The organism is Achromobacter marplatensis, assembly GCF_002209535.1.
GTDB lineage: Bacteria > Pseudomonadota > Gammaproteobacteria > Burkholderiales > Burkholderiaceae_B > Achromobacter > Achromobacter marplatensis.
In genome coordinates this window covers 1-112,541 of sequence record NZ_NJIG01000011.1, presented here as the reverse complement: position 1 = coordinate 112,541, position 112,541 = coordinate 1, and the positions used below count along the sequence as shown (strand labels likewise).

The window sequence follows — 112,541 nt, the reverse complement described above, 5'->3', positions numbered from 1 at the left end:
CAAGCTGCGGTGCAGTGCGCAGGTGCGGTCGCGAATGCTGGCGTCTTCCATGTCCAGCACCATCCAGTCCTGCCCGCCGCGCGCGGCCCGCGACACCGCCGCGGCGATGCGCCGGGCGTTGTCCTCGCCCCGCGCATCGCTGTCCATATAGCCGATGGCGGTGGGATCCACTGACACGTGCACGTCCAGGCCCGCCCTGCCCAGCGCGTCGCAGGCGTCGATGGCCTGCGCCACGTTGTGCTCGATGGCGGCCGGGTCCGCCACGTATTCGCCCAGATAGAAGAGCGACGCCCGGATGCCGTGCGCGTCGCGCAAGCGCAAGGCGGTCTGGACGGCGGCCTCCACATCCGCGCCGCCGACGAAACGGCGCGCCAGTGACGACCGGGCGGCCATCGCCCGCATCGCGCGGCCCATCATGGGGCTGCGCGCCAGCGCGATGGTGGTTCTTTGGAAAAGGCTCATGGGCGCTCCCGCTAAAGCACCGCACTATCGCGCGACGGGAAGCGCCTGTATTGAACGCCCGTGAATCAGCGGTCGGGGGCCGGTTGACCCTGAAAGCAGCCCCGCACAGACCCTAGACCTTGCCAGCCGCCAAGGCCCGGGCGGGCGCGCGGCCGAACAGTGGACGCTGCACCGTCTGCGCCAGCAGCACGCCCGCCAGCGTCACCGCCCCGCCCAGCAGGTGGTATCCGTGCAACTGCTCGCGCAGCATCACAAACGCCGCCAGCGCCGTGAACAAGGGCAGCAGGTTGATGAAAATGCTGCAGCGGGTGGGGCCCAGCCGGTGCACGCCCTCGATCCACAGGTACGACAGCAGCACCGACGAAAAGATGCCGGCATAAAGGATCAGCGGAATGGTGTTCACGTCCAACGCAGCCTGCGCCGCCGGCACGCGCAGATAGAGCGGCAGCATGTAGAGCAGCGCGAAGATCGACTGCACGAACGTGGATTGCCAGGCGGGAACCGGCACCTTCCAGTGGCGCAGCAGCACCCCGTACAGCGCATAGGACATGGCGGCCAGCAGCATCAGCCCGTCGCCCACATGGATGCCGTGCTGGAACACGCTGAGCATGTCGCCCTGCCCCACCAGGTACAGCAACCCCAGGAACGACAGCACCCCGCCCGCAGCCATGCCCAGCGTCAGGGGATCGCGCAGGATGACGACGCTAAGCAGCATGCTCAGCAACGGAATCAGCGCCGTCAGGATGGCCATGTTGGTGGCGGTGGTGGTTTCAGCCGCGCGGTAGGACAGCGCCTGGAACACCGCCGACGACAAGGCGCCGTACAGCGCCAGCTTGGGCCAGTGCCGCAGGATGACCTTGCGGTTGCGCCAGGCCGGACGGGCCGTGAACAGGCCCATCAGTACCAAGGCCAGCACCAGGCGGTAGAACGTGATTGCCGTGGGCGAGATGGCGCTGGCGGCCATCTTGGACACGATGACATTGCCCGCCCAGAACAGGATGGCGAACAAGGGGAACAGATAGGACATGATGAATGCGCTCGCAGGAGGAGGATCGGATCCCGCTGGAACCTGCCGGCAAGCCGGCGGGCGCTGCGGGATGACCGCTATCCTATTGAGCGTGCGCGGGTCCGTCTGCCGATGAAAAGGCAGCCGCTATCGCGAAATGGACATCCCGACCCCGCCGGCCGGCGCGTTCACGGCCGGAACGGCGCGGGGTCCAGCGGCAGTTCCAATCCCGCCATCTGGGCCGTCAGCAAGGCCGCGCTACCGCAGGCCAAGGTGAAGCCCAGCGCCCCTTGGCCGATGTTCAGCCACAGGTTGTCGGCCGCAGCGGCGCGCCCGATCAGCGGCTTGCCGGTAGGCGTGGCAGGACGCAGGCCCGCCCAGGGAATGGCCTGGCGCAAGTCCAGGGAAGGAAAGGCCTCATGCACCTGCCGCTTCAACAAGTCCACGCGCGCCGAATCGATGTCCGCATTGGCGCTGCCGATATCGACCATGGCTGCGATCCGCAGCACGCCGCCCACGCGGGCATAGACGATGCGCCGTTCATAATCCGTCACGCTGATGCGCGGCGCGACGGCGTCGTCATCCGACAGCGGCACGCTCAGGCTGTATCCCTTCAGCGGATACAAAGGCACATCCTGCCCCAGCGGCTTGAGCAGGGCGCGCGTGCCGATGCCGGTGGCAAGCACCACGGCGTCGGCGCCGATGTCGCCCTCGCGGGTGTTCACCGCCACAATGCGGCGGCCTTCGCGCTGCAAGCCGGCCACCGGATTGGACATGACGCATTCCACATTGCCCATCGCCTGCAGGCGGTCGAACAAGGCTTCAGTGAACTGGCGGCAATCGCCCGCCTCTTCGCTGGGGGTATAGATGGCGCCGGCCAGCTTGTCGCCCATGGCGGCCAGCGCGGGTTCCATCGCCAGCGTCTGCGCGGCGTCCAGCACCTGCTGCTCGGCGCCATGCCCGGCCTGATACGCCACCAGCGCGCGCGCCTTGTCCAGCAGGGCAGCGCTGCAGTAGGCAATCAGCTTGCCGTTTTTCAAATGGCCAAAATCCAGGTCTTCCTGCGCCAGCAAGGTATGCATGACGTCGCGGCTCAGGTAGGACAGCCCCAGCAGCTGCGCGGTCGAGGCCTTCGCGACCGACGCGCGGCAGGCCAGCGCGAACTGCAGGCACCACCGCCATTGATGGGGGTCCATCCGCGGCCGGAAGCGCAGCGGGGAATCCTCGCGCAGCAACCAGCCCGGCACGCTGGGCAGCACGCCTGGGCCTGCCAATGGCGCGACATAGCTATAGCTGAGCTGGCCGCCGTTGGCGTAGCTGGAGACCTCGGCCGGCCGCGCCTGGCTGTCGACCAGCACCACATCGTGACCCTGGCGCGCCAGGAAATAGGCGGACGTCACACCGACAACGCCCGCACCGATTACGCAAACGCGCATACCTGAATCCTAAAGAAATCTGCCTACCACCCCCTACCCGGGGCGCTTGTGCATTGGGAAGCCCCAAGGCAAAGACGGGGAACAGCCTCTATTCTGGAACGCCTGCCGGGAACGCGGCAAATGCCAAACCCGGCAGCATCCATAACAAAACGTCATGGCCCGCCTAGGCGGCGCGGTGCAGCTTGATGATGGCCGCCGCCGTGGGGTCGCGCACCAGGTCGGCCAGCGTGTAGCCGTTCAGCGCGTCGTAGAAGGCATTGAGCGTTTGCGCCAGCACGCCTGCCAGGCGGCAGGAACCGTCCAGCGCACAGGGTGGCTCGCGGCAATCGATCAGCGGGCCCTGCTGTTCCAGTTCGCGGATCAGGTCGCCCACGCGGTACGCCGACGCAGGGCGCGCCAGGCTCAGGCCGCCGCCCTTGCCGCGCGACGTGCTGACCCATTCCCGCTGCGCCATGAAGTGCACCACCTTCACCAAGTGATTGCGGGAGACGTCGAAACGCCCCGCGATCTCCGGGATGGTGACGGCGGCAGGCCGGTCGCGACATTGCGTCAGGTACATCAGCACGCGCAAGCCGAAGTCGGTGAATCGGGTCAGTTGCATAGGATGGAAGACAGGTTGCCTGGCGGTCCAGGCAGATCAGGCCGCCAGGATACACCGGTCAGGCCGGCGCGCCGCCACTGCCGAAGGCCTCGGCGTGGATGCGGTCAGACCCCACGCCCAGCGCCAGCAACGCTTCGCGCTGCGCCAGCATGAACGGGGCCGGACCACACAGGTAATAGTCCGCGCCGGGCACGATGACCTCGTCGCGGATGGCCCGCAGGTCCAGCCGGCCGGCGTGGTCGTAATCGCGTCCCGGCTCGTCGTCGTGGCCGACCTCTTCGTAGAACACGGCCTTGCGCACATTGCCCCGTTCGGCGGCGATGCGGTTGACGTGGTCCTTCATGGCATGCACCGACCGGTTGCGGCAGCCGTGCACGAAGCGGATCTGGCGTTCATCGTTGTTGCGCACCAGATGATTCAGGATCGACACCATCGGCGTCAGCCCCACCCCGCCGCTCAGCAGCACGACGGGCGCATCGCTGTCCGCTTTCAGATGGAAATCCCCCTGCGGCGGCGCCACGTCCAGCACGCCGCCCTCTTCCAGGCGATCGTGCAAAGCATTGGACACGCGTCCCGCGGGCGTCTGCGCACCGGCCGGTTCGCGCTTGACCGAAATGCGCAGGCGATCCTGCCCCGGCGCATCCGACAAGCTGTATTGGCGGGGCTGCCTCAAGCCCAGTTCAGGCACGTAGATGCGCACCGACACGTATTGCCCCGGCTGATAGGCAGGCACCGCGCCGCCGTCGGAAGGCGCCAGGTAGAAAGAGGTGATTTCAGCGCTTTCGACCTGCTTGCCCACCACGCGGAACGCCCGCCAGCCCGTCCAGCCGCCGGGCTTGCCGGCCGACTCGGCGTACAGGCGCGCCTCTTCGGCGATCAGCAGATCCGCCAATTGGCCATAGGCGGCGCCCCAGGCGTCCACCAGTTCATCGGTGGCGGCCTCGCCCAGCACCTCGCGGATGGAAGCCAGCAGGTGCTTGCCGACGATGGCGTAGTGCTCGGGCCGGATGCCCAGGCTGACGTGCTTGTGCACGATGCGGGTCACCACCGGCATCAGCACGGAGGGGTCGTCGATGTGTTCGGCGTAGGCCGTCACCGCGCCCGCCAGCGCGTGCTGCTGCTGGCCGCCGGCCTGGTGGGCCTGGTTGAAGACGTGCTTCAACTCGGGATTGTGGTCGAACATGCGTGCATAGAAATGGCGCGTCAGCGCCACGCCATGCGTCTTGAGGACGGGGGCCGTGGCTTTGACCAGTGCACGGATTTGGGGGCTCAACATCAGGTGCTCCTTGGGTTGCGAGCGGACTCGCTTTTAAACATGCATTTATAATACATCTTTAAAAGCGAGCGGCAAAATACGACCCATGCCGCGCCGGCCTGCCCGGTTTACACTGGCGGATTGCCGCAACACCACACAAAAGGTTCACCCATGAGCACTGCTACGCTCAAGACCCGCCTCTCTGATTCCGTCAAGGACGCGATGCGCGCCAAGGCCGCCGAGCGCCTGACGACGCTGCGTTTCCTGCTGGCAGCCGTCAAGCAGAAGGAAGTGGACGAACGCCGCGACCTGACCGACGCCGAGATCACCGCCATCATCGAAAAGCAGGTCAAGCAGCGCCGCGAGTCGATCGCCGCGTTCGAACAGGCCGGCCGCACGGAAACGGCGGATCAGGAAAAGGCCGAAATGGCCGTGCTGCAGGAATTCCTGCCGCAGGCCGCATCGCCTGAAGAAGTGGCTGCCGCCATCGACGCCGCCCTGGCCGAAGTGGCCGCGCAAGGCGTGACCGGTGCGCCCGCGATGGGCAAGGTCATGGCGCTGCTCAAGCAAGCCCTCGCCGGCCGTGCCGACATGACCGCCCTGTCCCAGCAAGTGAAGGCCCGCCTGGCCTGATCCGAAGCGGGCAGTTAGAACGCGCCGCCGAACAGATCCGGCTGGCGCGCCTGCTCGGCGGGATCGGCAAAATTGCTCATCCCCACTCCTGCCAGCCGGTACAGGGTTTCCGGCGGCAATTCCACGCGTTCGCACAGCAGCTTGGCCACGGCGGCGAGTTCCGCCGCCGATCCCGGCGGATTCGGGCTGGTCTGGCTGCGCGTCAGGATGCGGAAACGGTCGGTCTTCAACTTGAGCACCACCGTCCGCCCCAGCGCGCCCTTCTTCAGCGCCTGGTCCCACACCCGGTCGGCCATGCGGTCGATGGCGTCGCCCAGCGCGTCCAGCCGGATGTCTTCCGAAAACGTCGTCTCCGCGGACACCTGCTGCAACGGCTGGTCGGTCTGCACCTCGCGCTCGTCGATGCCGCGCGCCAATTCGTACAGGCGCCTGCCGTAACGGCCGAAGTAATGCTCAAGCTCTTCCGCGCTGTGCGTGGCCAGGTCGCCCACGGTGTGGATGCCCAGTTGCTCCAGACGGGCCTGCGTCACCTTGCCCACGCCGGGCACCTTGCGCACCGGCAAGGGCTGCAAGAAGTCCAGCACCTTGCCCGGCCGGACGACGAATTGGCCATCAGGCTTGTTCCAATCAGACGCGATCTTGGCCAGGAACTTGTTGGGCGCGATGCCCGCTGACGCGGTCAGCCCGGTCTCTTCCCGGATCTGGTGCCGGATGACCTGCGCCACTTCCGTGGCCGACGGCAGCCCGCACTTGTTGATCGTCACGTCCAGGTAGGCCTCGTCCAGCGACAGCGGTTCGATCAGGTCCGTATGGCGGGCGAAAATCTGGCGGATCTGGCGCGACACCTCGCGATAGCGGTTGAAGTCCGGCGGCACATAGATGGCCTGCGGGCAAAGCCGTTCCGCGCGGACTGCGGACATGGCCGAATGGATGCCGAAGCGCCGGGCTTCGTACGACGCGGCGCACACGACCGAACGCGGGCCGGTCCAGGCCACGACCACCGGCTTGCCACGCAGTTCAGGGTTGTCGCGCTGCTCCACGGACGCGTAGAACGCATCCATGTCCACATGCACGATCTTGCGCATAAGTTCAGACATTCCGCTTGGGGACAAGAGGCCGGCCCGGCGATGCGCTGGCGGCCACTGCAAAAAAATATATTATGACCGGCTGATCCCGCTTTCCCATTCCGCCCACAACCGATCCATGAACGCAACTGCCCAAACCGATTACTTTGGCCTGACGATACCCTTCATGACCTTCATCGGCCTGGTGCCCGAGAGCATCGCGCCGGCTTACGCCCGCACCTCGCTGCCCTGGCGCGAAGACCTGACCAACAGCCGCGGCGACGTGCATGGCGGCACGCTGATGAGCGTGCTGGACTTCACGCTCAGCGCCGCCGCCCGCGGTTCTGCCGATGCCACCGAAGGCATGGCCACCATCGACATGAACACCACGTTCCTGTCGCCCGGCACGGGCGACCTGGTCATCGAGGCGCGCTGCCTGCGCCGCGGCGCGTCCATCGCCTTCTGTGAAGGCGACATCCGCCGCGCCGATGGCGAGCTGGTCGCGCGCGCCACCGCCACCTTCAAGATCATCCGCCGTCGTCCGGGCGGCGATTGACCCGGGCGCCTCGCTGCGGCCCGCCTACTTCGGCAAGTCGCGCGACGGCTTGACCGGCGGCCGCGGATCCAGCGGCATGTAGGTGCTGCACGAGGTGATGCTGTAGTAGATGGCGTCCTGCATCGCGCGCATCGCCGCCGCGTCCCAGGTGCCCTTGCCCCACATCACGATGCGCACGTCGGTGCTTTTCTCACCGGCGGCCTTCAGGTCGACGCGCGTCATTTCATTGTCGGTATACGGCGCCAGCACGCGCACGACAGCCGACTGCGCGCCTTCATTCAGATCGGGGACCACGCGGTAGGCGTTGTCCGTACTACGCAGGCAGTTATTCGACTGCCGGATCACCGCGGCGTAGGCATCCTTGAAGGCGACCGGCGCCTTGAACTCGCTGTGCGGCGACGTGCCGTCCTGCGAAATGCCCAGCGAGCACCCCGCCAGGCCCAGCGCCAGCGCCGATGCCGCGACCAGATTCCTGTACATGTAATTCTCCAGATGAATTGCCGCGATTATCCCGCAAACCGCCAGGCGGCATAAGTGGGGCCGGTTCGACACTGCCCGCGCGACTATGGCATTATCGACGAGCCGTCGGCGCCCGGCGCCGGCAGGCACCGTAGTCCGCCAATGCCCAAGACGTAAGGCATTGAAATCACGGAGGTCTCCCCTTGTTTTCATTCATGACGCGCACCGTTCTCGCCGCCAGCATCGTCGGCACCACCCTGGGCGGCTGCGCCACCCCGCCGCCCCCCCGCGCCTACCCCCTGAAAGATTTCTTCCGCAATCCGGAACGCGGCTTCTTCCGCCTGGCCGAAGACGGCCAGACCCTGGCCTTCATGCAGCCCACCAGCGTGGATGGCAACCCGGCCCGCATGAACATCTATGTGCAGCCGCTGGAAGGCAGCAAGCTGGTGGGCGAGCCCCGCCAACTGACCAGCGAAACCGCCCGCGACATCAGCAATTATTTCTGGAAGGGCGGCGACGTCGTCCTCTACCAGAAGGATTTCGGCGGCGACGAGAACTATCACGTGCTCGCCGTCAACGCCAAGACCGGCAAGATCACCGACCTGACCCCGTATGAAGGCGCCCGCGCCAGCATCGAAGACGACCTGGAAGACGATCCCGACCACGTCCTGATCAGCCACAACCAGCGCAACCCCGAAGTCTTCGACGTCTACCGCGTCAACGTGCACACCGGCGCCGCCGTGCTGGTCGCGCAAAACCCGGGCAATATCGTCGGCTGGCAGACGGACCACGCGGGCAAGGTCCGCGCCGCCGTCACCAGCGACGGCCTGAACACCACCCTGCTCTACCGCGACGACGAAGCATCGGAATTCCGTCCGCTGATCACGACCGACTACCGCACCAGCGTCAGCCCGTCATTCTTCACCTTCGACGACAAGAAGCTCTACGCGCTGAGCAATCGCGGCCGCGACAAGTTGTCGCTGGTGGTCATCGATCCGGCCAAGCCCGACGCCGAGGAAGAAGTCTTCACCCCCGACACCGTCGACCTGGACGGCGCGGGCTACTCGCGCAAGCGGCGCGTGCTGACCTTGGCCGCCTACCAGACCGACAAGCCGCAATTCAAGTTCTTCGACGCCCAGTCCGAGGCACTGTTCAAGACGCTGTCGGCAAAGCTGTCGGGCTACGAGATCGCGCTGCAAGGCTCCAACCGCGACGAAAACAAGTTCATCGTCGCCGCCTACAACGACCGCACGCCGGGCTCGCGCTACATCTACGACGCCACCACCGACACGCTGACCAAACTGGCCGACATCAACCCGGCCATCCCGGAAGCGGACATGGCGCACGTGCGCCCGATCAGCTATCAAAGCCGCGACGGCCTGACCATCCACGGCTACCTGACGCTGCCCGCCGGGCGCGATCCCAAGAACCTGCCTTGCATCGTGAACCCGCACGGCGGCCCGTGGGCGCGCGACGGCTGGGGCTACAACCCCGAAACGCAGTTCCTGGCCAACCGCGGCTTCTGCGTGCTGCAGATGAACTTCCGCGGCTCGACCGGCTACGGCCGCGCCTTTTGGGAAGCCAGCTTCGGGCAATGGGGCCTGAAAATGCAGGACGACATCACTGACGGCGTCCAATGGCTGATCAAGGAAGGCATCGCCGACCCCAAGCGCATCGGCATTTACGGCGCCAGCTACGGCGGCTACGCCACCCTGGCCGGCGTGACCTACACGCCGGACCTCTATGCCGCTGCAGTGGACTACGTGGGCGTGTCGAACCTGTTCACGTTCATGAAGTCCATTCCGCCGTACTGGAAGCCCATGCTGGACAAGATGCAGGACATGGTGGGCCATCCGGAGCGTGACCACGACCGCCTGGCGGCCACCTCGCCGGCGCTGCATGCGGACAAGATCAAGACGCCGCTGTTCATCGCGCAGGGCGCCAAAGACCCCCGCGTGAACAAGGATGAGAGCGACCAGATGGTCAAGGCGCTGAAGGCCCGCGGCATCGAAGTGGAATACATGGTCAAGGACAACGAAGGCCACGGCTTCCACAACGACGAGAACAAGTTCGAGTTCTACGAAGCGATGGAGAAGTTCCTGACGGAACACCTCAAGCCCTAGCTCTCGCTGCAAGGAACCTCGGACCGGCGCTAGTCCCCCGAGGCTTCCTGGGCGGCCAACTGCGTGTTGGCCGCCACACTGCCCACCTGCACGCGACCCGCGCCGCGCCCGGAAAATGCCATTTCCACGCGGTCGCGGCCTTGTTCCTTGGCGCGGTACAACGCCACATCGGCGCGCGCCAGGATCACGTCGGCGCTGTCGCCCGGCTGGTAGGATGCCAGGCCGCCGCTGGTCGTCATCTGCACTTCGCCTCCCTGCAAGTACAGCGGCGTATCCCGCAAGGCGTCGCACACCCGCTGCGCGTGGATCAACGCCCGCGCCGGATCGCAGTCGTACATCAGCAGCACGAACTCTTCACCGCCCAGCCGGCCGAAGCGGTCCGAATTGCGCACCGCGTTCTGCACGACCTGCGCGTAATGCCGCAGTGCCGTGTCCCCGGCCGCGTGGCCATAGCGATCGTTGATGGATTTGAAATGGTCGATGTCCAGCACCAGTACCGCCAACTGGCCGCCCATGCGGCTGCACCGCTGCAATTCGTGGTCCAGTTCATCCAGGATGCTGCGCCGGGAATACGCGCGGGTCAGGCTGTCGAACGTCAGCGCGGCCTGCATCTGTTCCGACAGGCGGGTCTGGATCAGCAGCAGCAAGGCCAGGAACAGCGCAGGCACGGTGACCGATCCGCAGACAATGAAGAACAGCCCCCAGGATGACGGTTGCAGCAGCGAGACAGGCGGCGCCAGGCCAGCGGCGTAGATCACCGCGCGCACTGCATGCAGGCCGGCCAGGCCGAAGGTCGCCAACATCAGGTAAAGCGTCACGCCGCTCGTCTGGATCTCGGTGCGCTGCTGGTAGATCACCCGGCCCGCCATTGCCATATACACGCAGGTGTAGACCGAAAACAGCACCATGCGTCCGACCAGGTTGTCCTCGCCGTACAGCATTACGGCAAACGCCAGCAGACACATCGCACTGATACCCAGGGTGCGCACGATGTGCGGGCGCAGGCCGAAGAACTGGCGCAGGCCCACATAGACCAGGCCCACCGCGCACACCCACGCCGCGTTCGACGCCATCACATAGACGCCTGCGGTAATGAACTCGGCCGACGCGTACGACAGCAGGGACATCACGGCCAGCGCGTTGGCCGCGATGAACGCCTGGACGCCGCCCACGCCGCGCGCCTGGAACGGCAGCAGCAGCGGCAACGCCAACGCCGTAGCCAGCCCCCACATCAGGAAGAACAAGGAAGTCGTCATGGTTTTTGCCGGGTCGCGCCTTCAGGCGCTTGCCGTCGCTTGGAATTGCCGTTGCACTGGGTTCGTAAGTGGAGACGCGTTACACGTCAGCATTTTTGATGCTTTTTGTTACCAGAAGGACAAATAGACGCACGACACGCAAGACGGCCAAGAGCCGTCGCGAGACGAATGCGATTTATCCAGAACCTTTACTAGCCGCGCCAGGACGATTGCACGGTATGCGACGAAGAATACGCCAAGGGGAACGCGTCAGGATCGTCCTTTGCAGTAATTGACAGTTGAATTTGCGGAAAACCCCTACAGTCCCATTTGTCGCAGGGGCCGCAAGAAGCCCCTCGACCACGCCCTACGGGCGTGGCGCGTACTAGCCATGCACCGCCTCAGCGCGCGTGCGAAGGTCCCCGTAGCGGGCGCCGCGCAGTCCAAACCACATGTTCGCTTCCCTTCCCGAGGGCGCCCCGCGCGCCGCTCGAGTCGCTGCCGGTTCTGCCGCCAGCGCGCCCCCAGGGCGGCGGAGCCATGAACATCCCTAGTCGCAACTGCGGAAGTACAACAGATGCAAGATAGAGGACCCAAGCAACCCCGGGTTGCCCGAACGACATTGCGCCGACTGGCCGCCTGCGCCGCCCTGGCGCCCGCCCTGGCTCTGGCAGGACCGGCGGAAGACTACGACGCCCTGATCATCCGCGCCCGTGCCGGCGACTACGAGCCCGCGCTGGCCATGCTGCGCCAGCAAGGGCCGGCCGCTGGCGCCCGCGTCGTCCACGATCACATCATCATCGCCAGCTGGGCCGGCAAACCGGCCGAGGCCATCGCGGCCTACGAATCCCTGCCCTCCGGCACGGCGCTGCCCGGGGACGTCCAGTTGGCAGTGGCCCGCGCCTATCGCGATGAACGGCGCTGGCCCGAAGCCCTGGCCGCCTTCCGCGAAGGATTGCGCCGCTACCCCGGACAGCCCGCCTTCACCGCTGGTGAAATCATGACCCTGGCCGACGCCGGCCAATTCGACCCGGCTCTGGCCGCGGGCCGCAAATGGGTGGCGCGCCAATCCAAGAGCCCTGATGCGCGCCTGGCGCTGGCCTATGTCCACGCCCGCCAGGGCCAGCCCTTCGAAGCGCTGCATCAGACGGATCTGGCACAAGGCCTTGCCCCCGACTCCCCTGCGGTGCAACGCGAATACATCTACGCGCTGCAGCGCGCCCGCATGGCAGACATGGCGCTGGAACGCGCGCGCCAGCATCCGGCGCTGTTCAATGCCGCCCAGATGCGCGGCTTCGAGGCCGATGCGCTGGCCCAGCAGGTGCGCCTGGCGGCGATGCCGACGCGCAGCGAGGCCGAACGCTTCGTGATCGCCGACCGCGCGCTGGCCCGTTACGACGTGCTGATTCCCGCCTGGCGGCAATTGGGCGACGCGGCGCGCGACGACGTGACGCGTGCCCGCATCGACCGCCTGCACGCCCTGCATGCACGCGTGCGCATGGCCGACCTGACGCAGGAGTACGAAGCCCTAGTCGCCGAAGGCGTTCGCGTGCCGCGGTACGCCTTGAACGATGTGGCCTCGGCTTATCTGTACCTGCGCCAGCCTGAACGTGCCCGCGACCTCTACCAGCAGGTCGCCGCTGACGACGCCTTCAACAATGACGATCCCGAGCAGCGGCTGGCCAACCAGACGGGGCGCTACTACGCGCTTGCCGAAGGCGAGCAATACGACGAGACGGGTGCGGTGACCGAAGCCGTGCAGTCGGGCTATGCCCCCTGGCTTTACTACAAGGGCCAGGCCACCCGCATGCCGAATGATCTGAACCTGGAAAGCAGCCAGACGCTTGCCGCCGCGCGCCTGCAAGCCGACGACACCGTTGCCGCGCAAACCAGCCTGCAAGACATGGTCGCCAACGCGCCCAACAACTCCGGCCTGCGCAGCGACCTGGCCGGCCTGTACCGCGCACGGTCGTTGCCGCGCGCCGCAGAGGCCGAACTGAAAATGGCCGAGACCCTGGCGCCTCGCAGCCTGGGCGTGGAAAACGGCCAGGGTTTCACCGCACTGGACCTGCAGGAATGGCGGCAGGCGGAAGCGCTGTCCGCCGATACGCTGGCGCGCGCTCCCGAGAACCTGACCAGCCGCCGTCTGGCGCGCGAATGGGAAGTCCACAACAAGGCCGAATTGCGCATCAGCGGCTATCGCGGGCTGGCCTCGGACAGCCCCGTCAACGGCAACGGTGACTTTGGCATCGACGCCGTGCTCTATTCCTCGCCCATCAATTACAACTGGCGCGTGTTCGGCGGCGGCGGCTATGCGGCCGGCGATTTCGAGGAAGGCCGCGGCAACTACCGCTGGCTGCGCACCGGCGTGGAATGGCGCGGCCGCGACCTGACCGTCGAAGGCGAAGTCTCCACCAATGACTACGGCCATGGCGTGAAACCGGGCGTGCGCCTGTCGGCCGCCTACGACCTGGACGACCACTGGCAGATCGGCGGCTCGGGTGAAATCATGTCGCGCGAGACGCCGCTGCGCGCCTTGACCAACGACATCTCGTCCAACCGCCTGACAGGGTTTGTGCGCTGGCGCGCCAACGAACGGCGCGAATGGACGCTGGCGGTCGCCCCGTCGCGCTTCAGCGACGGCAACCGCCGCTGGGAACTGGGCGTGAACGGCCGCGAACGCGTCTACACCGCCCCGCACCTGAAGGCGGACCTGGAGCTGGACCTGTCGTCCCAGCACAACACGCGCGACGACGCGCCCTACTTCAACCCGAAGGCCGATTTCATGGCGGTACCGGGCGTACGCCTGACGCATACGCTTTACCGCCGCTACGAAACCGCTTGGGAACAGATCGGCACGCTGGGCGCCGGCACCTACAGCCAGCAGGGCTACGGCACCGGCGGCGTCCTGGCGCTGGGCTACGGCCAGCGCTACCGCGCCAACGACGTGCTGGACATGGGTGCGATGGTGACTGGCATCAGCCGCCCTTACGACGGCGTGCGCGAACGCGAACTGCGCATCGTGTTCGACCTTGCCTATCGCTTCTGAACCTCCATCCGAACCTGGACCCAGAACCCGTCATGCCGCTTAACACCCCTACCCGCTTGATCCTGGCAGGCTTGCTGCTGCTGGTCATCCTGGCCCTGACCGCCTGCGCCAAGGACATTCCCGTCTTCACGCCGCCGGCCGAGCGCCCCATGGCTCCTGCCGAGCAGGCCTGGAAGCCGGATCAATTCCTGGCGCTGGCCTATCACGACGTCGAAGACGATGATCCTGACCAGGGCTTCCTCAGCGTGCGCACCGACCGGCTGGTCGACCAGCTGGCCTGGCTGCGCGCCAACGGCTACCAGGCCGTGTCCGTCGACCAGATCCTGGCCGCGCGCCAGGGCGGCCAGCCGCTGCCCGAACGCGCCGTGCTGCTGTCGTTCGACGACGGCTACCGCAGCTTCTACACCCGGGTGCTGCCTATCCTGAAAGCCTACGGCTGGCCCGCGCTGCTGGCTCCCGTGGGTGTCTGGATGGATACGCCGGCCGACAAGCCGGTGGACTTTGGCGGCAGCCCCGAGGCGCGCGATCGCTTTTTGACCTGGGACCAGATCCGCGAAATCTCGCGGTCCGGCCTGGTGGAAATCGCCGCGCACACCAACGCGTCCCACTACGGCGCCCTGGCCAATCCCCAGGGCAACACCGAACCGGCCGCGGCCATCCGCGCCTACAACGCACAGACCCGCCAATACGAAACCGAAGCCCAGTTCAATGCCCGCATGGGCCGTGACGTAGCCGCCATCACCGAGAAGATCCGCCGCGTCACCGGCCACGCGCCCCGCGTCTGGGTCTGGCCCTATGGCGCGGAAGGCGGCTCCACGTTGCGCATCGCGGGCGAGCACGGCTATCAGTTGGCCCTGACGCTGGAAGACGGCGCCGGGCGGTTGGGCCGCCTGATGTCCACGCCCCGGCTGCTACTGTCCAGCGACCCGGCGTTGAAACCCTTCGCCAACAGCGTCGTCGGCATGGAAGCGAACCCCTTCATGCGGGTGGCGCACGTCGATCTGGACTACGTCTACGACCCCGATCCCGCGCAGACCGACCGCAACCTGGGTGAACAGGTGCAGCGCATCCTGGACATGCAGATCAACACCGTGTTCCTGCAGGCGTATGCGGATCCCGAAGGCGACGGTCTGGTGAAGTCGGTGTACTTCCCCAACCGCTGGCTGCCCATGCGCGCCGACCTGTTCAACCGCGCGGCCTGGCAATTGCACAACCGCGCCAACGTGATGGTTTACGCCTGGATGCCAGTGCTGACCTTTGATCTGGACTCGTCCCTGCCTCGCGTCACCCGGTGGGACCCCGAGGCGGCAGGCGCGCCGCAAGCCGACCCCGACCAATACCGCCGCCTGTCGCCCTTCGACGCCACCGTGCGCGCCCGCATCGGCGAGCTGTACGAAGACCTGGCGCGCTACGCGATCTTCGACGGCCTGCTGTTCCACGACGACGCCCTGCTGTCCGATTTCGAAGACGCCAGCCCCGCAGCACTGGCCGCCTACCGCGCGGCCGGCCTGCCCGGCAGCATCGCCGAACTGCGTGCGGATCCGGACACCCTGCAACGCTGGACCCGCTTCAAAAGCCGCGCCCTGATCGATTTCACCGCCAGCCTCACGCAGCGCGTGCGGGCCGTGCGCGGGCCTCAAATCAAGACCGCGCGCAACATCTATGCGCAGCCCGTCCTGAATCCCGAATCCGAGACCTGGTTCGCGCAGAACCTGGACGACTTCCTGGGCGCTTACGACTGGACCGCCCCCATGGCGATGCCACTGATGGAAAACGTGCCGAAGGGCAAGGAGAACGCCTGGCTGGATGCGATGGTCGACGCCGTCGCCCGCCGTCCGGGCGCGCTCGGCAAGACCGTGTTCGAACTGCAAAGCCGCGATTGGCGCGCGGGCCCCGGCCAGCCCGAAGGCGCGCCCGTGGACACCGCCGTATTGGCCGGCTGGATGCAGCGCCTGCAACGGCGCGGCGCGCCCAGTTTCGGCTACTACCCCGATGACTTCTCGCAGGACCAGCCCCGGTTGCAAGGCATCCGGCCCGCCCTCTCCGAAGCGTGGTATCCCATCCGATGATCGACCGTCTGCTCGCCCTGATAATCCTTTGCGCGGTGCTCGGCGCGCCGTTCGGCTTCACCTTGATGCTGACCGGCGAAGCGCTGCTGGGCTTCGTCTTCTTCTACCCCCTCTTCATGTCCGGCATGTGGATGGCCGGCGGCATCTACTTCTGGTGGCATTGGGAACGGCACTGGGCCTGGGGCAAGGATCGCCAGCCGCCCGTGCTTGCCGGCGATCCGCTGGTGTCCATCCTGGTGCCCTGCTTCAACGAAGCCGGCAATGGCGAAGAAACGTTGTTGGCCGCACTGAACCAGAACTATCCGCACATCGAAGTCATCGCCATCAATGACGGCTCCAGCGACGGCACCGCCGCCATGCTGGACCGGCTGGCGGCATCTCAGCCGAAACTGCGTGTGGTGCATCTGGCCCAGAACCAGGGCAAGGCGATGGCGCTACGCATGGGCGCCCTGGCCGCGCGCAGCGAATACCTGGTCTGCATCGACGGCGACGCGGTGCTGGACCCGGACGCGGCCGCGTATCTGGTGGCGCCGCTGATCGACAATCCGCGCGTCGGCGCCGTCACCGGCAACCCGCGCATCCGCACGCGCTCGACGCTGATCGGCCGCATCCAGGTGGGCGAGTTCTCGTCGATCATCGGCCTGATCAAGCGCACGCAGCGCGTCTACGGGCAGGTGTTCACCGTCTCCGGCGTGGTGGCCGCGTTCCGTCGCGCGGCGCTGGATCGCGTGGGCTACTGGAGCCTGGACATGATTACCGAAGACATCGACATCAGCTGGAAGCTGCAACGCGACCACTGGTCGATTTTCTACGAGCCGCGCGGACTGTGCTGGATCCTGATGCCCGAGACCTTGCGCGGATTGTGGAAGCAGCGCCTGCGCTGGGCCCAGGGCGGCGCCGAGGTTTTCTTGAAAAACCTGCGCTCGATCTGGAGCTGGCGCCATCGCCGGCTGTGGCCGCTGGTGGCGGAATTCTGCCTGTCCACCGCCTGGGCGTTCGCGTTCGCGATTTCGGTGCTGCTGTGGGTCATCAGCCAGTTCGTCGCCCTGCCCAACCAGATGCAGATCGCCAGCCTGATGCCGCCCGCCTTCACCGGCATGATGCTGGCGATGGTGTGCCTGCTGCAATTCGCGGTCAGCATCCTGATCGACCGCCGCTATGAACCCGGCCTGACCCGCGCGCTGTACTGGGTCATCTGGTATCCGCTGGCCTATTGGATGGTCAGCCTGTTCACCACGCTGGTCAGCTTTCCCAAAGTCATGCTTCGCAAGCAGGCCCGGCGCGCGCGCTGGACCAGCCCGGACCGGGGCATCAAATCACCGGACGCATCATGATCATCACCACGCAACGCTCGCGCGCGGGCTATCTGTTCGACCTTCTGCTGACTGCCGTCGGCTGGTTCGCCTTCGTCTATCTGTTCGGTTCCGGCATCGTGGCCATCCTGCGCGCTGCGGCCGGTGGGCCCGACGTAGCCCTGTGGCCCGTCTTCCTGCCCACCGTGCGCACGCTCTGGGGATATGGGCTGCTGGCGCTGGCGAATGCCGCCTTGCTGGTGGGCTGGGCGATCTACAACCACCGGCGCTTCGGCGGCAAGGACCGCCGCAAGCCCATCAAGCCGCTCTCGGACCATCGACTGGCCAAGAGCTTCGCCGTCACGCCCGCCCAGCTTGCGCAGCTGCGCGCGGCCAGGGTGTCGGTCATCCATCACGGCGCCGAAGGCGAGATCCTGGACATCGAAAAAAGCCAGCCCCGCCTGCACTCGGTCCAGGCGGGCTGAACGCAAGCGGGCCCCGCGCCTTACCCCCGGGCCGTGCCCGCCCGGGGTTTCTCCACATTCGGCAACAGGATCGCCACCACGCCCAGCAGCGGCAAATACGCGCACACCTGGTACACGTATTCCAGGCTGGTCGCGTCCGCCAGCTTGCCCAGCGCCGCGGCGCCCACACCGCCCATACCGAACGCGAAACCGAAGAACAGGCCGGCGATCATCCCCACCTTGCCCGGCACCAGTTCCTGCGCGTAGACCACGATGGCGGAAAACGCCGACGCCAGCACCATGCCGATCACCACCACCAGCGCGCCGGTCCAGAACAGGTTCGCGTAGGGCAACATCAGCGTGAACGGCGCCACGCCCAGGATGGACACCCAGATCACGATCTTGCGGCCGACGCGGTCGCCAATGGGCCCGCCCACCACCGTCCCCACCGCGACCGCGGCCAGGAACAGAAACAAGTACAACTGCGCCTCGCGCACCGACAAGCCGAACTTGCCGATCAGGTAGAAGGTGAAATAGCTGTTCAGGCTGGCCAGGTAGAAGTACTTGGAAAACACCAGCACGCCCAGTACCGTCAAGGCGCCCAGCACCTGGTTGCGCGACAGCCCGTTGCCCGCCCCGTCGCGCCGCGCACGCGGCTTGAGCCGTACGCGGTTGGCGCTGTACCAGCGCCCGATCCCCGTCAGCACGACGATGCCGAACAACGCCGCCAGCGAAAACCACGCCACGCTGCCCTGCCCGTGCGGAATGATGAAGAGCGCCGCCAGCAGCGGCCCCAGCGCCGACCCTACGTTACCCCCCACCTGGAAGAGCGACTGTGCCAGACCGTGGCGGCCGCCCGAGGCCATGCGCGCCACCCGCGACGATTCCGGATGGAACACCGAGGACCCCGTGCCCACCAGCACGGCCGCCACCAGCAACCAGCCGAACGACGGCGCCACCGACAGCAGCAGCAAGCCCACCAGCGTGAAACCCATGCCCACCGGCAAGGAATACGGCTTCGGATGGCGGTCGGTGTAGAAGCCAATGAACGGTTGCAGCAGCGATGCAGCCAATTGATAGACCAGCGTGATCATCCCGATCTGCGCGAACGACAGACTGAACGACTCTTTGAGCATGGGATAGATGGCCAACAGGATCGACTGGATCATGTCATTCATCAGATGCGCCACGCTGATGGCGCCCAGCACCTTGAAGGCGGTGGACGGGTCCGATGCCGCCGGGGTGGCAGCCTGCGCGGAAGCGGGAGCGGGGATGGAAGCGTCCGTGACGCCGGCAACGGGGTTCTGGGCGGAATTCATGGTGCGCATGCAAAGGGGCAGGACCACCCGGCGCCATGCCGGGACCAGAGGACAGTGTAGGAATCCGGCGCGACTAAGATCTGCCAATTTTCGTCGCTTAAGTGACAAAATACGGCTACGGCGCTTTCACGGACCGCCTCATCCTTTTGTCGGAAGTGACACTCATGCCCGCTCGCCTGCCCTTGCCCGACCCCGCCCGCAGCATCAACGCCCAGGACTATCAGCACCTGCCCCGCGCGGTGACGGCCATGGCCAAGGAATTCCCGGCCGGCGCGCAGACCGGCGCCCACTCCCACCCCCGCGCCCAACTGATCTACGCGGTCGAAGGCGTGATGCGCGTCACCACGCCCAGCGGCTTCTGGGCGCTGCCGCCGCTGCGCGCGCTATGGGTGCCGGCCGGCGTGCCGCACGGCGTGGACATGGTGGGCGCGGTATCCATGCGATCGCTCTACATCCAGGCCGAGGCCGCGGCGGGGTATTGGCGGCAATGCCAGGTGGTCGAGGTCAGCGGGCTGCTGCGCGAACTGATCCTGGCGCTGACGGCGGCGCCCGTCGATTACCCGCTGGGCGGCCGCGAAGAACAGGTCGCCGCGCTGATCCTGTCCGAACTGGCCGCCGCTCGCGTGGTGCCCATCCAGATCCCGTGGCCGCGCGACCGCCGCCTGCAGACCATCTGCATGGCCATCCTGGACCAGCCGGGGCTGCAGCGCGGCATCGAAGACTGGGGCAGCGAAGTCGGCGCCAGCGCCCGCACCCTGATCCGGCTGTTCCAGGCCGAACTGGGCCTGAATTACCGGCAGTGGGTGCAGCAGGTGCGCCTGGCGGACGCGGTGTGCCGGCTGTCGCTGGGCGTGCCCGTCGCGCGCATCGCGGCCGACCTGGGCTACCGCAGCCCCAGCGCGTTCAGTGCCATGTTCCATCGGGCGCTGGGCGCGCCGCCCCAGCGCTACCTGCAGGACGCCGACGCGCTGAACCGACGCTGAATTCCGACAAAAGCGTGCAACCGGCCTTGCTGTTTGTCACGGCGCGCAATACATTTCACAGCGCATTCCTGTGCGCACACGCGCGAAAGCCGCGCCCCGCGTATGCTAGACCCCGTCCCTATATTTACGTGGCACACGCCCCCCACCGCGCCCCGGCAAGTTTGGTTACTGAAACCTTATTGCGCCATGGCCGGTCTATAGCGTTCTGCCCTAGAATCGCCTGCAATGAGCACCCCCCAGCAATCCTCCGCCAACCCGGGCGGCAAATCGGGCCTTCCCTGGAAACGACTCCTGGTCAAAGCGGGCATCGCCGTGGCCGGCGCCGGCGTGTGCGGAGCCGTCCTGTTGGGGCTGGCCCTGGCGCTGGCCTGGCCCAGCCTGCCCGACCTGCATGCCATGACGGACTACCGTCCGCGGGTGCCGCTGCGCATCTATACGGCCGACAAGGTGCTGATCGGCGAATACGGCGAAGAGCACCGCAACGTGCTGCGCTTTGACGAGATCCCGCCCGTGATGCGCCAGGCGGTGCTGGCGGCCGAGGACGACCGCTTCTACAGCCACGGCGGCGTCGACTGGATGGGCGTGGCGCGCGCCGTGCTGACCAACGTCGTCAAGGGCTCGAAGTCGCAGGGCGGCAGCACGATCACCATGCAGGTGGCGCGCAACTTCTACCTGTCGTCGGAAAAGACCTACTCGCGCAAGTTCTACGAACTGCTGCTGACCTTCAAGATCGAGAACGAGCTCACCAAGGACCAGATCCTTGAGCTCTACATGAACCAGATCTACCTGGGCCACCGCGCCTACGGTTTCGCCGCTGCGTCGCGCACCTACCTGGGCAAGCCGCTGTCGGAAGTGACGCCGGCCGAAGCCGCCATGCTGGCCGGCATCCCCAAGGCCCCGTCGCGCTTCAACCCCATCACCAATTTCCCGCGCGCGGAAATCCGCCAGCACTACGTGCTGGGCCGCATGAAGACGCTGGGCTACCTGACGCCCGAGCAGGCCGATGAAGCCTTGAAGCAGCACCTGACGATCCGCGGCGCGGACGGCACCAGCGCGCGCGGCTTCGCCGTGCATGGCGACTATCCGGCCGAACTGGCGCGCCAGCTGATGTACGGCGTGTTCCAGGAAGAGACCTACTCCAAGGGCATCGACGTCTACACGACGATCGATTCCAAGGCCCAGAAAGCCGCCTACCGCGCCGTGCGCAACGGCGTGCTGGACTACACGCGCCGCGCCGTCTATCCCGGCCCGGAAGACCAGCTCGACCTGCCCGACGGCGTCGAGAACGATCCGCAAGCGTTGGACGAAGTCCTGGATGGCGTGCAGGACAAGGCGCCCGACAGCGAAGACCTGCTGGCCGCCGTCGTGCTGTCGGCCAGCCCTACGGAAGTGAAGCTGGCGCGCAGCGGACGCGACCTCATCACCATCTCGGACAAGAAGGCGCTGGCCGTCGTCGCTCGCGCCCTGAACCCGAAGGCGAGCGACAGCCAGCGTATCCGCCGCGGTTCTGTTGTCTACATCCACAAGACTGGCGACAAGGACACGGACAGCTGGGAAATCATCAACATGCCGGCGCTGCAAGCCGCGCTGGTGTCCATGACGCCCGAAGACGGCGCCATCCGCGCCATGATCGGCGGCTTCGACTACAACCGCGGCACCTTCAACCGGGTGACCCAGGCCTGGCGCCAGCCTGGTTCGAACATCAAGCCCTTCGTCTACGCCGCGGCGCTTGAGCGCGGCTTCACGCCCGCCACCCAGATCTCGGACCAGCCCTTCATGCTGACGGCGGCCCAGACGGGCTCGAAGGATTGGCAGCCCAAGAACGACGGCAACAAGTACGAGCCCATGCTGACCCTGCGCCAGGGCCTGTACCGCTCCAAGAACATGGTGTCGATCCGCATCCTGCAGGCCATCTCGCCGCAGTATGCGCAGGACTACCTGACCCGCTTCGGCTTCGACAAGTCCCGCTGGCCGGCGGTGCTGCCGCTGGCACTCGGCGCGGGCGGCGCCACACCCTTGCAGGTGGTCAACGGCTACAGCGTCTTCGCCAATGGCGGCTATCGCGTCACGCCCTATCTGGTCGACCACGTGACCGACCGTTCCGGCAAAGTGCTGATGCAGGCGCAGCCCGTCAAGGCCGGCGACGAAGCAGCGCGCGCGATCGACCCGCGCACCGCCTGGGTCATGGACGACATCCTGCGCGGCGTCGCTACCAGCGGCACCGCGGCGCGCGCGCATCAGGTCCTCAAGCGCAACGACGTCGGCGGCAAGACCGGCACTACCAACGAAGCCGTGGACGTCTGGTTCTCGGGCTTCACGCCCGCGCTGGCGACCACGGTGTGGATGGGCTTTGACCAGCCCAAGTCGCTGGGCACGAACGAGTTCGGCAGCGGCCTGGCCCTGTCGACCTGGCTGGACTACATGCAGCCCGTGCTCAAGGGCGTGCCGGACGCCAAGCCGGCGCCGCGTCCGGACGGCCTGCTGGTGGAAAACGGCGAATACTACTTCTCGGAATTCCCGCCGGGCCAGGCCGTGGCCTCGCTGGACTTGTCCTCGGGCGATGCCCTGACCGACTTCCTGAACAACAACCGCTCCACCGACGGGGTGGATACCTCGGTCAAGCCGCTGCCGACCCCCGGCGCGGCCTTGGCGCCGTCTAACCCGACCAGCGCCGTCCAGGCCCCGTTGATGCCGATCCCGGCGCCCCGCGCGGACAATGCCCCCGCGACGGGTTCGCCCGTCGCGGGGGCACCTGCCGCAGGATTGCCTGCCGCAAGTTCGCCTGCCTCCAATCTGGACAGCAGCGGTGTCAGCGCCAGCGCGGTCACCACCTCCGCCCCCGTGATGGCCCGGCCCCTCTGATCCCGGCTGTCCACAGACACGAAGGGCGCCTGCAAGGCGCCCTTTGCTATTTCCGCGTATCGATTTTGCGACCCGGCGGACCTATTCCTCGGTCGCCAGCTCGGTCACCACCTCATGTGGCCAGGCCAGCAGCGACTCCAGGTCCAGGAACGTGAAATAGCCCTCCCGCCAGCCCTCGGTGTCGATGTGATAGACGTTGCCCAGCAACAGCGGCGCCGCCACTGGCGTATGCCCCGCGACCACCGCCCGCACGCCCTTGATGACCGTCCTGTCCATTTGGCGCAGCCGTTCCCGCGACCATTGGCAAGCCGCGCTGGTGCGCTTATAGCGGTCTTGCAGCGCGGATTCCAGCCGCGGCCAGAACAGCACCGGGCAATCCGCATGCAGCAAGCCGACCGCGCCGTCGGCCGTCTCGACCTCAATGGCGATGGGCAGTTGCGCGAAGGCTTCGGCAAAGACTTTTTGCCGGTCGGGCGGCAGGTCCAGGAACCAGCCGCCGCCGTAGCCGCGCCAGTTCATGACGTCTACCTCCCCGGTGCGTACGTGGCGGATCGCGTAGTCCTCGTGGTTGCCCTGGACCGCATGGAACCAGGGCTGGGCCAGCCACTCCAGAGCGGCCTCGTTTTCCGGCCCCCGGTCCACAAGATCGCCCACGGAAAACAGCCGGTCGCGCGCTGGGTCGAAACCCAGGCGGTTCAGGCTTTCCTGTAGACGGGAAAAATGCCCATGCACGTCGCCCACCGCAAAATCGCGGCCGCGTTCATTGCGTGGGATTTTCAGAAATCGCTGCTCCATGATGATCCGGCAGCCACCGGTTGCGGGCGAATGGATCCGTCCCCATCACCCGACTGTGGCTGTTCTTGCCTGTTGAAACCTGACCCCTCTTTTTAACCCGGTTTCTGGTCGGACACTGTTGCGCCCCCCATGGCTACGGGGTCAAAATATTGCGTTACGAGAATCGCTATTATTCGTGATAATGTTCCGACTTTCCCAACTGATACCTTAAAGGGGGCCGCGCAGGCCGCCTCCTGCCGTCGCCATGACAGCCGCCTCCACCATCAAGACCTGGTACTGGATCCACAAGTGGACCAGCCTCGTCTGCACCATCTTCCTGCTCATCATCTGTCTTACCGGTTTGCCGCTGGTGTTCCACCACGAAATCGAACACTGGCTCGATGATGCCAAGCCCCTGTCGGATGTACCGGCCAACACGCCCCCCGCCAACCTGGACAAGCTCGTAGCAAGCGCCAAGTCCATGTACCCGGGCGAAGTGATCGACTACCTGTTCTTCGATCCCGACGAACCCCAGGTCTGGGTGGGGATGGCCAAGAAGCCGGGCGACGGCCAGGCCTCCGGGCACGCGGTGCGCATGGACGGCCGCACGGGCGACGTGCTGCTGGACGGCCCGCCCTATGCCGAGGACAAGTTCTCTTTCATGGGCATCATGCTGGCGCTGCACGTGGACCTGTTCGCGGGGCTACCCGGCGAACTGTTCCTGGGCTTCATGGGCCTGCTGTTCTGCGTGGCCATCGTGTCCGGCGTCGTGCTCTACGGCCCCTTCATGAAGAAGCTGGAGTTCGGCACGGTGCGCGCCGCGCGCTCCACCCGCCTGAAATGGCTGGACCTGCACAACCTGCTGGGCATCGTCACGCTGGTCTGGGCGTTCGTGGTGGGCGTGACGGGTGTCATCAACGAATTGTCGACCCCACTGTTCCGCCTGTGGCAATCGACCGAGCTGGTCCGCATCCTGGAACCCTATAAAGGCCAGTCGGTACCCAGCGAACTGGCGTCGGCCCAACTGGCCGCCGACACCGCGAAAAAAGCGCTGCCGGGCAACGAAGTGTCGTTCATCGCCTTCCCCGGCAACGCTTTCGGCAGCCCGCACCATTACATCGCCTGGATGCGCGGCGATACGCCGCTGACCTCCAAGCTGAACACCCCGGTGCTGGTGGACGGCAAGACCGGGGCGCTGACGACCGTGGCCAAGATGCCCTGGTACCTGACCGCGCTGGAAGTGTCCCGCCCGCTGCATTTCGGCGATTACGCCGGCCTGCCCCTGAAGATCATCTGGGCGCTGCTGGACCTGATCACCATCGTGGTCCTGGTCAGCGGCCTCTACCTGTGGCTGGCGCGCCGCCGCGCCACCGAAGCACGCATCAACGAACTCGTGAAAAAGCATCAGGCCGCCGCCGCCCCGCAAAGGACACCCGCATGACCGCCCGTCAAAGCAGCAAAGGGGGCTGCGGTTTCATGTTCGTGTGGGGCGTGCCGATCCTGCTGGGCGCGCTGAGCGTGTTCGGCCTGCTGGCCGCCCTGCTCGGCACCGGCGCCTGGCACTGGGCGTCCTGGATCACGCTGACCATCCTGCTCGTGGTCATCGTGCGCTACTGGTGTTTCCCGCTGAAGCACTAGCCCGCAAAAAGTACCGCCACGGGGGATTGGGGTCCCGCCTCCCCATCGGGGGCCCGCTACCCCCTGCCCCGCCGACGGCCGCGCTGGCCAGCCTTACTTGCCGAAACGCTCGGGGTCCGGCCCCAGGCGGGCGCCTTCCTTGATGCCGTCGATCGCCGCCATCTCGTCGCCCGACAGTTCAAAATCGAAAACGTCGATGTTCTCGCGGATGCGGGCGGGCGTGACCGATTTCGGGATCACGATCAGGTCACTCTGCAAATGCCACCGCAGCGTCACCTGCGCGGGCGATTTGCCGTGCTTCTTCGCCAGCTCCAGGATGACCTTTTCCTTGGTGATGCCGCCTTGGGCCAAGGGGCTCCAGGACTCGGTCGCGATCCCGTGCTTGGCATGGAAGGCGCGCAGTTCACGCTGGGCGAACCCGGGATGCAGCTCGATCTGGTTCACCGCCGGCACCACTTTGGACGACTCCATCAGCCGCTCAAGATTGGCCTGCGTGAAATTGGACACGCCGATCGAACGGGCGCGACCGTCTTCCTTCATCTCGACCATGGCGCGCCAGGCGTCCAGAAACTTCGCGCTGCCCGCCACGGGCCAATGGATCAGATAGAGGTCCACATACGCCAGGCCCAGCTTTTCCAGGCTTTCGTCCATCGCCTTGTGCGCGTCGTCATAGCCGTGCCGGTCGTTCCAGAGCTTGGTGGTCACGAACAGGTCCTTGCGCGCCACGCCGGCCGCGCGCAACCCGGCGCCCACGCCCGCCTCGTTGCCATAGATGGCCGCGGTGTCCACCGAGCGGTAACCGGCCGCCAGCGCCTCCTTCACGCTGGAGGAGGCTTGCTCGTCCGGCACCTGCCAGACACCCAACCCCAGTTGCGGGATCTTGTTGCCGTCGTTCAATTTCACTGCGGGTACTTTCGCCATAAGACCCTCCGAAGCTTGCACCGCGACACCCGCACGGCGAATACGCGCCAGGTCGCGCAATCCTGGGCACAGCCCGGCTTACCCCAGGATTGAAGAGACAAAAGAGCGGGCTTGCCGAGCTGCGCCCGCGTCGCGATACCGGATCAACATCCCCCAGTAATGGTCCGTAGATACCAGGGGTTATCAGCCAAATAATAGCGCCCGTGTCCGATAATGGCCGTTACACGCCCCTGCGCCCCCCTGGCCGCCCCCCGCATCCGCCCCCTTGCCCAGCCATGAATCCCTCTGACGCGCCCCCCAAGAATCGGGGCGGTTTTTCCACCCTGCGCACCCTTTTCCCCTACCTGTGGCCCCCCGGGATGACGGGGTTGAAAGTGCGCGTCGTCGCCGCCCTGCTCTGTCTGTTCGCCGCCAAGACGGCGACCGTCTATGTGCCGCTGATCTACAAGCACGCCATCGACGAACTGGGCAAAGGCGCGCCCGGCGCGGTGACGGTGCCGCTGGGGCTGATCCTGGCTTACGGCACGGCCCGCGTACTGTCGCTGCTGTTCTCGGAATTGCGCGACGCCATCTTCGCCCGGGTCGGCCAGCACGCCATCCGCGCCGTCGGCCTGCAGATCTTCCGGCACCTGCACGCCCTGGCGCTGCGTTTCCACCTGTCGCGCCAGACCGGCGGCCTGACCCGCGCCATCGAACGCGGCACCAAGGGCATCCAGACGCTGCTGTCGTTCCTGCTGTTCAACATCCTGCCGACGTTCTTTGAAATCGGCCTGGTCTGCATCGTGCTGTGGAAGATGTTCGACGTCTGGCTGGCGCTGGCCACCGGCGCGACGGTGATCCTGTACATGGCCTATACGCTTGTCGTCACCGAGTGGCGCGCCAAGTTCCGGCGCCAGATGAACGAGACCGACTCCGAGGCCAACACCAAGGCCATCGAAAGCCTGCTGAACTACGAAACCGTCAAGTACTTCGGCAACGAAGAACACGAAGCGCGCCGCTATGACGCCTCGCTGACCCGCTACGAACGCGCCGCCGTGCGCAGCCAGGTCAGCCTGTCGATCCTGAACGTGGGCCAGGCCGCCATCATCTCGGTCGGCCTGACGCTCGTCATGTGGATGGCCGCCACCGGCATCGCCGAAGGCCGCTACACGCTGGGCGACTTCGTCCTGGTCAACACTTACCTGCTGCAGCTGTACCAGCCGCTCAGCTTCTTCGGTTTCATTTACCGCGAGATCAAGCAGGCGATCATCGACATGGAGCGCATGTTCGAACTGCTGGGCCAGGACCGCGAAGTGGCCGACCGCCCGGATGCCCGCCCCCTGCAGATCGCAGGCGGCCAGGTGGAATTCCGCGACGTGCATTTCGGCTATGACGCACGCCGCCCCATCCTGAAAGGCGTCAGCTTCACCATTCCCGCCGGCAAGACCGTGGCGGTGGTTGGCACGTCGGGCGCCGGAAAATCCACGATCGCCCGCCTGCTGTTCCGCTTCTACGACACCGATAGCGGCGCCATCGTCGTCGACGGCCAGGACGTGCGCGACGTCACCCAAGCCAGCCTGCGGGCGGCGATCGGCGTGGTACCGCAAGACACGGTGCTGTTCAACGACACCATCCACTACAACATCGGCTACGGCCGGCCCGGCGCCACCGACGCCGAAATCGAGGCCGCCGCGCGGCTGGCGCACATCCATGACCTGATCATGACCATGCCCGACGGCTACCAGACCATGGTGGGCGAACGGGGCCTGAAGCTGTCGGGCGGCGAAAAGCAACGCGTGGCCATTGCGCGCACGATCCTGAAAAACCCGGCCATCTTCCTGTTCGACGAGGCCACCAGCGCGCTGGACACCCACACCGAACGCGAAATCCAGGCGAACCTGCGGGAAGTCAGCCAGGGCCGCAGCACGCTGATCATCGCCCATCGCCTGTCCACCGTGGCGGACGCGGACGAGATCATCGTGCTGTCCGACGGCCGCGTCATCGAACGCGGCCGCCATCCGCAGCTGCTGGCCCAGGGCGGCGTCTATGCGGGCATGTGGGCCCGCCAGCAGGACAGCGCTCCCGTCATCCCCACCGCCCCCGCCGATTGACAAGCCCGGCCCCCTGTCCGAAGATCGCACCCTTTTCCTGGAAGGCCCGCCATGCACGATTCCCCCGCCGCCCCTGAAGTCCGAGTCTGTGCCGCCGCCGAGCTCGTCAACGGCGGGCTGGGCGTGAAAGTACCGGTAACCGATAGCGCGGGCCAGACCACCGCATTCTTCGTGCGCTACCAGGACCGCGTGCATGGCTACCTGAACCGCTGCGCCCACGTGGGCGTCGAACTCGACTGGGAAGGCAGCTTTTTCACGCGTGCCGGCGATCTGCTCATGTGTGCGCGCCACGGCGCCACCTACCAACCCGACACGGGCCTGTGCGTAGGCGGCCCCTGCAAGAACGGCCGCCTGGCCGTCTTGACCGTCACTGAGCGCGACGGCGACGTCTTCTGGCAACCCAGCGGCAAGATCCAGCCGCGGGACGAGGCCGCCTGACGGGGGCTGCCAGTCTCCTGCGTTCCTAGGCGCCGGCCACCGCCACCTGCGTCGGCTCCTGGCGCTCTGCGTACCGGCGCGCCAGCACCGCGCACACCATCAGTTGCATCTGGTGGAAGATCATCAGCGGCAGGACCACCACGCCCATCTGCGAGGTGCCGAACAGCACGGTCGCCAGCGGAATGCCCGAGGCCAGCGACTTCTTCGATCCGCAGAAGACCAGCGTAATCTCGTTTTCCTTGGACAGGCCCAGCTTGCGGCTGCCCCACGTCGTGATCAGCAACACGGCCCCCAGCAACAAGGCATTGACCAGCACCATCGTAGCCAGGTCGATCGCGGGGAACGCATGCCAGATGCCCTGGGCCACGGCCTCGCTGAACGCGGTGTAGACCGCCAGCAGGATCGAGCTGCGGTCCACCTTGGACAGGGCGCGGTTGTTGCGTTGCGCCCAGGCGCCGATCCACGGCCGCAGCAGACTACCTACGGCGAACGGCAGCAACAGCTGGAGCAGAATGCGGCCGGCGTCGGCCAGCCCGTGCCCGCCACCCTGGCGATGCAGCAGCACCGCCACCAGCAGCGGCGTCAGCACAGTGCCCAGCAGATTGGATGCCGTCGCCGCGCATATGGCGCCGGGCACGTTGCCACGCGCCATGGAGGTGAACGCGATGGACGATTGCACCGTGGACGACAAGGTGCAGACGAACAGCACGCCCAGCCACAGCGACGGCGTCAGCAAACCGGGGAACAGCGCCCGCAGCCCCAAGCCCAACGCCGGAAACAGGATGAAGGTGCACGCAAGGATCAGCGCGTGCAGGCGCACATCCTTCACACCCGCCACGATGGCGTCGGTGGACAGGCGCGCGCCATGCAGGAAGAACAGCAGCGAAATGGCCACATTGCTGGCCACCATCATGAAGGACGCGCCCTTGCCCACCGCGGGAAAGAAGCTGGCGAACACCACCGTGGCGATCAGGATGAGCGTGAATTGGTCGGGCAGGAAGCGGCGCATGGCGGTCGGATGGTCGAAAAGTTACGGGAACTATAGGCGCGCCCCTTGCCATCGTGAAGCCCACTGATTACTTTAACTGTCATCGGAAATTCCTATGACAAAACCGCGCCATGCTCAATCCCTTGTGGCTCAAGACTTTTGCCACCGCCGCGGCCGCGCCCAGCTTCACCGAGGCCGCCCGGCGGCTGGGGCTGACCCAGCCCACGGTAAGCGAACACGTCCGGCAACTGGAGCAGGCGGTCAACCGCCGCCTGTTCCTGCGCGACACGCATTCGCTCACGCTGACCAGCGACGGCCGCAGCCTGCTGGTGCACGCGGAAATCATCCTGGATGCCCATGAACGGGCCGAAAGGCTGTTTGACGCGCCTCGGCTGCGCGGCCGCGTCCGCCTGGGTACGTCCGATGACCTGGCGATGGGGCCGCTGCCCGACGTGCTGGCGGCTTTCCGCCTGGCCCACCCCGAAGTGGAGCTGGACCTGACCATCGGCGTCACCAGCGAGCTCTACAAGCTGCTGGACGACAACGGGCTGGATGTGATGATCGGCAAGCGTCGCCGCGGCGACCGCCGGGGACAGACCCTGCACAAGGAAGCCCTGCTATGGCGGGCCAAGGAGGGCTTGCGCATCGCCCCCGACGAACCCCTGCCGCTGATTCTTTTGCGCGAACCCAGCGTGACCCGCACGCTGACGCTGGATGCGCTGGCGCGCGCCGGCCGCAGTTGGCAGATCGTCTGTACCAGCACCAGCTACGCCGGCTGCCAGGCCGCCGCCCGCGCCGGGCTAGGCATCACGGTGCAGCCCTCGCACCTGTCCACGGCGGGCCTGGCGGCCCCCGCGGGCGCTGGCCACTTGCCCGCCCTGCCGCAGGTGGAATTCATCGTCATCTCGGCGCCCGCGCCGAACAAGCCCACCCGCGCGCTCACCGAGATCCTGATGCGCAGCACGCTGACCTGAGCCGCCGCGCCTGCCCGGCGCTTATTGCGGCGCCGGGCGCGTGTGCCGCACGCTGCCTTCCAGCGGTTGCGGCTGCTTGAGCAGGTTCAGGATGGGGCACCACTGCTCCACCGCCTCGTGCACGGCGCGCACTGCCTGCTCGTCGGCGGGCGACACGATGTGCGCCGTGTAGCGGATATTGTGCGGAAAGAACGGCACCTTCTCGTAGCCCGGCTTGCCGCCGCGCGGGTCCAGGTCGCCTTCAATCTCGACTTCCAGCGATTCCAGCGGCAGTTCCAGCTCAGCCGCCTTGATCAGGAAGATGTGCGTAAGACAACTGCCCAGGGAGCCCAGCAGCAGCTCGGGCGAACTGGGCCCCAGATCGTAACCCGCGAAGTCGGCCGGACTGTCGCTGACCACCTGATGGTCCCGGATGCGAATGCGGCGCACGCCGCTACGGCCCTCGGCGCTGACGTGCGCGCGCAACTTCACGGGCTCCACGGTCTGCGGATCACGCCCGTTGCGAACCAGGACGGCCGCGCGTTTCTGGCCCAGATATTCGTTCAACGTACTCATCTTGAAGACCTCGTCATGAAGAAAGTGTGCAAAGAAACCTGTCCACGATGATGGGTCGCAGGGCCGCCAAGGGGAACTATCTTGTCGGAATATCCGGATTTCGCGCGCTTATATGTCCCTCACTTATCGCGTCCGATTTTTCCCCTGCCGCGCCTATACTCGACGCAATAGCGGAGGTATGCATGTGCAGCCACTACCAGACCTTGAAGGACGCCGAACTGCTGCTCAAGAAGTTCGGGGTGCGCGACAAGCCCGCGGCGCTCGGCATGTATGACGTGTGGCCCAAGCTTCAGGGGCTGTTCGTGCGCCGTCCGGTGGCGCATGACGCCGGCGATGACGCGGTGCCTGATCGCGAAGCGGTCCTGGGGCGGTGGGGGCTGATCAGCGCATCGACCCGGTCCGACGGACTGAACGATGCCGGCAAGCTGTCGACATTCAATGCGCGCGATGATCAAGTCGCCCGCGCCTTCACGTTCCGCGGCGCATGGCAGAAGGGGCAACGCTGCATCATCCCGGCCGAGGCGATCTTCGAACCGGATTGGCGGCCCGTTGACGAAGGCCTCAGCATGAAGTCCGTTGCAACGCGATTCACCCGCGCCGACGGCGCGCCCCTGGGCATCGCCGGCCTGTGGGACCAATGGCACGACGCCGCGGGCCAGCGCCAGGAAAGCTACACCATGCTGACGGTCAATGCCGATGATCACCCGCTGTTCAAGCACTACCACCAGTCGGGTAAGGAAAAGCGCATGATCGTCATCCTGCCCGAAGGCGCCTATGGCGACTGGCTGACGGCGCCGGCCGAGGCGGCACGCGGTTTGCTCGTGCCCTTCCCCGCCGACAAGCTCGTCGCGACGCCGATGCCGACGCCAATGCCGTAACCGGCTCGCGCGCCGCCACCTATTCCCAGCTGGCCGGACGCTCCATCCCGGCCACGCGTGGGAGGGGCACCTATGACTCCTGCTGGTTGGATGCGGGCGTGCCTACCGGCTCTTCAGGTTCCAGTTCAGCCAGTTCTTCCGGCTGTGCTTCGTCTTCGGGAAGGTCGGAGTCGTCGTCCGCATCGTCTGGAAGATCCAGCTTTTCCTGTGAATCGGGATGCTCGGGTTCAATGGGCGGGTTGGGGAGGGGTGTGTTCATGTCGCTTCACCTTGATCGGCCAAATGGCCGCACCCTTTCCCCGCAAGAAGCGCTCCCAACCTGGTGCGCGGTTTCGCGGGATTCAAGGGGATCTCTGCGGCAAGGCTATGGGTGCCCGATCCATCGCCAGCAATAGCTCACCCAGTCCGCCCGCGGCCCCGCCCTCCATCCGCCCGCCCGGCCCGCAGACGTTGTCCGCGCTGGTCCAGGCGGGCGCCGCGCCAGGCAGGCGGCGCGCACGCAACCAGCCTCGCCGGTCCACCATGAACTGCGCGCCCGACAGCGCCTCGGGGGGCACACCTGCCGCCAGGGCATAGGCATCCCAGGCGCCGCGATCCGCCGCCACGCAGTCGGCGTCGACCTCGCCTGGCGCGCCGCGCGTCAGGGCAATCGTCAATATGCGCGGGTCCTGCGGTTCGTCCGGCGCGTCGGGTGCATGCGCCACCACACGCAACGGCAGTCCGCGCAAGCCGCTCAGGCTGTCCGCGCGCCCATCGCGGCAGGCCAGATGCACGACCGGCGCCGGGATGGCCGGCATGCCTGCGCCACCGCTTGTTCCATAGGCGCGCAGTCGCAGGTAGTCCAGCACGCGCCAGATGTCGTCGGCGCTCAACACCGCTTGAAAGCCATGCATGGCGGATGCGGACGGCGTCTTGCCGCCTTGAGCCACGTGCCAATGCAATTCGCCTTCCAGGCGGTTGTCGAAAAGCGGCGCGCCCAACACGCTGGGCCAAGTGGGCAAGCTGGCCGCGCGCGGCCCACGGCCGTCGGCCGCCGCGCCATGGCAGCTTGCGCACTGCGCCTGATACAGCCGCCCGCCTTGCAGCACGTTGGCGTCCGAAAACGCCAACGGTGAACGCTGATACGACGTGCTGTGCGCCTCGGTCAGCAGCATCTGCGGACGCGGCCACTGCGTGCTGAAAGCCAGCACGACGGCCACCGCCAGCAGGCCGTAGCGCCAGCGCCTGGAAAACAAGGCGCACACCAGCAACACCAGCGCGGCGCCGCTCTGAGCCAATGCCAGCCATAGCTGCCGCCAGGTGTGGGGGCTGACGGGCAGGTCGGGGTCATATCGCCAAGCGAAAGGCCAGTGGGAAATCGCCAGCGCCGCTTGCGGCTGCCGCCAGACCGCCACGGCAACCGCCCCCCCCAGCAAGCCCAGCACGGCCAGCGCCAGCCCCAGTTTCCTCACCACGTCGCATCCAGCCCCAGCAAGGACAGTGCGCGATGGCGCAAGTGCGCCAGCTTCGGGTCGCCCCGGTGCCGCGGGTAAGGCAGGTCGTTGATGATCTCGTCCTTGATCCGCGCAGGCCGTTCGCTCAGCACCACGATGCGCGACGCCATGAACAGGGCTTCCTCCACGTCGTGCGTCACCAGCAGGGCCGTAAACCCCGCGCGTTGCCACAACTCGACCAATTCGGATTGCATGGCGATGCGAGTCAGCGAATCCAGCTTGCCCAAGGGCTCGTCCAGGATCAGGATGCGGGGGTCGTTGACCAGCGCGCGGGCCAACGCCGCACGCTGCGCCATGCCCCCCGACAGCTGATGCGGATACGCCTTGCTGAAGGAAGCCAGGCCCACACGCTGCAAGGCGTCATCGACGCGATGGCGCTCGGTCTTCAACAGGCCACGCGCCTGCAGGCCCAACGCCACGTTGTTCCAGACGGTGCGCCAGGGGTACAAGGTGGGATCCTGGAACACGACGATGCGCGACGGCGACGGCCCGTCGATCGGCTCGCCATCCGCCAGCAAGTCCCCTTGCGCGGGTGGCTCCAGACCCGCCACCAGCCGCAACAGCGTCGATTTGCCGCAACCGCTGGGCCCCAGCAGCGCCACGAACTCGCCCGGCTTGACCTCCAGGTCGATGCTGTCGAGCACCGGCAAAGCGGTGCCGTCCAGATCGAAATGATGATTCACGCCCTGCACGGCCAACGCCGCGCCGCGGTGGATAGGCGCTTGCGCCACGGCTGCCGCTACCATTTCACCACTCCTTTCTGCCAGGCCAGGAGGCGGTCGCGCCCCAGGAACAACAAAGTGATCAGCCCCGAGAACACCAGCGCCATGACAAAGAGCGCGCCGTACATGTTGGCGTACGACGCCCAGCCCTGCGCCCAGGACAGGTACCAGCCCAGCCCCGATTTCACGCCCATCATTTCCGCGGCCACCAGCACCGAGAACGACGCGCCCAGCCCCATGAACAGGCCTACGAAGACCTGCGGCAAGGCGGCCGGAATCGCCACGCGCAACACCAGGAACCATTCGTTGGCGCCCATCGTGCGCGCCACGTCGTAGTAGGCGCGGTTCACGCCCGCCACGCCCGACCAGGTCAGCACCGTCACCGGAAACCACGTCGCCAGCGCGATCAGGAACACCGCCGCAGACCAGCTGGAGGGAAAGAAGAAGAACGCCATCGGCAGCAAGGCAGTAGACGGCACCGGCCCCAGAAAGCGCAGCACCGGATGCACCCAGTAGCCCAACCCGCGCGACCAACCGATCGCCACGCCCGTCAGGAAGCCGGCCGCCGCTCCCAACACGAAACCATTGGCCAGCAGCCACAGTGAATTCACGAGGCTGTCGCCCAAGCGCTTGTAGTCGGTGACGTAGACCTCGATCAGCGACTGCGGCGGGGCGAAGAACGGGCTGGGCAGCAGCGCAAGCTTCGCCGTGGCGATTTCCCACGCGCCCACCGCAACCGCCAGCGCCAGCAGCCAGGGCCCGGCGCGGCGCAAGGCGCGCACCGGCCGCGCCTGCTCTGCGCCCGACACCGCCACCAGCAGAAGCAGCGCCGCCAGCGCCAGGGTCGCCACGCCGAACTCCTGCGTGTAGCCCCATGACGAAAAACCCACTTCCACGTTCGGCCAGCCCAGCGTCACGCCGCCCACGCCCGCCCACACGGCGGCGGCCGCCACGCCCGTCTTCCACAAGCGCCAGCCCGGCGCCAGCGCCGCGCCGCCCGCGCGGGCCGGCAATGCATCAGCCGAGGACATTGGGCACCACCACTTGCGCGTATTTGTTGATGTCCAGATTCGCGCTCAGCACCTTGATGGTCTTCAAGTCCTTGGCGTAGCCCACGATCTCCTCGCGCAGCGCGGACCCCGTGGAGGCATGCCCGTGGCTGTGGCTGCGCAAGATCGCGGCCACGCGCTCGGCCGGTACCTTGCCCGGCACATAAGGTGCGAAAATGCGCGCCGTCTCATCGGGGTTGGACGCGGTCCAGCGTTGCGCGTCGATCACCGCGCGCGTGATGGCCGCGGCCGCCTCGGGATCCTTGCGCACCAGGTCGCCGCGCAGGCCCAGCACGCAGCAGGTGCGGTTCTCGTAGTCGCCTTCGATGTTGGTCGCGATCTCGCGCAGCTTGTTGTCTTCGCGCAGCGTATAGATCAGCGGATCGTCGCCGGCGATGGCATCCACCTCGCCTTTTCTCAGCACCTCGCCGAACAGATCCTGCGGATACTGGCGCCAGTCCACGGACTCGGGGTCGATGCCCAGTTGGGCCACGCGGATCGCAAAGAAATTCTTCACCGGGCTGGCCTGATCCGACACGGCTACGCGGCGGCCCTTCAAATCGTTCACGCTCTTGATGGGCGAGTCTTCGGCCGTCAGCAAGCGCATGCAGCCGCCGTGCGTGCCCACCGCCAGTTTCACGTCAAAGCCCTGCTCCAGCGGCTTGAGCCACCGCAGCGCCATGCCGATACCGCCGTCGGCATGGCCGGTGGCGATCGCTTCCAGCAACTGGTCGGTCGACCCGCTGAAATTGATGCGTTCGACCTTCAACCCGTATTTTTCGAAGAAGCCCCGCTCAAGCGCCACCGACACGGGCGATTGGCAGACGGCGGTCTGGCTCCACGCGATCTTGAACGTGCGCGGCGCCGAATCGGCCGCCAGCACGCGGGAGCCCAGCATGCCCAGCGGCGCGGCCAATCCCGCGACGCTTGCCGCGCGCAACATGGCGCGGCGTGAAACTCCCCGCGCGGTGAGCGCTGGAGAATGGACGTTCGTATTCATCAACCTTCCTTTTGAGCAGACTGTGAATGGCGATGATTGCCATGCGGCATCATCAGCCTGCTGTCAGGGATTCGACAAATACAAAGTCGGGATAACAATATGGGGTCCGACGCCGGCAATCACCGTTGCCGGCCCCGCTTCGCCCACCCTCGCGCGCTATTCGGGCAGGGGGTCCGGCACCCCGTCCTCATCCACGCTTTTCACGCGGTCCAACGCGTTACGCGCCGCCGACATGGCTTCGATCGTGCTGCGAAACCGCCGGCTGACGAAGATTTCGAAAGGCTGGCCTTCGGGCTTGTCCGCTTCAGGTTGCGCCGGCTCGGCACCCGCGTCTGCAGGCTTCGCCTTGGGCGCAAGACGCCGCGTCTCCAGGAACGCCCGCGGGGGGGTGCGGCCCTCGGGTTGCGTCGCGTACGCAACCACCGAAAATCCGTTGATCGTCTTCTCTAGCATTACGGTTCCCTATCGCCGCGGCCAGAATCGGCGCAGCTCGTTGTTAGCGACAACGGCCCGGCAGAAGAAAACTTAAATGCCCGAAAACCCTGCTGCCACGCCGTTCCCGTCGACGCAGGGCCGCCGCCCCAGGAGCAAGCGCTTGTTCGCTCGGACAAGCGCGCCGGAAAAAATAAACCGGAATTGATCTGCATCAATTCCGGCTTCGGGCACCGCAACACACACGCGAATCTATTTTGTCGACGTAACGGCATTCATGCGCACGCGCACATAGTCCGCCACCTGCTCCAGCACCTGCGACAGATGCCCGCGCAACAGCTCGAACCCTGCGTTGCGCTCGCGCGTGGCCTCGTCCATGTACAAGGGACGCCGGATCTCCACTTGCAGGCTGTGCCGGTTCAGCGCTGGTTGCCCGATCTGCGCGATCAGCTGCACGCCCTTGTAGGGGTCGTTGCGCGCCACCGTGTACCCCAGATCGCGCAAGGCCTTCTCGATCAGCGCAATGAACTCAGGCTCGCAGGTCGTGCCGTCGCGATCGCCCAACACGAAGTCCGCCAGCGGATGCTCGCTTTGCCGGCCCAGGCGCTCGTAGGCATCATTGGGCATGGAATGCAGGTTCAGATGCCAGACGGCGCCAAACCGCTGCTCGACCCGGCTGATCGCCTGCGACAGCGCCGCATGGTAAGGCTCGTAATACGCCTGGATGCGGTGCCGCACTTCATCCAGCGTCAGCTTGCGGTCATAGATCGGCGTGGCCTTGTCCATCCGGCGCCAGATCAGGCCCTTGCCCAAGCGGGTCTTCTCGCCCGGCGCAAGCGGCACGGGCCAAGGCTCGGCCAGCAGTTCCGGATCCAGGTCCTGCAAGGTTCGGTTCGGATCGATATACACGCGCGGGAAGTTGGCCGCGATCAGCGTGGCCCCCAGCGCGGGCGCCGCCGACCACAACGCGTCCACGTGCGTGTCTTCGCCCTGGCGCAGCTGCGAACGCGTCGCAGCGGCCCCGAAGTCATCCGGATAGTGCTCTCCGCTATGGGGCGAATCACAGACCAGCGGCAAGGCCGGCCCTTGGGGTTCATGCACGGAAACCGCGTTGAAATCGGCGTGTGTCATTGTCAGTCAGCCTGAATGTTGGCGGCCTTGGCCACCTTGGCGTATCGGGCCAGGGCCTGTTCGATCTGGACCTGGAACTCTTGCGGGGTCGTCGGCATCAGCGTACCACCCACATCCTCGGCCTTCTTGCGGAACTCGGGATCCTTCATGGCGGCGCGCACGGCCTGGTTCAAGCGATCGACCACGGCGGGCGGCGTGCCTGCCGGCGCCACCAGGCCGAACCAGCCGCCCGTGCCCATGTCGGGGTAACCCAGCTCGATATAGGTGGGCACGTCCGGCAGCAGCGGCGAGCGCTCGGCGCCCAGCACGGCCAGCGCACGCAGCTTGCCGCCCAGCACTTGCGGCAAGGTCGACGACAGGTTGTCGGTGATGGCATCCACCTGGCCGCCCATCACGTCGTTCAGGGCCGGCCCCGCGCCGCGATAAGGCACGTGCAGCAGCTTGATGCCTGACAGCATCATGAAATTCTCGATGTTCACGTGGCCCAGCGATCCCACGCCCGGCGACGCGAAGCTGTACCGGTCAGCCGGGGCCTTCTTGGCCAAGGCCACGAATTCCGCCATGTTCTTGGCCGGCAAGTTCGGATTGATCGCAAAGATGCTGGGCACGGCCAGCACATTCGCCACGGGCACGAAATCCTTGACCGGGTCATAGTTCATCTTGCGGTAGACGGCCGGGTTCGAGCCATGCGTGCTCATCGTGGCCATGCCGATGGTGTAGCCATCCGGCGTGGCCCGGGCCACCTGTTCCATGCCCATCGAACCGCCCGCGCCCGCCTTGTTTTCGACCACGATGGTCTGCTTCAGATCGCGGCCGGCATATTCCGCCACCAGACGGGCGACGATGTCGGTCGAACCGCCAGCGGCGAACGGCACCACCAGCTTGATGGGACGGGACGGATAGTCGGCGGCTTGGGCCAAACCGGCAAAGGACAACGTGGCGAACATGCCGGCAAGCGCGAAACGCGCGGACCGGCCCAACAGGCGGCGGGACATGGGGCTACTCCGAAAATGGAAGAGTCGTTATGGGTCTGCAATACGGCCGCCAGTGTCCAAACTTTACGATCTCCTTTCAAACGACTATATTGCACTCCTTCATTACCAAAGATCATGCTCAATGCGCCTGCACTCGCCGTCCATGTCGGAGCTGCATGCCTTCATCACGGCAGCGCGCCTGGGCAGCTTCACGCAAGCCGCACAGACGCTGTGCGTGACCCAAGGCGCCATCAGCCGCGCCATCTCCCGCCTGGAAGCGCATTTCGGCCAGCCCCTGATGCACCGGAACGCGCACGGACTGACCCTGACCGACACCGGCCGCAAGCTCTACGAAGGGGCGCAGACGCCGTTACAGGCGATTGAAGCGCTCAGCACCGAGCTGCGGGCCGACGAGCGGCGCTTTCGCCTGACGCTGTCTACAGTACCCACGCTGGCCAGCGCCTGGCTGGTGCCCCACCTGCCCGATTTCCACCGGCGCCATCCCGAAATCCAGCTGAGTTTCGCGGCCTACCGCCGCAACGAAGATTTTTCCGGCGCAACGCCCGATGCCAGCATCCTGTCCGGCACACCGGAACAGTGGCCGGGCTGGCACGCCGACTACGTCATCGGGCGGGAAATGGTGGTGATCTGCCACCCGAGCAGGCTGGCGGCAAGGCAGGCCCAAGGCCTGTGGAGCACGCCTCACGGCCTGCTCGGCGAACCGCTGCTCTACCACTCCAACGGCAAGGACAACTGGGCGCAATGGTTCACCGCAGCGGGCGTGCCGCGCGACGAAGTGACGCTGTCCAATGGATTCGACCAGGTGTCCATCCTGGTCCGTGCCGTCATGGCCGACATGGGGATCGCGGTATTGCAACGCTGCCTGGTGCGTGACGAGCTCCAGTCCGGCCGCGTGGCCGCGCCCTTCCCCCACCTGCCCATCCGGCTACGCCGCGGCTACCACCTGTGCGCGCCGGCCCAGCGCCGCGACCACTACGCGCTGGCCTGCTTCCGGCAATGGCTGCTGGAGACCGCCAGCGCAGATCCGGATGTCGCGGCGGCGGAGCCCGCTCGCTAGAACCCGCCGGCAGCACGATGGATGCACGAAGTTTCAGATGGCGGCCGTAATATATTGCAAAATGAAACGGGCCTCTTTCCAGAGGCCCGCTTTCAATGCGACAACGCAACGCGACTCAAGGCGCCAGCTTGAAGCCCAGGTCCACGCCCCACTTGTCGGTTTCACGCAGCCATTTCGCGCCGCAGTTCAGGCAGCGGAAATGGTCTTCACGGCTTTCCTCACGCCCTTTCTGGGTCGGATTGGTGAAACCTTGATGTCCCAGGTGCGAATGCGGCGCAACGCCCGACAGCCCCGGGTTAATGCGTTGGCAAGCCAAGCACATAACGCTCATTGATGCTTCCCCACAAACAGTGTTAGCAAATTGTAAGGGATTTCACCAATGTTTTTCTATCAATTCATGACAACACAAGGACAATAATTGTTAACGGGGCAATTAAACAACGCCCGGCAACGCCGCTAGACAGGTCGCCAAATGGTAGGGCGATGTCGACGGCATGTCGGCGCGCACCACCGCCCCGCTCGCATCCAGGCACTCGAACCAGCCCCCGTCGTGCAGGAATCGAGCCCGGAAACTGGCCAACCCTGCCGCCAGCGCCGGCCAATCGCCCAGCACCGCCAGGACCCGCAGGTACTCCGTCTGGGCCCAGATCCGCCGCGTATCGTCAATGACCGCGCCGGACTCATCCAGCGACGCCAGCACGCCAGCTCCCCCGACATCCACGCCATGCCGACGGGACCACTGCACCGCGCGCGGCAGCGACTCCGCCAGATCCAGTCCGTCGAACACCTCGGCCGCGCCGTGCACCAGCGACAGCCACTCGAACTGGTGCCCCGGCTCCAGCCGGTTGTCTGCGGTGCCCTGCAACGCCTCGGAGATGCACTGGGTGGGCGCATGCACGAAGAACTGGCTGATCGCTTGCGCGAGCCCGCGCAAATGTTGGGCGAACAGCGCCGGCTCAGCCACCTGGGCCGCGGCCAGATAGGCCTCGGTCAGATGCATCATGGGATTCTGCGCGGGCGGGCGCAGCGGCTGACTCAGGTCAGGGTTGAGCGCGGCGTGGTACAGCCCGTCGCGGGTCTTGAAGCGCGCCTCGATCGTCGATGCGGTCGTCAGCATGAGCTTGCGTGCATCGGCGTTGCGGCTGCGCTGGAAATAGGCCGCGCAGGCCAGCACGACGAACGCATGCGTGTACAGATCCTGGGTTTCATCCAGCGGACGCGCATCGGCGTCCACGCTGTATCGCCATCCGCCGTGCGCCTCGTCGCGGAACACGCGTCGCAAGGAATCAAACAGGCGGTCGGCATGCTGAGCGCAGGCCGCGCCCGGCGCTTGCGCAAACACATACAACTGGCGTGCGCACGCCATCGCGCGATAGCGCACGGGCGCAAGCGGCGCACCCGTCGCGGCGTCCAGCGATTCATAGGGCAGACCGGTTGCGTCATTGAAGCCCTTCCCCATCCATAAGGGCAGGATGACACCGTCGAAATGCTCGCGCAGCGCGCGGATGTGCTCCGCGAGAGAATGATTGGTCTGTGCGGCAGTCATCTTGGAACGACGCATACCCGAATAGGGCCCCAGGTTTTGGAGCAGCAACGATAACCGAAATTTTCGTCGCAAACTTTCGAGCATTCTCCGCAGCGTCATGCGCGCACAGACCGGTTTGACCGCTTAGCTTCGCCCAGGGCGCAGTGCCCTATCGGAAGATATTTTCCTCGACCCAGTTCTGCGCGAAGATTTCCGCGCGATCACGTGCTTCGTCCAAGGAAGCGCAGTTGCCCAAGTGGGAAAATGCGGCATCCACTTCGGTGCCGCCCTCGGCCGTTACCGTCAGCAAAACGCCATATCCGCCGGTATCCATGGCCGCTGTGGAAACGTCGATCAGTACTTCCTGGTCACGATGCTGCATGTGCTACCTCCCAGTCGGTTACCTAAACGCGTGAACCACGCGTGACGTGGCGGGAGCAGAAATCCCGCATGAATGAATAGACCTGAAAGCGTCACGCAAGTTCATCTTACTGGCGACGCAGCATGTGCGATACGTCTGGAAGATGCCAAATCGAACATTCCGTCTCAGGAGATTCCCGTACTGCCCCGCCAATACCCATGAACTCGCGACATACAGCGAAATCATTCGCAAACTATGCGGAAATTCGGGTGTCTGCGCGCAACACGCCGCCTTGTGGAGATGATTGATTGGGGCCGGAATGGGGGCTTGAAGCGCCAGCAATCGTTGCCAGCGCCCTCTCCCGTCAGCGCACGTGGATAGCGCCCGGCTCTTCCATGCGAAGGGCGAGCTTGCCCTTTTCGGTGATCAGCCAGCGGCCATCGGGGCCCGCCTGAACGCAACGCAAGGTCACCAGCGCCTTCGCGACTTCGTCGGGCACGTCGACTTGAGCGGTATCAGGCTCGGAATTGTCAGCGACAAGTCGCAGCCAATGACCCAGTTCGCCCTTCTGGAAACGATGCAATGCCATGCGTGATTCTCTCTTGAATCCCTCAACGATAGCATGCCGGCGCAGGCGCTTGCCGCTAGGCCAGCAGCTTGGGCACCGACGAGGCCAGCAAGGCAATGCCCGACAGCGTCAGCAGGCCCAGCACGATCCGGCGAAAGGCAAGATCGCTGATGCCGACGTACAGGCGCGCCCCCAGCAAAGTAGGCACCAGCATCGCGGGCACGATCATGGCGAACAGCGGCAGCATGTCGCGCGTGACCACGCCCGTGAACACATAGGTCGCCATCGTCACTGCCAGCATGGACAAATTGAAATTCTGGATCACCGAGCGCTGCACGTCGCGGTCGAACCCCCGCAAGGTGCACCACAACGTCGGGATGACGCCCGTGAACCCGCCGATGCCGCCCATGATGCCGCCCACCGCGCCCGCCACGCCGTCGGCCACTTTGCCGCCAGCGGTGATCTTCGGCAGACGCGTCGCAAACAACATGACCGGGCACCAAATGCCCAGCAGCGCGCCGATGAAAGCCTTGAATATCAACGGTTCCAGATGCGGCAAGAGCATCACGCCCAGCGGGATGCCCAACAGCCCGCCTGCGATGAAAGGCAGCAGCTGCGTCATCGCAAAACCGCGCCGTACCGTGAACGCGGCCAGCAACTGTCCGGTCAACGAGCCGAACACGGCCATCGCGGCCGCCAGCCTGGGGTCGATGGTCCACGCCCAGAACGACATGGCCACCATCCCGAACCCGAATCCCGACAAGCCCTGCACAAACCCCGCGGCCATGGCGCCAACCACGACCAGCACATATAGCGAATCCATTTAAGCCCTGCACCCGGATGACGTGCCAGGCCCTCCCCGGCGCGAAACCATTCTAGAGCGTTCTAGGATGGCCGCAGCACCATCGGCCGCTTCAAGCGCGACGCCACGGCAGACGCGGCCACGCTCGCGCCGATCAGCGACAGGCCCAGCGCCAGATCGGCCGAGATGCGCTCATGGAATACCACCGACGACACGACCAGGCCGATCACCGGCACGCACAGCATTGCGATGGACGTGGCCACGGGCGGCATCTTCTGCGTCATGCCCAGCACGACGATGAAGGTCAGCGCGGTGGCCAGCGGACCCGTGTAGAGGATGATGGGCCAGGCGTCCGGCACCGCCAGAAAGGCTGGCGCGCCGTCGCGCACCCAGGCCAGCACGGCCAACGGCACGGTGGCGATTGCGGTCTGCCACGGGATCATGTCCGCCCCCAGGCGCACATGGCGATTGCCGCGCAGCTGGATGATGTTGCACGCCCACGCGAACGAGGCGCCCAGCAGCATCACCAGACCGATCACCGTATGCGCCTGCCACGGGCTGAAGGCCGGCGCGACGATCACGCCGATGCCCGCATAGCTCAGCGCGGTGGCCAGCCATTGCCCCGCCGACAGGCGTTCTTTCAGGATCAGCGCCGACAGCGGTATTACCCAGATCGAGGTGGCGTACGCGATGACGGACGCCCGCCCGGGCGCCACGTATTGCAGGGCCCACAGCGCCAATGCCGTGAAGGCGCCCATCTGCAGCAACGCCACGCCCGCCACCAGCGGCCATTCCTGGCGCGTCGGCAAGCGCAAGCGCCCCATTGCACCCAGCACCAGCACGCTGATCAGCGCCGCCGATCCGAAGCGGCTGGCGGCCAGCCACAGCGGGCTCATGTGCGCCAAGCCCAACTTCATCACAGGCCAATTCCCGCCCCAGACCATGACCGCCCCGATCAATGGCAAAAACTTGCGCAACGTGCTTTGCTGACTCATTACTGCTCGATCTACCGCTTGATTATTCTGCGATTTGGCCGATTGACCAAAGGAAGAAATAGTCTATAGGGTAAACCCCGGCATATTTCACCTCAATTCACTTCTATACACTACATCCCCAGCACAAACGAACTGCCGATCGATAACACCTAGGTGACTTATGCCGGAAATCAACCTGGATGCCACTGACATCCGAATTCTGAACGAACTCCAACGCGATGCGCGCCTGACCAACGTCGAACTTGCCGCCCGCGTGAACCTGTCGGCCTCGCCCTGTCTGGCTCGGGTGCGCCGCCTGGAAACCGAGGGCCTGATCGATCGCCGGGTCACGTTGCTGAATGCGCGCAAGCTGGGGCTGAAAGTCAACGTGTTCATCCAGATCTCGCTGGACAAGCAGCGCAAGGCGGCACTCGACGTCTTTGAACGGGAAATCGCGGTGCTGCCCGAAATCATGGAGTGCTATCTGATGTCGGGCGACGCCGACTACCTGATCCGCGCGTTGGTACCGGACGTGGATGCGTTGGAACGCCTGATCGTCGAACACATCACGCGCATCCCGGGGGTCGCCAGCATCCGCTCAAGCTTCGCGCTCAAGCAGGTGCTCTACACCACCGCCGTTCCGCTCGCCTGATACCGGGCGACGCTTTCGGAAACTTGCGGGATGCCGCCCGCGCCCGCACAATGGACGCGTCGACGCGATCGCGCGCCGGCATCCCTCCCATCGCTTAGCAAGGAGCAAACCATGCCCGAAACTGAATGGTTCCCCGGCGGCACGCTACCCGATCGTCAGGGCTACTTTGAAGTGGAATTCGACACAGGCGAAACTGAAATCACGCGCTACGGCATGCTGGGTTGGGAACCCGAGCAAGACCGCGGCCGTATCGTGCGCTGGCGCGGCCTGGACCCGAACATCGAAGAAGCCGAAATGCAACGCGAAAACGCCGTACGCAACAACGGCGACACCCTTCTCGGCTGAAGAGCCACGCAAAACAAAACGCCGCGGAAATTTCCGCGGCGTTTTGCTTTTCAGCGTTGCGCGCTTACCAGTCGAGCTTGGAGATCTTGGTGCCGGCCAGCGACACGCCTGCCATCAAGCCGCCGTTGTTCATCACGAAGCCGACAACGGGCTGCTGCGCCGTATTGGTGTCGATACGGCCGTTCGCGCCGATATTCACAACGGCCACCGTGGCGTCGGCGCCGACGGTCCAACCGCTGCTATTGCGGAACTTGTTCAATGCATCGTCCGTCATGAACAGCAGGACCATGGCCTTGGATTGCGCACCGGCCTGGAAGCCGACGGAACCCGCAGTCGTGCTGTAGTAGCCCGCATTGGCGCCGCCCACGCGCAGCACCCCATTGCCATGCTCGGCGCCCACAATGAAGCTGCCGCTCAGGACGTCAGGGAACACCAGTACGCCCCTGGCGCGCGCCACCAGTTCCTTGGATTGCGGCGAGGCCGCGTACAGCTTGGTCAACGTGGCGTTGGCCGCGCTATTCATCGACTCGCGCTTCTCCGATGATGTCGCGGTGTTTTTGGGGGTGTTGGTGGTGCAGCCTGCGAACAGCAGGCCTGCTACACCGATGGTCGCGGCCGCCAGGCCAACACGACGCAGGACAGGAAAAGTATCAAACATGGAACTCTCCTTTATTGTTGTCTTCCACTACCACTGTACCGGCCAATCCAATCGGCACAAGGCACACGTTGTGATAAACGAAACAAAACCTACCTGTTGCCGCTTTCCACACGCGGGCAGCAACATTTGGTAGGGCAATCGCCCCGGCCCGCGCAGTTATAGGATGCCATAACGCGGCTCGCCCGTCGCTTCGTCCACCGAAACGATCCCGGAGAGGACCAGTTCGGCATGGCGCCTGGCCACCGCCGCATCTGCGAATGTCACGAATCTGGGTAATGACCAGCGCTGTTGAAAATCGCCATCGCCTGATCGGCGAACCGTGACCTCGATAGCCAGCACGCCGGCATCCAGACTCACGATCTCGCATCCCACTTGAAAGCCATCGATATGGCGCTGCGGCCACGCGCTCATGCTTATTGCTCCTGAAATCGGTGTATCCGGGCGCAATATGCCAAAAAAAAAAGCGCTTGAAAAGTGATCCTTTCAACGGGTCACATTGCACTAATCGAGGTAGTGCAAACGCATCTTGCAGACGCGAAAAAACAGGCCAAATCGGGCCTCGGAATGCCACTAGGCCAGTTTTTTGGATTACCCCAAACCAAGGGCGGGTCCTGTTATTTCGCGGCCGAACCCTCGCTCGCCGGCCGGATCCACTTTGACTCCCACAGGTCTTCGCCGCGCTCCAACGCCGCCCCCAGCTCTTTCCGGCGGCGCTGCGCAACAGCGGCCAGCAGGGCATTGCACACCGAGAAGGCCGCGGTATAGGAATCGAACGGCGATGCGCTGGAACTGCGCGCGACCAGCACGTGATGGGCGGACGCGGCCGCTGGCGCGGACGCCGCATCCGTGATCAACACCACTTTACCCCCGCGCTGCCGGAACACCTTCACCGCATTCGCCGTGGCAACCGAGTAGCGCCTGAACGTGAACGCCAGCAGCACGTCGTTGCTGTCGATCCAGAGCAGTTGATCTTCCAGAAACATCGGCCCTGCGCCGCCCATCGGCCTGACCGACGGCAGGCACAGGTTCAGGTAGAGCGCCACGTGGCTGGCCAGGGGCGCGGCCTGCCGCAAGCCCAGCACATGCACGCGGCCCTTGCGTTGGGTCAGCAGGCGCACGGCGGCTTCGAACGCGGCCACATCGATCGCCGCAAAGGTCTCTTGCAGATTGTGCTGGTCATGCAGCAACGCGTTGTGCAGGCAGGCCCGGGCCGACGGATTGTCGCCGCTGACCGCATCCGCGCGTTCGCCCGGCGAGGCCAGGCGCGCCGTCACCTCAGAGCGCGCCTCCATCTGCGCCTGTGCATAGCTGTCGTAGCCCAGCTTGGCCAGCAAGCGAACAACCGTGGATGCGCTGGTGCCGACGCGCTTGGCCAGCGCGGTGGCGGATTCCAGCAAGCTTTGCGGGTAGCGCGCCTGCATTTCCTCGACCAGCAGACTTTCCGTCTTGCTGAGTTTCTTGGCGTAGGTGGCAATGCGTTGATTCAGATTCATGATGGCAGCGATTCCGCAAGGGGAGGCTCTAGGTGATAACCCCAAATTCCACAATATTCATTGCATCTTATATTTCACTCTGCAATGCATATTGCAAAATAGACCAATCCGACCGCCTTCACAAGAGAGCTTCATGAAGCACCACTCCGCTGCGCCGTCCCTGATGCGCCGCAGCCTCGTCCTTGCCGGCCTGGGCGCCGCAGCCCTGCCCCTGGCCGCGCGTGCCAACGCCTATCCTTCCCGCCCCATTACGCTGGTCGTGCCGTTTCCCGCAGGCGGATCCGTCGATCTGATCGGCCGCATCTATGCCGAAGCGCTGGGCAAGGCGCTGGGCACGACGGTCATCATTGAGAACCGCGACGGCGCCGGCGGCGCCATCGGCAGCCAGCGCGTGGCGCGCGCCAAACCGGACGGCTATACGCTGGTCGCCTCGTCGCAAAGCTCGCATCTGGCCAACCCGCTGATGCGCAGCGACCTGGGCTACGACCCGATCAAGGATTTCACGTCCATTTCGCAGTTGTCACGCACGCCCAATGTGCTGGTGACCAACATCGACGTGCCCGCCAAGACCCTGGCCGAATTCGTGGCCTTGCTCAAGGCACGGCCCGACGAGTTGCACTACGCCACGGCCGGCATCGGCAGCATGGGTCAGCTCAACGCGGAACTATTCAAGAACACGCTGCAGGTCCAGGCCATGCACGTGCCCTACCGCGGCGGCGCGCCCTTGATCAATGCCCTGCTGTCCAACCAGGCGCAGTTCGCGCTGGACAACCTGGCACCCTTCCTGCCCCACATTCAGGTCGGCAAGATGCGCGCCTTGGCTGTGGCGGCGCCCAAACGCCTGGACGCGCTGCCCGACGTGCCCACGTTCGCCGAACTGGGCTACCCGGTGCTCAACGCCATGTCGTGGATCGGCTTGGCCGCCCCCGCCGGCACGCCGGACGACATCATCCAGACCCTGCTGGCCGCGGTGCGCACCGTCGCCGGCCAGGACGGCATGCCGCAAGCCCTGGAGAAGGCCGGCGCCCTGCCGCCTGAAAACCAGACCCCTCAACAGTTCACCACCATGATGAGCGAACGCCTGGCGCTGTATAAAGACCTGATCGACCGCGCCGGCATCCGCCCCGAATAGGCTTCCATCCCATGCAAAATCCCGCTTTCGAACCCGACACCGCCCCCCTTGAAGTCTTGCCCCGCGACCTCTCGGCATACCGCGAGGGCAACACCGGCATCCCCTACGTCCACCGCTTCGAGTCGGGCGTGCCCGGCCCGCACGTGCTGATCAACGCCATCACCCACGGCAACGAGATCTGTGGCATGGTCGCCGCGACCCATCTGCTGGACACCGGCGTGCGACCCAAGATCGGTACGCTGACGGTCAGCTTCGCCCACGTCGAAGCCTACGAGGCCTTCGACATCAACCAGCCCTATGAAAACCGCCAGCTCGTTCACAACCTGAACCGCATCTGGTCGGCCGCCATGCTGGATGGTACTGAAGACAGCCCCGAACTGCGCCGCGCCCGCGAACTGCGCCCAGTGCTGGACGCCGCCGACTTCGTGCTGGACATTCACTCGACCCGCGCGCCCGTACAGCCCTTCTGGGTCTATAACGAGATGGACCGCAATACCGCGCTGGCCTCCGCCGTCGGCGCACCGCTCGTGCACCTGGTGATGCCGCAGCACAAGTTCCCGGGCACGGGCGTCATGGGCTACGGCCATCACGGCGATCCGCTGTCCGACAGCGGCGGCGCGCTGGTGGTGGAATGCGGCCAGCACTTCGCCAAGTCCGCCGCTGAACTGGCGACCGACGTCACGCTGCGGTTCCTGGCGCACACGGGCCTGATCGATGCCCCGGCCGACGCCACACCACCGCCCGCGCCGCAGCGGTACCGGCTGCTGGAAGTCCACATGGTGAAGTCCGAAGACTTCCATTTCACCCGCCCGGTCATCGGCTTCGAGACCTTCGACAAGGACGAGCTGATCGCCATGAACGGCACCGAAGAAATCCGTTCGCCGTGCAACAACTGCACGATCTTCATGCCGACCCGCATGCCGATCGTCGGCCGCGAAGCCGTCTACCTGACGGTCGCGATCTAAGCTGAATCGCCGGCAGCGTGCTGCCGCGCACATGAAAAAGTCCGACACCAGCGCGTGCCGGACTTTTTCATTTCAAAGGTCCGGGATCAAGCGCTTGCCCAGACTGATCACCTCGTCGCACGAAAAGCCCAGCGATTCGTAAAAGCCTTGCACCGCGACGTTGCCCGAGCGGATCAAGAGGTTGATCTTGGGGCACCCCATCTCCAGCAGCTTGCGCTCCACCGCGCGCATCAGCACGGTGGCGTAGCCTCGCCTTTGATGCGCGGGCGACACCGCCAGATAGTTGATCCAGCCGCGATGGCCGTCATAACCGCCCATCAGCGTGCCCACGATCACGCCGTCTGCTTCGCCCACCAGAAACAGGTCGGACTGCACGGTGAGCTTGCGGGCGATGTCTTTAGCCGGATCGTTCCATGGACGCGTCAGGCCGCAATCGCGCCATAGCTGGACGATGGCCGACTCGTCGGCGGGATGGTAGGGCCGGATGGATAAGGCTTGCTGGGTCATGCTTCGTTCCTTGGATGAGGGAAACGAAGGCCTTGCGATACGCCTCGCGAGCGGGAACGGATTAAGCACAAACAAAAAGGCCACGAGGGGTATCGTGGCCTTCAGGGTGAAGCGCCGAAGACTCGGCGCCTGAACGTGACTTGCCACTCAACGTAGTCGTCGAGTGATTCGTCGGTTATCTGCCCGGCATGCCGGTGCAAAGGGGATCGCGTTCATGCGAAAGAGCATACACGAGCCCGCGCGCGGCAGGCAAGATCCGGCTAGTGCCCGTCAGGCGATGGCAGGCGCGGGCAGCGTTCCTTCCATGACGATGACCGCCTGGCCCGCCACCCCCGCCCATACGCCGTCGGCGCGCGGCTCGGCATGCGCCAGCAACAGGCTGGCGCGGCCCATGTCCACGCCCTGCCCCACGCGCAAGTGCAACGTCCCGTCGCCGCGCAGCGCCGCGCGCAACGCCGTCATCGCCGCCGTTGCGCTACCCGTGGCTGGATCTTCCGTCATGCGTCCGGTGAACATCCGGGCCTGGATGTCCGTCGGCGCGTCCACGGTGTCCCCACCGGTATCAGTCGTGTAGACATAGATGGACTTCGCGCCATCCAGCGGCAGCAGGGCCGCATAGCCATCGGAATCCGGCGCCGCGCGGCGCAGGGCGTCACGGCTGCGCAACTGCACGACCAGGAAGATCAGCCCCACCGAGACCACCTGCGGAGCGTGTTCGGACGTGTCGATATCGGACGGCGCGAGCTTCAACGCCCGGGCCACCGCCGCCGCCGGCGCCTCGCTGGCGCGGGACAAGGGCTGCGGCGCCAATAGCTCTACGCCTTCCACGCCCTTGGCGCCCGTTTTCAACGAGATCCGGACCAGGCCGGCAGCCTCTTCGAAAATAAACGAGTCCGGCGCCGGACGTCCGGCAGCGACCATCTCACGAGCCAGCACCACGGCAGTGCCCACGTTCGGGTGCCCGGCGAAAGGCACCTCACGATCCGGCGTGAAGATCCGCACCCAGGCGGTATGCGCAGGGTCTTTCGGCGGCAGCACGAAGCTGGTCTCCGAATAATTGAATTCACGCGCAATACGCTGCATCTGCGCGGTTTCCAACCCGTGGGCATCCAGCACCACCGCCAACGGGTTGCCGCTATAGGGCTGGGTGGTGAAAACATCGGCGGTGACGTATCGGTAGCGCATGGGAGCTTCTCTTGTCCAAGGGGAAAGACCCAGTATGCAAGGGGCCCCCAGCGCGCGACAGGCACAGATCGAAAGAACTTTCGTCATAACAGCTCCGTCCCCGGCCCCCGCAAACCCCCGGACCAGCGCCCCGGTCGAGTAACCTGTCCTCCAAGGACGCATCTGCGCCCCAATGCACGCTTACCCGAAAGGAATACACCATGGAAAACCCTTTTGGCGACTCCGACGAACCCTCCAGCGACCACCGGCAATATCTGGTCCTGATTTCGGCTTCGAAAGACAACGCCTCACTCGCCCAGAAGCTGCTGGAAAACCTGAAGAAACACGTGGACGAACGGGCCGCGCCCTTGTGGATCGACGCCAAGGGCATCGGCGTGCTGTTGACGACGGATCTGGTCGCATCCGACATCTGGCGTGAAATGTTCCAGAAAGAACCGGGCCAGGACTACGGCGACACCCGCAACATGCTGGTGCTGGAAATCGGCAAGGATTGGGCCGCCCGCAGGGACGACAAGATCGAACACTGGTTGGCCAGCCATGTCGGCAATCCGCTGCCGCCCGCGCCACGGCGGGCAGACAAGCGGCGCTAAATGAAATCCGCCAGCAGGCGCGAGATCGCTTCGGGCTGATCCAGGCTGAGCAGATGGGCGGCGTCAGGCACTTCCTTGCCCACGCCCGCCCTGATCAGCGTCGACACCCGCCGCGACCGCTCCTGGATGTGGGGAAAGTCGAAACTTCCCCACATCACACAACACCTCTGGCTCATGGGAAACTGGTGCCCAGCGCAACTTCATCACACCCCCCATCCATGATCCGCCCGCTGACCGCCCTTGCCCTGATGCTGATGGCCACCGCCACCCACGCCGCCGGCGCGAAAGACTACACCGCCCAATACGACCGCTGCCTGTCGGAGGCCGGCGCCACCAACAATACTTCGGTGCTGAATTGCTCCAGTACGGTGTCCGCGTCGGTCAAAGCGGAAATCAATGCGCTGTACGGCAAACTGCATGCGCGCGTGGCTCAGCAATCGGCGGAAGACGCCAACAAGCTGGAGCAAACGCAAAAGGCATGGCTCGCATACCGCAATGGCCAATGCGACCTGGCGACATCCTATGTGGGCTCACCGATGTTCGGCTATTGCCCCCTGCTGTTGAACATTCAAAGGGCCGACGAATTGCGCGAACTGCTGGGGGAATAAACCCCGGTGCGTACGGCGTGAACTGCTGGCGAATCAATCCCCGGCGCCAGCGACCCCGGCCGCCTGCTCGCGATACGCCACGGCGGACATCGTCGTGGCCATCATCACCAGCGCGATGCACAGCAGGATGCCCGCGAGACCAAGTGCGATCGCGGCCGCCGACATGTCAGAAACGGCGGTGGATAGAAAGGCGCCCGTGATCACCACGAACACCGCCAGCAGGAACAGCATGCTCATCATCGGCCACGCATGCACACGCCGCGCCTGACGCGTCCGCCAAAAATCGTACTGGCCCGATACCGCAACGCGTGCAAGGCTCGGCGCAAACGTGCTGACCCCATACAGCACAGGCGCCCATATCGCCGCAAGCGCCAAAAACAGGCATACGAAGAACACGCTATCGGCGTTGGCGTCCAATGAAAAATAAAGAAGAATCGGCACTCTAGCGGTGGCGTACATCAACCCCATGCCTATCGCGATAAGCAGCGCAAGCAAGGCAACGACCTTCCACTCCGGTTTGCCCAAGCGCCAATCCGCATCATCCGCGTGGCCGCCCGCCACGGTCTGCCGAAGCCACGAGACCGACAGGCGCGTCAACGCCAGCACGTTCACGACAACAAGCAAGAAGAATGGGGAATACACCAAGGACAGGTGCGGCAACAGCAGCGCGATGGGCAGCGTCAGGACGAACACGGCGAACGCCCAAGGCGTAGACCGCCATAGCGCGCCGCCCCGTTGCCGGAGCGTACTTGCCGTCAATGCGAAATAGCGGCTTGCCGGAAGCTTGGTCGTCACGGGGATCCTTTGCGCGAAGAGATTTGGCCTAATCCGCTGGTGTTATACCAGCACTTCCCGTGTTTGGCATGTCGACGCGATGCGCCCACAATACTGACGATGCTTGGCCTTATAACGCGCACAGCAAAGAGCTGAGTGAATGCTCGTAATGTCTGCGGCATCAGCAATGCTTGTCCATCAATATGAAGATTCCGAAGCGCCAATGAGAAAGGGGGTTAGTGATTTTCATCACTAACCCCCTAGGGTATTGCTGGTCGGGACGGCGGGATTCGAACTCGCGACCCCTTGCACCCCATGCAAGTGCGCTACCAGGCTGCGCTACGCCCCGAAAGAAAAAGAGTATAGCAGAACAAAAATAAGTTTGCACGCATTGGTGCAAAAAAAGTGCTGAATACTCAAAAAAATTTGCGCCTCATGTTCGTCGCCTGCACGAGCTTCGTGCAAGGCGGCGCGCGCGAGGCGCAACGTACTGCTTGATGCAATGCGCGTTGCTTCAAGAGCCACGCGCGTTGCAGATACTGCGTTCAATCAAACAATCTTGGACGACAAGAAATTCAGCGCTTAAACGGCCGAGCCCGCATTGCTGGGGGTGACGCTGGCGGCGGCGTTTGCCGGCATGCCCAACGCGTCGGCCAGCATCGTCGAAACGTTGCCGAGCTCGTTGCGCAAGGCTTGCATTTCGGCGCCCGACAAGCGCACGGCGGCGTCTTGATCATGCGGCATGTCGCGCGCGTCGCCTAAGCGATTGCGCGCGCCGCTGATGGTGAAGCCTTGTTCGTACAGCAACGAACGGATGCGACGGATCAGCAGCACTTCGTGATGCTGATAGTAGCGACGGTTGCCGCGACGCTTCACGGGTTTGAGTTGCGTGAATTCCTGTTCCCAGTACCGCAAGACGTGGGGCTTGACGCCACACAGCTCGCTGACTTCACCGATGGTGAAGTAACGCTTGGCGGGAATGGGCGGTAAGGTAACGGTGGGTTCAGTACGTGTCATAAGCGAATTTTATGCCGCGCGGGCGCTGGAAGCCGATAACAATTACCGACAAAGCGTATCACTCCGCGGCGTCGGGTGCAGCAGGGGTCGCCTGCTCCACCACGCTCTTGAGTTTCTGACTCGCATGGAACGTGACCACGCGGCGTGCGGCGATGGGAATGGTCTCGCCGGTTTTGGGGTTGCGGCCAGGGCGCGGCGGTTTGTCACGCACCTGGAAATTGCCAAAGCCCGAAAGCTTGACCGAGTCTCCGCGAGCCAGGGCATCGCGGATTTCCTCGAAGAACGTATCGACGATGTCCTTGGCTTCGCGCTTGTTCAGGCCGACCCGCTCAAAGAGCAGTTCGGCCAGCTCAGCCTTGGTCAGAGTGCGCGGCTCGGCAGCAAGCATACTGTTCCCCATGGTTCAAGCACGCTGGCGCGCGCCGTGAGCACTGACCAATGCATCCTTGATGCGGGACAGGCAATCCGCCACACGGGCTTCGTCCAGCGTGACTTCAGTGTCCTGTAGCCAGAAACGGAAAGCAAGGCTTTTCTCGGTGACGGGTTCGCTGCCCTGGGCCTTCTCGCGCCACACGTCGAACACGCGCACATCCTGCACCACGGCCAGTTGCGCATCCGCCTTGACGGCCGCGGCCACGGTGTCCAGCATCGATTGCGTGGACACGGGAGCATCGACCCACAACGCCAGATCGCGCACCACCACCGGTTGGCGCGACAGTTCGCGCACCTGCGGCAACTCGCCTTCGGACAACGCATCCACGTTCAATTCGAACACCACGGGCGCGTGCGCCAGGTCGGCTTGCTGCGCCCAACGCGGGTGCAGTTCACCGATCCAGCCAATCGCGCGACCGTCGAGTTCGATGCGGGCGCTACGGCCCGGATGCAGCGCCGGATGTGCAGCAGGTTCGAAACGCAGGCGGCGGCCGCGTGCGCCGAACAGCGCTTCGACATCCATCTTCACGTCATAGAAGTCCACCTGGCGCGTCGGAACGCCCCACTGCTCTTCCATGGCCGGCCCCCAGGCCGCGCCCGACAGGCGCATCGGCTGATTCACGCCCGCCACTTCCAGCGGACCGTCCTCGACGGACGCGTCACGCATGAATACGCGGCCCAATTCAAACAGGCGCACGCGCGACTGCTTGCGGTTGGCGTTGTGGCGGATGTTGGCGACAAGGCCGCCGATCAGGCTGGACCGCATGACCGACAGGTGGCTGGCGATCGGGTTCACCAGACGAACCGGCGTCTCGTTGCCTGCGTAGTCGCGCTCCCAATCCGCTTCGACGAAGCTGTAGTTCACGACTTCCTGGTAGTCCTGCGCGGCAGCCAGGCGGCGCAGCGCATGCGCGCCGCGATGCACTTCCGGCTGCGAGAACATCTTGGCGCGCGCCATCGGCGGCACGTCGGGGATGCTCTCGAAACCGTAGATGCGGGCCACTTCCTCGATCAGGTCTTCTTCGATCACGAGGTCGAAACGGTACGACGGCGGGCTGACGACGAAGTCATCGCCTTCAACCGTGAACTCCAGCCCCAAGCTGCCGAAGATCTTGGCGACCTGCTCTTGCGTGACGGGCACGCCCAGCACGCGATGGCAGCGCGCCAGGCGCATGCGCACCGGCGGACGAGCCGGCAGGTTGACGATCTGGTCGTCGATGGGACCGACCTGGCCGCCGCAGATATCGACGATCAGGCGGGTGATGAATTCAAGGTGCTCGGGAATGCTGGCGTAGTCCACGCCACGTTCGAAACGGTGGCTGGCTTCCGAACTGAACTTGTAGCGGCGCGCGCGGCCGGCAATGGCTTGCGGCCACCAGAACGCGGCTTCCAGATAGATGTTCTGCGTGTCCAGCGTCACGGAGGTGGCTTCGCCGCCCATGATGCCGGCCAGGCTTTCCACCTGATCGCCCGCCACCACCACGCCGACCTTCGGGTCCAGCGTGACGGTCTGGCCGTTCAGCAGTTCCAGCGTTTCGCCTTCATGCGCCCAGCGCACGCTGATGTCGCCGCCGATCTTGTCCAGATCGAACACGTGCGACGGGCGGCCCAGTTCCAGCATGACGTAGTTGGAGATGTCCACCAGGGCGGACAGCGAACGCTGGCCGGCGCGCTCAAGACGCGACTTCATCCAGTCGGGCGTTGCCGCGCGGGCGTTCACGCCGCGGATCACGCGACCGCCGAAACGGCCGCACAGGTCGGGCGCTTCAATCTTGACGGGCAGGCGCTCATCCAGCGTGACGGGCACGGCGACGGCGGTCGGCACCGACAGCGGCGCGCCGGTCAAGGCCGCGACTTCGCGCGCCACACCCAGGATCGACAGGCAATCGGCGCGGTTGGGCGTGAGCTTGAGTGTGAAGAGCGCGTCGTCCAGGTCCAGCGCGTCGCGGATGGACTGGCCGGGCACCATGTCGGCAGGCAGCTCCAACAGACCGGCATGGTCTTGCGACAGACCCAGTTCGCGGGCCGAGCACAGCATGCCCGACGATTGCACGCCGCGCATCTTGGCCACGCCGATCTTCATGCCGCCAGGCAGCTCCGCGCCCACGCGGGCCAGCGGAACCTTCAGGCCGGCGGCCGCGTTCGGCGCGCCGCACACGATCTGCAGGCGTTCGCCGGAACCGTCGTCCACTTGGCAGACGCGCAGCTTGTCCGCGTCGGGGTGCGGCGCGATGTCGACGATATGGCCCACGACCACGCCGGTGAAGGCGGGCGCGGCGGGCACGGTCTCTTCGACTTCCAGGCCGGCCATGGTGAGCCGGTGCGCGAGTTCATCGGTTGCGATCGGAGGGTTGACCAGCGTACGCAGCCAGGATTCAGGAAATTGCATGATCAGCCGTCTGTTATTCGTTGAACTGGCGCAAGAAGCGCAAATCGCCTTCGTAGAACTGGCGCAGATCGTTCACGCCGTAGCGCAACATCGTCAGGCGCTCAAGTCCGGAACCGAAGGCAAAGCCGATGTAGCGCTCGGGATCAAGACCGAAATTGCGCACCACTTCGGGGTGCACCTGGCCCGAGCCGGAGATCTCCAGCCAGCGGCCACGGTTGGGACCCGAGGTGAACATCATGTCGATTTCGGCGGACGGTTCCGTGAACGGGAAGAACGACGGACGGAAACGCACGACAAGATCGTCGCTTTCAAAGAAGCAACGCAGGAAATCGGTGTACACGCCTTTCAGATCGGCAAACGAGATGTCCTCGGCGATCCAGAGCCCTTCCACCTGGTGGAACATGGGCGAGTGCGTGGCGTCGCTATCGACGCGATAGGTACGCCCCGGCGCGATGACCTTGATGGGCGGCTTGTGCATGCGGGCGTAACGCACCTGCATGGGGCTGGTGTGCGTGCGCAGCAGCAGCGGCAGGCCGTCGGCGTCGTTCATGTCGACGTAGAACGTGTCCTGCATGGAACGCGCCGGATGGTCCAGCGGGTTGTTCAGCGCGGTGAAATTGGTCCAGTCGTTTTCCACTTCGGGGCCGTCGGCCACATCGAAGCCAATGGAACGGAAGATGGCTTCCACGCGTTCCCAGGTCCGGATCACCGGATGGATACCACCCGGCGCGCGACCACGGCCAGGCAAGGTGACGTCAATGGTTTCAGAGGCCAGTCGGGCGTCCAATTCCGCCTGCGCCAATGCGGCGCGGCGAGCAGTCAGAAGCTCTTCGACTTTTTGCTTGGCCTGATTGATCCGGGCGCCCATTTCGCGCTTCTGCTCGGGATCGAGTTTGCCCAGGCCTTTCAGCAGCACCGTCAGTGCGCCTTCCTTACCCAGGAATCGAGCCTTTGCGTTCTCAAGCGCGGCGGCATCCGTAGCCGCGGCGAACCGTTCTTGCGCCTGGGAGACCAGGTCGTCAACCAATAGAGTCATGAAATCCAGCCTTCAAAACGCAAACGGGGCTATTACAGCCCCGTTTGCAGCGATGCGCGATGAGTTAAAGCGCGCGATCAGGCAGCCAAGGCAGCCTTGGCTTGCTGCACGATGGCGGCAAAGCCGGCCTTGTCGCGCACGGCCAGATCGGCCAGGACCTTACGGTCGAGTTCGATCGAAGCCTTCTTCAGACCAGCGATGAACACGCTGTAGCTGACGCCATGCTCGCGGACGGCGGCGTTGATACGCGTGATCCACAGAGCACGGAACGTGCGCTTCTTGTTACGACGGTCGCGGTAGGCGTATTGGCCAGCGCGCATGACTGCTTGCTTGGCAATACGGAACACATTACCGCGGCGGCCACGGTAACCCTTGGCGGCGGCAATGACTTTTTTGTGACGTGCGCGGGCAGTTACGCCGCGTTTGACGCGAGGCATATTAGATCTCCCTTATCAAGCGAAAGGCATCATGGCCTTGACGGAGGCCACGTTGGATTCATGAACCGCTGCCGAGCCACGCAATTGACGCTTGGCCTTGGTGGTCTTCTTGGTCAGAATGTGGCGCTTGAACGCCTGACCGCGCTTGATGGAGCCGCTGCCGCGAACCTTAAAGCGCTTGGAGGCGCTTTTCTTGGTTTTCATCTTGGGCATGATGATTCCCTAAACTTAAACTCGTAGTTGATTTGACATGACGCGAGGTGCTTGGCGTTGCTGGCAAAAAGCCCTAGGGCTAGCACCAATGCAACGGCAAAACTTGTAGACCTGTTGTCACTTCTTGGGGGTACTGCTGGGTTTACTACTGGGTTACTGCTGGACACTGCTGGGTCGATTCCCCCCGGGCTATGGCATCGCTGCCAGGCACGGGTTCCTCCCAGCTCTTGGCAAAAAGGTACGCCAGATCCGGGAAAGCCTTTGATTATATGGTGATTTCCTGGTCTTTGTCGAGTCGGGCGCGGCAAAAAGCGGAAGGGATCGCCTCTGACGCCCAGCCAGGAGTTTCAGTGGCCCATCATACCCCCGGGCGCCGGTACTGCACCGCCTGCGCCACATGCCCCGCGCCCAACACGTCCGCCCCTTCCAGATCGGCGATCGTGCGGGCCACCCGCAACGTCCGGTGCAGGGCCCGCCCGGAACCCGCCATGCGGCGCATGGCCTGAAACAGCAGCGCCTGTGCTTCGCCGTCCATGACGCAATGCTGGTCGAGTTCGGCCCCGGCCAGCGCCGCGTTCGGTTTGCCTTGGCGGGCCTGCTGGCGGTCGCGGCAACGGATCACCCTCTCCTGAACCGGGCCGGAGGCCTCCCCAGGCGGACCACCCATGGATTCGGGGTCGGATGGCGGCAGCGCCACGTGCAGGTCGATGCGGTCCAGCAAGGGGCCCGAAATCTTTCCCGCATAACGCGCCACCTGGTCCGGCGTGCAAATGCAGGCGCGCCCCGGGTGCCCGCGCCAGCCACAAGGGCACGGGTTCATGGCGGCGACCAATTGAAAGCGCGCGGGAAATTGGGCGGCATGCAGGGCACGGGCGATCACCACCCTGCCCGTCTCGAGTGGCTCGCGTAGCGCCTCCAGCGTGCGCCGGCTGAACTCGGGAAGCTCATCCAAAAACAGGACCCCGTGGTGGGCCAGGCTGATCTCGCCCGGACGCGGACGGCTGCCGCCACCCACCAACGCCGCGACGGACGCGGAATGATGCGGCGACCGGAACGGACGATGGCCCATCAGCGCCTCGGACAATCCCGCCAGCGCAGCTACGGCGGCGGCTTCCAGCGCCTGGCTGCGCTGCAGGGGCGGCAACAGGCCCGGCAGGCGAGACGCCAGCATGCTCTTGCCCGCGCCAGGCGGCCCGATCATCAACAGGCTATGGCCACCGGCCGCGGCCACTTCCAGCGCCCGCCGCGCGCCGGGCTGACCCCGCACGTCCGACAGGCAGGGCGCGGGCGGCGATGCCGGCCACGCCTTAGGGACCGCATCCGGCAACCGGCAGGCCCCCGTGACGTGTGCGGCCACGTCCGCCAGGCTTCGCGCCGACAGCACGCCAAGCCCCGGCACCCAAGCCGCCTGCTCCGCGCTGCCCGCCGGCAGGATCAAGGTGGCGTCCGGCGCCTCGCGCGCCACGCTCAGCGCAATCACCAAGGGGGCCGCCACGGGCACCAGCGCACCGGTCAAGGACAGCTCGCCTGCCAGCACCAGGCCAGCCAGGGAAGGATCAGGCGCGGGCAGATCCGGCCCGCCGCCGTCGGTGGGCGCGGCCAACTGGCCAGAGGCCAGCAGCAGCCCCAGCGCAATGGGCAGGTCGAACCTGCCCGATTCCTTGGGGATATCAGCGGGCGACAGATTCACCGTGATGCGGCCGGCCGGAAACTCGAACCCGCTGTTGAGAATGGCGGCACGCACGCGCTCGCGGCTTTCGCGCACCTCGGTGTCGGGCAACCCCACGACGTTGAAGCTGGGCAGCCCAGGACCCAGATGCGTTTCAACCCGGACGGCGTGCGCATGCAACCCACTGAGTGCCCGGCTGGCAAGAACGGCAAGCGTCACGACGCTCTCCCGAAGGGAACAAGGCCGTCAGTATCGGCAATCAGCAAAGCGCCGTGGCCAAGGCAGGGACGTATTCGTCCCTTGCCCGCCGGGATCCCTAATGAAAAACGGCCGCGCTTGGCGGCCGTCAATGCAGCGATGCAGACAGGCGGGAGCTTACTTGTCCAGCGCCGAAAGACGCTCTTCCAGTTGCTGCACTTGCGCCGCCAGCTGATCCACGCGGGCGCGGGTGCGCGCCAGCAGATCCGATTGGACGTCAAACTCTTCGCGCGTGACCAGATCCATCTTGGTGAACGCCTGCGCCATCATTGCGCGCACGTTCTTTTCAACGTCGGCAGCGGGGCTGCGGGCGATCAGGTCGGAGATGTTCTTCTGGATGTCTTCCATCCACTGGGTGCGATTGTTCATAGCGGCCTCTCGGTGTTCTTGATGCCTCAAGTGTAGTGCTTCGGGCCCCGCGCTGCAGGACGAATGGGCAAAAAAAGAGGGCGGGCCGCATGCGGTGACCGCCCATCAAAGCACAGGAGAAAACCGGGCTGCCATGGCGGCAACCCCCTACCAACATCGTTACGGGCAGCCCATCTGGGATGCCGACTGCGAGAACAGGTCAGACGATTGCTTGCACTGCGCCGCCAATTGGGTCTTGTCGGGGATCGCCGCCCACTGTGACTTGGCCGATTCGAGCTGCTGCTTGATGCTGGCCGCTGCCGGGTTGCTGCTGCCCAGCTTGTCCATGCACGCGTTGACCTTGGCCAGATACGCTTCGCACTCCGCAGGCACGGAAGGCGAGGTGCTGGCGGTCGGCGGCGTGGAGGCGGTGGGTGGTGCCTGCGTCGTCGGCGCGGGCGTCGCCGCAGGCGGCGTCGACGCCGGCGGGGTGGCAGTCGGTGCCGGAGTCGTCGACGCGGCCGGCGGGGCCGCCTTTTCGTCGCTCTTGTTGCAACCCGCCAGCACCCCTACCGATGCGGCCAGCGCCAGGATGCCGATCATCTTGCGTTGAATCTTCATGGTGTCCTCTTTCCGTTCTTGCTTCTTATTAGGGCGGGCCGCCACACCGGGAACGTCTCCAGCGACCCGATTCGCCCTGGCCCTTTTGGATGAGCCATGAGCTGTTGCTGATTCTTCTTCAGTGGCCCCTTGGCAACAAGCGTATCCGTGTAAACCCCGGTATCAAGCGCATCCCCATTTTCGGGCGGCCAGCCCCTTGGCTGGCAGGCGGCTGAATCGCCCCCTGATTCAAGCCACACCCACGGCCTGTAACGCTGTGCGGCCCGAAGCGCGTCAACGTGCGACAAGCCCGCCCGGTCCGAAATTCACGACAAACCGCAACAATCGCAGCATCAACTGGCTACAAATGTCGGGCTTGAAACATATTTCGTTGCAAGCCCTGATTCCCCGCATTACGCACCATCTTGAGGCTGATGTGTGGTGCATGACGCACCGCATTGGTGCAATCAAGCACAACTCGAGCGCCTCCACCCCGCTTCCCCGGGTTCAACAAACATGGCATGGAACTTGCTTGATAGACGAAGCCAACGTGCAACCATGAGAGGAAATGCCATGAAACTCATCATCGCCATCATCAAGCCCTTCAAGCTCGACGAAGTGCGGGTGGCTCTATCCGGAATCGGCGTCCAAGGTCTGACTGTTACCGAAGTCAAAGGGTTTGGACGCCAGAAGGGTCACACCGAGCTGTATCGCGGCGCTGAATACGCCGTCGACTTTTTGCCCAAGCTGCGGGTTGAAGCCGCGGTGCCCGACCACCTTGTCGATCAGGTCATCGAAGCGATCGAACAAGCCGCCCGTACCGGAAAGATCGGCGACGGCAAGATCTTCGCCGCCCCCCTGGAACAGGTGATCCGTATCCGAACGGGTGAAGCTGGCGAAGCTGCGCTGTAAATAAATAAAGAAGACTCATTGGAGCCTGAAAATGGATAAAGCAGATATCTCCTGGTTGCTCGTCTCTACCCTGCTTGTATTGATGATGGCCGTACCCGGTCTGGCGATGTTCTATGGCGGCCTGGTACGCAGCAAGAACGTGCTCTCTGTGTTGCTGCAAGTGCTGTGCACGTTCGTGCTGGGCCTGGTTCTCTGGTTCATCTACGGCTATTCCCTCGCGTTCACCGAGGGCAACGCCTTCTTCGGCGGCCTGTCGCGCGCCTTCTTCTCTGGCATGTTCACGCCGGCTGACGGCAAGTACGCCATGTCGAACACCCTGACCGAGCTGCTGTTCGCATCGTTCCAGGCCACGTTCGCCGGCATTACCTGCGCGCTGATCGTCGGCAGCTTCGCCGAACGCGCCCGCTTCTCGGCGGTGCTGGTATTCACGGTGATCTGGTTCACGTTCGCCTATGTGCCGATCGCCCACATGGTGTGGTTCGCCTCCGAAACGGCGCCGGGCCTGCTCAACGCCAAGGGCGCGCTGGACTTCGCCGGCGGCACTGTGGTGCACATCAACGCTGGCGTGGCCGGCCTGGTGGGTGCTTATGTGGTCGGCAAGCGCGTGGGCTATGGCCGCGAAGCCATGCAGCCGCATAACCTGCCGATGACCTTCGTGGGCGCTGCCCTGCTGTGGGTGGGCTGGTTCGGTTTCAACGCGGGTTCGGCCCTGGCCGCCAACGAGAACGCCACCCTGGCCTTCTTCAACACGATGATCGCCACCGCTGGCGCCGTCCTGGCCTGGCTGTTCACGGAATGGGCTGTCAAGGGCAAGCCCTCGATGCTGGGCGCCGCTTCGGGTGCGATTGCCGGCCTGGTGGGCATCACCCCCGCCGCTGGCCTGGTGGGCCCGGTGGGCGCGCTGGTCATCGGCGTGATTGCGGGTATCGTCTGCGTCTGGGGTGTGAATGGCCTGAAGCGCCTCTTGCGTGCCGATGACGCGCTGGACGTGTTCGGGGTGCACGGGGTGGGCGGTATCGTCGGCGCCCTGCTGACCGGCGTGTTCAACGCGCAAATCCTCGGCGGCCCCGGCCTGGCCGAGCCCGGCATGATCGCCCACCAACTGTGGGTCCAACTGGAAGGCGTGCTGCTGACCATCGTCTGGTCCGGCGTGGTGGCTTGGATTGCCTACAAGATCGCCAACGCCCTGTGCGGTTTGCGTGTGCCGGAAGACCAGGAACGCGAAGGCCTGGACGTCACGAGCCACGGCGAATCGGCGTACCACAGCTGATTCACCTGAAGGATGAGAAAAAGCCCGGACCTTGCGGTTCCGGGCTTTTTTTATTTCACTGACTTTGCGTTGCCGAAGCGTGATTCAGGCGGGATCCAGTGCGTCCAGATCCACGGGCAAGGCGCGGTTCAGCGCGGTGGCCACTTTGATCCGCAAGGCATTGGAATGCGCCCGGCGCACCTCGCGCTTGACGTCCAGCAGCTGCTGCGGGTGCATCGAAAACTCGGTCAGGCCCAAGCCCAGCAACAGCCGGGTCATGCGTGAATCGCCCGCCATTTCGCCGCAAACCGCCACAGGCTTGCCGGCACGCTCGCCGGCATTGATGGTGTTGGCCACCAGGCGCAGCACGGCAGGATGTAGCGGATCGTAGAGCGTGGCCACATCGTGGTCGCCGCGATCGATCGCCAGGGTGTATTGGATCAGGTCGTTCGTGCCGATCGACAGAAAATCCAGCGCCTGGACGAAGGGCTCGATCGCGATTGCGATGGCGGGCACTTCGACCATGGCGCCCACTTCCATATGCGGCGCATACGCCTGGCCGCGCGCATCCAGCTCGCGCCGCGCGGATTCGATCGCCGCCTTGGTCGCCACCACTTCGTGCATGTGGGCGATCATCGGGATCAGCAGGCGCACCGGCCCGTGGGCTGAGGCCCGCAGAATGGCGCGCAACTGCGTCGCGAACATTTCCGGACGCGCCAGGCAATAACGGATCGCCCGCTGGCCCAACGCGGGATTGGTGGCGACCGTGGCCTCGCCATCCAGCGTCTTGTCCGACCCGATATCCAGCGTGCGGATGGTGACGGGCCGGCCAGCCATGACTTTCACGACCGATGAATAGGCTTCGTACTGCTCTTCTTCGCCGGGCAGGTCCGGACGCCCCATGAACAGAAATTCGCTGCGGAACAGGCCGATGCCGTCCGCGCCGGAGGCGAGCGCCAGTGCGGCCTCTTCGGGCAGTTCGATGTTCGCGTGCAGGACGACGTCGATGCCGTCCAGCGTGACCGAGGGTTCGTCGCGCAAGAGGCCAAGCTCGGCCCGCTCGTCGGCGTACACGGCCTGGCGGCGGCGGTACTCTTGAAGGATGCGGTCCGACGGGTTGACGACCACGGCGCCCGCGGCGCCATCGATGATCAGCATGTCGCCGTCACGGACCAGCTCGCGCACATTGCCCATGGCAACGACCGCCGGCACGCCCATACTGCGCGCCACGATGGCCGTATGCGAGGTCGGCCCGCCCAGATCGGTCACGAAAGCCGCGAAGCGGCCGCCGCGCAAGCGCAGCATGTCTGCGGGCGAAATATCGTGCGCCACGACCACCAGCGCATCATCGCCGCCCATGTGGGACATGTCGGGCAAGATGGCGGAGGTGCCCGCCAGCACGTGCAGCACGCGCTCAATCACCTGGCGGACGTCCGCCCCGCGCTCGCGCAGGTATTCGTCTTCCATGGCGTCGAACTGCTGGCCCAGGATCTGGCCTTGCGTGGTCAGCGCCCATTCGGCGTTGTAGTGGCGCTCGGCAATCAGGGCCAGCGTCTGCTCGGCCAGCAAGGGATCGCCCAACAGCAGGCTGTGCACGTTCAACATGGCGCCCAGCTCGCGCGGCGCATCGGCCGGCAAGGTGTCGGCCAGTTGCCGAAGTTCGTGCTGCGCCGAGGCCAGGGCGTCGGTCAGTCGGGCACTTTCCGTAGGCACATCTTCCGGCGATATCCGGTAGTGCGCCACTTCCAGCGCGGCGGCGCCCATGACGACGGCCCGCCCGATGGCGTATCCCTTGGCAACCCCCTTGCCATAAAGACAAACGACGGGCCTGGCAGCGCCAGATCCGTCGTATGCGGGGTCCAGGGTCGTGGACGAGCCGGCCCGGGCAGCGCTCAGGCCGGCTGTTTCAGAGGGGGTTCTATTCCTGCTCACCGAATTTGCTGTCGAACAGAGTTTCGATTTCGGAAAGGGCTTGCTCGGCGTCGCCGCCCGAAGCCTCCAGCTTGACCGTCACGCCCAGCCCGGCCGCCAGCATCATGACGCCCATGATGCTTTTGGCGTTCACACGCTGTGCGCCACGCGATATGAAGATCTCGCTTGAGAACTTACTGGCAAGTTGCGTCAGCTTGGCGGCCGCCCGCGCATGCAAACCCAATTTATTGCTGATGACGATGTCTGTAGTAGGCATAGGAAATATTATGACCGCGGATGAACGCCGCGGTGTTGATCACAGCAACACGCCAAACCGCCAACTGCTTCTCGGCGTGAATTATCAGCCGACATAATAGGGCAAATTCCCGCCCGTCAGTCTACACGCAAGACACCCTGCACCCCGCCGGCCAAGGCCTTCTCACGGGTTTCCGCCAATGGCAGGTTGCGATAGGTCAGCGCCCGCAGCAGCATGGGGGTATTCAGGCCCGCCAGCACGCAGCATTGAATGCCTTGGGCCTGGGCGTCGGCCACCGCCCGCTTGGAGATATTGGCCGGCGTGGCGCCGATCAGGTCCGTCAGCACCAGCACGCCAGCGCCGTGATCCTGCCCCAGGATGTCTTTCAAGACGTCCGGCGCCAGATCATCCGGCCGGTCTTCGGGCTGGATATCGTGAATGGCCAGCATGCCGTCAAGGTTGCCCATGACGTGGCTGGCGCATTCGCGCATCGCCGCGCCCAAAGGCGCGTGCACGACGATAACAATACCCGTGGTCATGACGGATTCCAGAGAGATCAGGCCGCCACGGCAGTGGTCGCCACGGCTTTTTCAAGCGCCTGGACGAACATGCCTGCGACATCGAAACCGGTCTGTTCGGCAATCTCTACGAAACAGGTGGGGCTGGTGACGTTGACTTCAGTGACGTAGTCGCCAATGACGTCCAGGCCGACCAGCAGCAGGCCGCGGGCGGCAAGCTTGGGGGCCACGGCTTCGGCGATTTCACGGTCGCGCGCGGACAATTCCTGCGCCACGCCACGGCCGCCTGCAGCCAGGTTGCCGCGCGTTTCGCCGGCCAGCGGGATGCGGGCCAGCGAGTACGGCACCGGTTCGCCGCCGATCAGCAGGATGCGCTTGTCGCCCTTGACGATGTCGGGGATGTATCGCTGGGCCATGATGGTGCGCGCGCCGTTGTCGGTCAGCGTTTCCAGTATGGCGTTCAGGTTGGGATCCTTGGGCTGCAGGCGGAATACGCCCGTGCCGCCCATGCCGTCCAGCGGCTTGACGATCACGTCGTGATGCGTGTCGTGGAATGCCTTCAAACGAGCCATATTGCGGGTCACCAGCGTGGGCGCGGTGAACTCGCTGATCTCGGTGATGGCCAGCTTTTCGGGATGGTTACGGATGGCCGCGCCGCTGTTGAACACGCGGGCGCCTTGCGCCTCGGCATATTCGAGCAGGTGCGTGGAATACACGTATTCCATGTCGAAAGGCGGGTCTTTGCGCATGACGACTGCCCCGAAGTCCGCCAACGGCAGATCCTGGGCGGCGGATTCCGTCCACCAGTCATGGCCGTGCAGGTCGGCGTCGGCCACCAGCGCGATCGGCGTGGTGACGGCTTTGACGATGCCCGCCTCGATGTAAAGGTCGCCCTGCATGGCCACGCTAAGCGTATGGCCGCGCGCCACCAGGGCACGCATCATGGCGACAGAACTGTCCTTGTACGCCTTTAGCAGCGGCAAGGGATCCAAAACGAACAAAACATGCATCGCGACACCCCGAACGTACGCCGCCTTCCCTAGTGGGAAGGCGGCTTTATGACATCGTAGCGCAGAGCCGCCCAATAAGCGAACCCGCCGGTCACAGGACGGACGGCGGGGCGGAAACGGAGCGGCCTAGCCCTCTAGAGAAGGCTGCGGCTGGAACTCAGGCGGCCGATTCAGGCTTGCCCGCAGCGGGCACTGCCTTCTTCTTGGGCGCCAGCACCATGACCATCTGACGGCCTTCGAGCTTCGGCATGGCTTCGACCTGGGCAAGTTCCAGCAGATCGTCGCGCACACGTTCAAGCACCCGCATACCGAGTTCCTGGTGAGCCATTTCGCGGCCCCGGAAACGCAGCGTCACCTTGGCCTTGTCGCCCTCTTCGAGGAAGCGGCGCAGGTTGCGCAGCTTGACCTGGTAGTCGCCCTCGTCGGTGGCCGGACGGAATTTGACTTCCTTGACCTGAATGACCTTCTGCTTGGAACGAGCTTCGGCTTGGCGCTTTTGCTCTTGGTACTTGAACTTACCGTAGTCCATCAAACGGCAGACCGGCGGCTCGGCGTTCGGCGCGATTTCCACCAGATCCACGTCGCTTTGCTCGGAAAGACGGAACGCGTCGGCAATCTTGACGATGCCCAGCTGTTCTCCTTCCAGACCTATCAGGCGCACCTCGGGGACGCGGATTTCACCGTTGATGCGATTGGCTTTTTCAGTGGCGATGTTGAAAGCTCCTAGAAATGTTAAGCAGCACTGCTATCAGGTTGATTGACGTCGCGACGGGTGGACACATCCTCGGTCAAGCGCGCGACGAACTCGTCGTATGCGATTGCGCCAAGGTCCAATCCGCCCAGACCGCGTACGGCTACGGTGCCGTTTTGCTTCTCCTTGTCGCCGACGACAAGAATGTACGGCACCTTTTGCAGGCTGTGCTCCCGAATTTTACGAGTGATTTTTTCACCACGCAAATCGGACTCTACTCTAAAGCCTTGTTTTTTCAGGCTTTGTGTGATTTCAGCCGCATAATCGGCCGAAGGTTCGGAAATGCAGCATACGACAGCCTGCACCGGAGCCAGCCAGGGAGGCATCGCGCCGGCATGGTTTTCGATCAGCATGCCGATAAAACGCTCGAGCGAACCCAGGATGGCACGGTGCAGCATGACCGGCGGACGGCGCTGGTCATTCTGGTCTACGTACTCGGCGCCCAGGCGCACAGGCATGGAGAAGTCGACCTGGATCGTACCGCATTGCCAGTGACGACCGATGGCGTCCTTCAGGGTGTATTCCACCTTCGGGCCGTAAAACGCACCTTCTCCGGGCGAAATCTCGAATTCGCAGCCGGTGCGGCGCAGGCTTTCCATCAGCGCCTGTTCGGCCGTATCCCAGACCTCGTCCGAGCCGATGCGTTTTTCAGGGCGCGTAGCAACCTTATACAGCACTTCGGTAAAGCCGAAGTCGCGGTAGACCTTCTGCAGCAGGGCCGTGAAGTCGGCGCATTCGTCCTGGAGCTGTTCTTCGGTACAGAAAATGTGACCGTCGTCCTGCGTGAAGCCGCGCACGCGCATCATGCCGTGCAGCGAGCCCGAGGGTTCGTTGCGGTGGCACTGGCCGAATTCGCCATAGCGCAGCGGCAGTTCGCGGTAGGAATGCAGGCCGGAATTGAAGATCTGCACGTGGCCCGGGCAGTTCATCGGCTTCAGGCCGTAAACGCGGTTTTCGGACTCGGTCGTGAACATGTTTTCACGATAGTTGTCCCAGTGGCCCGTCTTCTTCCACAACGACAGGTCCAGGATCTGCGGTGCCTTGACTTCCTGGTAGCCGTTGTTGTTGTAGACGGCGCGCATGTATTGCTCGACCTGCTGCCACAGGGCCCAGCCCTTGGGGTGCCAGAAGATCAGGCCAGGCGCTTCGTCCTGGAAGTGGAACAGGTCGAGTTCGCGGCCGATCTTGCGGTGGTCGCGGCGTTCGGCCTCTTCCAGCATATGCAGGTAGGCTTCCTGGTCTTCCTTGGTCGCCCAGGCGGTGCCGTAGATGCGCTGGAGCATCTCGTTCTTGCTGTCGCCGCGCCAGTAGGCGCCGGCCACCTTCATCAGCTTGAAGACTTTCAGCTTGCCCGTGGACGGCACGTGGGGGCCGCGGCACAGGTCGATGAAGTCGCCTTCGCGGTACAGGCTGAGCGGCTCGTTCGAAGGAATCGAAGCGATGATCTCGGCCTTGTACGTTTCGCCGATGCCCTTGAAGAATTCGACGGCGTCGTCGCGCGACCATTCTTCGCGCGTCACGACTTCGTCCTTCTTGGCCAGTTCGGCCATCTTCTTTTCGATGGCGGCCAGGTCTTCAGGCGTGAACGGGCGCTTGTACGAGAAATCGTAGTAGAAGCCGTTGTCGATCACGGGGCCGATGGTGACTTGGGCGTCGGGGAACAGGGACTTGACGGCATAGGCCAGCAAGTGGGCCGTGGAGTGGCGGATCAAGTCCAGGCCGTCGGCGTCCTTGGCGGTCACGATTGCCAGGCGCGCATCGCCTTCGATGCGGAAGCTGGTATCGACCAGCTTGGATTCCGCGCCTTCAACCGTCACGCGGCCGCCCAAGGCGGCCTTGGCCAAGCCCGTACCGATCGATTGCGCCACTTCGGCAACCGTTACCGGCCCCGGATATTGGCGCTGCGAACCATCGGGCAATGTGATCTGTACCATCGGGAGTGCTTCCTGGGGTTCTGGGAACTAAAAATTCGAAAATCGGAAACGAAAAACGCGGCCTGAGAGCCGCGTTCTAGTGGTTGTCTTGCTGAGTCCTACCGCTGACCTGACACGGTGAAACCCGACGCACGAAAAACTAACGCGACATAGGGCGAAAGTTCCGGGTCGTAGTTCGTGCCAGCGGGAAAAACATGGTTCTAAGCCTGTTGGTACGCGCCCGAGGCGGCGCGGAGCAAGTGTTGCGCAATCGGGATCAACGGATCAATTGCGTTTATCGTTGCCGATTGTAGCACCATTTGTGTCCTTTCCGTGGCGTAAGCGAGACAAACCGCCCGGTCACGCCAGGTTGCGGCTGCCTGCCATGGCTGCCAGCGCGTGCCGGACGCCCTCCTGCCACGGCGGCGCGTGTATCCCGAATCGCTGCGCCAGCAGGCCGGTATCCAGACAAGAGTTCAAGGGCCTGCGCGGCGTGGACGGGTACTGGCTGGACGGGACCGGCTGGATATCGGCCGGCACCAGCGTGACGGGCAGCCCTGCCATCCGGGCTTGCTCGGCCACGTAGCAGGCGTATTCGTGCCAGGTGGCCTGGCCCGCGGCCGCCAGGTGGTACAGCCCGAACGGGAACCCCGCCACCCCGCCCAGGTAGCGCGCTACCGCCAGCGCCGTCACGTCGGCGATGAACGCGGCGCCTGTCGGCGCGCCGCGCTGATCGCTGACGACGCGCAACGGCTCAGGCTGGCGCAGCGCCATCAGCATGGATCTCAGGAAGCTGTTGCCGAACACGCCATAGATCCACGACGTGCGGAACACCAGATGATCCGCGTTCATGGCCTGGACAGCACGCTCACCCGCCAGCTTGCTGCGGCCATAGGCATTCAGCGGCGCCGGTACGTCGGTCTCGACGTAGGGATCTTGCTTCTCGCCGTCGAACACGTAATCAGAGGAGTAGTGGACGATAAGCGCGCCCCGGCTTGCGGCCAACGCGGCAAGCTCGCCCGCCGCTTCGGCGTTGATCCGCATGGCGCGCACCACGTCCTCCTCGGCGCGTTCGACCGAGGTCAGCGCGGCGGCATTGACGATAACGTCAGGCTTTTCACGGCGCACCACTCGCGCCAGCTGCAGGGGATAGGTCAAGTCGCACTCGCTCCTGCCCACCGCCGCCACATTGCCCAGGGGCGCAAGGCTGCGCCTGAGTTCAAAGCCCAACTGGCCATCCCGACCTAAAACCAGAATCTTCTTGGGCATACGTACGCTCTTTGTCAGGCCAAGGGTGCAACAGTCTGATTTTGGCGCGTTTCCCATCCGAACAACCGTAGGGAAACGTAATCTGCCTTCGCAAATTTCAGACAACCCGCGACGCGTGCTTAGGATTTCGCCCACAACCGGATGAAACCACCACCAGCGTTCCCTTTTACCGGCCTATGGGGCATCGATGAAACCTGTTTCAACGCCTGGAAGCGTGGCGTCATTCTTTTCAGTCCCCGCGCGCGGCGGCGACGCCGATGATCGCCCTCCGGGTGCACGCCGGCATCTGCTGCTGTCGCGCCCTCCCCCCTCCATCCGGGTCGCCGTGCTGGATGACCACCCCGTCGTGACGCTGGGCGTGGCCGCCCACCTGGAAAGCCGGCCGGGATTCCGGGTCGTGCATCGGGAAACGTCGGCGCGCGCCCTATTGGAAAAACTGAGCCATGCGCCCTGTGACGTCGCCCTGATCGATTTCTACCTGCCCCAGGAGCCCTGGGACGGCGTCAACTACCTGCGGCGCCTGCGCCGCTACCACCCCAACCTGGCGATCATCACGTTTTCAGCCGGCAACCTTCACGAAACCCAATACGCCGCATTCCGCGCGGGCGCCAATGGCTACCTGGCCAAGCAGTGGGGCATGGCTTTCCTGGCGGACATGATCCGCGGCGTGCTGAACGGCAGGGATCCCTTCCTGACAGTGGTCGAAGGCAAGGTCCGCCCGCTTCAGCCCACGCACCCGCATGCGCTGTTGACCACGTCCGAAGTCGAAATCCTGCGCCATATCCGCCAGGGGCTTTCGGTGACGCAGATCGCGGTCCGGCTCATGCGCAGCAAAAAGACGGTCAGCACGCACAAGCGCCGCGCCATGCGCAAACTGCGGCTGGCAGACGACCTGTCGCTGGCGCTGTACCTGCGCGAGAAGTTCGCCGAATGACCCCGGAGCTGCGCGGCCCCCTGCCTTGGTCAGATGATGCGGGAATAGCTGGCGCTGGTGGTGACGCTGCGCAGATAGCCATCGAAAGCCATGGCGACCGCGCGCACGAAATACCAGCCCAGACCGGTTACCTGGACCTCGGTGGAACGCAGATTCACCAGGCCCAATTCCGCCAGATTGGCCATTTGCAGCAATTCGCGGCCGAAGTAGTCGCCAAAGCGCAAGCCATGGCGCGCTTCGATCCGCGCGAAATCCACGCGGCCCTGGCACATGATGTCCATGATGACCTCCCGCCGGACCAGGTCGTCGGCATTGAGCGCCAGCCCCCGCTCGACCGCGAAATCACCGGATTCAATGGCGGCGTAGTACTCGTCAAGCACTTTGGCGTTTTGGCTGTAGGTGTTGCCGATGCGGCCGATGGCCGATACGCCCAGCGCCACCAGATCGCGGTCGGGCTGCGTGCTGTATCCCTGGAAATTCCGGTGCAGTTCGCCCCGCTGCTTGGCAATCGCCAGCGCGTCCGTGTTCAACGCGAAATGATCCATGCCGATGTACGTGTAGCCCTGCTGCAAAAAGCCGTCGATGGCCGAGCTGAGCAGACCGACGCGGGTGGCGCGGTCGGGCAGATCGGCTTCATTGATGCGGCGTTGCGGCTTGAAGCGTTCCGGCAGATGCGCATAGGCGTACAGCGCGATGCGGTCGGGCCGCAGCGTCACCACTTGCGCGATTGTGCGCGCGAACGATTCGGTGGTCTGCAAGGGCAGCCCGTAGATCAAGTCCACGTTGACCGAGTCGTAGCCCAGGGTTCTGGCGCTTTGCATCAGCGCCCGCACGTCCTCGAAAGACTGCACGCGGTGCACCGCCACCTGCACCCGTTGGTCGAAGTCCTGCACCCCAAAACTCAGCCGGTTGAAGCCCAGTTGGCGCAAATGGGCCAAACGCGCGGGCGTGGCCGTGCGTGGATCGACTTCGATGGAAATCTCGGCGTCCGCTTCAAACCGGAAGCCCGCCCGCAGGTCTTGCATCAGGCGGGTCAGTTCATCGTCGGACAGGAAGGTCGGGGTGCCGCCGCCAAAATGCAGTTGCGACACCGGAACACCCGCACCGAGTTCCCGGACGTGCAACGCGATGTCTTGCGCCAGCGCGTCCAGATAGCGGGCGGCGCGTTCGTGGTGACGCGTCACCACCTTGTTACAGGCACAGTAGTAACAGACCGAGTCGCAGAATGGGATGTGGACGTACAACGACAGGGGCTCGTCCGGGCTGGTTGCGCGCCGCTGCTGCAGCGCCTGCCGGTAATCCTGCTTGCCGAATCCGGCGTGATAGCGATCAGCCGTGGGGTAAGAGGTGTATCGCGGCCCGTTCTTGTCCAGCCTTGCCAGCAACTGGGGCGGGAAAAAGGGCTCGGCGGCGGCGGTGGCCGGAGGTTCTGAAACGAGTGGGCGTAGGGCGGCTTGCATACCCTGGATTATTCGCCTGTGTCGCCCTGCCCACCTTGATCTTGCGCAAACCGCGCCACCGGCACCTGCGCGGGCGGTCTGGCCCTTAAAATGCGTCAATCACGATGCAGAACAAGGACACACCTCATGGGCACTGAACTGGAAGGCCGCTTGCTGGCCATGCGCCAGGCGTTGGCGATTGCCATCGCCCTTTCCACCCGCAGCAGCCCCCAGGCGACCGACATGGCGCTGGAACTGCTGGACGACCTGAAAGCCAACCTGGATAAGACGCCGTCTGACAGCCCGTTCGAAAAGCCGGAATGGGTCGTGGGTGCGCACGACGAACTGGACGGCATTGCCCGCCTGGTGCGCGCCTTCACGCAAACGCCAGAGCCGGACGCCGACCCGCAGTAGCCCCCTGGCCCTACGCGCCGCAGGCCGCCGCCGGTGGCAACACCCGCCAGTACAGGCCGGGAAAATCGACGCCAACGGGATCAAAGCCCTCGGGGCGCGTGTTCAGGCTCAGTTCCAGCGCGCCGCATGCAGCCGCCAGCCCGGCGGGTACCCACGGGCTGTGGCGCGCCTGCCCGTCGATCAGCACCAGCGGCTGTTCGGGCAAGCGCAACGCCAGCGCGCCGGCTTCGGCCGGCGGCCCCGATATCACCCGTACCGGTCCGCCCAAGGCAAGCGTCGCCCGTTTGTGCAGGGTCTCCGCCAGCGCCTGGGAATCGAAATACCGCCAATCCGCCGGCCGCCGCGCCAGCCCCGCCCCCAAGGGCGAGGTCAATTCCATCCGCGCCATCAACGCCAACTGGATCAGCATGAAAGCCACCAAGGCTTCACGCGGCCTGACACGCCGCCACCCCACGCGACCCCGCAGCAGTTCCATTACGGCCGGCACCGCAAACAGCAGATACGGCGTTCCCCAATGCAGCTGGATGTGGGAACCAGTGGCCAGTGTCATCACACTGACGAAGACGAGCGGCGTGAAGCCGAAGGCGAGCAACAGCGCACGGCCCGCGTCGACCGGCGCCACGGCGGGCGCGACGACGCTAGCCGGCGCGGATCGCCTGCGCCGCGCCCGCATCCAGAACACCCCCAGCAGCACCCAAGCGGGCATGGCACGGTTGAGCATCTGATCGCCCCACCACCGCGCCACCTCTTGCGCGCGGGCCGGCCAGGACAGGCTGGCCGCCAGCGACGAGGTCATGGCATAGCCCAAGGATTCGAAATCGTTTGCCGCCAACCAGATCAGATGGGGCGAAAACACGGCTAAGGCCGTCAACCCGGCCACCTGCAGGCCGAACACCTGCATCGGATCGCGCCAGCCCCGTTGGCTTAGCCAGAAGACCAGTACAGCCACGCCCGCCACCACGATCTGGTATTTGGCCAAAGCGCCCAGTCCCAGGCAGATGCCCAACACGATCCACCAGCCGATGCGGCGCGTGGCGTAGGCCTTCCAGCAAGCCATCGCGCAGCCCACCGCCAATGGGATCAGCACGATCTCGTGGTTATAGAAGTACAGCCGGCCGTTGTAGAAGGTGACGCACAGGCCGGCCAGCAAGGCAACCATCGCGTAGGCGCGGCCGCGCAGTTCGCGCAGCAGGCACCAGAGCAAGGCAAAGGCCCCCAAGGTGCACAGCGCCCCCGCAAAATACGTCGCCCACGCCGACCACCCCAGCACGCGCACCAATGGCCACAGCAACCACGTCGGCAACGGCGGATGCTTGTAGTAGCCCCATTCCAGGCTGCGCACCCAAGTCAATTGCTCGATGTTGTCGGTCGGCGGCGCCAGCGCTCCCCGGTCAAGCAGCGGCAGCCACAACAAGGCGAACACCAGCAGCCCCGCCACAATCCCCCACCGCTCCATCCGGGCCGACCGCACTGCACGCATCCCCACCCGCATCTCCCCCGCCACCGTCCGGTGGACCACCTTGCTCGCCCGACATTGGGCGGGGGAATTATGAATTTGCGCGACGCGGCAAGGCCGGGGGTTTTGTTCGCCAATTGTTGAAAAACTGTAAAGCGGCGCCGGCCGCCAGGCAGCTCCCTAACTGGCCTGACCACTTGATAGGAAGACGTGTATTCCCTCTGATCGTTTTCCCTGAATCTTCAAGATTTCCCTTCTATTTCAATATCGACATGCCTATATTGGTGGCCTGACCACCAGGCCATTTTGATCGCCAAACCCGTCATGAGTTCGTTCCAGGCCGTCGCCGCCACCCGTCTGTACCGCATGATCGCCGACCAGATCGCCGGCCGCATCCGGGCGGGCGATTTCCCCCGCGGCGCGCGCCTGCCGTCCGAACGCGAATTGGCGGAACAATTGCAAGTCAGCAGGGCGTCGATCCGCGAAGCCTTGATCGCGCTGGAAATCGAGGGCTATGTGGAAGTGCGCGTCGGGTCGGGGGTGTTCGTCACCATCGCCCCCGACGGTGCCGGGTTCCCGTCGCCCGGCGGCCCGTCCCCTTCCGGCACCGCCGATCGCGACGACATCGGCCCCTTCGACCTGCTTGAAGCCCGCATGCTGATCGAACCGGATTGCGCCGCGCTAGCCGCCCACCAGGCCACGCCCGCCCAGATCGCCGCCATCCGCGACGCGCATGCGGACATGTCCCTGACCGACTCCCCCGGCCGCCACGACCGCGAATTCCACAGCGCCATCGCCGCGGCATGCGGCAATGCGGCGCTGGCTTCCGCAGTGGCCCATCTATGGAACCTGAGCCAGGCCAGTCCGGTGTATAGCCGCATGCAGGACTACTTCGTCACCACGCAGGCCTGGGCGGCGGCCCATACCGAACATCAGCGCATCCTCAACGCCATCGTGGCACGGGATCCGATCCGCGCGCGCCACGCCATGCACACGCACCTGCTGGGCATCCTGGCGCGCCTGCGCGAAGACTTCGATTCATTCACCGACCTTCGAGGCAATCCATGACATCGTCTTCCCTTTCCATCAACGGCAATCGGCTATGGCAATCATTGATGGATCTGGCACAGATCGGCGCTACGTCCAAGGGCGGCAACTGCCGCCTGGCATTGACCGCCCTGGATGGCCAGGGCCGCGACCTGGTGACGGGATGGATGCGCGACGCCGGCCTTACCGTGCGGGTGGACCAGGTGGGCAACATCTTCGCGCGCCGCGCTGGGCGCAACAACGAGCTTGCGCCCGTCATGACGGGCAGCCACATCGACACGCAGCCCACGGGCGGCAAGTTCGACGGCTGTTACGGCGTGCTGGCCGGCCTTGAAGTCATGCGCACGTTGAACGATGCGGGCATCGACACCGAAGCGCCGCTGGAATTGGCCATCTGGACCAACGAGGAAGGCTCGCGCTTCGTGCCCGTCATGATGGGTTCGGGCGTATTCGCGGGCAAGTTCCCGCTGGAAACAGCGCTGTCGGCCCGCGATGCGCAAGGAATTTCCGTGCGCGATGAATTGCAGGCCATCGGCTACGCGGGCGCCGATCCCGTTGGCGGGCGGCCGGTCGACGCGTACTTCGAAGCGCATATCGAGCAGGGCCCGATCCTGGAGCACGAAGAGAAAGTCGTCGGCGTGGTGACGGGCTCATTGGGCCTGCGCTGGTACGACATCACGGTGACGGGCATGGAAATGCATGCGGGACCCACCCCGATGGCGATCCGGCGCGACGCCCTGTTCGCCGCCAGCTTCCTGGTGCAGGCCGTGATCAACATCGCGAACGCGCACCAGCCGCGGGGGCGCGGCACGGTCGGCGAAATCCACGCGTATCCGGGCTCGCGCAACGTCATCCCCGGCCAGGTCCGGTTCACGGCAGACTTGCGCCACGAAGATGAAGCGACGCTGACGCGCATGGATCAGGAATGGCGCCGCGTCTGCGACGACATCGCCGTGGCGCACGGCGTGCAGGTCGACCTGAAAGACGTGCAGTACTTCCGCCCCACGCCCTTTGATCCCGATCTGGTGGACAAGGTGCGCCAGGGCGCTGCCCGTCGCAGCCTGCCCGCCATGAACATCGTGACGGGCGCGGGACACGACGCCGTCTACATGGCCGCGGTGGCACCCACGGCCATGATCTTCGTGCCCTGCAAGGACGGCATCAGCCACAACGAGATTGAAGACGCGCAGCCCGAGCATCTGGAAGCCGGCTGCAACGTCCTGCTTGACGCCATGGTGGCGCGCGCCAACGCCGCGCGCTAGCACCGCCGATTTCGCCGCAATGGTGCGCGGCCGCCTTACCCAGCACCTGTATGAAGCACGGTTGTAGCGGCTTCACCCGTAGTACCCCTGAGAAATGCAGGTGGCACGAGGTTTGCTTGTTATTTGCCCGGCATCCGCCGCGCAACGGCGGTCACCTGTCAGTCCCTTTCCAGCCCGGAGGCTCGCAGTGAAATCGAAGAAATGGTTCTCCCTCAGCATCGGCGCATTGGTCCTTGCGGCCGCGCTGCCCGCCACGCAAGCCCTGGCCCAGACCAAGGGCGGTACCTTGAACATGATCGTTCAGCCGGAGCCGCCCGTGATCGTCACGGCCATCAACCAGCAGGGCCCCACGCAATTCGTCGCGGGCAAGATCTACGAAAGCCTGCTGACCTACTCCACCGACTTGAAGCCGCAGCCGGGCTTGGCCAAATCCTGGGAAGCCGCGGCCGACGGCCTGACCTACACCTTCCATCTGCAAGACAACGTCAAGTGGCATGACGGCAAGCCGTTCACGTCTGAAGACGTCGTGTTCTCGCTGGCGGACATGCTGCCCAAGACGCATGCGCGCGCCCGCGTCATCCTGAACAAGTTCGTCGAGTCGGTTCAGGCGCCCGACGCGAAGACTGTCGTCGTCAAACTGAAGACGCCCTTCCCGGCGTTCATGCTGATGTTCGAACCCGGCTTTGCGCCGATGATGCCGAAGCACCTCTACGCCGGCACCGACTACATGACCAATCCGGCGAACCAGAAGCCGGTGGGCACGGGCCCCTTCATGTTCAAGGAATGGAAGCGCGGCGAATACATCAAACTGACGCGCAACCCCGACTACTGGAAGCCGGGCATGCCGTACCTGGACGAACTGGTGTTCAACGTGATTCCCGATGCGGCCTCGCGCGCGGTGGCGTTCGAGCGCGGCAGCGTGGACGTACTGCGTGGCGGCGACGTGGACAACGTCGACATCAAGCGCTTGCGCGCCTTGCCCAAGGTGGAATACACCACGGCCGGCTGGGAGATGTTCTCGCCGCAGGCCTACCTGATCTTCAACATGCGCAAGCCGCCGTTCGACAATCTGAAGGTTCGCCAGGCGGTCATGGCGGCAATGAACCGCAACATGGTCGTCAACAACATCTTCTTCGGCCTGGGCAAGGTGTCGACGAGCCCCTTCGTGACGACCGAGATGTTCTATGACAAGAACATGCCACCCATGCCGTTCGACATGAAGAAGGCGCGCGCGCTGATCAAGGAATCGGGCATCAAGCCGGAGGACTACACGATCCGCCAGCTGAGCTTCCCGTACGGATCCACGTGGGACCGGCTGGGCGAATACACCAAGCAGGCGCTGGAGCAATTGGGCTTCAAGGTCAATCTGGAATCGACGGACGCAGGCGGCTGGGCGAGTCGCACGGGCAACTGGGATTTCGACATGACGACGACCTTCACCTACCAGTACGGCGACCCCGCGCTGGGCGTGCAGCGCCTGTACATCACGTCGAACATCGTCAAGGGTTCGCCGTTCGCCAACGTGCAGGGCTACAGCAACCCCGAGACCGACAAGCAGTGGGAGGCCGCGGCCTCTGAAGTCGATCCGGCCAAGCGCCAGGAGCTCTACACCAAGCTGCAGACGACGCTGGTCAACGATGTGGCCAACGGCTTCCTGGTGGACATGGAATTCCCCACCCTGTATCGCGCCAATGTGAAGAACCTGGTCAAGACCGCCATCGGGCTTAACGAGTCGTTCGACGACGTGTACATCGAGAAGTAAGCGCAGCAAGACGCCGCCGCGGAACCCCCGCGGCGGCAGAGCCCGGCCGCGCGAAGGGCGTTGCACAGGCAGCCCGCGCCCGTCCAGAGAGGACCCAGAGCATGAAATTCCTGTCTTTCCTTGTTTCCCGCATCGGCAAGGCCCTGGTGGTCGTGCTGGGCGTGGTGATCATCAATTTCTTCCTGATCCGCCTGGCGCCCGGCGATCCTGCCGCCGTGCTGGCCGGCCAGGCCGGCGCGGGCGACGCCGCCTATGTGGACCAGTTGCGCGTGGCCTTCGGTTTGGACAAGCCGATCCTGACGCAGCTGATGCTGTACCTGAAGGGCGTGGTCCAGCTGGACCTGGGCTTTTCCTACCGCAACCACGTGCCCGTGCTGGACCTGATCGTGGAGCGCCTGCCGGCGACTTTCCTGCTGATGTCCTGCGCCTTCGTATTCTCCATTGTGCTGGGCGTGTTCCTGGGCGTGGTCGCCGCCAAGGCCCGCTATCGCAACAAGCGCCGCTGGATCGACAGCTCGGTCATGACGGGCGCGCTGTTGCTGTACGCCACGCCGCTGTTCTGGCTGTCGCTGATGGGCATCCTGCTGTTTTCGGTCGTGCTGGGCTGGTTGCCCGCCTTCGGCATGGAAACCGTGGGTTCCGGGCTGACCGGCCTGGCGCGCGCGGCGGACATCGCTCAGCACCTGGTCCTGCCCACGATCACCCTGGGCTGCTTCTTCATGGCCGTGTATGTGCGCCTGACGCGCGCATCGATGCTGGAAGTCATCGGGATGGATTTCGTGAAGACGGCGCGCGCCAAGGGTGTCAGCCCCAGCCGCGTGATCCGCACCCATGTGCTGCGCAACGCGCTGCTGCCCGTCATCACCTTCGCCGGCATCCAGCTGGGCCAGATGGCCGGTGGCGCGGTGCTGACCGAAACCGTGTTCGCCTGGCCCGGCATCGGCCGCCTGATGTTCGATGCCCTGCTGCAACGCGACTACCAGTTGCTGCTGGGCATTTTTCTCGTCACTTCCATCATGGTGGTGGTGTTCAACCTGCTGACCGACGTGCTGTACCGCCTGATCGACCCCCGCATCGGCGCCGGTGCGCAGCAAGGAGCCGCCGCATGAAGTCATTCGCCCAACGGTACATGCGCAACTACGGCGCGGTGGCCGGCCTGATCATCATGCTGATCGTGGTCGTCGTGGCGCTGGCCGCCCCCCTGCTGTACGAGGAATCCCCCTGGATGATGGTGGCGGACCCGCTGATCCCCCCCTTCACCAACGCCGACTATCCCTTCGGCACCGACATGCTGGGCCGCGACATCACGGCCGGCCTGGTCTGGGGCGCCCGGGTGTCGCTGATGGTTGGCCTGCTGTCGACGGCCGTGGCCCTGCTCTTCGGGATTCTGGTGGGGTCGGTCGCGGGCTATTGCGGCGGCCGCGTCGACGATGCGCTGATGCGTTTCACCGAATTCTTCCAGACCATTCCGCAACTGGCGATGGCGGTGGTGCTGGTGGCCATCCTGAGCCCGTCTGTCTATTCCATCATGGGCGCGATCGCCATCGTGTCGTGGCCCCCGGCCGCACGCCTGGTGCGGTCGGAGTTCATGACGCTGAAGCAGCGCGAGTTCGTGCAGGCGGCCATCGTCATCGGCCAGACGCCCGCGCGCATCGTCAGCACGCAGATCCTGCCCAACGCCATGTCGCCCATCATCGTGTCGGCATCGTTCATGGTGGCGACCGCCATCCTGACGGAGTCGTCGCTGTCCTTCCTGGGACTGGGCGACCGCAACCTGATGAGCTGGGGCTTCATGATCGGCGCCGCGCGCACGATGATCCGAGAAGCCTGGTGGATGAGCGTCTGGCCCGGCGTGGCGATCCTGCTGACCGTGCTGGCCATCAACCTGATCGGCGAAGGCTTGAACGACGCCCTCAACCCGCAGCTGCGCAAGCGCGGCGAATAGGAGGCCGACATGACCGAAGCCACGCCCCTGTTGTCCATCCAGAACCTCAGCATCGCCCTGCCCCGCGGCGGCGACCGCCCGTTTGCCGTCCAGGACGTCTCCTACGACATCCGAGCCGGCGAGATCCTGTGCATCGTCGGGGAGTCCGGTTCGGGCAAGTCCATGAGCGCCAACGCCATCATGGGTCTCTTGCCCGACTACCTGACGCCGCAGCAAGGCCGCATCCTGTTCCGCGGCAAAGACCTGCTGCAGCAAGACGAAGCCACCCTGCAGGCCATGCGCGGCAAAGACATGGCAATGATCTTCCAGGAGCCCCTGTCGGCCCTGAACCCGCTGATGACCGTGGGCGACCAGATCAGCGAAGTCATGCGCGTGCACAACGCCTACCCGGGCGCCGAACGTTTGAAGCGCACGCTGGAGCTGCTGGCCTTCGTGGGCTTGCCAGATCCAGCCACGCTTTATCACGTCTATCCGTTCCGCCTGTCCGGCGGCCAGCGGCAACGCGTGATGATCGCGATGGCGTTGGCGCTGGAGCCGGCGCTGCTGATCGCCGACGAGCCAACGACCGCGCTGGACGTCACCACCCAGGCGCAGATCCTGGCGCTGATCGCCCGCATCCAGAAGGAAAAAGGCATGGGCGTGATGTTCGTCACGCATGACTTCGGCGTGGTGGCCGAAATCGCCCACCGCGTCGCCGTCATGGAAAAAGGCGTGCTGGTGGAACAGGGCCCCGCCGACGACGTGCTGAACCGCCCGCGCCACCCCTATACCCAGCGCCTGATCGCGGCCGTGCCGCACCGGCGCGGCGAAGAACGCGTCGCCACCGCGGACGACAAACCCGTGCTGGAAGTGAAGGACCTGAAGAAGACCTACGTGATCGGCCATGGCTGGCTGGGCGGCAAGCGCGAAGTGCACGCGGTGGATGGCGTGAGCTTTGCCGTGCGCCGCGGCGAGACGCTCGGTATCGTGGGCGAATCCGGATCGGGCAAATCCACCATCGGCAAATGCCTGCTGAAGCTGGTGGGCATCAACGGCGGCCAGCTGATCTTCAACGGGCAGGACATTGCCACGATGTCGGAGTCGCGCTTCAGGCCCATGCGTCACGACATCCAGATGATCTTCCAGGATCCGTTCGCATCGCTCAACCCCCGCCATACGGTCGGGCGCATCATCAGCGACGGGCCTGTCGCCAACGGCGTGCCTCGGGCGCAAGCCGAAGCCCGCGTGCGCGAACTGCTGTCGCTGGTGGGCCTGGACCCGTCCGCGTTCGACCGCTATCCCAACCAGTTCTCGGGCGGCCAGCGGCAGCGCATCGGCATTGCCCGCGCGCTGGCCCTTGAACCCAAGGTGCTGGTGGCCGATGAATCCGTATCGGCGCTGGACGTGTCCGTGCAGGCCCAGGTGCTGCAACTGCTGCACGATCTGCAGCAACGCCTGAAGATCGCGTTGGTGTTCATCACCCACGATCTGCGCGTCGCGGCCCAGATCTGCAATTCGGTGCTGGTCATGCACCGCGGCAAGGTGGTGGAGTACGGTTCGCCCGCCCAGATCTTCGACAATCCGCAACACGCCTACACGCGGCAATTGATCGCCGCGGTGCCCGGCCAGCACTGGGACCCGACCCAGGCGACAATGGCCTGATTCACCGAACCGATGACAACACCAGGAGATACCACCGTGCAACGCCCCGCCGCCGTCCCCACCGTGCAGATCGACAACGACATGGTCACCGTCACCGAATGGCGCTTTCCGCCGGGCGGGGAAACCGGCTGGCACCGCCACGGCATGAACTACGTGGTGGTGCCGCAAACCACCGGCCCGCTGCTGCTGGACACGCCAGACGGCCAGATTACCAGCCAGCTCACTACCGGCATCGCCTACTATCGCCCCGTTGGCGTCGAGCACAACGTCATCAATCCCAGTGACACCGAATTCGTTTTCGTCGAGATCGAAATCAAGCAGGCTTGACGCGTCAGCGAGGACCATCATGAAGGCGTTTTTTTCCGAAGAGCAATTGCTGCACACCCCGCAGCAGTTCATGCGGCTGGGCCGCCTGAGCGCGCCCACCGACCTGCCGTCGCGGGCTGAAAGCCTGCAAGGCGCGCTGGCGTCCCGGGGAATCAAGGTCGAAGCACCTGCCGACTACGGCCGCAAGCCGTTGGAAAGCATCCACAGCGCCGACTACCTGAACTACCTGGAAACAGCCTATGCCCGCTGGCAGTCGCTCAAGGCGCCCGGCGTGGACCCGGGCCCGGAAGTCCTGCCCAACCTTTCGCCGTACTACAACGGCCGCATCGAACAGGCGGGCCGCGGCCCCTGCCCGTCGCCATCCATTGTGGCGCAGACGGGCTACTACCTGAGCGACCTGTCCTGCCCCATAGGCCCCCAGACCTGGCGGTCGGCGCTGCGATCCACCCACAGCGCGGTCGCCGCCGCCGATCACGTGGCCAGCACCGGCGGCATGGCCTATGCCCTGTGCCGCCCGTCCGGCCATCATGCGCACCGCGACCGCGCCGGCGGCTTCTGCTACCTGAACAGCAGCGCCGCCGCGGCCAGCCGGCTGTTGCAGACCTGGTCCAAAGTGGCCGTGCTGGACGTAGACGCGCACCACGGCGACGGCACCCAGAACATCTTCTATCACCGGTCGGATGTGATGACCGTATCGTTGCATGCGGACCCCAGCGCCTACTACCCGTTCTACACGGGCTATGCGCAAGAGCGCGGGCAAGGCCAGGGAGAAGGCTACAACTTGAACCTGCCGCTGCCGCACGGTTCAGGCAACGATCCCTTCCTGGCCGCGCTGGATACGGCATTGACGGCGTTGCGCGGCTACGCGCCCGAAGCACTGGTGCTGGCCTTGGGCTTCGACACGTATAAAGACGACCCCATCAGCGTGCTGAAGCTCGACATCGACGCCTACCGCGACATCGGCGCGCGCGTCGCCAGCCTGGGCGTGCCCACCGTCGTCGTGCAGGAAGGCGGCTACATGGTGCAGGCGATCGGCCCGGCGTTGGACGCCTTCCTTCAAGGCATGGGACACTCCGCCCCCTGACATGTCCTCCATCCCCACCGCCGTCCTGCCCGCCTCTGCCTCCGCCCGCAACGCCGGCATCCTGCTGTTCTTCGCGGCGCTGGTTGCGTTCGCCACCTTCGACGCCGGATCCAAGCACATGCTGGAGCGCTACCCCGCGCCCTTCCTGAATGTGATGCGGTATCTGGCGGTGATCTTCCTGGCGATGGCGATGCTTTTCCGGCACGGCCGCGGCATGCGCCTGCGCGATGCGCCGGAAAAGCCCTTGCTGGTGCTGCGCGGCGTGATGCTGGCGACCGTGGCCTCGTGCTTCATGACTGCGCTGATCTGGATGCCGCTGTCCGAAGCCACGGCCATCTACTTCACGTCGCCATTGATCATGGTGGCGCTGTCGCCCTGGCTGCTTGGCGAACGCGTACGTCCCGTGCAGTGGGCAGCGGTGGCGGCCGGGTTCGCGGGCATGTTGCTGATCGTGCGGCCCGGTTCGGACTTGCCGCTGCTGGGTACCGTGCTGATGGCGGTGTCCGCCGTCAGCTATGCCATCTTCCAGGTGCTGACGCGCAAGCTGTCGGGCAAGGTCTCCGGTCCGGTGCAATACGCGTACACCGCAATTATCTGCCTGGTCGTCACGGCATTACCCGCCCCATTCTTCCTGCCCGACCCGTGGCCGGACCTGACCGATGCGGTGCTGATCATCGCCCTGGGTGCATGCAGCGGGTTGGCGCAGATCCTGCTGATTGCCGCGTTCCAACGCGTGTCGGCCGCCACGCTGGCCCCGCTGAACTACTTCCAATTGCTGCTGGCGGTGCTGTTCAGCACCTTCTGGTTCCAGCGCCCGCCAGACAGCCTGGCCTTGGCGGGCATGGCGCTCATCATGGCCGCCGGCGTCTTCCTGGCCATGCGCCGCGCGACGTGAACACGGGGCTTAGCTGGTTTCGCGCTGCACCAGCGTAAAGCCCAGGTCCACATGGCGCTCGGCGACCTCATCGCCCGCCAAATGCCGCATCAGCAAACCTGCGGCCGCCGCGCCGATCTCGTAGCGCGGCGTGGCGATCGTCGACAGGGGCGGCGTCGTCCAGGCCGTACCCGCCAGATCGTGGAAACCGATGATAGCCATCTGGCCCGGAACGCTCACGCCCAGGCGCCCGCACTGGAACACCGCGCCCTGCGCCAGGTCGTCATTGCAAAAAAAGACCGCATCGCAATCGGGATGGCGGTCGTGCAGGTCTTGCAGCAGCGACGCCCCCAGGCTGATGGACGATTTTTCGGGTGTCATGATTTCAAGCGCCGGATCATGGCAGCCCGCATCCCGCAACGCCTGCCTCGCGCCTTCGCAACGGCGCAGCGACCGCGGATCCAGTTGCGCGCCGACGATGCCGATGCGGCGGTGGCCGCGCTCGAGCAGGTGGCGAACCGCCGCGTACCCGGAGTCGAATTGCGAAAAACCCACGCTCATATCTTCGCCAGCCGGCAGGGTTTCAATCGTGTGCACTGTCGGTATCTGCTGCGCGCGCAGCAAGTCCCATACGCCCGGATTGTGGTCGATGCCGGTCAGAATCAGGCCGTCCGGCGAATGCTGCAGGTACTTCCGCAGCAGCGCCTCCTCTTCGTCGGGCGAGTATCCCGTCACACCGATCAGCATGTGATAGCCGTGGCGGTCCAGCACGTCCTTGATCCCCGTGATGATGTCCACGAACACCACATTGCTCAGCGACGGGATCAGCACCACGACGGTTTGCGAGCGCGCCGAGGCGAGCGCGCTGGCGGCGTGATTCGGCACGTAGCCCAGTTCGTGGCACACCCGGGCGATGCGCTGGCGCAGCGCCTCCGCCACCTTGTCCGGCGTGCGCAACGCGCGCGACACGGTAATGGCGCTGACGCCCACGCGGCGGGCGACATCCTGCATGGTGACGCGCCCGGCACGGGTGCTTCGGGGTTTACGGACGGACATTGGCCCTCGCGGCGGAGTCGGAAGCGCGTAGTCTGACGCAAAAAACGGGGGGTTGCCAAACCGAAAATGTTAGCGCTAACATCATCGAGAGCATAATTCAGAAAATTCCGGGAAACGGATAGGAGACAACAATGCAAGCTAGCCCTTCGGGCCGGCCGGGCGGCACGCCTTTGGCGCGCGCCGCCGACTGGTGTTTCGCCTTGCAGACCTGGCTGATGGTGGCCTGTCTGGTCGTCATGGTCGTGCTGCTGTTCGGCAATGTGGCCCTGCGCTACCTGTTCAATTCCGGCATCAACGCCTCCGACGAAGTCTCCCGGCTGGCGTTCGTCTGGATGATCTTCCTGGGCTCGGTGATCGCGCTGCGCGAGCACCAGCACATCGGTGTGACCATGCTGGTGGAACGCTTCGGGCCGGCCGCGCGCCGCGTGTCCCACGTGTTCTGCCAACTGCTGGTCCTGTGGGTGCTTTGGCTGATGGCCGAAGGCAGCTGGGTGCAGACCGTCATCGGCATGGACACCGTGCTGCCCGTCACGGGCATGCGCCTGGCGGTATTCAACTCGGCGGCGCTGTACGCGGCGGCGATCATGGGCATCCTGACGGTGATCGACCTGGTCCGGGTGCTGGCCGGGGGCCCCTTGCCGGCGGAATCCAGCCCTGAAGACCCGTTGGTCTGACGCCAAGCCTGCGCTGGCCTGACACGGCGCCGCCCCTTCCCCCCATCCCGCCCGGACACCCGCAATGATCCTGACCGTCTTCCTGCTTGTGCTGCTGGGGCTGATCGCCCTGGGCATGCCGATCGCGTTCGCCTTGCTGCTCAGCGCGCTGGCCATGATGTTCCAGCTGGACTTCTTCGACACCCAGATCCTGGCGCAGAACATGCTGTCAGGCGCCAACAGCTTCACCCTGATGGCGGTGCCGCTCTTCATGCTTGCTGGCGAATTGATGAACGCGGGCGGCATTTCGCGCCGCATCGTCAGCCTGGCCAACGCATTCGTCGGCCATATCCAGGGCGGCCTGGGCTATGTCGCCATCTTCGCCAGTGTGCTGCTGGCGTCGCTGTCGGGCTCGGCCGTCGCCGACGCCGCCGCACTCGGGTCGCTGCTGATCCCCATGCTGCGCGAAAAGGGCTATGACGCCGGCCAGGCCTCGGGGCTGATCGCCGCCGGCGGCATCATCGCGCCCATCATCCCGCCTTCGATCTCGTTCATTATTTTCGGCGTGGCGACCAACGTGTCGATCACCAAGCTGTTCTTCGCGGGCATCGCCCCCGGCCTGATGATGGGCCTGACGCTGATCGCCGTCTGGGCCTGGGTGGCGCGCAAGCATGGCAGCATCAAACCGTCGCCGCGCGTGCCGTGGCGCAGCCGCGTGAAGGCATTTCGCGAATCGCTATGGGCCCTGATGCTGCCCGTGATCATCATCGGCGGCTTGCGTGGCGGCATCTTCACGCCCACGGAAGCCGCTGTGGTGGCAGCGGTCTATGCGCTGCTGGTCAGCCTGTTCGTCTACCGCGAGATCGGCGTGCGCGACCTGGGCCGGCTGTTCGTCAACGCCGCGCGCACCACGGCCGTCGTCATGTTCCTGGTGGCAGCCGCCATGGTCTCGTCCTACATGATCACGCTGGCCGACATGCCGCAGGATCTGATCGCCCTGCTGGAACCGGTGATGGACCAGCCCAAGCTCCTGATGTTCGCCTTGCTGATCCTGTTGACGCTGGTGGGCACGGTCATGGACCTGACACCCACCATCCTGATCCTGGGCCCGGTGCTGATGCCCGTCGTCGTCAAAGCGGGCATCGACCCCGTCTATTTCGGCGTCATGTTCGTCATGGTGGGCAGCGTGGGGCTGTTGACCCCCCCGGTGGGCACGGTGCTCAACGTGGTCTGCGGCGTGGCCCGCATCAATATGGAAACCATCTGCAGGGGCGTGTGGCGCTACGTGGTGGCCTACACGGTCTTGCTGGTCCTGCTGGTGATCTTCCCTGAACTGATCACCGTACCCGCACGTTGGATGCACTAACGGCATAGAGAAACCCCAAGGAGGAGCACCATGATCACCCGATTCAAAACCCGTCTACTTGTGCTGGCGACCGCGCTGTCCTGCGCGGTTGCGGGCGTGGCCGCCGCGGCGGACGTCAAGCCCCGCCTGATCCGCTTCGGCTATGGCCTGAACGAAGAAAGCGTCCAGGGCCGCGCCGCGCGCTTCCTGGCGCAGGAACTGGAGAAAGTCAGCGGCGGAAAGCTCAAGATGAAGACCTTCGGCTCGGCCAACCTGGGGTCGGACGAACAGATGCAAGGCGCGCTGGCCGGCGGCGCCCAGGAAATGATGGTGGGCTCCACCGCCCCGCTGGCCGGCATGGTCAAGGAATTCGGCGTATTCGACCTGCCCTTCCTGTTCAACAGCGAAAAGGAAGCCGATGCGGTGCTGGACGGGCAGTTGGGCCAGGACTTGCTGAAAAAGCTGGAAGCCCGCGGCCTGGTCGGCCTGGTCTATTGGGAGAACGGCTTTCGCAACATGACGAATTCCAAGCGCCCCATCAGCCGCGCCGAAGACATGCAAGGCATCAAGCTGCGCGTCATGCAGAACCAGATTGCGCTTGGCGTCTTCAACACGCTGGGCGCAAACGCCGTCCCCATGCCGTTTTCCGAACTGTTCACCGCACTGGAAACCCGTACGGTCGACGGGCAGGAAAACCCGATCACCACCATCCAGAGCAGCAAGTTCTACGAAGTGCAGCCCTATCTGACGATCTCGCGCCACGTCTACACGCCCTGGGTGGTGCTGGCCTCCAAGAAGTGGTGGGACACTTTGTCGCCCGACGAGCAGAAGCTGATCCGCCAGGCCGCCGCCGCATCGCGCGACTTCGAACGCAAGGACAGCCGCGCCGACTCCGCCAAGGCCATGAAGACGCTTGAAGACGCCGGCATGAAGATCAATACGATCAGCCCCGAGGAAGTGGCCCGCATGCGGCAGAAGGTGCAGCCCGTCGTGGACAAGTACACGCAGGAACTCGGCCCCGAGCTCATCAAGCAGCTCAATGACGAGATCCAGAAGGCGCGCAACTAGCGCCGTCCAACCGAAGCGAAGCGAACCCCCATGTCTCAGACACCCCGCAAGTTGCGTAGCCAGAAATGGTTCGACGACCCCGCGCACGCCGATATGACGGCGATCTACGTCGAGCGCTATCTCAATTACGGCCTGACGCGGCAAGAGCTGCAATCCGGACGGCCGATCATCGGCATCGCCCAGACAGGCAGCGACCTGGCGCCCTGCAACCGCCATCACCTGGCGCTTGCCGAGCGCATCAAGGCGGGCATCCGGGACGCGGGCGGCATACCGATGGAATTCCCCGTGCATCCGCTGGCCGAACAAGGCCGGCGGCCCACGGCCGCGCTGGACCGCAACCTGGCTTATCTGGGCTTGGTCGAGATCCTGCATGGCTACCCCTTGGACGGGGTGGTGCTGACGACCGGATGCGACAAGACCACGCCCGCCTGCCTGATGGCGGCCGCCACCGTCGACCTGCCCGCCATCGTCTTGTCGGGCGGCCCCATGCTGGACGGCTGGCACGACGGCCAGCGCGTGGGTTCCGGCACCGTCATCTGGCACGCGCGCAACCTGATGGCGGCCGGCAAGCTGGACTACGAAGGCTTCATGACGCTGGCCACCGCGTCCTCGCCTTCTGTCGGCCACTGCAACACCATGGGCACGGCCCTGTCGATGAATTCACTGGCCGAAGCGCTGGGCATGTCGCTGCCCACCTGCGCCAGCATCCCCGCACCGTACCGAGAACGCGCCCAGATGGCCTACGCCACCGGCATGCGCATCTGCGACATGGTGCGTGAAGACCTGCGCCCTTCCCACATTCTGACCCGGCAAGCGTTCGAAAACGCCATCGTCGTGGCGTCCGCACTGGGCGCCTCCACCAACTGCCCGCCCCACCTCATCGCGATGGCCCGTCATGCCGGCATCGACCTGAGCCTGGACGACTGGCAACGTTTCGGCGAAGACGTGCCCTTGCTGGTCAACTGCGTACCAGCTGGCGAATATCTCGGCGAAGGCTTTCACCGTGCGGGCGGCGTGCCCGCCGTCATGCATGAATTGCTGGTCGCAGGGCGCCTGCACGCCGACTGCCCCACGGTGTCCGGCAAGACCATCGGCGACATCGCCGCCGCCGCCAAGACCCACGACGCCGACGTCATCCGCAGTTGCGCCGCGCCCCTGAAACACCGCGCGGGCTTCATCGTGCTGTCCGGAAATTTCTTCGACAGCGCCATCATCAAGATGTCTGTCGTGGGCGAAGCGTTCCGCCGCGCCTACCTGTCGGAGCCGGGATCGGAAAACGCTTTCGAAGCCCGCGCCATCGTGTTCGAAGGCCCCGAGGACTACCATGCCCGCATCGAAGACCCCGCGTTGAACATCGACGAGCACTGCATCCTGGTCATCCGCGGCGCAGGCACCGTGGGTTACCCGGGCAGCGCCGAGGTCGTCAACATGGCGCCGCCCTCGCACCTGATCAAACGCGGCATCGACTCCCTGCCCTGCCTGGGCGACGGCCGGCAAAGCGGCACTTCGGCCAGCCCCTCCATCCTGAACATGTCACCCGAAGCCGCGGTCGGCGGCGGCCTGGCGCTGCTGCGCACCGGCGACAAGATCCGCGTCGACCTGAATCAGCGCAGCGTGACCGCCTTGGTGGACGATGCGGAAATGGCCAGACGGAAACAGGAACCCGGCTACCAGGCGACGCCTTCACAAACCCCGTGGCAAGCGCTGTATCGGCAATTGGTCGGCCAATTGTCGACGGGAGGCTGCCTGGAACCGGCGACGCTTTACCTGAAGGTCATCGAGACGCGGGGCGATCCCCGGCATTCGCACTGAGCGGCCCGAAAAATCCGTTGAATGCAGCCCATTCGGTAAACAGGCCCGGCCACGCATGCACGCGCGTGCCGGGCTTGCCCAAGCCCCAGCCATGCTTGCCTTGGGGAAAAATATGCATCTCGGTCGGCACGCCCGCCGCGCGCAGCGCATTGAACATCAGCAGGCTGTTGTCCACGGGCGAGATTGGATCGTCCTGTGCCTGCGCCAGGAAGACGGGCGGCATTTGCGCCGTCACCAAATGGTCCACTGAAAACGCCGCGCTCTGTGCTGCCGTCGGGTGTTCGCCTACGATTTCCCGGCGCGCGTGCGTATGGTCGAACGGCGGCATGAAGGTCAGCACCGGGTAGATCAGCGCCGCAAAGTCGGGCCGGGATGACAGGCTGTCCGCCGCGTCCACCGGGGCGAATCGTGCCACGGCTGCCGTGGCTGCCGTGAACCCGGCCAAGTGTCCGCCCGCCGAAAACCCGATCACCCCAACGCGCCCGGTATCCAAGCCGTATCGCCCCGCCACCGAACGGATCAGGCGCATGGCGCGTTGTCCATCCTGCAGCGGCGCTTCAGCCGGCCAATGCTCGCCCGGCAACCGGTAGACCAGTTCAAACGCGGTCACGCCCTGGGCCTGCAGCCACAGGCAGGTCGGCGTGCTTTCCGAGCCGCGTTCGATGTGTGCATACCCGCCCCCGGCGATTACCAAAGCGGCGCTGCCATTGGGTTGCGGCGGCCGATAGACGATCAGGCGCGGCCGGGACACCTGCGTGACCGAGCCCTTGGCGCTGACCTTTTCCGGCCCATCGGGCCCCCGACCTTCAGGGGGCCGATTGCCCGGCCAAAGATCCAGGGTTTCCTGGGCAGTGGATTGACCTGCCGCCAGGGCGGACGAAGGGTTCGCCCACCCGAAAGCCGCACTGGACATTGCGGCAAATAGAAGTTCCCGACGCTTGTTCACCATGAATGATCCTTGCCGGCTGATGGCGCGACAGGAACGACGCGCGGCAACTTGAACAGCCTTGCTGCGGCCCATTACATCAGAGAAGCCGCGGATTCCGGCACTGGAATTCCGACGCAACGGTTTCGGCGCGTTACGCCTTGCGCCTGTCTTTCAGCCGCGTCTCAATCGCCTGAATATGCGCTAAATAGGGATCAGGATTTGGGCGCCGGACGGCTCAACACATACGCCGCGCTGGCGATGAAAAACAGGCCGACGCCCACGGCCAGTGGCCAGGATGGATGGGCGCTCCACCAGAACACCACGTAGCCGACGGCCATGCCCAGGCAGGCATAGGTCTTGCCCTTGCGCGACACCGCGCCCTGTTCGCGCCAGGTGCGCAACGCCGGTCCATAGGTAGGACTGTCCAGCAGCCACTTTTCCAAGCGCGGAGACGACCGCGAAAAGCAGGCCACGGCAAGAATCAGGAAAATCGTCGTCGGCATGACCGGCAGAAATGCGCCGATGACGCCCAATGCCAACATCACGCAGCCCAACGCCAACCACAGAGCTTTCATCATGATGGTCAGCAGAATATCGCAAATGCCGGGCTTGGACCGGGGTGATTGACGCAGCCCAAGGGCTACGACCGGGGCTCGGGCATTTTTGCGCGCAGCATGTCCATGAACTTTGGCCCCGGCGAGCCGCCGGCCGCGCGCGCCTTGACGACCATCGCCCAAGCCTGGTCGTATTGCCCCCGCCAGTAATAGGCCGTTGCCCAAGAGGAATACAGGTAGCCCTTGTTCGGCTCGACAGCTTCGCCTTTGCGGTACCACGCGTCTGACCGGGCGGTTGCCGCCACCCGGGCCTCGGGCGGCAACGTCTTGTCCTCCGCCGCGCAACGGGCCGCAATGCGCCCGGCATCCGCGTATATGCCCTGGAACGTGGGGGGATCATGGCTGATCGCCTGATCCATCATGCTCATGGCTTGGCAATACTTGCCTTGATCATGCAGAACCGCCGCAAAGCCCGTATACACCTCGGGATTATCTGGGTTCAGCAGCCATGCCTGATTGAAGCGACGCATGGCCATGCCAAGCTGGTCTGCCTGATAGAAGCGATATCCCTGCGAGACCCAGGCTTTTGAAGCATTGTCGGCAGAACCGAATGCCTGGGTGGCGTCGGCGATGAGTTTCTTGTCGCTTGCCTGCAGTTCGGCCGCCGCCGCCCGATCCATGCCGCCATACATCGGCAATTCATCGATACGCGGCTGCGCCGCTTTTTCCGGCGGCGGCTTGACCGCGCAGGCGGCCAGCAGCAGGCCGGGGATCAAGAGCATCGCCTTTAGAGATTTATGCATGGTTTGGCTGGGGTGGAGTCTATCCGGACCATATCAGATAAATTCCGGCATCGGGACGGGCGCGCTTTTTGCAGGGAATCCCCCGCATTGATACGCCTTTATGCCGCATGAAAATAATATGGGTCGTTCCCCATTCCGAATTGCAGCGACTGCGATCGGAAATATTTTTGGCACACAAAAGCTCGCGGAATATTCACGCTAGAAAACCCATACCCAAGCAACAGCCACGGTTTACATTCCGCGCTCCAATGCAAAAAGCCGCGAAGTCTAGGACTTTCGCGGCTTTTAAGACAGTGCTTGGCACTGCTTTGCAGGAATTCTGGTAGGCGGTATTGGGTTCGAACCAACGACCTCCACGATGTCAACGTGGCGCTCTAACCAACTGAGCTAACCGCCTGCAAAGAAGAAGAATTATATAGTGCTTTTTTGAACTGTGCAAATCGTCTTGAAGAACTTTTTGCTGTTTTCATTGCGTTTGAAGTTTTGCTTTTAAGCATGGGCGCTGGTGCTTGAAACCACCGCCAAAACCTCACCCGCGTGCACTACTTTTTCCCTTCAATTTCGTGTCCGCTGCATGTGCTGCATCAACGAAGAACGAGATTCTATCAGAACTTTTTATTCCTTGCTCGACTTCGACGCCACTACTGACATCGACCCCCCAGGGCCGTACCAACTCGATGGCCTGGCCGACGTTTTCGCCGTTCAATCCGCCCGACAGGATCAACGGCCGCGACACCGGATCGGCACGCACTTCATCCAGCAAGGCATAGTCGAATCCGTGGCCGCTGCCTCCGTATCCGGCGCTGTAGCTGTCGAACAGCCACCCCGCCGCCTCGCCATAGGCGCGGCAGCTGGCAGCCAGGTCTTCCGCGGTGTCCAGGCCCGGCGCGCCCGCGCGGAACGCGCGCAGGAAACGGTGGCCGTAGCGGCCGCAATCTTGCGGCGTCTCGTCGCCATGAAACTGCAGCAGTTCGGGGCCGACCTGATCCAGCACGGCCTGCACGTCAGCGGGGTCCGGATTCACGAACAGCGCCACGACGTCCACGAACGCCGGCACCGTGCGGCGCAGTTGCGCAGCCCGCGTCGGCGTCAGGCAGCGCTTGCTCTTGGCGTAGAAGACAAAACCGATCGCATCGACGCCCGCCGACACGGCGGCTTCGATGTCTTGTTCGCGGGTCAATCCGCAGATCTTGATGCGTGTGCGCATGAAACTCATCACTTATGTCGCCCAACGCGACGTGCCGGTTCAGTATATCCGGCGCGCCGCGTGCGTTCAGGCGCCCGGCTGGCCCAGCGTGGCGATCAGATTATCGAAACTGCCCTCGGCCACGCGGAACCACGGCACCTCCTTGTCCCGGAAGGCCGTCATGCTTTCGTACAGCTTCTTGAACATCGGGTCCTTGGCGCCCATCTCTTTATAGGCGGCCAGCGAGGCCTCGTAGCACGCTTGCAGGACGGGCTTGGGAAATGCCTTCAGTTGCGCGCCGCGCGACACCAGCCGGCGCAGGGCATCCGGGTTGCCGGCGTCGTACTTGGCGATCATGTTGCCTGTGGCCATCCGGCAGGCCAGCGCCAGCGCGGATTGATAGGGCTTGGGCAATTCGTCGTACGCATCCTGATTCACGTACAGCGACAGTTGCAAGGTGCCCGCCCACCATCCCGGAAAGTAATAGTTCCTGGCGACTTTATAGAGCGCCAGGCTTTCGTCGTCATGGGGGCCAATCCACGCCACGGCGTCTACCGTTCCGTCTTCCAGCGCGGCATAGGTATCCGAGACCGCCACCTCGACCGGCGTAGCACCCAGGCGCGACAGCACGTGCCGGGCGAACCCGCCCGCCTTGACCTTCAAGCCGCGCAGGTCATCCACGGTCTTGACCTCGCCGCGGAACCAACCACCCATCTGCGCCCCGGTGTAACCACAGGGAAAATTCAAGATGTTGTATTTATCGAAAAGCACGCGCGTCAGCGCCAGGCCTTCGCCTTGGGTCATCCAGGCATTCATCTGCCGGGTATTCAGGCCGAACGGCACACCGGCGTCGAAACACAGCGCGGGATCCATGTCGAAGTACCGGGTCGACGCGGTATGGCCGCAGTCCACCACACGGTGCTGCACGGCTTCCAACACCTGGCCGGGCTGCACCAGATCACCAGCGGGGAAGATCTCGATGTTGAAGTGCCCGTCGGTGACTTCAGCCACATACCGCGCGACGTCCTCCGCGCCCGCAAACAGCGTGGGCGATTCGTTCGGGAAGCTGGACGCCAGCCGCCACGACACGGTGGGCGCCTCCTGCGCGAAGGCCGGAGCCGCCAACGCAGCGCTGCCTGCGGCGGCGCCCAAGGCAGTTTGCTTCAAAAACGCGCGGCGTTGCATGGCGAAGACCTCCAAATGGGCGCGGGAAACGCGCCTTGGGTTACGGCGCTTTCCTAATAGGTTCGCGTGAACGGCGACAGCAACAACGACCCGCCGTCCAACTCTTCCAGGCCGAATTCAGCCGGGTAATCAATCGCGGACAAATACAGGCCATCCGGCGAAAACGTGGGCGCACCGAGCTTGCGGTCGCGCCAGGACAACAACTGCGCCATCCAGTCCACGGATTCCCTGCCCTGCCCGATCTGCAACAACGCGCCCATGATGTTGCGCACCATGTGATGCAGGAACGCATTGGCCTTCAAGGTGAACACCAGGAAGGGCCCGCGCTCTTCGATGTCCAGCCGGTGCATGTGGCGCACCGGATGCTTGGCCTGGCATTGCGAAGACCGGAAGCTGGAGAAATCGTGTTCGCCCAGCAGCGCATTCGCGGCGGCCTGCATGGCCGCCACATCCAGCGGCTGAAAGCACCAGCCCGCCCTGCCCGCCCATAGCGCCGGCCGAACCCGGCCGCGCCACAGCAAATAGACGTAGGTGCGGGCGCGCGCGGAGAATCGCGCATGGAATTCGTCGGACACCGACTGCGCCCACTGCACCGAGACACTGGAAGGCAGAAACGCGTTCACGCCCCGCACCCAGGATTCCATGCGGCGGTCCAGCGTCGTATCCAGATGGACCACCTGCATCGCACCATGCACGCCGGTATCGGTGCGGCCGGCGCAAATTGTGGGAACGACACCCTCCACACCACAAAAACTGGCCAGGGCGGATTCCAGCGTGTCCTGCACCGTCTGCCGGTGCGGCTGCGTCTGCCAACCCTGCCAAGCGGAGCCGTCATACGCCAGCCCCAATGCAACTCTAGACATTATTCAAACCCGTGGACCGCTGACTCGGCGCGGTTCGTCCGTGGGCGGTTCGTCCAGGTCGAGATTGATCGTATCGAGCTTGCGGTTCAGCGCTGCCGTGTCCAGCGCAGGCTCGTTATAGGCGTACGTTTCCTCGTCGTCGTCCCCGCGCCGGGCGCCGGCACGGCGCAGCAGCCAGGCGATGGCGAATGCGATCAGCGCCAGCACGGCGGTGACGATGACGAGCAGATTATCGGCAAGCCAGCTGGGCATGCCGGAAGTCAGGTCTTTGGCGTTGGTCGGAGCAGTTCCCGCCGCCTTGTCGGTAGAGGACGCACCGGGTGTGCCGGCTGCGCCTGGCGCGCCTGCTGCACCCTGGGTACCTGCGGCGCCAGGAGTACCGGCTGCACCCGGCGCACCTGCTGCGCCCGGAGTACCCGCTGCACCCGGGGCACCTGCTGCGCCCGAGGTACCTGCTGCACCCGAAGCACCTGCCGCGCCCGAGGTACCGGCTGCGCCAGGAGTACCTGCGGCACCCGGAGTACCTGCGGCACCGGAAGCACCTGCGGCGCCGGAAGTACCCGCGGCACCCGGAGTACCTGCCGTGCCCGGAGTACCTGCGGCGCCGGAAGTACCTGCGGCGCCCGAAGTACCTGCGGGGCCCGAAGTACCTGCGGCACCTGAAGCACCTGCGGCGCCCGAAGTACCTGCGGCACCTGAAGCACCTGCCGCGCCCGTAGTGCCTGCGGCGCCCGTAGTGCCTGCGGCGCCCGTAGTGCCAGCGGCGCCCGAAGTGCCTGCGGCGCCCGAAGCACCAGCAGCGCCCGCTGCGCCACCGGCCCCGGCAGCACCCTGCTGGGCGACGGCCTTGTTCAGGTCGTCCACATTGGTCTGCAACTGACTCACCCGGCTTTCCACGTCTTTCATGGCGCGCTCGGACGAGGTCCGAGCATCGGCTTGCGCTTCCGCTTGCGCGGAGGCGCTGTCCTGCGCTTGGCCGGTGGACAGGCGGACGCGGTCTTGCGTGGGCGCGGCGCTGGCCACGCCCGTGTCGCCCGGTCGGGCGACGGTGCCCGATGCCGCGTCCTGGCCCTTCACCACCGACGGATTGGCACCCGCAGCAGCGCCAAGCCGTGCACGGTACTTGGCAAACGCCTCGGCATGTTCATTGAAAATACGGCGCGCTTCCGCGGGATCAATCGCTCGGACCGTTGCCGCATCCGGGATATTCAGTTTTTGCCCGGCGCGCACCAGATTCATATTGTTCTGGATGAACGCCTCGGGGTTGGCGCGCCACAGCGCAACCAGCATCTGATAGACCGACGCGTTGGGCACCGCGTTGCGCTGGGCGATGGCGAAAAGGTTGTCGCCCGACTTCACATTGACGGAACCCGCCGTGCCGCCCGCGCGCGCCGTTGTGCCGACCGCGGCCGGCGTCACATCGGCGCCGGTGCCGCGCAAGGGCACCAGCACGCTGACCTGCACCTGACGCTGCCCGGAACTGGAACTGATATCCAGCAGCAAGTCCACTGCCCCGCTTGCCGGAGGCTGCGTGCCGCGCACCCGCAGATTCTTACGCGTGCCGTCCAGCCCGTCTTCGACCCTGACCACCATGCTGGCCAGCGGCACCGGCGGCTTCAGGCCCGCGCGTTCCCAGGCTGCTTCGTCCGCCACCTTCACCTTCAGTGAAGCCACTTCGTCGGGGGTCAGTTCCTGCAACCCCACTACGGCCTGCAAGGGCGCACCCGGCACGGACACGACACGCGAATGCCCCACGCGCATGGCCAGCGCCGAACTGCACATGCTCGACCCTATCGCCAGGGCAATCGCCCATTGAAGGGTTTTCAAACGGCGGGCATGCTTCACGTGGCGCGAACGCTGGGTCATAAGCTGGAATTCCGTTCTTGTAGTCGAATTACGGGCTAGAGCCCGTTCGCACCAGTTAGGTGAAAACAGGCCTCAATTCACCGGAAAAGTGTAATGGATGACGCGCATTTCACAAACCTGAAAGGCGCATTGGCGTTGGCTCGCGGGCACATCCACCACACTGCTTTGACGATTGCATAAACATCAAGGGCACCCGCAGGTGCCCTTGTTTGCCAAACCGTAAGATCAGGCACCCAAACGGGGCGCCCGAAACGGCATCAGGCTTCGGCCAGCGCGATGCGCAGCATGCGGCGCAGCGGCTCGGCAGCGCCCCACAGCAGTTGGTCGCCCACCGTGAAGGCGCCCAGGTATTGGGAACCCATCGACAGCTTGCGCAGGCGGCCCACCGGGATATCCAGCGTGCCGGTCACGGCAACCGGGGTCAGTGCGGAAACGGTTGCTTCCTTGGTATTCGGAATAACCTTGGCCCATTGCGTGCCTTGGGCGATCAGCGCTTCGATTTCGTCCAGCGGCACATCGCGCTTGAGCTTGATGGTCAACGCCTGGCTGTGGCAGCGCATCGCGCCGATGCGCACGCACAGGCCGTCGATCGGGGTCGGAGCGGTACCGAAAGCGGCGCCGCGGCCCAGGATCTTGTTGGTCTCGACTTCGCCCTTCCACTCTTCTTTCGACATCCCGTCGCCCAGATCCTTGTCGATCCAGGGAATCAGGTTACCGCCCAGCGGCACGCCGAAATGTTCGTGGGGCAGCGCCGGATCCTTCTGCTTGGCCAGCACGCCGCGGTCGATTTCCAGGATGGCCGACGCGGGGTCGTTCAGCAGGGGCTTGACCGCCTGGTTGATTTCACCGAACTGGGTCAGCAGTTCGCGCATGTGCTGCGCGCCGCCGCCAGATGCCGCCTGGTACGTCATGGTGGTCATCCATTCCACCAGGTCGTTGTTGAACAGGCCGGCCAGACCCATCAGCATGCAGCTGACGGTGCAGTTGCCGCCGATGAAATTGCGCACGCCGCGCTTGAGCGCAGCGTCAATCACCGGGCGGTTGACCGGGTCCAGCACGATGATGGCGTCGTCGGCCATGCGCAGGGTGCTGGCCGCGTCGATCCAGATGCCGTTCCAGCCCGCGCCACGCAGCTTCGGGTAGACCTCAGACGTGTAATCGCCACCTTGCGCCGTCACGATGATCGGCAGTTTTTTCAGAGCATCAATATCGTAGGCATTTTGCAACGGACCTGCGCCTTCGGCCCAAGTGGGCGCGGCGCCGCCAGCGTTGCTGGTGGAAAAGAACACCGGTTCGATCAGTGCGAAGTCGTTCTCGTCGCGCATGCGTTGCATGAGCACCGAGCCGACCATTCCGCGCCAGCCGACAAGGCCTACTGCTTGATTCATTTCAATCGCTCTATAAAGGTGGAGACAAGGTCTGGGGTAGAAAAAAACGTGCAATTCAACAATTTATCAGAATGCACGCATTGATGTTGCAGCGCAGCTTTAAAAAATAGGGGCCGCAAGATGTGGGCACGCCTTTCGCAGCGCCGTCGCAACACGACAAAAAGGGCCGCCTTGCGGGCGGCCCTTGAAAATCGGGGGCTGCGCCGCAAGGGCGCGCCCCTTGCCAGGCAAATCAGGCCAGGGCTTTGAGTACCGCGTCGCCCATGCCTGCCGTGCCGACTTTCGTCGTGCCCGGCTCGAAGATGTCGGCGGTGCGCAAGCCGTCAGCCAGCACGCGGCGCACGGCGGCTTCGATGCGGTCGGCCTGCGGCGCCAGATTCAGCGAGTAGCGCAGCAGCATGGCGGCCGACAGGATCGTTGCCAGCGGGTTGGCGATGCCTTGGCCGGCGATGTCGGGCGCGGAACCGTGGCTGGGTTCGTACAAGCCTTGGCCGCCGGCATTCAGCGAGGCGGACGGCAACATGCCGATCGAGCCCGTCAACATGGCGGCTTCGTCCGACAGGATGTCGCCGAAGAGGTTGCCCGTGACGATGACGTCGAATTGGCGCGGGTTGCGCACCAGCTGCATCGCGGCGTTGTCGACGTACATGTGCGACAGCTCGACGTCGGGATATTCGCGTGCCACCTCAATGACGATATCGCGCCAGAACTGCGAGGTTTCCAGCACGTTGGCCTTGTCCACGCTGCACAGCTTCTTGTTGCGCTTGCGGGCCGATTCGAAGCCGATGCGCGCGATGCGGCGCACTTCGGATTCGGCGTAGCGCATCGTGTCGTAGCCTTCGCGTTCGCCCGTGAAGGCGCCGTCGGGCGACGAACGCACGCCGCGCGGCGTGCCGAAATAGATGTCGCCGGTCAGTTCGCGAATGATCAGGATGTCCAGGCCGGACACGATCTCGGGCTTGAGCGACGAGGCGCTGGCCAGCTCGGGATACAGGATGGCGGGACGCAGGTTGGCGAACAGGCCCAGCGCCTTGCGCAGGCCCAGGATGGCTTGCTCAGGACGGAACTCGCGCGGCAGGCTGTCGTACTTCCAGTCGCCGACAGCGCCGAACAGCACGGCGTCCGATTCCTTGGCCAGGTTCAGCGTGGCCGGCGGCAGCGGGTGCTCGAACTGGTCGAACGCGGCGCCGCCCACGGGGGCCTGCTTGATGTCGAAGGAAACGTCCAGCGCATTCAGGACGCGCACGGCCTGTTCAACGATTTCCGGGCCGATGCCGTCACCCGGCAAGACTGCAATGTGGTGGGTCATTTAAGAAACGATCCTGTGGTCAGAATGGAGTTCAGGCGATGGGACGGCTTTCCAGCCACGGGTGGCGGGCCAAGCGCTCGGCCTCGAAGGCGCGGATCTTGTCGGCATGGCGCAAGGTCAGGCCGATGTCGTCGAAACCGTTCAGCAGGCAGTATTTGCGGAAGGGTTCGATGTCGAAGCCCATCGCGCGGCCGTCCGGGGCAATCACGACCTGGCGGTCCAGATCGATGTTCAGCTTGTAGTTCGGGAAGGCTTTGACTTCGTCGAACAGGCGCGCCACTTCCAATTCTGACAGCACGATCGGCAGCAGGCCGTTCTTGAAGCTGTTGTTGAAGAAAATATCGGCGTAGGACGGCGCGATGATGGCGCGAAAACCATACTGCGTCAGCGCCCAGGGCGCGTGTTCGCGGCTGGAGCCGCAACCGAAGTTCTTGCGCGCCAGCAGCACCGAGGCGCCCTGGTAACGCGGCTGGTTCAGCACGAAATCCGGGTTCAGCGGACGCTTGCTGTTGTCCATGCCGGGTTCGCCGTGATCCAGGTAGCGCAGCTCGTCAAAGAGGTTCGGGCCGAAACCCGTGCGCTGGATGGACTTGAGGAATTGCTTGGGAATGATGAGGTCCGTGTCGACGTTTTCGCGATCGAGCGGAGCCACCAGGCCTTCGTGAGTGGTAAATGCTTGCATGATGTCGGTACTCGGGGCTGATTCGCTTAACGGAACGTGCGGACGTCGACGAAATGGCCGGCCACGGCAGCGGCGGCAGCCATGGCGGGGCTGACCAGATGCGTGCGGCCGCCCTGGCCCTGCCGTCCTTCGAAATTGCGGTTGGACGTGGACGCGCAACGTTCGCCAGGTTCCAGGCGGTCGGCGTTCATGGCCAGGCACATCGAGCAACCGGGCTCGCGCCATTCAAAGCCGGCTTCGATGAAGATCTTGTCCAGGCCTTCGCGTTCGGCTTGCTGTTTGACGAGGCCCGACCCCGGCACCACCATCGCCTGGCGCACGTTCGAGGCCACGCGCTTGCCGCGCGCCACGACGGCGGCCGCGCGCAAATCTTCGATGCGCGAGTTGGTGCACGAGCCGATGAACACGCGATCCACACGGATATCGATCAGCGGGGTATTCGGCTTCAGGCCCATGTACTCCAGGGCGCGTTCCATGCCGCTGCGACGCACATCGTCCTTTTCGCGATCGGGGTCCGGCACGCGGGAATCCACCGGCAATACCATTTCAGGCGAGGTGCCCCAGGTGACTTGCGGCTTGATGTCGCGCGCATTGACTTCGACCACGGTGTCGAACTTGGCGCCGTCGTCCGTGTGCAGGGTGCGCCAGTATTTGACGGCCTGGTCCCACACCACGCCCACTGGGGCGAAGGGGCGACCGCGGAAGTAGTCGACGGTCTTGTCGTCCACCGCCACCATGCCCGAGCGCGCGCCGGCTTCGATCGCCATGTTGCAGACCGTCATGCGGCCTTCCACGGACAGCGCGCGGATGGTGCTGCCCGCGAATTCGATGGCGTGGCCGGTACCGCCGGCCGTGCCGATGATGCCGATGATGTGCAGGACGACGTCCTTGGCCGTACAGCCGAAGGGCAATTCGCCTTCCACCTTGATCAGCATGCTCTTGGCTTTCTTCATCAAGAGCGTCTGGGTCGCCAGCACGTGCTCGACTTCCGACGTGCCGATACCAAAGGCCAGCGCACCCAGCGCGCCGTGCGTGCTGGTGTGCGAGTCGCCACAGACGACGGTCATCCCGGGCAAGGTCGCGCCCTGCTCCGGGCCGATCACGTGCACGATGCCCTGGCGCAGGTCATTCATGCGGAATTCGGTAATGCCGTACTTATCGCAATTGGTGTCCAGCGTGTCCACTTGCAGGCGGGATACCGGGTCATCGATACCCTGGGCGCGATTGATCGTCGGGACGTTGTGATCCGCGACCGCCAGGTTGGCGCCCGTGCGCCACGGTTTGCGCCCGGCAATCGCCAAGCCCTCGAACGCCTGCGGGCTGGTGACTTCGTGCAGCAGGTGGCGGTCAATATAGAGCAGACAGGTGCCGTCTGATTCCTGGTGGACGATGTGGGCGTCCCAGAGTTTGTCGTAAAGGGTTTGGGCCATGGATGCGCTCTGCAAATAGACAATCCGGCTCGTGCCTCGCGCGGTTGAAAAGCAAATCGCTCCCGCGCCGGCCACTGCGGCATGTAGGAATTATGCCCAGGGTCTGAACCTAGTACAACCGCACCATACATACTAGCACCAACACTACCATGTTCGTTACGGAATCTGTCCCCTCAATCGCGAATCCGAACCTGTCAAACACTGTGGGAAATTAATCACGCTCAAGGTTTTAGTTAAAGAAAATAGATACAAAATTATCAAAACGATATAATCCGGTTTCACTATGACCGTCCCTTATTCGAAATAATGCGCAATAAAACGCATTAATTAAAATATGGGCATTCATATATTGTGAAGTTCGTGCAAATTCAGTGCTTTTAGGTGATGTTGCGCGAAGAAATCTCATGGCCGGCCCGTTGCATCCAGCAAGACTTAACAAATCTTGACTCGAAGAATATGACATTTGCATACAACATAGCGGCCATTCAATCCAACCTGACTCGCGAATAATCACTATGGCTTCGTTTTTGCTCAAAAGCACGACTTCGATAATTGCCCTGGCCTTTGTTCCCGCTGCCTTCGCGCAGACCGCCGCGCCCGCCGCTGCCCCTGCTGCCGGACAACCCGCCGTGACGCTGAACCAGATCGTTGAACAAACGCTGCTCAGCAATCCCGAGATCCAGGCCAAGTACCATGATTTCCAGGCTTCGCTCGAAGGCCAGTCGGTGGCGCGCGCAGCGTTTTTCCCGCAGGTCAACGCGTTGGGTTATGTCGGCCGTGAATACCGCAACAACGTCCCGGGCGTAGGTTCCCAAAACTGGAGCCGCCCTGGTTACAACGTCGAATTGCGCCAATTGATATTTGATGGTTTCCGCACCAGCAATGACGTCAAGCAAGCCGGCTTCGACAAGCTGGCACGTTTCTATGACGTGCTGGCCACCAGCGACTCCACCGCTTTTGCGGCGGTACAGGCCTATATCGACCTGCAGCGTTATCGCGACATGGAATTGCTGGCGCGGCAGAACTATTCGCTGCACGAGCAGACGCTGAAACAAATCGGCGAACGCACGGAATCCGGCGTCGGCCGCCGGGTCGATCTGGAACAAGCGGGTGGTCGCCTGTCGCTGGCCCAGACCAACCTGATGACGGAAAGCGCCAACCTGCTTGATGTGCAGCAACGCTTCCAGCGTGTTACCGGCGCCTTCCCGCCCGAAGCCATGCAGCCGACGCCCGAAGTGGGCGACAAACTGCCGGTCAAACCCGGCAACTTCAATGATTCGCTGCGCCGCAACCCCAGCTTCCTGTCCAAGCAGGCCGGGCTGCAGGCCGCCGAAGCGGGCGTGTCGTCGTCCAAGGGCGCGTTTTCGCCCAAGTTTGAATTCGTGGCCTCTACCGGCCGTGACCAGAACGACCCCACGCCGCAGAGCCGCGACATCCAAAGCTCCAGCGTCCAGGTCGTGATGAGCTATAACCTGTACCGCGGCGGCGCCGATGCCGCCCGCGTGCGCCAGACCGCCGCGCAGTCCTATGCCGCGCGGGACATCCGCGACTACACCTGCCGCAACGTGCAGCAAGATCTGGCCGTGGCCTGGAACAATATTGTCAGCCTGAGCCAGAAGCTGCCTTTCCTGCGTGACCACGAAGTGGCTACCACCAAGGTGCGCGATGCCTACGCTCAGCAATTCCAGATCGGCCAGCGTTCGCTGCTGGACTTGCTGGACACCGAGAACGAACTGTTCGAATCGCGCCGCGCATTGACCAACGGCATCTACGACCTCAAGCTTGCGCAATATCGCTGGCTGGCGCTGTCGCACACGCTGCTGCCGGCGCTGTCTTTGCAACCCGCGCGCAACGAAATGCCTGAGGAAAACGGCAAGCTTGTGGTAACCGACGAAGTGATCAAGCTTTGCAATTCGACGGTTCCCGATGCTGCCCGCCTGGCTCCGGTGCGCGTCCAATATAACGAAGGTACGCTGCCGCCCACGCTCGTGCCGCTGAACGCGCCCAACGCCAAGCCCTGACCGGGGTTGGGTCGCAAGGAGGCCATATGACGCCCCAGGGCAAAGAATTTTCGCAGTTGGACGCGGACTTTGTCCGCGTCCTGGAAGACCTGATCGACGCCTTGATCGCCAATGGCACCTTGCGTTTGACCGATCTGCCTGTACAGGCACAACAGAAACTCACCCAGCGTAAGCAACAGCGCGCGCGGCTCTCGGAACATCTGGACCTGTTGGATGACGAAGATGGACAAGTTATCTGAAAAGGCAGCCCGGGAATGGCGTGCCGACGCTCGCGCCGCACACGACGATCCGCTGCTGGACTGCCTGGTTGAAATCACCCGCCTGCATGGCGTGACGGCGACCGCCCAGGCGCTTTCCTCCGGCCTGCCGTTGGAAGAGCACCGCCTGACCCCCGCCCTGCTGCCGCGCGCGGCGGCACGTGCGCAGTTGTCCGCGCGCGTCGTCAAACGCACGCTGGACAGCATTTCGCCCGACTTGTTACCCGCCATTCTCCTGCTGAAGGGCGAACGCGCGTGCCTGCTGCTTAAGAAAGACGATGGCAAATACGTCGTCAGCCACCCCGAACTGGGTGGCAGTTCAGTCGAAATGACACCCGAAGCATTGGCCGCGCAGTACACCGGCCTGGTGTGCTTTATTCGCCCGCAGTTCCGCTTTGACGCGCGTTCCCCGGAAGTATCCAAGGTGCGCGAACGCCATTGGTTCTGGGCCGCCATCATTGAAAACCGGCGCCTGTACCGCGATGCGCTCATCGCTGCGTTGCTGATCAATATCTTCGCCATGGCGATGCCGTTGTTCACCATGAACGTTTATGACCGCGTCGTGCCCAACAACGCGGTCGAGACACTATGGGTGCTGGCAATCGGCATCACGCTGGTGGTCATCTTCAACATGATCCTGAGCACGGCGCGTTCACACGTCGTCGATAGCGCCAGCAAAAGGGTGGATATCCGTCTGTCTGCCCAGATCATGGAGCGCGTGCTGGACTTGCGGCTGGAGGGCCGACCGCTATCGGTAGGGGCGTTTGCGGCCAACCTGCGGTCATTCGAATCCATCCGCGACTTCATCGCGTCTGCCACCATCACCACGCTGGTCGATCTGCCGTTCATCCTGCTGTTCCTGGCAGCGTTGGCCTGGATATCCCCTTGGATGATCTTGCCACCGCTGGTGGCGATTGTGCTGATCCTGCTGGTGTCGCTGGCTGCCCAGGCGCGCATGGAGGCGCTGACATCGGCCACCTTCCAGGCAAGTTCGCAGCGCAATGCCACGCTGGTGGAAGCGCTGACGGGCCTGGAGGCGGTAAAGACCCTGAACGCGCAAGGAGCCATCCAGCGCAACTGGGAACGCGCCACGGAGTTCATCGCCCAGACCGGCGGCAAACTGAAGCTGATCTCGTCATCCACGGTGGGCTTCGTGCAGGCCGTGCAGCAACTGGTGTCGATCGCCGTCGTGATCATCGGCGTCTATCAAGCGCAGGAATCAGCCATGTCGATGGGCGGCATTATCGCCGCCTCCATGATCGCCGGCCGCTGCCTGGCCCCGCTGGGCCAGGTAGCCGGGCTGTTGATGCAGTACCAGAATGCGCGCACGTCGTTGGGCTCTATCGACAGCTATATGAAGCTGCCCATAGAACGCCCTGCGGACGCCGAATTCCTGCACCGCCCGGTGTTCCACGGTGCGCTGGAGTTCCGCGATGTGACATTCGCCTATCCGGGTTCGACCCAGCCTGTGCTGAAGAAGGTGTCGTTCAAGCTGAAACCCGGTGAAAAGGTCGGCATCATCGGCCGCATCGGCTCGGGCAAGACCACGCTTGAAAAACTGGCGCTGGCGCTCTATCAGCCTACCGAGGGTGCCGTATTGCTGGACGGCGTGGACGTGCGCCAAATCGATCCGGCCGACGTGCGCCGCGTGATCGGCCATGTGCCGCAGGACCCGCTGCTGTTTTACGGCAGCCTGAAGCACAATCTGGCCATGGGCGCGCCCTATGCCGACGACGCCAGCATTCTGGCCGCCGCCAATCTGGCCGGCGTGACGGATTTCGCCAACCTGCATCCCAATGGGTTCGACATGGTGATTGGCGAACGCGGCGAATCCCTGTCAGGCGGCCAACGCCAGTCGGTGGCAGTAGCGCGCGCGCTCATCAACGATCCTCCGATCCTGCTGCTGGACGAGCCCAGCAGCAATATGGATCACCAAAGCGAAGCCCAGCTGCGCAAGCGGCTGGGCGAAGCCAGCGCAACCAAAACCATCCTGCTGGTCACGCATCGGACCGCGCTGCTGGATCTGGTCGATCGCCTGATCGTGATCGATAACGGCCACATCGTGGCCGACGGTCCGAAGGAACAGGTTGTCGAAGCACTGCGTCAAGGACGCGTTGGACGCGGAAGCTGAGGAATCCATGTTGAATAATCCTGACCAGCCCAAGCACGGCCTGTTTGGAAGCCTTTGGCGCAAGCTGCGCAACGTCTTTGTCTTCTTCTTTGACCGGCTGCTGGATGGCTCCGAAAAAGGCAAGCCCAAGCAACGCTCCGACTACGTCGGCAACGCCGAATGGGCTATCCACGAATCCCAGGCCCGCAGCTCGCGCGTCCTGCTGTGGGTGTCCTTGCTGGCTACCCTGCTCCTGCTGGTGTGGGCGGCCGCGGGCAGCATTGATGAAGTCGTGCGGGGCGAAGGCAAAGTCGTGCCGTCGCGCCAGGTGCAGATCATTCAAAGCCTGGACGGCGGCATCGTCGAAGAGATCCTGGTGCGTCCCGGCCAACAGGTCGAAGCCGGCCAGACTCTGCTGAAGATAGACTCCACGCGTTTTGCCTCGTCGCTGGGCGAGAACAACGCGGAATACCTGTCGTTGCTGGCAAAGTCAGCCCGTCTGCAGGCGCTGGCGACGGGTGAACCCTTCGTGGCGCCGGAAGAGGTTCTGAAGCAGGCTCCCGGCCTGGCGGAAATGGAGCGCAACGCCTGGCAGGCGCGTAATACCGAACTGAACGCGACGGTCAATGTGGCACGCGAGCAGCTCAAGCAGCGTCAGGAAGATCTGCGTGAAACGATCGCCAAACGCGACCAGGCCTCGGCCAGTTGCGGCCTGACCTCGCGCGAACTCCAGGTGACCCGCCCGCTGCTCAAGAGCGGCGCAGTCTCTGAAGTGGACCTGTTGCGCCTGCAACGCGATGTGGCGCGCTACTGCGGCGAACAAAAAGGCGCCGAAGCGCAGATCGACCGATTCCAGGCCTCCATCAAGGAAGCGCAAAGCAAGCTTGAAGAAGCCGAGCTGAACATCCGCAACCAGGCCCGCAGCGAACTGTCCGAAACCAATACCAAGCTGTCGACCCTGCGCCAGGGCAAGCTTGCGCTGGCTGACCGGGTCAAGCTGGCCGAAGTCCGCGCACCCCTGAGCGGCACGATCAAGACGTTGTTCAACAACACCGTCGGCGGCGTGGTGCAACCGGGCAAGGACATCATTGAAATCGTGCCCAAAGACGACACGCTGCTGCTGGAAGTGCGCATCCAGCCGCGCGATATCGGTTTCCTGCACGCCGACCAGAAGGCCGAAGTGAAGTTCACGGCCTACGACTTTTCCATCTACGGCGGCCTGGAAGGCAAGGTCGAGCAGATCGGCGCGGATACGGTTACAGACGAAAAAGGCAATTCCTACTACGTGGTGCGCGTTCGCACGGACCGCAGCACCGTAGGCGACAAATTGCTGCCCATCATCCCAGGGATGGTGGCCGAGGTTCATATTCTGACGGGTAAGCGCACCGTGCTGCAGTACCTGCTCAAGCCCATTTTGCGAGCCAAGGCGAACGCCTTTACCGAACGATGAAGGAGAGCTGGAAGGCGATATGAAACCTGTACCCGTCCTGTTGATTACGCACGACGACCTGCTATGGCAGCACTGGCGCGCGCTGGACCCGGCGCGCTGGCTGGCCGCTCGCGGACGTGGCCTGGCCGATCTGCAACGTTGGCGCGAACAAGGCCGGTCTCTGGCCGTGCTGGATTCGGATGTGCCCCGCTTGCCGTCCTGGCAGGACCCCGTCTGGATGTCTACCCTGGCGGGCCTGCATCTGGTAGTCGCGAGCCCGAGCCCGAATGATGAGCAAGGCACGCAAGCCCTTGGGGCCGGCGCCCACGGCTATTGCCATAGCTATGCGCCCGCCGCGTCCCTGGCTCAGTCGTTGGAAGTCGTGGCCTCGGGCGGCATCTGGATGGGGCGCTCCCTGGTCACGCGGCTGCTGAAGCTGGTTACGGAACGAGCCCAGGATTCGCATTCCTGGGACGCAGGCCTGTTGACTGACCGCGAGATCACCGTTGCCCGCTACGCTGCCAGCGGTCAAGCCAACGCGCAGATCGCCGAAGCACTGGGCATCACGGAACGCACCGTCAAGGCACATCTGTCAGCCGTTTTCGAGAAACTCGGCGTGTCGGACCGCCTGCAACTGGCCCTATTGGTCCACGGCATTTCCGCGTCGACGGAATCGCGGAGCAAAATTACTTCCTGATACTGTCCTTGAGGACAATATCCCGCGCAAGCGGCTCCCTCTAGTATCTGGCCATCTTGGATAACTCCCTGAAACGGAACCCACATGGCCAACTCTTCCCCCGCAGTCGTCAACGAAATCTCCGGTCGCGCTTGGATTCGCAATAGCGACGGATCTCTGACGGAACTGCATCAAGGCAGCAAAGTCCCCGCCGGCAGCGACATCGTCACTGCCTCGGGCGCCACGGTTTCGCTTCAGGTGGAAAACGGCATGCCGATCGTCATCGGTGAAGGCCGTGAAGTCGCTGTAAATGGGGACATGGCTGGCCCCCTGGCGGATCCGACCGAAGCGGCCGTCGCCGCGCCCAGCGGCACCGATTCCGATCGCCTGCTGGCCGCGCTGCAAGCCGGCCGCGATCCGTTCGACGAACTGGACCCCACCGCCGCCGTCGTGGCGGGTGGCGGCGATGCCGGCGGCAGCAGTTTTGTCCGCCTGGCTCGCATCCTGGAAACCACTTCCCCGCTGGATCTTGCATACCCGAACCCCAGCCGCGGCAACGATACCGCGCCGCGCGCCACCAGCAATGGCCTGACGGGCGACGACACCGACGCCACGCCGACGCTGCCCGATCCCGTGAGGCCCTCGGTCATCATCACCGTCAACGGTGATGGCACCGTCTCGTTCAACTTCAGCACGCGCCCCGTAGGTTTTGATCTGTCGGACGTGGTGGTCGACCACGGCAAGATCACCAATCTGCGCCCTGACCCGACCGACCCGACGAAGTGGATCGGCGATCTGACGCCTGAGACGAACTATGAAGGCCCGGTGACCATCAAGGTGCCGGACGGCAGCTATACCAACGAAGCGGGCACCCCTGGCCTGCCTGGCGAGACTGCCACCGTCGTCGACACCCTGCCCCCCAAGGCCGAGATCTCCATTGACACGATCGCCGGCGACGGCGTGGTGAACGCCGAAGAATCGGGCAAGGACATTGCCGTCACCGGTAAGGTCGGTGGCGACGTCAAGGTCGGTGACACCGTCACCTTGACCGTCAATGGCAAGGACTACACCGGCAAGGTCGTGGACCTGGGTAACGGTTCTTTGGGTTACAGCATCAATGTTCCCGGTTCGGAACTGGCCAAGGACTCGAACGTCCATGCCTCCGTGACGACGACCGACGACGCCGGCAACTCGACGACAGCCCAGACCGATAAGGGCTACGACGTTGATACCTCGATCGACGCTTCGATCACGATCGACATGATCGCCGGCGACGGCGTGGTGAACGCCGAAGAATCGGGCAAGGACATTGCCGTGACCGGTAAGGTCGGCGGTGACGTCAAGGTGGGCGACACCGTCACCCTGACCGTCAATGGCCAGGACTACACCGGTAAGGTCGTGGATCTGGGCAACGGTTCCCTGGGCTACAGCATCAATGTCCCGGGTTCGGAACTCGCTAAGGATTCCAACGTCCACGCCTCCGTCACGGCGACCGATGACGCCGGCAACAGCAAGACCGCTGAAGCCGATAAGGGCTACAGCGTCGACACCGAGATCGACGCCTCGATCACGATCGACACGATCGCCGGCGACGGCGTGGTCAACGCCGAAGAATCGGGCAAGGACATTGCCGTCACCGGTAAGGTCGGCGGCGACGTCAAGGTCGGCGACACCGTCACCCTGACCGTCAACGGCCAGGACTACACCGGCAAGGTCGTGGATCTGGGTAACGGCTCCTTGGGCTACAGCATCAATGTTCCGGGTTCGGAACTCGCTAAGGACTCCAACGTCCATGCCTCCGTCACGGCGACCGATAACGCCGGCAACAGCAAGACCGCTGAAGCGGACAAGGGCTACAGCGTCGACACGGACATCGATGCTTCGATCACGATCGACACGATCGCTGGCGACGGCATCGTCAACGCCGAAGAATCCGGCAAGGATATCGCCGTGACCGGTAAGGTCGGCGGCGACGTCAAGGTGGGCGACACCGTCACCCTGACCGTCAATGGCCAGGACTACACCGGTAAGGTGGTGGATCTGGGCAACGGTTCCCTGGGCTACAGCATCAATGTCCCGGGTTCGGAACTCGCTAAGGATTCCAACGTCCACGCCTCCGTCACCGCGACCGACGACGCCGGCAACAGCAAGACCGCTGAAGCCGATAAGGGCTACAGCGTCGACACCGACATCGATGCCACCATTTCCATCGACACGATCGCCGGCGACGGCATCGTCAACGCCGAAGAATCCGGCAAGGATATCGCCGTGACCGGCAAGGTCGGCGGCGACGTCAAGGTCGGTGACACCGTCACCCTGACGGTCAATGGCCAGGACTACACCGGCAAGGTCGTGGACCTGGGTAACGGCTCCCTGGGTTACAGCATCAACGTCCCGGGCTCGGA

109 protein-coding genes and 2 tRNA genes (1 of these 111 running past the window's edge) are annotated in these 112,541 nt (G+C 64.6%); 45 read left to right on the top strand and 66 right to left on the bottom strand.

Annotation, left to right across the window (positions count from 1 at the left end):
- From CEY09_RS23310 to hmpA, 5 genes are all read right to left on the bottom strand, one after another.
- A protein-coding gene (locus tag CEY09_RS23310; RefSeq protein ID WP_088590432.1) for a proline dehydrogenase family protein crosses the window boundary here: on the bottom strand, nt 1-462 show its 5' portion. 498 nt of this gene lie to the left of the window's left edge; the window shows 462 of its 960 coding nt (coding positions 1-462); the start codon lies at nt 460-462; its stop codon lies off the left edge, out of view.
- Nucleotides 463-574: 112 nt separating this feature from the next.
- Nucleotides 575-1,489 (bottom strand): DMT family transporter, encoded by a 915-nt coding sequence (locus tag CEY09_RS23305; RefSeq protein ID WP_006226898.1) that lies wholly within the window; start codon nt 1,487-1,489, stop codon nt 575-577.
- 167 nt (nt 1,490-1,656) lie between these two features.
- A complete protein-coding gene (locus tag CEY09_RS23300) occupies nt 1,657-2,904 on the bottom strand; it encodes a D-amino acid dehydrogenase (protein ID WP_088590431.1) in 1,248 nt (415 codons plus the stop codon).
- Between the two features lie 163 nt (nt 2,905-3,067).
- Entirely contained in the window at nt 3,068-3,505 is a 438-nt protein-coding gene (locus CEY09_RS23295) for an Rrf2 family transcriptional regulator (RefSeq protein ID WP_006226900.1), read from the bottom strand.
- A gap of 58 nt (nt 3,506-3,563) precedes the next feature.
- Entirely contained in the window at nt 3,564-4,781 is a 1,218-nt protein-coding gene (gene hmpA / locus CEY09_RS23290; RefSeq protein ID WP_088590430.1) for an NO-inducible flavohemoprotein, read from the bottom strand.
- Nucleotides 4,782-4,931: 150 nt separating this feature from the next.
- Between hmpA and CEY09_RS23285 the strand changes: the two genes are divergently transcribed.
- The gene (locus CEY09_RS23285) at nt 4,932-5,393 is read left to right on the top strand and encodes a GatB/YqeY domain-containing protein (RefSeq protein WP_006226902.1); all 462 of its coding nucleotides are present in this window, start codon (nt 4,932-4,934) and stop codon (nt 5,391-5,393) included.
- Between the two features lie 14 nt (nt 5,394-5,407).
- On the opposite strand, the gene dinB is transcribed toward CEY09_RS23285, so the two are convergent.
- Nucleotides 5,408-6,490: a DNA polymerase IV gene (dinB, locus tag CEY09_RS23280; RefSeq protein ID WP_035213961.1), complete on the bottom strand. Its 1,083-nt coding sequence runs from the start codon at nt 6,488-6,490 to the stop codon at nt 5,408-5,410.
- A gap of 106 nt (nt 6,491-6,596) precedes the next feature.
- On the opposite strand from dinB, the gene CEY09_RS23275 reads away from it, so the two are divergent.
- Nucleotides 6,597-7,013: a PaaI family thioesterase gene (locus CEY09_RS23275; RefSeq protein ID WP_088590429.1), complete on the top strand. Its 417-nt coding sequence runs from the start codon at nt 6,597-6,599 to the stop codon at nt 7,011-7,013.
- 24 nt (nt 7,014-7,037) lie between these two features.
- Here CEY09_RS23275 and CEY09_RS23270 read toward each other — a convergent pair whose 3' ends face one another.
- Nucleotides 7,038-7,493, bottom strand: a complete 456-nt coding sequence (locus tag CEY09_RS23270; protein ID WP_088590428.1) for a BPTD_2524 family lipoprotein — start codon at nt 7,491-7,493, stop codon at nt 7,038-7,040.
- Between the two features lie 194 nt (nt 7,494-7,687).
- Between CEY09_RS23270 and CEY09_RS23265 the strand changes: the two genes are divergently transcribed.
- Complete coding sequence (locus tag CEY09_RS23265) at nt 7,688-9,595, top strand: S9 family peptidase (RefSeq protein WP_377785540.1); 1,908 nt, start codon at nt 7,688-7,690, stop codon at nt 9,593-9,595.
- A 29-nt stretch (nt 9,596-9,624) separates the two neighbouring features.
- On the opposite strand, the gene CEY09_RS23260 is transcribed toward CEY09_RS23265, so the two are convergent.
- Nucleotides 9,625-10,851: a sensor domain-containing diguanylate cyclase gene (locus CEY09_RS23260; RefSeq protein ID WP_088590426.1), complete on the bottom strand. Its 1,227-nt coding sequence runs from the start codon at nt 10,849-10,851 to the stop codon at nt 9,625-9,627.
- Between the two features lie 556 nt (nt 10,852-11,407).
- On the opposite strand from CEY09_RS23260, the gene pgaA reads away from it, so the two are divergent.
- The 4 genes from pgaA to pgaD are packed head-to-tail and all read left to right on the top strand — an operon-like array spanning nt 11,408 to nt 17,725.
- Nucleotides 11,408-13,879 carry a poly-beta-1,6 N-acetyl-D-glucosamine export porin PgaA gene (pgaA, locus tag CEY09_RS23255; RefSeq protein ID WP_088590425.1) on the top strand — a complete coding sequence of 824 codons (2,472 nt, stop codon included), beginning with the start codon at nt 11,408-11,410 and terminating at the stop codon, nt 13,877-13,879.
- A gap of 32 nt (nt 13,880-13,911) precedes the next feature.
- Nucleotides 13,912-15,948 (top strand): poly-beta-1,6-N-acetyl-D-glucosamine N-deacetylase PgaB, encoded by a 2,037-nt coding sequence (gene pgaB, locus CEY09_RS23250; RefSeq protein WP_088590424.1) that lies wholly within the window; start codon nt 13,912-13,914, stop codon nt 15,946-15,948.
- Nucleotides 15,945-17,282 (top strand): poly-beta-1,6-N-acetyl-D-glucosamine synthase, encoded by a 1,338-nt coding sequence (gene pgaC / locus CEY09_RS23245; protein ID WP_088590423.1) that lies wholly within the window; start codon nt 15,945-15,947, stop codon nt 17,280-17,282. Before pgaB ends, pgaC begins: the two co-directional genes overlap by 4 nt.
- Nucleotides 17,279-17,725, top strand: a complete 447-nt coding sequence (pgaD, locus tag CEY09_RS23240; RefSeq protein WP_088590422.1) for a poly-beta-1,6-N-acetyl-D-glucosamine biosynthesis protein PgaD — start codon at nt 17,279-17,281, stop codon at nt 17,723-17,725. Before pgaC ends, pgaD begins: the two co-directional genes overlap by 4 nt.
- Nucleotides 17,726-17,745: 20 nt before the next feature.
- Here the strand turns inward: pgaD and CEY09_RS23235 are convergent, their stop codons facing one another.
- A complete protein-coding gene (locus tag CEY09_RS23235; protein WP_088590476.1) occupies nt 17,746-19,023 on the bottom strand; it encodes an MFS transporter in 1,278 nt (425 codons plus the stop codon).
- A gap of 164 nt (nt 19,024-19,187) precedes the next feature.
- On the opposite strand from CEY09_RS23235, the gene CEY09_RS23230 reads away from it, so the two are divergent.
- Together CEY09_RS23230 and CEY09_RS23225 are read left to right on the top strand one after the other, a co-directional pair.
- Nucleotides 19,188-20,006 carry an AraC family transcriptional regulator gene (locus tag CEY09_RS23230; RefSeq protein WP_088590421.1) on the top strand — a complete coding sequence of 273 codons (819 nt, stop codon included), beginning with the start codon at nt 19,188-19,190 and terminating at the stop codon, nt 20,004-20,006.
- A 225-nt stretch (nt 20,007-20,231) separates the two neighbouring features.
- On the top strand, nt 20,232-22,868 hold the full coding sequence (locus CEY09_RS23225) for a penicillin-binding protein 1A (protein ID WP_088590420.1): 2,637 nt from the start codon (nt 20,232-20,234) through the stop codon (nt 22,866-22,868).
- An 81-nt stretch (nt 22,869-22,949) separates the two neighbouring features.
- On the opposite strand, the gene CEY09_RS23220 is transcribed toward CEY09_RS23225, so the two are convergent.
- Nucleotides 22,950-23,663, bottom strand: coding sequence for a metallophosphoesterase (locus CEY09_RS23220; RefSeq protein ID WP_088590419.1), 714 nt, complete (start codon nt 23,661-23,663; stop codon nt 22,950-22,952).
- Nucleotides 23,664-23,907: 244 nt separating this feature from the next.
- Here CEY09_RS23220 and CEY09_RS23215 point away from each other — a divergent pair, with 244 nt between their 5' ends.
- Entirely contained in the window at nt 23,908-25,083 is a 1,176-nt protein-coding gene (locus CEY09_RS23215) for a PepSY-associated TM helix domain-containing protein (RefSeq protein ID WP_088590418.1), read from the top strand.
- On the top strand, nt 25,080-25,280 hold the full coding sequence (locus CEY09_RS23210; protein ID WP_088590417.1) for a hypothetical protein: 201 nt from the start codon (nt 25,080-25,082) through the stop codon (nt 25,278-25,280). Before CEY09_RS23215 ends, CEY09_RS23210 begins: the two co-directional genes overlap by 4 nt.
- 93 nt (nt 25,281-25,373) lie before the next feature.
- Here the strand turns inward: CEY09_RS23210 and CEY09_RS23205 are convergent, their stop codons facing one another.
- On the bottom strand, nt 25,374-26,201 hold the full coding sequence (locus CEY09_RS23205) for an aldo/keto reductase (protein WP_088590416.1): 828 nt from the start codon (nt 26,199-26,201) through the stop codon (nt 25,374-25,376).
- 275 nt (nt 26,202-26,476) lie between these two features.
- Here CEY09_RS23205 and CEY09_RS23200 point away from each other — a divergent pair, with 275 nt between their 5' ends.
- Complete coding sequence (locus CEY09_RS23200) at nt 26,477-28,291, top strand: ABCB family ABC transporter ATP-binding protein/permease (RefSeq protein WP_088590415.1); 1,815 nt, start codon at nt 26,477-26,479, stop codon at nt 28,289-28,291.
- A gap of 51 nt (nt 28,292-28,342) precedes the next feature.
- On the top strand, nt 28,343-28,729 hold the full coding sequence (locus CEY09_RS23195) for a Rieske (2Fe-2S) protein (protein ID WP_006226920.1): 387 nt from the start codon (nt 28,343-28,345) through the stop codon (nt 28,727-28,729).
- A 25-nt stretch (nt 28,730-28,754) separates the two neighbouring features.
- Here the strand turns inward: CEY09_RS23195 and CEY09_RS23190 are convergent, their stop codons facing one another.
- Entirely contained in the window at nt 28,755-29,738 is a 984-nt protein-coding gene (locus CEY09_RS23190; RefSeq protein WP_088590414.1) for a bile acid:sodium symporter family protein, read from the bottom strand.
- Between the two features lie 110 nt (nt 29,739-29,848).
- Between CEY09_RS23190 and CEY09_RS23185 the strand changes: the two genes are divergently transcribed.
- Nucleotides 29,849-30,691 (top strand): LysR family transcriptional regulator, encoded by an 843-nt coding sequence (locus CEY09_RS23185; RefSeq protein WP_088590413.1) that lies wholly within the window; start codon nt 29,849-29,851, stop codon nt 30,689-30,691.
- Between the two features lie 21 nt (nt 30,692-30,712).
- Here CEY09_RS23185 and CEY09_RS23180 read toward each other — a convergent pair whose 3' ends face one another.
- The gene (locus CEY09_RS23180) at nt 30,713-31,246 is read right to left on the bottom strand and encodes an OsmC family protein (protein ID WP_088590412.1); all 534 of its coding nucleotides are present in this window, start codon (nt 31,244-31,246) and stop codon (nt 30,713-30,715) included.
- Between the two features lie 182 nt (nt 31,247-31,428).
- On the opposite strand from CEY09_RS23180, the gene CEY09_RS23175 reads away from it, so the two are divergent.
- Nucleotides 31,429-32,124 (top strand): SOS response-associated peptidase, encoded by a 696-nt coding sequence (locus CEY09_RS23175; RefSeq protein ID WP_088590411.1) that lies wholly within the window; start codon nt 31,429-31,431, stop codon nt 32,122-32,124.
- A 70-nt stretch (nt 32,125-32,194) separates the two neighbouring features.
- Here the strand turns inward: CEY09_RS23175 and CEY09_RS23170 are convergent, their stop codons facing one another.
- From CEY09_RS23170 to CEY09_RS23135, 8 genes are all read right to left on the bottom strand, one after another.
- On the bottom strand, nt 32,195-32,383 hold the full coding sequence (locus tag CEY09_RS23170; RefSeq protein ID WP_088590410.1) for a hypothetical protein: 189 nt from the start codon (nt 32,381-32,383) through the stop codon (nt 32,195-32,197).
- Between the two features lie 82 nt (nt 32,384-32,465).
- Entirely contained in the window at nt 32,466-33,578 is a 1,113-nt protein-coding gene (locus tag CEY09_RS23165) for a c-type cytochrome (protein ID WP_234818377.1), read from the bottom strand.
- Nucleotides 33,572-34,363 carry an ABC transporter ATP-binding protein gene (locus CEY09_RS23160; RefSeq protein WP_088590408.1) on the bottom strand — a complete coding sequence of 264 codons (792 nt, stop codon included), beginning with the start codon at nt 34,361-34,363 and terminating at the stop codon, nt 33,572-33,574. The genes CEY09_RS23165 and CEY09_RS23160 overlap by 7 nt, the downstream gene beginning before the upstream one ends.
- Nucleotides 34,357-35,370, bottom strand: a complete 1,014-nt coding sequence (locus CEY09_RS23155) for an ABC transporter permease (protein ID WP_006226928.1) — start codon at nt 35,368-35,370, stop codon at nt 34,357-34,359. The genes CEY09_RS23160 and CEY09_RS23155 overlap by 7 nt, the downstream gene beginning before the upstream one ends.
- Nucleotides 35,357-36,388, bottom strand: a complete 1,032-nt coding sequence (locus tag CEY09_RS23150) for an ABC transporter substrate-binding protein (RefSeq protein ID WP_088590407.1) — start codon at nt 36,386-36,388, stop codon at nt 35,357-35,359. The genes CEY09_RS23155 and CEY09_RS23150 overlap by 14 nt, the downstream gene beginning before the upstream one ends.
- Before the next feature lie 156 nt (nt 36,389-36,544).
- The gene (locus CEY09_RS23145) at nt 36,545-36,841 is read right to left on the bottom strand and encodes a hypothetical protein (protein ID WP_088590406.1); all 297 of its coding nucleotides are present in this window, start codon (nt 36,839-36,841) and stop codon (nt 36,545-36,547) included.
- A 231-nt stretch (nt 36,842-37,072) separates the two neighbouring features.
- Nucleotides 37,073-37,951, bottom strand: coding sequence for an N-formylglutamate amidohydrolase (locus CEY09_RS23140; RefSeq protein ID WP_088590405.1), 879 nt, complete (start codon nt 37,949-37,951; stop codon nt 37,073-37,075).
- 2 nt (nt 37,952-37,953) lie between these two features.
- A complete protein-coding gene (locus CEY09_RS23135; protein WP_088590404.1) occupies nt 37,954-38,946 on the bottom strand; it encodes a Bug family tripartite tricarboxylate transporter substrate binding protein in 993 nt (330 codons plus the stop codon).
- Nucleotides 38,947-39,067: 121 nt separating this feature from the next.
- Between CEY09_RS23135 and CEY09_RS23130 the strand changes: the two genes are divergently transcribed.
- Nucleotides 39,068-40,003, top strand: a complete 936-nt coding sequence (locus CEY09_RS23130) for a LysR substrate-binding domain-containing protein (RefSeq protein WP_088590403.1) — start codon at nt 39,068-39,070, stop codon at nt 40,001-40,003.
- A 115-nt stretch (nt 40,004-40,118) separates the two neighbouring features.
- Here the strand turns inward: CEY09_RS23130 and CEY09_RS23125 are convergent, their stop codons facing one another.
- From CEY09_RS23125 to CEY09_RS23100, 6 genes are all read right to left on the bottom strand, one after another.
- Nucleotides 40,119-40,334: a hypothetical protein gene (locus CEY09_RS23125; protein WP_006226934.1), complete on the bottom strand. Its 216-nt coding sequence runs from the start codon at nt 40,332-40,334 to the stop codon at nt 40,119-40,121.
- A 102-nt stretch (nt 40,335-40,436) separates the two neighbouring features.
- A complete protein-coding gene (locus CEY09_RS23120; RefSeq protein WP_088590402.1) occupies nt 40,437-41,549 on the bottom strand; it encodes an AGE family epimerase/isomerase in 1,113 nt (370 codons plus the stop codon).
- Nucleotides 41,550-41,697: 148 nt separating this feature from the next.
- On the bottom strand, nt 41,698-41,910 hold the full coding sequence (locus CEY09_RS23115) for a hypothetical protein (RefSeq protein WP_006218759.1): 213 nt from the start codon (nt 41,908-41,910) through the stop codon (nt 41,698-41,700).
- A 343-nt stretch (nt 41,911-42,253) separates the two neighbouring features.
- Nucleotides 42,254-42,478 (bottom strand): hypothetical protein, encoded by a 225-nt coding sequence (locus CEY09_RS23110; RefSeq protein WP_006226936.1) that lies wholly within the window; start codon nt 42,476-42,478, stop codon nt 42,254-42,256.
- A gap of 55 nt (nt 42,479-42,533) precedes the next feature.
- A complete protein-coding gene (locus CEY09_RS23105; RefSeq protein WP_088590401.1) occupies nt 42,534-43,280 on the bottom strand; it encodes a sulfite exporter TauE/SafE family protein in 747 nt (248 codons plus the stop codon).
- 62 nt (nt 43,281-43,342) lie between these two features.
- The gene (locus CEY09_RS23100; protein ID WP_088590400.1) at nt 43,343-44,254 is read right to left on the bottom strand and encodes a DMT family transporter; all 912 of its coding nucleotides are present in this window, start codon (nt 44,252-44,254) and stop codon (nt 43,343-43,345) included.
- A gap of 160 nt (nt 44,255-44,414) precedes the next feature.
- Between CEY09_RS23100 and CEY09_RS23095 the strand changes: the two genes are divergently transcribed.
- Both CEY09_RS23095 and CEY09_RS23090 read left to right on the top strand, forming a co-directional pair.
- Nucleotides 44,415-44,885, top strand: a complete 471-nt coding sequence (locus CEY09_RS23095) for an Lrp/AsnC family transcriptional regulator (RefSeq protein WP_006226939.1) — start codon at nt 44,415-44,417, stop codon at nt 44,883-44,885.
- 111 nt (nt 44,886-44,996) lie between these two features.
- Nucleotides 44,997-45,230: a hypothetical protein gene (locus tag CEY09_RS23090; protein WP_088590399.1), complete on the top strand. Its 234-nt coding sequence runs from the start codon at nt 44,997-44,999 to the stop codon at nt 45,228-45,230.
- 64 nt (nt 45,231-45,294) lie between these two features.
- Here the strand turns inward: CEY09_RS23090 and CEY09_RS23085 are convergent, their stop codons facing one another.
- The 3 genes from CEY09_RS23085 to CEY09_RS23075 all read right to left on the bottom strand — a co-directional run bounded on the left by CEY09_RS23085 (nt 45,295) and on the right by CEY09_RS23075 (nt 47,381).
- Nucleotides 45,295-45,888: a BPSL1445 family SYLF domain-containing lipoprotein gene (locus CEY09_RS23085; RefSeq protein ID WP_006226941.1), complete on the bottom strand. Its 594-nt coding sequence runs from the start codon at nt 45,886-45,888 to the stop codon at nt 45,295-45,297.
- A 156-nt stretch (nt 45,889-46,044) separates the two neighbouring features.
- A complete protein-coding gene (locus tag CEY09_RS23080) occupies nt 46,045-46,299 on the bottom strand; it encodes a hypothetical protein (protein WP_006226942.1) in 255 nt (84 codons plus the stop codon).
- Nucleotides 46,300-46,502: 203 nt separating this feature from the next.
- On the bottom strand, nt 46,503-47,381 hold the full coding sequence (locus CEY09_RS23075; RefSeq protein ID WP_088590398.1) for a MurR/RpiR family transcriptional regulator: 879 nt from the start codon (nt 47,379-47,381) through the stop codon (nt 46,503-46,505).
- 133 nt (nt 47,382-47,514) lie between these two features.
- Here CEY09_RS23075 and CEY09_RS23070 point away from each other — a divergent pair, with 133 nt between their 5' ends.
- Together CEY09_RS23070 and CEY09_RS23065 are read left to right on the top strand one after the other, a co-directional pair.
- On the top strand, nt 47,515-48,513 hold the full coding sequence (locus tag CEY09_RS23070) for a Bug family tripartite tricarboxylate transporter substrate binding protein (protein WP_088590397.1): 999 nt from the start codon (nt 47,515-47,517) through the stop codon (nt 48,511-48,513).
- An 11-nt stretch (nt 48,514-48,524) separates the two neighbouring features.
- Nucleotides 48,525-49,478 (top strand): M14 family metallopeptidase, encoded by a 954-nt coding sequence (locus tag CEY09_RS23065; protein ID WP_006226945.1) that lies wholly within the window; start codon nt 48,525-48,527, stop codon nt 49,476-49,478.
- A gap of 72 nt (nt 49,479-49,550) precedes the next feature.
- Here the strand turns inward: CEY09_RS23065 and CEY09_RS23060 are convergent, their stop codons facing one another.
- Together CEY09_RS23060 and CEY09_RS23055 are read right to left on the bottom strand one after the other, a co-directional pair.
- Nucleotides 49,551-49,985 carry a GNAT family acetyltransferase gene (locus tag CEY09_RS23060; RefSeq protein ID WP_088590396.1) on the bottom strand — a complete coding sequence of 145 codons (435 nt, stop codon included), beginning with the start codon at nt 49,983-49,985 and terminating at the stop codon, nt 49,551-49,553.
- A gap of 270 nt (nt 49,986-50,255) precedes the next feature.
- Entirely contained in the window at nt 50,256-51,170 is a 915-nt protein-coding gene (locus CEY09_RS23055; RefSeq protein WP_088590395.1) for a PhzF family phenazine biosynthesis protein, read from the bottom strand.
- 200 nt (nt 51,171-51,370) lie between these two features.
- Here CEY09_RS23055 and CEY09_RS23050 point away from each other — a divergent pair, with 200 nt between their 5' ends.
- Complete coding sequence (locus CEY09_RS23050; protein WP_006226948.1) at nt 51,371-51,760, top strand: hypothetical protein; 390 nt, start codon at nt 51,371-51,373, stop codon at nt 51,758-51,760.
- On the opposite strand, the gene CEY09_RS32195 is transcribed toward CEY09_RS23050, so the two are convergent.
- Nucleotides 51,757-51,915 carry an alpha/beta fold hydrolase gene (locus CEY09_RS32195; RefSeq protein WP_158218681.1) on the bottom strand — a complete coding sequence of 53 codons (159 nt, stop codon included), beginning with the start codon at nt 51,913-51,915 and terminating at the stop codon, nt 51,757-51,759. The genes CEY09_RS23050 and CEY09_RS32195 overlap by 4 nt on opposite strands.
- Before the next feature lie 63 nt (nt 51,916-51,978).
- Between CEY09_RS32195 and CEY09_RS23045 the strand changes: the two genes are divergently transcribed.
- Nucleotides 51,979-52,368, top strand: coding sequence for a lysozyme inhibitor LprI family protein (locus CEY09_RS23045; RefSeq protein ID WP_088590394.1), 390 nt, complete (start codon nt 51,979-51,981; stop codon nt 52,366-52,368).
- Nucleotides 52,369-52,401: 33 nt separating this feature from the next.
- Here the strand turns inward: CEY09_RS23045 and CEY09_RS23040 are convergent, their stop codons facing one another.
- The 11 genes from CEY09_RS23040 to CEY09_RS32190 form a co-directional block, all read right to left on the bottom strand.
- The gene (locus CEY09_RS23040) at nt 52,402-53,163 is read right to left on the bottom strand and encodes a hypothetical protein (RefSeq protein ID WP_143219573.1); all 762 of its coding nucleotides are present in this window, start codon (nt 53,161-53,163) and stop codon (nt 52,402-52,404) included.
- Between the two features lie 251 nt (nt 53,164-53,414).
- Nucleotides 53,415-53,491, bottom strand: a tRNA-Pro gene (locus CEY09_RS23035).
- A gap of 233 nt (nt 53,492-53,724) precedes the next feature.
- Nucleotides 53,725-54,159: a MerR family transcriptional regulator gene (locus tag CEY09_RS23030; protein WP_088590392.1), complete on the bottom strand. Its 435-nt coding sequence runs from the start codon at nt 54,157-54,159 to the stop codon at nt 53,725-53,727.
- A gap of 58 nt (nt 54,160-54,217) precedes the next feature.
- Nucleotides 54,218-54,559 (bottom strand): integration host factor subunit alpha, encoded by a 342-nt coding sequence (locus tag CEY09_RS23025; RefSeq protein WP_006218744.1) that lies wholly within the window; start codon nt 54,557-54,559, stop codon nt 54,218-54,220.
- Between the two features lie 3 nt (nt 54,560-54,562).
- Nucleotides 54,563-56,980 carry a phenylalanine--tRNA ligase subunit beta gene (gene pheT, locus CEY09_RS23020; protein ID WP_088590391.1) on the bottom strand — a complete coding sequence of 806 codons (2,418 nt, stop codon included), beginning with the start codon at nt 56,978-56,980 and terminating at the stop codon, nt 54,563-54,565.
- Between the two features lie 13 nt (nt 56,981-56,993).
- Nucleotides 56,994-58,016 (bottom strand): phenylalanine--tRNA ligase subunit alpha, encoded by a 1,023-nt coding sequence (gene pheS / locus CEY09_RS23015; RefSeq protein ID WP_035213969.1) that lies wholly within the window; start codon nt 58,014-58,016, stop codon nt 56,994-56,996.
- Between the two features lie 77 nt (nt 58,017-58,093).
- Nucleotides 58,094-58,453 carry a 50S ribosomal protein L20 gene (rplT, locus tag CEY09_RS23010; RefSeq protein ID WP_006218741.1) on the bottom strand — a complete coding sequence of 120 codons (360 nt, stop codon included), beginning with the start codon at nt 58,451-58,453 and terminating at the stop codon, nt 58,094-58,096.
- 15 nt (nt 58,454-58,468) lie between these two features.
- Nucleotides 58,469-58,666, bottom strand: a complete 198-nt coding sequence (rpmI, locus tag CEY09_RS23005; protein ID WP_006226956.1) for a 50S ribosomal protein L35 — start codon at nt 58,664-58,666, stop codon at nt 58,469-58,471.
- A gap of 358 nt (nt 58,667-59,024) precedes the next feature.
- Nucleotides 59,025-60,554, bottom strand: coding sequence for a YifB family Mg chelatase-like AAA ATPase (locus CEY09_RS23000; protein ID WP_088590390.1), 1,530 nt, complete (start codon nt 60,552-60,554; stop codon nt 59,025-59,027).
- A gap of 156 nt (nt 60,555-60,710) precedes the next feature.
- Complete coding sequence (locus CEY09_RS22995; RefSeq protein ID WP_006226958.1) at nt 60,711-60,962, bottom strand: accessory factor UbiK family protein; 252 nt, start codon at nt 60,960-60,962, stop codon at nt 60,711-60,713.
- Between the two features lie 159 nt (nt 60,963-61,121).
- Nucleotides 61,122-61,562: a DUF5339 family protein gene (locus tag CEY09_RS32190; protein ID WP_006226959.1), complete on the bottom strand. Its 441-nt coding sequence runs from the start codon at nt 61,560-61,562 to the stop codon at nt 61,122-61,124.
- 552 nt (nt 61,563-62,114) lie between these two features.
- Between CEY09_RS32190 and CEY09_RS22985 the strand changes: the two genes are divergently transcribed.
- The gene (locus CEY09_RS22985) at nt 62,115-62,453 is read left to right on the top strand and encodes a P-II family nitrogen regulator (protein WP_006218735.1); all 339 of its coding nucleotides are present in this window, start codon (nt 62,115-62,117) and stop codon (nt 62,451-62,453) included.
- A 31-nt stretch (nt 62,454-62,484) separates the two neighbouring features.
- Complete coding sequence (amt, locus tag CEY09_RS22980; protein ID WP_006226960.1) at nt 62,485-63,723, top strand: ammonium transporter; 1,239 nt, start codon at nt 62,485-62,487, stop codon at nt 63,721-63,723.
- An 84-nt stretch (nt 63,724-63,807) separates the two neighbouring features.
- Here the strand turns inward: amt and ptsP are convergent, their stop codons facing one another.
- The 7 genes from ptsP to rfbD form a co-directional block, all read right to left on the bottom strand.
- Nucleotides 63,808-65,565 carry a phosphoenolpyruvate--protein phosphotransferase gene (gene ptsP, locus CEY09_RS22975; RefSeq protein WP_088590475.1) on the bottom strand — a complete coding sequence of 586 codons (1,758 nt, stop codon included), beginning with the start codon at nt 65,563-65,565 and terminating at the stop codon, nt 63,808-63,810.
- 55 nt (nt 65,566-65,620) lie between these two features.
- The gene (locus CEY09_RS22970; RefSeq protein WP_006226962.1) at nt 65,621-65,890 is read right to left on the bottom strand and encodes an HPr family phosphocarrier protein; all 270 of its coding nucleotides are present in this window, start codon (nt 65,888-65,890) and stop codon (nt 65,621-65,623) included.
- A gap of 116 nt (nt 65,891-66,006) precedes the next feature.
- On the bottom strand, nt 66,007-66,408 hold the full coding sequence (locus CEY09_RS22965) for a PTS sugar transporter subunit IIA (RefSeq protein ID WP_006226963.1): 402 nt from the start codon (nt 66,406-66,408) through the stop codon (nt 66,007-66,009).
- Between the two features lie 17 nt (nt 66,409-66,425).
- Entirely contained in the window at nt 66,426-67,397 is a 972-nt protein-coding gene (gene gshB, locus CEY09_RS22960; protein WP_006226964.1) for a glutathione synthase, read from the bottom strand.
- 157 nt (nt 67,398-67,554) lie between these two features.
- Nucleotides 67,555-68,109, bottom strand: a complete 555-nt coding sequence (infC, locus tag CEY09_RS22955; protein ID WP_081534364.1) for a translation initiation factor IF-3 — start codon at nt 68,107-68,109, stop codon at nt 67,555-67,557.
- 20 nt (nt 68,110-68,129) lie between these two features.
- Complete coding sequence (gene thrS, locus CEY09_RS22950) at nt 68,130-70,082, bottom strand: threonine--tRNA ligase (protein ID WP_088590389.1); 1,953 nt, start codon at nt 70,080-70,082, stop codon at nt 68,130-68,132.
- A 339-nt stretch (nt 70,083-70,421) separates the two neighbouring features.
- Nucleotides 70,422-71,330: a dTDP-4-dehydrorhamnose reductase gene (rfbD, locus tag CEY09_RS22945; RefSeq protein WP_088590388.1), complete on the bottom strand. Its 909-nt coding sequence runs from the start codon at nt 71,328-71,330 to the stop codon at nt 70,422-70,424.
- 187 nt (nt 71,331-71,517) lie between these two features.
- Between rfbD and CEY09_RS22940 the strand changes: the two genes are divergently transcribed.
- Entirely contained in the window at nt 71,518-72,264 is a 747-nt protein-coding gene (locus CEY09_RS22940) for a response regulator (protein WP_234818376.1), read from the top strand.
- Between the two features lie 29 nt (nt 72,265-72,293).
- On the opposite strand, the gene hemN is transcribed toward CEY09_RS22940, so the two are convergent.
- The gene (gene hemN / locus CEY09_RS22935) at nt 72,294-73,724 is read right to left on the bottom strand and encodes an oxygen-independent coproporphyrinogen III oxidase (RefSeq protein WP_175216771.1); all 1,431 of its coding nucleotides are present in this window, start codon (nt 73,722-73,724) and stop codon (nt 72,294-72,296) included.
- Between the two features lie 126 nt (nt 73,725-73,850).
- Here hemN and CEY09_RS22930 point away from each other — a divergent pair, with 126 nt between their 5' ends.
- Entirely contained in the window at nt 73,851-74,117 is a 267-nt protein-coding gene (locus CEY09_RS22930; protein ID WP_088590386.1) for a hypothetical protein, read from the top strand.
- 10 nt (nt 74,118-74,127) lie between these two features.
- Here the strand turns inward: CEY09_RS22930 and CEY09_RS22925 are convergent, their stop codons facing one another.
- Nucleotides 74,128-75,597 carry a glycosyltransferase family 39 protein gene (locus tag CEY09_RS22925; protein ID WP_167390147.1) on the bottom strand — a complete coding sequence of 490 codons (1,470 nt, stop codon included), beginning with the start codon at nt 75,595-75,597 and terminating at the stop codon, nt 74,128-74,130.
- A 300-nt stretch (nt 75,598-75,897) separates the two neighbouring features.
- On the opposite strand from CEY09_RS22925, the gene CEY09_RS22920 reads away from it, so the two are divergent.
- From CEY09_RS22920 to CEY09_RS22880, 9 genes are all read left to right on the top strand, one after another.
- The gene (locus CEY09_RS22920) at nt 75,898-76,641 is read left to right on the top strand and encodes a FadR/GntR family transcriptional regulator (RefSeq protein WP_088590384.1); all 744 of its coding nucleotides are present in this window, start codon (nt 75,898-75,900) and stop codon (nt 76,639-76,641) included.
- Nucleotides 76,638-77,882, top strand: coding sequence for a Zn-dependent hydrolase (locus tag CEY09_RS22915; protein ID WP_088590383.1), 1,245 nt, complete (start codon nt 76,638-76,640; stop codon nt 77,880-77,882). Before CEY09_RS22920 ends, CEY09_RS22915 begins: the two co-directional genes overlap by 4 nt.
- Before the next feature lie 187 nt (nt 77,883-78,069).
- Nucleotides 78,070-79,644: an ABC transporter substrate-binding protein gene (locus tag CEY09_RS22910; protein ID WP_088590382.1), complete on the top strand. Its 1,575-nt coding sequence runs from the start codon at nt 78,070-78,072 to the stop codon at nt 79,642-79,644.
- Nucleotides 79,645-79,745: 101 nt separating this feature from the next.
- The gene (locus CEY09_RS22905) at nt 79,746-80,753 is read left to right on the top strand and encodes an ABC transporter permease (RefSeq protein WP_006226975.1); all 1,008 of its coding nucleotides are present in this window, start codon (nt 79,746-79,748) and stop codon (nt 80,751-80,753) included.
- Nucleotides 80,750-81,589 (top strand): ABC transporter permease, encoded by an 840-nt coding sequence (locus tag CEY09_RS22900; protein WP_006226976.1) that lies wholly within the window; start codon nt 80,750-80,752, stop codon nt 81,587-81,589. The genes CEY09_RS22905 and CEY09_RS22900 overlap by 4 nt, the downstream gene beginning before the upstream one ends.
- Before the next feature lie 9 nt (nt 81,590-81,598).
- Nucleotides 81,599-83,230: an ABC transporter ATP-binding protein gene (locus CEY09_RS22895; RefSeq protein ID WP_006226977.1), complete on the top strand. Its 1,632-nt coding sequence runs from the start codon at nt 81,599-81,601 to the stop codon at nt 83,228-83,230.
- Nucleotides 83,231-83,266: 36 nt separating this feature from the next.
- Nucleotides 83,267-83,557: a cupin domain-containing protein gene (locus tag CEY09_RS22890; protein WP_167390146.1), complete on the top strand. Its 291-nt coding sequence runs from the start codon at nt 83,267-83,269 to the stop codon at nt 83,555-83,557.
- Between the two features lie 19 nt (nt 83,558-83,576).
- Nucleotides 83,577-84,641, top strand: a complete 1,065-nt coding sequence (locus tag CEY09_RS22885; RefSeq protein WP_088590380.1) for a histone deacetylase family protein — start codon at nt 83,577-83,579, stop codon at nt 84,639-84,641.
- Nucleotide 84,642: 1 nt separating this feature from the next.
- On the top strand, nt 84,643-85,536 hold the full coding sequence (locus tag CEY09_RS22880; protein ID WP_088590379.1) for a DMT family transporter: 894 nt from the start codon (nt 84,643-84,645) through the stop codon (nt 85,534-85,536).
- 9 nt (nt 85,537-85,545) lie between these two features.
- Here CEY09_RS22880 and gntR read toward each other — a convergent pair whose 3' ends face one another.
- Nucleotides 85,546-86,571 (bottom strand): HTH-type transcriptional regulator GntR, encoded by a 1,026-nt coding sequence (gntR, locus tag CEY09_RS22875; protein ID WP_088590378.1) that lies wholly within the window; start codon nt 86,569-86,571, stop codon nt 85,546-85,548.
- Between the two features lie 131 nt (nt 86,572-86,702).
- Between gntR and CEY09_RS22870 the strand changes: the two genes are divergently transcribed.
- The 4 genes from CEY09_RS22870 to CEY09_RS22855 all read left to right on the top strand — a co-directional run bounded on the left by CEY09_RS22870 (nt 86,703) and on the right by CEY09_RS22855 (nt 91,449).
- Nucleotides 86,703-87,245, top strand: a complete 543-nt coding sequence (locus tag CEY09_RS22870; RefSeq protein WP_088590377.1) for a TRAP transporter small permease — start codon at nt 86,703-86,705, stop codon at nt 87,243-87,245.
- A 64-nt stretch (nt 87,246-87,309) separates the two neighbouring features.
- Nucleotides 87,310-88,590, top strand: coding sequence for a TRAP transporter large permease (locus tag CEY09_RS22865; protein WP_088590376.1), 1,281 nt, complete (start codon nt 87,310-87,312; stop codon nt 88,588-88,590).
- Between the two features lie 30 nt (nt 88,591-88,620).
- A complete protein-coding gene (locus CEY09_RS22860) occupies nt 88,621-89,637 on the top strand; it encodes a TRAP transporter substrate-binding protein (protein WP_088590375.1) in 1,017 nt (338 codons plus the stop codon).
- Nucleotides 89,638-89,667: 30 nt separating this feature from the next.
- Nucleotides 89,668-91,449: an IlvD/Edd family dehydratase gene (locus CEY09_RS22855; RefSeq protein WP_088590374.1), complete on the top strand. Its 1,782-nt coding sequence runs from the start codon at nt 89,668-89,670 to the stop codon at nt 91,447-91,449.
- Here the strand turns inward: CEY09_RS22855 and CEY09_RS22850 are convergent.
- The 12 genes from CEY09_RS22850 to leuC all read right to left on the bottom strand — a co-directional run bounded on the left by CEY09_RS22850 (nt 91,412) and on the right by leuC (nt 103,643).
- A complete protein-coding gene (locus CEY09_RS22850; protein WP_167390145.1) occupies nt 91,412-92,398 on the bottom strand; it encodes an alpha/beta hydrolase in 987 nt (328 codons plus the stop codon). The two genes, CEY09_RS22855 and CEY09_RS22850, sit on opposite strands and share 38 nt — an antisense overlap.
- A gap of 191 nt (nt 92,399-92,589) precedes the next feature.
- Nucleotides 92,590-92,955 carry a YbaN family protein gene (locus CEY09_RS22845; protein ID WP_088590373.1) on the bottom strand — a complete coding sequence of 122 codons (366 nt, stop codon included), beginning with the start codon at nt 92,953-92,955 and terminating at the stop codon, nt 92,590-92,592.
- Between the two features lie 62 nt (nt 92,956-93,017).
- A complete protein-coding gene (locus tag CEY09_RS22840; protein ID WP_088590372.1) occupies nt 93,018-93,713 on the bottom strand; it encodes a tetratricopeptide repeat protein in 696 nt (231 codons plus the stop codon).
- A gap of 341 nt (nt 93,714-94,054) precedes the next feature.
- A tRNA-Val gene (locus CEY09_RS22835) sits at nt 94,055-94,131 on the bottom strand.
- A gap of 132 nt (nt 94,132-94,263) precedes the next feature.
- Entirely contained in the window at nt 94,264-94,941 is a 678-nt protein-coding gene (locus tag CEY09_RS22830) for a phosphoribosylanthranilate isomerase (protein WP_088590371.1), read from the bottom strand.
- Nucleotides 94,942-95,007: 66 nt separating this feature from the next.
- Nucleotides 95,008-96,105: a TRAP transporter substrate-binding protein gene (locus tag CEY09_RS22825; protein WP_088590472.1), complete on the bottom strand. Its 1,098-nt coding sequence runs from the start codon at nt 96,103-96,105 to the stop codon at nt 95,008-95,010.
- Nucleotides 96,106-96,158: 53 nt separating this feature from the next.
- Nucleotides 96,159-96,968: a tRNA pseudouridine(38-40) synthase TruA gene (gene truA / locus CEY09_RS22820; protein ID WP_088590370.1), complete on the bottom strand. Its 810-nt coding sequence runs from the start codon at nt 96,966-96,968 to the stop codon at nt 96,159-96,161.
- Nucleotides 96,969-96,971: 3 nt separating this feature from the next.
- A complete protein-coding gene (locus CEY09_RS22815; protein WP_088590369.1) occupies nt 96,972-98,834 on the bottom strand; it encodes a type IV pilus assembly protein FimV in 1,863 nt (620 codons plus the stop codon).
- Between the two features lie 257 nt (nt 98,835-99,091).
- Nucleotides 99,092-100,222 carry an aspartate-semialdehyde dehydrogenase gene (gene asd / locus CEY09_RS22810; RefSeq protein WP_006226993.1) on the bottom strand — a complete coding sequence of 377 codons (1,131 nt, stop codon included), beginning with the start codon at nt 100,220-100,222 and terminating at the stop codon, nt 99,092-99,094.
- A 232-nt stretch (nt 100,223-100,454) separates the two neighbouring features.
- Nucleotides 100,455-101,531: a 3-isopropylmalate dehydrogenase gene (gene leuB / locus CEY09_RS22805; RefSeq protein ID WP_006226994.1), complete on the bottom strand. Its 1,077-nt coding sequence runs from the start codon at nt 101,529-101,531 to the stop codon at nt 100,455-100,457.
- Nucleotides 101,532-101,562: 31 nt separating this feature from the next.
- On the bottom strand, nt 101,563-102,213 hold the full coding sequence (gene leuD / locus CEY09_RS22800) for a 3-isopropylmalate dehydratase small subunit (protein WP_006226995.1): 651 nt from the start codon (nt 102,211-102,213) through the stop codon (nt 101,563-101,565).
- 26 nt (nt 102,214-102,239) lie between these two features.
- A complete protein-coding gene (gene leuC, locus CEY09_RS22795; RefSeq protein WP_088590368.1) occupies nt 102,240-103,643 on the bottom strand; it encodes a 3-isopropylmalate dehydratase large subunit in 1,404 nt (467 codons plus the stop codon).
- Between the two features lie 515 nt (nt 103,644-104,158).
- Here leuC and CEY09_RS22790 point away from each other — a divergent pair.
- The 6 genes from CEY09_RS22790 to CEY09_RS22765 all read left to right on the top strand — a co-directional run.
- Nucleotides 104,159-105,664, top strand: coding sequence for a TolC family outer membrane protein (locus tag CEY09_RS22790; RefSeq protein WP_088590367.1), 1,506 nt, complete (start codon nt 104,159-104,161; stop codon nt 105,662-105,664).
- A 26-nt stretch (nt 105,665-105,690) separates the two neighbouring features.
- A complete protein-coding gene (locus tag CEY09_RS22785) occupies nt 105,691-105,903 on the top strand; it encodes a hypothetical protein (protein WP_088590366.1) in 213 nt (70 codons plus the stop codon).
- A complete protein-coding gene (locus CEY09_RS22780; RefSeq protein WP_167390144.1) occupies nt 105,887-108,052 on the top strand; it encodes a type I secretion system permease/ATPase in 2,166 nt (721 codons plus the stop codon). The genes CEY09_RS22785 and CEY09_RS22780 overlap by 17 nt, the downstream gene beginning before the upstream one ends.
- 7 nt (nt 108,053-108,059) lie before the next feature.
- Nucleotides 108,060-109,481, top strand: coding sequence for an HlyD family type I secretion periplasmic adaptor subunit (locus CEY09_RS22775; RefSeq protein ID WP_088590471.1), 1,422 nt, complete (start codon nt 108,060-108,062; stop codon nt 109,479-109,481).
- 19 nt (nt 109,482-109,500) lie between these two features.
- Nucleotides 109,501-110,157, top strand: a complete 657-nt coding sequence (locus CEY09_RS22770) for a response regulator transcription factor (RefSeq protein WP_088590364.1) — start codon at nt 109,501-109,503, stop codon at nt 110,155-110,157.
- Between the two features lie 84 nt (nt 110,158-110,241).
- On the top strand, nt 110,242-112,541 hold a 2,300-nt coding region (locus CEY09_RS22765), incomplete at its 3' end, for a retention module-containing protein (RefSeq protein WP_143219571.1).

Bases quoted from the DNA above. Each gene is read 5' to 3' on its own strand.
- CEY09_RS23305 (WP_006226898.1), bottom strand. From the start codon at position 1,489: ATGTCCTATCTGTTCCCCTTGTTCGCCATCCTGTTCTGGGCGGGCAAT.
- CEY09_RS23300 (WP_088590431.1), bottom strand. From the start codon at position 2,904: ATGCGCGTTTGCGTAATCGGTGCGGGCGTTGTCGGTGTGACGTCCGCC.
- CEY09_RS23295 (WP_006226900.1), bottom strand. From the start codon at position 3,505: ATGCAACTGACCCGATTCACCGACTTCGGCTTGCGCGTGCTGATGTAC.
- hmpA (WP_088590430.1), bottom strand. From the start codon at position 4,781: ATGTTGAGCCCCCAAATCCGTGCACTGGTCAAAGCCACGGCCCCCGTC.
- CEY09_RS23285 (WP_006226902.1), top strand. From the start codon at position 4,932: ATGAGCACTGCTACGCTCAAGACCCGCCTCTCTGATTCCGTCAAGGAC.
- dinB (WP_035213961.1), bottom strand. From the start codon at position 6,490: ATGTCTGAACTTATGCGCAAGATCGTGCATGTGGACATGGATGCGTTC.
- CEY09_RS23275 (WP_088590429.1), top strand. From the start codon at position 6,597: ATGAACGCAACTGCCCAAACCGATTACTTTGGCCTGACGATACCCTTC.
- CEY09_RS23270 (WP_088590428.1), bottom strand. From the start codon at position 7,493: ATGTACAGGAATCTGGTCGCGGCATCGGCGCTGGCGCTGGGCCTGGCG.
- CEY09_RS23265 (WP_377785540.1), top strand. From the start codon at position 7,688: ATGACGCGCACCGTTCTCGCCGCCAGCATCGTCGGCACCACCCTGGGC.
- CEY09_RS23260 (WP_088590426.1), bottom strand. From the start codon at position 10,851: ATGACGACTTCCTTGTTCTTCCTGATGTGGGGGCTGGCTACGGCGTTG.
- pgaA (WP_088590425.1), top strand. From the start codon at position 11,408: ATGCAAGATAGAGGACCCAAGCAACCCCGGGTTGCCCGAACGACATTG.
- pgaB (WP_088590424.1), top strand. From the start codon at position 13,912: ATGCCGCTTAACACCCCTACCCGCTTGATCCTGGCAGGCTTGCTGCTG.
- pgaC (WP_088590423.1), top strand. From the start codon at position 15,945: ATGATCGACCGTCTGCTCGCCCTGATAATCCTTTGCGCGGTGCTCGGC.
- pgaD (WP_088590422.1), top strand. From the start codon at position 17,279: ATGATCATCACCACGCAACGCTCGCGCGCGGGCTATCTGTTCGACCTT.
- CEY09_RS23235 (WP_088590476.1), bottom strand. From the start codon at position 19,023: ATGAATTCCGCCCAGAACCCCGTTGCCGGCGTCACGGACGCTTCCATC.
- CEY09_RS23230 (WP_088590421.1), top strand. From the start codon at position 19,188: ATGCCCGCTCGCCTGCCCTTGCCCGACCCCGCCCGCAGCATCAACGCC.
- CEY09_RS23225 (WP_088590420.1), top strand. From the start codon at position 20,232: ATGAGCACCCCCCAGCAATCCTCCGCCAACCCGGGCGGCAAATCGGGC.
- CEY09_RS23220 (WP_088590419.1), bottom strand. From the start codon at position 23,663: ATGGAGCAGCGATTTCTGAAAATCCCACGCAATGAACGCGGCCGCGAT.
- CEY09_RS23215 (WP_088590418.1), top strand. From the start codon at position 23,908: ATGACAGCCGCCTCCACCATCAAGACCTGGTACTGGATCCACAAGTGG.
- CEY09_RS23210 (WP_088590417.1), top strand. From the start codon at position 25,080: ATGACCGCCCGTCAAAGCAGCAAAGGGGGCTGCGGTTTCATGTTCGTG.
- CEY09_RS23205 (WP_088590416.1), bottom strand. From the start codon at position 26,201: ATGGCGAAAGTACCCGCAGTGAAATTGAACGACGGCAACAAGATCCCG.
- CEY09_RS23200 (WP_088590415.1), top strand. From the start codon at position 26,477: ATGAATCCCTCTGACGCGCCCCCCAAGAATCGGGGCGGTTTTTCCACC.
- CEY09_RS23195 (WP_006226920.1), top strand. From the start codon at position 28,343: ATGCACGATTCCCCCGCCGCCCCTGAAGTCCGAGTCTGTGCCGCCGCC.
- CEY09_RS23190 (WP_088590414.1), bottom strand. From the start codon at position 29,738: ATGCGCCGCTTCCTGCCCGACCAATTCACGCTCATCCTGATCGCCACG.
- CEY09_RS23185 (WP_088590413.1), top strand. From the start codon at position 29,849: ATGCTCAATCCCTTGTGGCTCAAGACTTTTGCCACCGCCGCGGCCGCG.
- CEY09_RS23180 (WP_088590412.1), bottom strand. From the start codon at position 31,246: ATGAGTACGTTGAACGAATATCTGGGCCAGAAACGCGCGGCCGTCCTG.
- CEY09_RS23175 (WP_088590411.1), top strand. From the start codon at position 31,429: ATGTGCAGCCACTACCAGACCTTGAAGGACGCCGAACTGCTGCTCAAG.
- CEY09_RS23170 (WP_088590410.1), bottom strand. From the start codon at position 32,383: ATGAACACACCCCTCCCCAACCCGCCCATTGAACCCGAGCATCCCGAT.
- CEY09_RS23160 (WP_088590408.1), bottom strand. From the start codon at position 34,363: ATGGTAGCGGCAGCCGTGGCGCAAGCGCCTATCCACCGCGGCGCGGCG.
- CEY09_RS23155 (WP_006226928.1), bottom strand. From the start codon at position 35,370: ATGTCCTCGGCTGATGCATTGCCGGCCCGCGCGGGCGGCGCGGCGCTG.
- CEY09_RS23150 (WP_088590407.1), bottom strand. From the start codon at position 36,388: ATGAATACGAACGTCCATTCTCCAGCGCTCACCGCGCGGGGAGTTTCA.
- CEY09_RS23145 (WP_088590406.1), bottom strand. From the start codon at position 36,841: ATGCTAGAGAAGACGATCAACGGATTTTCGGTGGTTGCGTACGCGACG.
- CEY09_RS23140 (WP_088590405.1), bottom strand. From the start codon at position 37,951: ATGACACACGCCGATTTCAACGCGGTTTCCGTGCATGAACCCCAAGGG.
- CEY09_RS23135 (WP_088590404.1), bottom strand. From the start codon at position 38,946: ATGTCCCGCCGCCTGTTGGGCCGGTCCGCGCGTTTCGCGCTTGCCGGC.
- CEY09_RS23130 (WP_088590403.1), top strand. From the start codon at position 39,068: ATGCGCCTGCACTCGCCGTCCATGTCGGAGCTGCATGCCTTCATCACG.
- CEY09_RS23125 (WP_006226934.1), bottom strand. From the start codon at position 40,334: ATGAGCGTTATGTGCTTGGCTTGCCAACGCATTAACCCGGGGCTGTCG.
- CEY09_RS23120 (WP_088590402.1), bottom strand. From the start codon at position 41,549: ATGACTGCCGCACAGACCAATCATTCTCTCGCGGAGCACATCCGCGCG.
- CEY09_RS23115 (WP_006218759.1), bottom strand. From the start codon at position 41,910: ATGCAGCATCGTGACCAGGAAGTACTGATCGACGTTTCCACAGCGGCC.
- CEY09_RS23110 (WP_006226936.1), bottom strand. From the start codon at position 42,478: ATGGCATTGCATCGTTTCCAGAAGGGCGAACTGGGTCATTGGCTGCGA.
- CEY09_RS23105 (WP_088590401.1), bottom strand. From the start codon at position 43,280: ATGGATTCGCTATATGTGCTGGTCGTGGTTGGCGCCATGGCCGCGGGG.
- CEY09_RS23100 (WP_088590400.1), bottom strand. From the start codon at position 44,254: ATGAGTCAGCAAAGCACGTTGCGCAAGTTTTTGCCATTGATCGGGGCG.
- CEY09_RS23095 (WP_006226939.1), top strand. From the start codon at position 44,415: ATGCCGGAAATCAACCTGGATGCCACTGACATCCGAATTCTGAACGAA.
- CEY09_RS23090 (WP_088590399.1), top strand. From the start codon at position 44,997: ATGCCCGAAACTGAATGGTTCCCCGGCGGCACGCTACCCGATCGTCAG.
- CEY09_RS23085 (WP_006226941.1), bottom strand. From the start codon at position 45,888: ATGTTTGATACTTTTCCTGTCCTGCGTCGTGTTGGCCTGGCGGCCGCG.
- CEY09_RS23080 (WP_006226942.1), bottom strand. From the start codon at position 46,299: ATGAGCGCGTGGCCGCAGCGCCATATCGATGGCTTTCAAGTGGGATGC.
- CEY09_RS23075 (WP_088590398.1), bottom strand. From the start codon at position 47,381: ATGAATCTGAATCAACGCATTGCCACCTACGCCAAGAAACTCAGCAAG.
- CEY09_RS23070 (WP_088590397.1), top strand. From the start codon at position 47,515: ATGAAGCACCACTCCGCTGCGCCGTCCCTGATGCGCCGCAGCCTCGTC.
- CEY09_RS23065 (WP_006226945.1), top strand. From the start codon at position 48,525: ATGCAAAATCCCGCTTTCGAACCCGACACCGCCCCCCTTGAAGTCTTG.
- CEY09_RS23060 (WP_088590396.1), bottom strand. From the start codon at position 49,985: ATGACCCAGCAAGCCTTATCCATCCGGCCCTACCATCCCGCCGACGAG.
- CEY09_RS23055 (WP_088590395.1), bottom strand. From the start codon at position 51,170: ATGCGCTACCGATACGTCACCGCCGATGTTTTCACCACCCAGCCCTAT.
- CEY09_RS23050 (WP_006226948.1), top strand. From the start codon at position 51,371: ATGGAAAACCCTTTTGGCGACTCCGACGAACCCTCCAGCGACCACCGG.
- CEY09_RS32195 (WP_158218681.1), bottom strand. From the start codon at position 51,915: ATGTGGGGAAGTTTCGACTTTCCCCACATCCAGGAGCGGTCGCGGCGG.
- CEY09_RS23045 (WP_088590394.1), top strand. From the start codon at position 51,979: ATGATCCGCCCGCTGACCGCCCTTGCCCTGATGCTGATGGCCACCGCC.
- CEY09_RS23030 (WP_088590392.1), bottom strand. From the start codon at position 54,159: ATGACACGTACTGAACCCACCGTTACCTTACCGCCCATTCCCGCCAAG.
- CEY09_RS23025 (WP_006218744.1), bottom strand. From the start codon at position 54,559: ATGGGGAACAGTATGCTTGCTGCCGAGCCGCGCACTCTGACCAAGGCT.
- pheT (WP_088590391.1), bottom strand. From the start codon at position 56,980: ATGCAATTTCCTGAATCCTGGCTGCGTACGCTGGTCAACCCTCCGATC.
- pheS (WP_035213969.1), bottom strand. From the start codon at position 58,016: ATGACTCTATTGGTTGACGACCTGGTCTCCCAGGCGCAAGAACGGTTC.
- rplT (WP_006218741.1), bottom strand. From the start codon at position 58,453: ATGCCTCGCGTCAAACGCGGCGTAACTGCCCGCGCACGTCACAAAAAA.
- rpmI (WP_006226956.1), bottom strand. From the start codon at position 58,666: ATGCCCAAGATGAAAACCAAGAAAAGCGCCTCCAAGCGCTTTAAGGTT.
- CEY09_RS22995 (WP_006226958.1), bottom strand. From the start codon at position 60,962: ATGAACAATCGCACCCAGTGGATGGAAGACATCCAGAAGAACATCTCC.
- CEY09_RS32190 (WP_006226959.1), bottom strand. From the start codon at position 61,562: ATGAAGATTCAACGCAAGATGATCGGCATCCTGGCGCTGGCCGCATCG.
- CEY09_RS22985 (WP_006218735.1), top strand. From the start codon at position 62,115: ATGAAACTCATCATCGCCATCATCAAGCCCTTCAAGCTCGACGAAGTG.
- amt (WP_006226960.1), top strand. From the start codon at position 62,485: ATGGATAAAGCAGATATCTCCTGGTTGCTCGTCTCTACCCTGCTTGTA.
- CEY09_RS22970 (WP_006226962.1), bottom strand. From the start codon at position 65,890: ATGCCTACTACAGACATCGTCATCAGCAATAAATTGGGTTTGCATGCG.
- CEY09_RS22965 (WP_006226963.1), bottom strand. From the start codon at position 66,408: ATGACCACGGGTATTGTTATCGTCGTGCACGCGCCTTTGGGCGCGGCG.
- gshB (WP_006226964.1), bottom strand. From the start codon at position 67,397: ATGCATGTTTTGTTCGTTTTGGATCCCTTGCCGCTGCTAAAGGCGTAC.
- thrS (WP_088590389.1), bottom strand. From the start codon at position 70,082: ATGGTACAGATCACATTGCCCGATGGTTCGCAGCGCCAATATCCGGGG.
- rfbD (WP_088590388.1), bottom strand. From the start codon at position 71,330: ATGCCCAAGAAGATTCTGGTTTTAGGTCGGGATGGCCAGTTGGGCTTT.
- CEY09_RS22940 (WP_234818376.1), top strand. From the start codon at position 71,518: ATGAAACCTGTTTCAACGCCTGGAAGCGTGGCGTCATTCTTTTCAGTC.
- hemN (WP_175216771.1), bottom strand. From the start codon at position 73,724: ATGCAAGCCGCCCTACGCCCACTCGTTTCAGAACCTCCGGCCACCGCC.
- CEY09_RS22930 (WP_088590386.1), top strand. From the start codon at position 73,851: ATGGGCACTGAACTGGAAGGCCGCTTGCTGGCCATGCGCCAGGCGTTG.
- CEY09_RS22925 (WP_167390147.1), bottom strand. From the start codon at position 75,597: ATGCGTGCAGTGCGGTCGGCCCGGATGGAGCGGTGGGGGATTGTGGCG.
- CEY09_RS22920 (WP_088590384.1), top strand. From the start codon at position 75,898: ATGAGTTCGTTCCAGGCCGTCGCCGCCACCCGTCTGTACCGCATGATC.
- CEY09_RS22915 (WP_088590383.1), top strand. From the start codon at position 76,638: ATGACATCGTCTTCCCTTTCCATCAACGGCAATCGGCTATGGCAATCA.
- CEY09_RS22905 (WP_006226975.1), top strand. From the start codon at position 79,746: ATGAAATTCCTGTCTTTCCTTGTTTCCCGCATCGGCAAGGCCCTGGTG.
- CEY09_RS22900 (WP_006226976.1), top strand. From the start codon at position 80,750: ATGAAGTCATTCGCCCAACGGTACATGCGCAACTACGGCGCGGTGGCC.
- CEY09_RS22895 (WP_006226977.1), top strand. From the start codon at position 81,599: ATGACCGAAGCCACGCCCCTGTTGTCCATCCAGAACCTCAGCATCGCC.
- CEY09_RS22885 (WP_088590380.1), top strand. From the start codon at position 83,577: ATGAAGGCGTTTTTTTCCGAAGAGCAATTGCTGCACACCCCGCAGCAG.
- CEY09_RS22880 (WP_088590379.1), top strand. From the start codon at position 84,643: ATGTCCTCCATCCCCACCGCCGTCCTGCCCGCCTCTGCCTCCGCCCGC.
- gntR (WP_088590378.1), bottom strand. From the start codon at position 86,571: ATGTCCGTCCGTAAACCCCGAAGCACCCGTGCCGGGCGCGTCACCATG.
- CEY09_RS22870 (WP_088590377.1), top strand. From the start codon at position 86,703: ATGCAAGCTAGCCCTTCGGGCCGGCCGGGCGGCACGCCTTTGGCGCGC.
- CEY09_RS22865 (WP_088590376.1), top strand. From the start codon at position 87,310: ATGATCCTGACCGTCTTCCTGCTTGTGCTGCTGGGGCTGATCGCCCTG.
- CEY09_RS22860 (WP_088590375.1), top strand. From the start codon at position 88,621: ATGATCACCCGATTCAAAACCCGTCTACTTGTGCTGGCGACCGCGCTG.
- CEY09_RS22855 (WP_088590374.1), top strand. From the start codon at position 89,668: ATGTCTCAGACACCCCGCAAGTTGCGTAGCCAGAAATGGTTCGACGAC.
- CEY09_RS22850 (WP_167390145.1), bottom strand. From the start codon at position 92,398: ATGGTGAACAAGCGTCGGGAACTTCTATTTGCCGCAATGTCCAGTGCG.
- CEY09_RS22845 (WP_088590373.1), bottom strand. From the start codon at position 92,955: ATGATGAAAGCTCTGTGGTTGGCGTTGGGCTGCGTGATGTTGGCATTG.
- CEY09_RS22840 (WP_088590372.1), bottom strand. From the start codon at position 93,713: ATGCTCTTGATCCCCGGCCTGCTGCTGGCCGCCTGCGCGGTCAAGCCG.
- CEY09_RS22830 (WP_088590371.1), bottom strand. From the start codon at position 94,941: ATGCGCACACGCATCAAGATCTGCGGATTGACCCGCGAACAAGACATC.
- CEY09_RS22825 (WP_088590472.1), bottom strand. From the start codon at position 96,105: ATGCAACGCCGCGCGTTTTTGAAGCAAACTGCCTTGGGCGCCGCCGCA.
- truA (WP_088590370.1), bottom strand. From the start codon at position 96,968: ATGTCTAGAGTTGCATTGGGGCTGGCGTATGACGGCTCCGCTTGGCAG.
- CEY09_RS22815 (WP_088590369.1), bottom strand. From the start codon at position 98,834: ATGACCCAGCGTTCGCGCCACGTGAAGCATGCCCGCCGTTTGAAAACC.
- asd (WP_006226993.1), bottom strand. From the start codon at position 100,222: ATGAATCAAGCAGTAGGCCTTGTCGGCTGGCGCGGAATGGTCGGCTCG.
- leuB (WP_006226994.1), bottom strand. From the start codon at position 101,531: ATGACCCACCACATTGCAGTCTTGCCGGGTGACGGCATCGGCCCGGAA.
- leuD (WP_006226995.1), bottom strand. From the start codon at position 102,213: ATGCAAGCATTTACCACTCACGAAGGCCTGGTGGCTCCGCTCGATCGC.
- leuC (WP_088590368.1), bottom strand. From the start codon at position 103,643: ATGGCCCAAACCCTTTACGACAAACTCTGGGACGCCCACATCGTCCAC.
- CEY09_RS22790 (WP_088590367.1), top strand. From the start codon at position 104,159: ATGGCTTCGTTTTTGCTCAAAAGCACGACTTCGATAATTGCCCTGGCC.
- CEY09_RS22785 (WP_088590366.1), top strand. From the start codon at position 105,691: ATGACGCCCCAGGGCAAAGAATTTTCGCAGTTGGACGCGGACTTTGTC.
- CEY09_RS22780 (WP_167390144.1), top strand. From the start codon at position 105,887: ATGGACAAGTTATCTGAAAAGGCAGCCCGGGAATGGCGTGCCGACGCT.
- CEY09_RS22775 (WP_088590471.1), top strand. From the start codon at position 108,060: ATGTTGAATAATCCTGACCAGCCCAAGCACGGCCTGTTTGGAAGCCTT.
- CEY09_RS22770 (WP_088590364.1), top strand. From the start codon at position 109,501: ATGAAACCTGTACCCGTCCTGTTGATTACGCACGACGACCTGCTATGG.